General features: G+C 65.8%; 103 protein-coding genes (2 of these 103 cut by a window edge). 54 read left to right on the top strand and 49 right to left on the bottom strand.

Annotated elements, in window-relative coordinates:
• Nucleotides 1–347, bottom strand: partial view of an FAD-dependent oxidoreductase gene (locus tag RF641_RS05655; protein ID WP_113607063.1) — the 5' portion only. It extends 829 nt beyond the left edge of the window; 347 of the gene's 1,176 nt are visible here — the first part of the coding sequence; it begins with the start codon at nt 345–347; the stop codon falls past the left edge of the window.
• 237 nt (nt 348–584) lie between these two features.
• Between RF641_RS05655 and RF641_RS05660 the strand changes: the two genes are divergently transcribed.
• The 3 genes from RF641_RS05660 to RF641_RS05670 all read left to right on the top strand — a co-directional run bounded on the left by RF641_RS05660 (nt 585) and on the right by RF641_RS05670 (nt 2,940).
• The gene (locus RF641_RS05660; protein ID WP_082123997.1) at nt 585–1,328 is read left to right on the top strand and encodes a sulfite exporter TauE/SafE family protein; all 744 of its coding nucleotides are present in this window, start codon (nt 585–587) and stop codon (nt 1,326–1,328) included.
• A 46-nt stretch (nt 1,329–1,374) separates the two neighbouring features.
• Complete coding sequence (locus RF641_RS05665) at nt 1,375–2,559, top strand: hypothetical protein (RefSeq protein ID WP_146955960.1); 1,185 nt, start codon at nt 1,375–1,377, stop codon at nt 2,557–2,559.
• 192 nt (nt 2,560–2,751) lie between these two features.
• Nucleotides 2,752–2,940, top strand: a complete 189-nt coding sequence (locus tag RF641_RS05670) for a CsbD family protein (protein WP_047120197.1) — start codon at nt 2,752–2,754, stop codon at nt 2,938–2,940.
• A gap of 96 nt (nt 2,941–3,036) precedes the next feature.
• On the opposite strand, the gene RF641_RS05675 is transcribed toward RF641_RS05670, so the two are convergent.
• Complete coding sequence (locus tag RF641_RS05675; RefSeq protein WP_113607062.1) at nt 3,037–3,549, bottom strand: DUF3253 domain-containing protein; 513 nt, start codon at nt 3,547–3,549, stop codon at nt 3,037–3,039.
• A 249-nt stretch (nt 3,550–3,798) separates the two neighbouring features.
• On the opposite strand from RF641_RS05675, the gene RF641_RS05680 reads away from it, so the two are divergent.
• From RF641_RS05680 to RF641_RS05700, 5 genes are all read left to right on the top strand, one after another.
• Nucleotides 3,799–4,926: a type III polyketide synthase gene (locus RF641_RS05680; protein ID WP_424572744.1), complete on the top strand. Its 1,128-nt coding sequence runs from the start codon at nt 3,799–3,801 to the stop codon at nt 4,924–4,926.
• Nucleotides 4,926–5,627: a methyltransferase domain-containing protein gene (locus RF641_RS05685; protein ID WP_120991131.1), complete on the top strand. Its 702-nt coding sequence runs from the start codon at nt 4,926–4,928 to the stop codon at nt 5,625–5,627. Before RF641_RS05680 ends, RF641_RS05685 begins: the two co-directional genes overlap by 1 nt.
• Nucleotides 5,624–6,778, top strand: coding sequence for an FAD-dependent oxidoreductase (locus tag RF641_RS05690; RefSeq protein ID WP_424572745.1), 1,155 nt, complete (start codon nt 5,624–5,626; stop codon nt 6,776–6,778). Before RF641_RS05685 ends, RF641_RS05690 begins: the two co-directional genes overlap by 4 nt.
• 61 nt (nt 6,779–6,839) lie before the next feature.
• On the top strand, nt 6,840–8,138 hold the full coding sequence (rlmN, locus tag RF641_RS05695) for a 23S rRNA (adenine(2503)-C(2))-methyltransferase RlmN (RefSeq protein ID WP_231735894.1): 1,299 nt from the start codon (nt 6,840–6,842) through the stop codon (nt 8,136–8,138).
• Nucleotides 8,139–8,203: 65 nt separating this feature from the next.
• The gene (locus RF641_RS05700; RefSeq protein ID WP_047120192.1) at nt 8,204–8,479 is read left to right on the top strand and encodes a hypothetical protein; all 276 of its coding nucleotides are present in this window, start codon (nt 8,204–8,206) and stop codon (nt 8,477–8,479) included.
• Here RF641_RS05700 and RF641_RS05705 read toward each other — a convergent pair.
• Nucleotides 8,476–8,994: a hypothetical protein gene (locus tag RF641_RS05705; protein ID WP_424572746.1), complete on the bottom strand. Its 519-nt coding sequence runs from the start codon at nt 8,992–8,994 to the stop codon at nt 8,476–8,478. The two genes, RF641_RS05700 and RF641_RS05705, sit on opposite strands and share 4 nt — an antisense overlap.
• 318 nt (nt 8,995–9,312) lie before the next feature.
• Between RF641_RS05705 and RF641_RS05710 the strand changes: the two genes are divergently transcribed.
• The 4 genes from RF641_RS05710 (at nt 9,313) to RF641_RS05725 (ending at nt 12,651) form a co-directional block, all read left to right on the top strand.
• Nucleotides 9,313–9,753, top strand: coding sequence for a carboxymuconolactone decarboxylase family protein (locus tag RF641_RS05710; protein ID WP_286163579.1), 441 nt, complete (start codon nt 9,313–9,315; stop codon nt 9,751–9,753).
• Nucleotides 9,753–10,949 (top strand): pyridoxal phosphate-dependent aminotransferase, encoded by a 1,197-nt coding sequence (locus RF641_RS05715; RefSeq protein ID WP_047120189.1) that lies wholly within the window; start codon nt 9,753–9,755, stop codon nt 10,947–10,949. The genes RF641_RS05710 and RF641_RS05715 overlap by 1 nt, the downstream gene beginning before the upstream one ends.
• Before the next feature lie 440 nt (nt 10,950–11,389).
• On the top strand, nt 11,390–11,788 hold the full coding sequence (locus tag RF641_RS05720; protein ID WP_082344847.1) for a hypothetical protein: 399 nt from the start codon (nt 11,390–11,392) through the stop codon (nt 11,786–11,788).
• Nucleotides 11,785–12,651, top strand: a complete 867-nt coding sequence (locus RF641_RS05725) for an RES family NAD+ phosphorylase (RefSeq protein WP_424572747.1) — start codon at nt 11,785–11,787, stop codon at nt 12,649–12,651. The genes RF641_RS05720 and RF641_RS05725 overlap by 4 nt, the downstream gene beginning before the upstream one ends.
• 138 nt (nt 12,652–12,789) lie before the next feature.
• On the opposite strand, the gene RF641_RS05730 is transcribed toward RF641_RS05725, so the two are convergent.
• The 4 genes from RF641_RS05730 to RF641_RS05745 all read right to left on the bottom strand — a co-directional run bounded on the left by RF641_RS05730 (nt 12,790) and on the right by RF641_RS05745 (nt 17,700).
• Entirely contained in the window at nt 12,790–14,124 is a 1,335-nt protein-coding gene (locus tag RF641_RS05730; RefSeq protein WP_424572748.1) for an alpha/beta fold hydrolase, read from the bottom strand.
• Nucleotides 14,121–15,338: an amidohydrolase family protein gene (locus RF641_RS05735; RefSeq protein ID WP_424572749.1), complete on the bottom strand. Its 1,218-nt coding sequence runs from the start codon at nt 15,336–15,338 to the stop codon at nt 14,121–14,123. Before RF641_RS05735 ends, RF641_RS05730 begins: the two co-directional genes overlap by 4 nt.
• The gene (locus RF641_RS05740; protein ID WP_244910845.1) at nt 15,335–16,789 is read right to left on the bottom strand and encodes an aminopeptidase P family protein; all 1,455 of its coding nucleotides are present in this window, start codon (nt 16,787–16,789) and stop codon (nt 15,335–15,337) included. The genes RF641_RS05735 and RF641_RS05740 overlap by 4 nt, the downstream gene beginning before the upstream one ends.
• Before the next feature lie 143 nt (nt 16,790–16,932).
• Nucleotides 16,933–17,700, bottom strand: coding sequence for a helix-turn-helix transcriptional regulator (locus RF641_RS05745; protein WP_053798863.1), 768 nt, complete (start codon nt 17,698–17,700; stop codon nt 16,933–16,935).
• A 235-nt stretch (nt 17,701–17,935) separates the two neighbouring features.
• Here RF641_RS05745 and RF641_RS05750 point away from each other — a divergent pair, with 235 nt between their 5' ends.
• Complete coding sequence (locus RF641_RS05750; protein ID WP_082344844.1) at nt 17,936–18,292, top strand: DUF2695 domain-containing protein; 357 nt, start codon at nt 17,936–17,938, stop codon at nt 18,290–18,292.
• Nucleotides 18,293–18,297: 5 nt separating this feature from the next.
• Here the strand turns inward: RF641_RS05750 and RF641_RS05755 are convergent, their stop codons facing one another.
• Entirely contained in the window at nt 18,298–18,969 is a 672-nt protein-coding gene (locus tag RF641_RS05755; RefSeq protein ID WP_053798861.1) for a DedA family protein, read from the bottom strand.
• A 367-nt stretch (nt 18,970–19,336) separates the two neighbouring features.
• Between RF641_RS05755 and RF641_RS05760 the strand changes: the two genes are divergently transcribed.
• The 4 genes from RF641_RS05760 to RF641_RS05775 are packed head-to-tail and all read left to right on the top strand — an operon-like array spanning nt 19,337 to nt 22,759.
• Nucleotides 19,337–20,254, top strand: coding sequence for an ABC transporter ATP-binding protein (locus RF641_RS05760; RefSeq protein WP_053798860.1), 918 nt, complete (start codon nt 19,337–19,339; stop codon nt 20,252–20,254).
• Nucleotides 20,251–21,006, top strand: a complete 756-nt coding sequence (locus RF641_RS05765) for an ABC transporter permease (protein ID WP_113607049.1) — start codon at nt 20,251–20,253, stop codon at nt 21,004–21,006. Before RF641_RS05760 ends, RF641_RS05765 begins: the two co-directional genes overlap by 4 nt.
• 26 nt (nt 21,007–21,032) lie before the next feature.
• Nucleotides 21,033–22,157 carry a sensor histidine kinase gene (locus RF641_RS05770; protein ID WP_424572750.1) on the top strand — a complete coding sequence of 375 codons (1,125 nt, stop codon included), beginning with the start codon at nt 21,033–21,035 and terminating at the stop codon, nt 22,155–22,157.
• Nucleotides 22,154–22,759 (top strand): response regulator transcription factor, encoded by a 606-nt coding sequence (locus RF641_RS05775; RefSeq protein ID WP_424572751.1) that lies wholly within the window; start codon nt 22,154–22,156, stop codon nt 22,757–22,759. The genes RF641_RS05770 and RF641_RS05775 overlap by 4 nt, the downstream gene beginning before the upstream one ends.
• On the opposite strand, the gene RF641_RS05780 is transcribed toward RF641_RS05775, so the two are convergent.
• A complete protein-coding gene (locus tag RF641_RS05780; protein WP_113607046.1) occupies nt 22,756–23,256 on the bottom strand; it encodes a DUF456 domain-containing protein in 501 nt (166 codons plus the stop codon). The genes RF641_RS05775 and RF641_RS05780 overlap by 4 nt on opposite strands.
• Before the next feature lie 23 nt (nt 23,257–23,279).
• On the opposite strand from RF641_RS05780, the gene RF641_RS05785 reads away from it, so the two are divergent.
• Nucleotides 23,280–24,113, top strand: a complete 834-nt coding sequence (locus RF641_RS05785; protein ID WP_424572860.1) for an enoyl-CoA hydratase/isomerase family protein — start codon at nt 23,280–23,282, stop codon at nt 24,111–24,113.
• On the opposite strand, the gene RF641_RS05790 is transcribed toward RF641_RS05785, so the two are convergent.
• A complete protein-coding gene (locus RF641_RS05790) occupies nt 24,110–25,651 on the bottom strand; it encodes a long-chain-fatty-acid--CoA ligase (RefSeq protein ID WP_244910844.1) in 1,542 nt (513 codons plus the stop codon). The genes RF641_RS05785 and RF641_RS05790 overlap by 4 nt on opposite strands.
• Nucleotides 25,652–25,868: 217 nt before the next feature.
• Here RF641_RS05790 and RF641_RS05795 point away from each other — a divergent pair, with 217 nt between their 5' ends.
• A complete protein-coding gene (locus tag RF641_RS05795; protein ID WP_353611645.1) occupies nt 25,869–26,639 on the top strand; it encodes a VOC family protein in 771 nt (256 codons plus the stop codon).
• A gap of 1 nt (nt 26,640) precedes the next feature.
• On the opposite strand, the gene RF641_RS05800 is transcribed toward RF641_RS05795, so the two are convergent.
• On the bottom strand, nt 26,641–27,438 hold the full coding sequence (locus tag RF641_RS05800; RefSeq protein ID WP_113607043.1) for a GNAT family N-acetyltransferase: 798 nt from the start codon (nt 27,436–27,438) through the stop codon (nt 26,641–26,643).
• A gap of 104 nt (nt 27,439–27,542) precedes the next feature.
• Here RF641_RS05800 and fdhD point away from each other — a divergent pair, with 104 nt between their 5' ends.
• From fdhD to xdhC, 6 genes are all read left to right on the top strand, one after another.
• Nucleotides 27,543–28,373, top strand: coding sequence for a formate dehydrogenase accessory sulfurtransferase FdhD (gene fdhD / locus RF641_RS05805; protein WP_113607042.1), 831 nt, complete (start codon nt 27,543–27,545; stop codon nt 28,371–28,373).
• A 59-nt stretch (nt 28,374–28,432) separates the two neighbouring features.
• Nucleotides 28,433–30,754: an FdhF/YdeP family oxidoreductase gene (locus RF641_RS05810; protein WP_113607041.1), complete on the top strand. Its 2,322-nt coding sequence runs from the start codon at nt 28,433–28,435 to the stop codon at nt 30,752–30,754.
• Between the two features lie 220 nt (nt 30,755–30,974).
• Nucleotides 30,975–32,453, top strand: coding sequence for a nucleobase:cation symporter-2 family protein (locus RF641_RS05815; RefSeq protein WP_113607040.1), 1,479 nt, complete (start codon nt 30,975–30,977; stop codon nt 32,451–32,453).
• Between the two features lie 388 nt (nt 32,454–32,841).
• The gene (locus RF641_RS05820; RefSeq protein ID WP_113607039.1) at nt 32,842–34,317 is read left to right on the top strand and encodes a xanthine dehydrogenase small subunit; all 1,476 of its coding nucleotides are present in this window, start codon (nt 32,842–32,844) and stop codon (nt 34,315–34,317) included.
• Nucleotides 34,314–36,662 (top strand): xanthine dehydrogenase molybdopterin binding subunit, encoded by a 2,349-nt coding sequence (xdhB, locus tag RF641_RS05825; RefSeq protein WP_424572752.1) that lies wholly within the window; start codon nt 34,314–34,316, stop codon nt 36,660–36,662. The genes RF641_RS05820 and xdhB overlap by 4 nt, the downstream gene beginning before the upstream one ends.
• On the top strand, nt 36,652–37,479 hold the full coding sequence (gene xdhC, locus RF641_RS05830) for a xanthine dehydrogenase accessory protein XdhC (RefSeq protein WP_424572753.1): 828 nt from the start codon (nt 36,652–36,654) through the stop codon (nt 37,477–37,479). The genes xdhB and xdhC overlap by 11 nt, the downstream gene beginning before the upstream one ends.
• Here xdhC and RF641_RS05835 read toward each other — a convergent pair.
• The gene (locus tag RF641_RS05835; RefSeq protein ID WP_052772496.1) at nt 37,438–38,805 is read right to left on the bottom strand and encodes an FAD-binding oxidoreductase; all 1,368 of its coding nucleotides are present in this window, start codon (nt 38,803–38,805) and stop codon (nt 37,438–37,440) included. The genes xdhC and RF641_RS05835 overlap by 42 nt on opposite strands.
• Before the next feature lie 169 nt (nt 38,806–38,974).
• Between RF641_RS05835 and RF641_RS05840 the strand changes: the two genes are divergently transcribed.
• Entirely contained in the window at nt 38,975–39,655 is a 681-nt protein-coding gene (locus RF641_RS05840; RefSeq protein ID WP_424572754.1) for a GntR family transcriptional regulator, read from the top strand.
• A 62-nt stretch (nt 39,656–39,717) separates the two neighbouring features.
• On the top strand, nt 39,718–40,707 hold the full coding sequence (locus RF641_RS05845) for an aldo/keto reductase (protein WP_424572755.1): 990 nt from the start codon (nt 39,718–39,720) through the stop codon (nt 40,705–40,707).
• Between the two features lie 4 nt (nt 40,708–40,711).
• On the opposite strand, the gene RF641_RS05850 is transcribed toward RF641_RS05845, so the two are convergent.
• The 3 genes from RF641_RS05850 to nirB all read right to left on the bottom strand — a co-directional run bounded on the left by RF641_RS05850 (nt 40,712) and on the right by nirB (nt 45,622).
• Complete coding sequence (locus tag RF641_RS05850; RefSeq protein WP_424572756.1) at nt 40,712–41,812, bottom strand: uroporphyrinogen-III synthase; 1,101 nt, start codon at nt 41,810–41,812, stop codon at nt 40,712–40,714.
• Complete coding sequence (cobA, locus tag RF641_RS05855) at nt 41,809–42,825, bottom strand: uroporphyrinogen-III C-methyltransferase (protein ID WP_113607036.1); 1,017 nt, start codon at nt 42,823–42,825, stop codon at nt 41,809–41,811. Before cobA ends, RF641_RS05850 begins: the two co-directional genes overlap by 4 nt.
• A gap of 214 nt (nt 42,826–43,039) precedes the next feature.
• On the bottom strand, nt 43,040–45,622 hold the full coding sequence (nirB, locus tag RF641_RS05860) for a nitrite reductase large subunit NirB (protein ID WP_424572757.1): 2,583 nt from the start codon (nt 45,620–45,622) through the stop codon (nt 43,040–43,042).
• Nucleotides 45,623–45,896: 274 nt separating this feature from the next.
• Here nirB and nirD point away from each other — a divergent pair, with 274 nt between their 5' ends.
• On the top strand, nt 45,897–46,262 hold the full coding sequence (gene nirD / locus RF641_RS05865; RefSeq protein ID WP_424572758.1) for a nitrite reductase small subunit NirD: 366 nt from the start codon (nt 45,897–45,899) through the stop codon (nt 46,260–46,262).
• A 242-nt stretch (nt 46,263–46,504) separates the two neighbouring features.
• Here nirD and RF641_RS05870 read toward each other — a convergent pair whose 3' ends face one another.
• The 4 genes from RF641_RS05870 to purB form a co-directional block, all read right to left on the bottom strand.
• Nucleotides 46,505–47,995, bottom strand: a complete 1,491-nt coding sequence (locus RF641_RS05870) for an FAD-dependent oxidoreductase (protein ID WP_424572759.1) — start codon at nt 47,993–47,995, stop codon at nt 46,505–46,507.
• The gene (locus RF641_RS05875) at nt 47,988–50,111 is read right to left on the bottom strand and encodes a molybdopterin oxidoreductase family protein (protein WP_424572760.1); all 2,124 of its coding nucleotides are present in this window, start codon (nt 50,109–50,111) and stop codon (nt 47,988–47,990) included. The genes RF641_RS05870 and RF641_RS05875 overlap by 8 nt, the downstream gene beginning before the upstream one ends.
• Nucleotide 50,112: 1 nt before the next feature.
• A complete protein-coding gene (locus tag RF641_RS05880; protein WP_424572761.1) occupies nt 50,113–51,489 on the bottom strand; it encodes an MFS transporter in 1,377 nt (458 codons plus the stop codon).
• Nucleotides 51,490–51,782: 293 nt separating this feature from the next.
• Complete coding sequence (gene purB / locus RF641_RS05885; protein WP_053798839.1) at nt 51,783–53,192, bottom strand: adenylosuccinate lyase; 1,410 nt, start codon at nt 53,190–53,192, stop codon at nt 51,783–51,785.
• A gap of 160 nt (nt 53,193–53,352) precedes the next feature.
• Here purB and RF641_RS05890 point away from each other — a divergent pair, with 160 nt between their 5' ends.
• Entirely contained in the window at nt 53,353–53,625 is a 273-nt protein-coding gene (locus RF641_RS05890) for a hypothetical protein (RefSeq protein ID WP_047120159.1), read from the top strand.
• 92 nt (nt 53,626–53,717) lie between these two features.
• Nucleotides 53,718–54,995 (top strand): hypothetical protein, encoded by a 1,278-nt coding sequence (locus tag RF641_RS05895; protein ID WP_424572762.1) that lies wholly within the window; start codon nt 53,718–53,720, stop codon nt 54,993–54,995.
• A 22-nt stretch (nt 54,996–55,017) separates the two neighbouring features.
• Here the strand turns inward: RF641_RS05895 and RF641_RS05900 are convergent, their stop codons facing one another.
• Entirely contained in the window at nt 55,018–55,404 is a 387-nt protein-coding gene (locus RF641_RS05900; RefSeq protein ID WP_053798837.1) for a phage holin family protein, read from the bottom strand.
• Between the two features lie 81 nt (nt 55,405–55,485).
• On the opposite strand from RF641_RS05900, the gene RF641_RS05905 reads away from it, so the two are divergent.
• The 8 genes from RF641_RS05905 to RF641_RS05940 all read left to right on the top strand — a co-directional run bounded on the left by RF641_RS05905 (nt 55,486) and on the right by RF641_RS05940 (nt 66,905).
• Nucleotides 55,486–56,601, top strand: a complete 1,116-nt coding sequence (locus RF641_RS05905) for a histidinol-phosphate transaminase (protein ID WP_120991075.1) — start codon at nt 55,486–55,488, stop codon at nt 56,599–56,601.
• Nucleotides 56,602–56,723: 122 nt separating this feature from the next.
• The gene (locus RF641_RS05910; protein ID WP_053798836.1) at nt 56,724–57,863 is read left to right on the top strand and encodes a thiamine pyrophosphate-dependent dehydrogenase E1 component subunit alpha; all 1,140 of its coding nucleotides are present in this window, start codon (nt 56,724–56,726) and stop codon (nt 57,861–57,863) included.
• Nucleotides 57,860–58,834: an alpha-ketoacid dehydrogenase subunit beta gene (locus RF641_RS05915; protein WP_053798835.1), complete on the top strand. Its 975-nt coding sequence runs from the start codon at nt 57,860–57,862 to the stop codon at nt 58,832–58,834. The genes RF641_RS05910 and RF641_RS05915 overlap by 4 nt, the downstream gene beginning before the upstream one ends.
• Nucleotides 58,835–58,843: 9 nt before the next feature.
• Nucleotides 58,844–60,256 carry a dihydrolipoamide acetyltransferase family protein gene (locus RF641_RS05920; RefSeq protein WP_113607027.1) on the top strand — a complete coding sequence of 471 codons (1,413 nt, stop codon included), beginning with the start codon at nt 58,844–58,846 and terminating at the stop codon, nt 60,254–60,256.
• Nucleotides 60,257–60,349: 93 nt separating this feature from the next.
• Nucleotides 60,350–61,897, top strand: coding sequence for a hypothetical protein (locus RF641_RS05925; RefSeq protein ID WP_424572763.1), 1,548 nt, complete (start codon nt 60,350–60,352; stop codon nt 61,895–61,897).
• Nucleotides 61,894–64,449 (top strand): DUF5129 domain-containing protein, encoded by a 2,556-nt coding sequence (locus RF641_RS05930; protein ID WP_424572764.1) that lies wholly within the window; start codon nt 61,894–61,896, stop codon nt 64,447–64,449. The genes RF641_RS05925 and RF641_RS05930 overlap by 4 nt, the downstream gene beginning before the upstream one ends.
• 191 nt (nt 64,450–64,640) lie before the next feature.
• Nucleotides 64,641–66,041 (top strand): FAD-binding oxidoreductase, encoded by a 1,401-nt coding sequence (locus RF641_RS05935; protein WP_424572765.1) that lies wholly within the window; start codon nt 64,641–64,643, stop codon nt 66,039–66,041.
• A gap of 318 nt (nt 66,042–66,359) precedes the next feature.
• Nucleotides 66,360–66,905, top strand: coding sequence for a hypothetical protein (locus RF641_RS05940; protein ID WP_113607023.1), 546 nt, complete (start codon nt 66,360–66,362; stop codon nt 66,903–66,905).
• A gap of 202 nt (nt 66,906–67,107) precedes the next feature.
• On the opposite strand, the gene RF641_RS05945 is transcribed toward RF641_RS05940, so the two are convergent.
• The 5 genes from RF641_RS05945 to RF641_RS05965 all read right to left on the bottom strand — a co-directional run bounded on the left by RF641_RS05945 (nt 67,108) and on the right by RF641_RS05965 (nt 73,911).
• On the bottom strand, nt 67,108–69,165 hold the full coding sequence (locus RF641_RS05945) for a S9 family peptidase (protein WP_424572766.1): 2,058 nt from the start codon (nt 69,163–69,165) through the stop codon (nt 67,108–67,110).
• Between the two features lie 147 nt (nt 69,166–69,312).
• Nucleotides 69,313–70,767 (bottom strand): amino acid permease, encoded by a 1,455-nt coding sequence (locus tag RF641_RS05950; RefSeq protein WP_424572767.1) that lies wholly within the window; start codon nt 70,765–70,767, stop codon nt 69,313–69,315.
• Between the two features lie 11 nt (nt 70,768–70,778).
• Entirely contained in the window at nt 70,779–72,191 is a 1,413-nt protein-coding gene (locus RF641_RS05955; RefSeq protein ID WP_047120151.1) for an aspartate ammonia-lyase, read from the bottom strand.
• A 32-nt stretch (nt 72,192–72,223) separates the two neighbouring features.
• A complete protein-coding gene (locus RF641_RS05960; protein WP_424572768.1) occupies nt 72,224–73,210 on the bottom strand; it encodes an asparaginase in 987 nt (328 codons plus the stop codon).
• Nucleotides 73,207–73,911: a FadR/GntR family transcriptional regulator gene (locus RF641_RS05965; protein WP_047120150.1), complete on the bottom strand. Its 705-nt coding sequence runs from the start codon at nt 73,909–73,911 to the stop codon at nt 73,207–73,209. The genes RF641_RS05960 and RF641_RS05965 overlap by 4 nt, the downstream gene beginning before the upstream one ends.
• Before the next feature lie 527 nt (nt 73,912–74,438).
• Between RF641_RS05965 and RF641_RS05970 the strand changes: the two genes are divergently transcribed.
• Both RF641_RS05970 and RF641_RS05975 read left to right on the top strand, forming a co-directional pair.
• Nucleotides 74,439–74,993: a type 1 glutamine amidotransferase domain-containing protein gene (locus tag RF641_RS05970; RefSeq protein WP_047120149.1), complete on the top strand. Its 555-nt coding sequence runs from the start codon at nt 74,439–74,441 to the stop codon at nt 74,991–74,993.
• 55 nt (nt 74,994–75,048) lie between these two features.
• On the top strand, nt 75,049–75,252 hold the full coding sequence (locus tag RF641_RS05975) for a DUF6480 family protein (RefSeq protein WP_113607019.1): 204 nt from the start codon (nt 75,049–75,051) through the stop codon (nt 75,250–75,252).
• A gap of 250 nt (nt 75,253–75,502) precedes the next feature.
• On the opposite strand, the gene RF641_RS05980 is transcribed toward RF641_RS05975, so the two are convergent.
• Nucleotides 75,503–77,224: a thiamine pyrophosphate-dependent enzyme gene (locus RF641_RS05980; protein ID WP_424572769.1), complete on the bottom strand. Its 1,722-nt coding sequence runs from the start codon at nt 77,222–77,224 to the stop codon at nt 75,503–75,505.
• A gap of 269 nt (nt 77,225–77,493) precedes the next feature.
• The gene (locus RF641_RS05985; RefSeq protein WP_047120146.1) at nt 77,494–78,444 is read right to left on the bottom strand and encodes a beta-ketoacyl-ACP synthase III; all 951 of its coding nucleotides are present in this window, start codon (nt 78,442–78,444) and stop codon (nt 77,494–77,496) included.
• Between the two features lie 248 nt (nt 78,445–78,692).
• Here RF641_RS05985 and RF641_RS05990 point away from each other — a divergent pair, with 248 nt between their 5' ends.
• Both RF641_RS05990 and RF641_RS05995 read left to right on the top strand, forming a co-directional pair.
• Nucleotides 78,693–79,511 (top strand): metallophosphoesterase family protein, encoded by an 819-nt coding sequence (locus RF641_RS05990; RefSeq protein WP_424572770.1) that lies wholly within the window; start codon nt 78,693–78,695, stop codon nt 79,509–79,511.
• A 48-nt stretch (nt 79,512–79,559) separates the two neighbouring features.
• A complete protein-coding gene (locus RF641_RS05995) occupies nt 79,560–80,120 on the top strand; it encodes a histidine phosphatase family protein (protein WP_120991045.1) in 561 nt (186 codons plus the stop codon).
• Between the two features lie 82 nt (nt 80,121–80,202).
• Here RF641_RS05995 and RF641_RS06000 read toward each other — a convergent pair whose 3' ends face one another.
• The 5 genes from RF641_RS06000 to RF641_RS06020 form a co-directional block, all read right to left on the bottom strand.
• A complete protein-coding gene (locus tag RF641_RS06000; RefSeq protein WP_424572771.1) occupies nt 80,203–81,924 on the bottom strand; it encodes an alpha/beta-hydrolase family protein in 1,722 nt (573 codons plus the stop codon).
• Nucleotides 81,925–82,088: 164 nt separating this feature from the next.
• Nucleotides 82,089–83,258, bottom strand: a complete 1,170-nt coding sequence (locus tag RF641_RS06005) for an acetyl-CoA C-acyltransferase (protein WP_120991041.1) — start codon at nt 83,256–83,258, stop codon at nt 82,089–82,091.
• Between the two features lie 2 nt (nt 83,259–83,260).
• The gene (locus RF641_RS06010) at nt 83,261–83,905 is read right to left on the bottom strand and encodes a CoA transferase subunit B (protein ID WP_053798824.1); all 645 of its coding nucleotides are present in this window, start codon (nt 83,903–83,905) and stop codon (nt 83,261–83,263) included.
• Nucleotides 83,906–83,907: 2 nt separating this feature from the next.
• Nucleotides 83,908–84,612 carry a CoA transferase subunit A gene (locus RF641_RS06015; RefSeq protein ID WP_047120141.1) on the bottom strand — a complete coding sequence of 235 codons (705 nt, stop codon included), beginning with the start codon at nt 84,610–84,612 and terminating at the stop codon, nt 83,908–83,910.
• Between the two features lie 166 nt (nt 84,613–84,778).
• A complete protein-coding gene (locus RF641_RS06020; RefSeq protein ID WP_424572772.1) occupies nt 84,779–85,228 on the bottom strand; it encodes a VOC family protein in 450 nt (149 codons plus the stop codon).
• A gap of 132 nt (nt 85,229–85,360) precedes the next feature.
• Here RF641_RS06020 and RF641_RS06025 point away from each other — a divergent pair, with 132 nt between their 5' ends.
• Complete coding sequence (locus RF641_RS06025; RefSeq protein ID WP_424572773.1) at nt 85,361–86,149, top strand: IclR family transcriptional regulator; 789 nt, start codon at nt 85,361–85,363, stop codon at nt 86,147–86,149.
• A 74-nt stretch (nt 86,150–86,223) separates the two neighbouring features.
• Here RF641_RS06025 and RF641_RS06030 read toward each other — a convergent pair whose 3' ends face one another.
• Complete coding sequence (locus RF641_RS06030; protein ID WP_113607012.1) at nt 86,224–87,348, bottom strand: YkvI family membrane protein; 1,125 nt, start codon at nt 87,346–87,348, stop codon at nt 86,224–86,226.
• Nucleotides 87,349–87,711: 363 nt separating this feature from the next.
• On the opposite strand from RF641_RS06030, the gene RF641_RS06035 reads away from it, so the two are divergent.
• Nucleotides 87,712–88,812: an alanine racemase gene (locus RF641_RS06035; protein ID WP_047120138.1), complete on the top strand. Its 1,101-nt coding sequence runs from the start codon at nt 87,712–87,714 to the stop codon at nt 88,810–88,812.
• A 32-nt stretch (nt 88,813–88,844) separates the two neighbouring features.
• Here the strand turns inward: RF641_RS06035 and RF641_RS06040 are convergent, their stop codons facing one another.
• From RF641_RS06040 to RF641_RS06050, 3 genes are all read right to left on the bottom strand, one after another.
• Nucleotides 88,845–90,569, bottom strand: coding sequence for an NERD domain-containing protein (locus tag RF641_RS06040; RefSeq protein ID WP_424572774.1), 1,725 nt, complete (start codon nt 90,567–90,569; stop codon nt 88,845–88,847).
• Between the two features lie 76 nt (nt 90,570–90,645).
• Nucleotides 90,646–90,954: a hypothetical protein gene (locus RF641_RS06045; protein WP_424572775.1), complete on the bottom strand. Its 309-nt coding sequence runs from the start codon at nt 90,952–90,954 to the stop codon at nt 90,646–90,648.
• A gap of 676 nt (nt 90,955–91,630) precedes the next feature.
• Nucleotides 91,631–91,924: a hypothetical protein gene (locus tag RF641_RS06050; RefSeq protein WP_161447228.1), complete on the bottom strand. Its 294-nt coding sequence runs from the start codon at nt 91,922–91,924 to the stop codon at nt 91,631–91,633.
• Between the two features lie 73 nt (nt 91,925–91,997).
• Here RF641_RS06050 and RF641_RS06055 point away from each other — a divergent pair, with 73 nt between their 5' ends.
• The 4 genes from RF641_RS06055 to RF641_RS06070 all read left to right on the top strand — a co-directional run bounded on the left by RF641_RS06055 (nt 91,998) and on the right by RF641_RS06070 (nt 93,625).
• Nucleotides 91,998–92,270, top strand: a complete 273-nt coding sequence (locus RF641_RS06055) for a hypothetical protein (RefSeq protein ID WP_053798819.1) — start codon at nt 91,998–92,000, stop codon at nt 92,268–92,270.
• Nucleotides 92,267–92,647: a cupin domain-containing protein gene (locus RF641_RS06060; protein WP_047120132.1), complete on the top strand. Its 381-nt coding sequence runs from the start codon at nt 92,267–92,269 to the stop codon at nt 92,645–92,647. Before RF641_RS06055 ends, RF641_RS06060 begins: the two co-directional genes overlap by 4 nt.
• A gap of 135 nt (nt 92,648–92,782) precedes the next feature.
• On the top strand, nt 92,783–93,088 hold the full coding sequence (locus RF641_RS06065; RefSeq protein ID WP_424572776.1) for a nuclear transport factor 2 family protein: 306 nt from the start codon (nt 92,783–92,785) through the stop codon (nt 93,086–93,088).
• Nucleotides 93,089–93,412: 324 nt separating this feature from the next.
• On the top strand, nt 93,413–93,625 hold the full coding sequence (locus RF641_RS06070) for a hypothetical protein (RefSeq protein WP_424572777.1): 213 nt from the start codon (nt 93,413–93,415) through the stop codon (nt 93,623–93,625).
• Nucleotides 93,626–93,768: 143 nt separating this feature from the next.
• On the opposite strand, the gene RF641_RS06075 is transcribed toward RF641_RS06070, so the two are convergent.
• Nucleotides 93,769–94,971 (bottom strand): M20 family metallopeptidase, encoded by a 1,203-nt coding sequence (locus RF641_RS06075; RefSeq protein ID WP_424572778.1) that lies wholly within the window; start codon nt 94,969–94,971, stop codon nt 93,769–93,771.
• A 3-nt stretch (nt 94,972–94,974) separates the two neighbouring features.
• Nucleotides 94,975–96,444, bottom strand: coding sequence for an MFS transporter (locus tag RF641_RS06080; protein WP_424572779.1), 1,470 nt, complete (start codon nt 96,442–96,444; stop codon nt 94,975–94,977).
• 111 nt (nt 96,445–96,555) lie between these two features.
• On the opposite strand from RF641_RS06080, the gene RF641_RS06085 reads away from it, so the two are divergent.
• Nucleotides 96,556–97,551, top strand: coding sequence for an Lrp/AsnC family transcriptional regulator (locus tag RF641_RS06085; RefSeq protein WP_424572780.1), 996 nt, complete (start codon nt 96,556–96,558; stop codon nt 97,549–97,551).
• Nucleotides 97,552–97,579: 28 nt separating this feature from the next.
• Here RF641_RS06085 and RF641_RS06090 read toward each other — a convergent pair whose 3' ends face one another.
• Nucleotides 97,580–98,566, bottom strand: coding sequence for a DNA topoisomerase IB (locus RF641_RS06090; protein ID WP_424572781.1), 987 nt, complete (start codon nt 98,564–98,566; stop codon nt 97,580–97,582).
• A 152-nt stretch (nt 98,567–98,718) separates the two neighbouring features.
• On the opposite strand from RF641_RS06090, the gene RF641_RS06095 reads away from it, so the two are divergent.
• A complete protein-coding gene (locus tag RF641_RS06095) occupies nt 98,719–100,407 on the top strand; it encodes a long-chain-fatty-acid--CoA ligase (protein WP_424572782.1) in 1,689 nt (562 codons plus the stop codon).
• Between the two features lie 88 nt (nt 100,408–100,495).
• On the opposite strand, the gene RF641_RS06100 is transcribed toward RF641_RS06095, so the two are convergent.
• The 7 genes from RF641_RS06100 to RF641_RS06130 all read right to left on the bottom strand — a co-directional run bounded on the left by RF641_RS06100 (nt 100,496) and on the right by RF641_RS06130 (nt 107,090).
• Entirely contained in the window at nt 100,496–100,966 is a 471-nt protein-coding gene (locus tag RF641_RS06100) for a hypothetical protein (protein ID WP_424572783.1), read from the bottom strand.
• Complete coding sequence (locus tag RF641_RS06105) at nt 100,920–101,225, bottom strand: hypothetical protein (protein ID WP_047120125.1); 306 nt, start codon at nt 101,223–101,225, stop codon at nt 100,920–100,922. Before RF641_RS06105 ends, RF641_RS06100 begins: the two co-directional genes overlap by 47 nt.
• A 105-nt stretch (nt 101,226–101,330) precedes the next feature.
• Complete coding sequence (locus RF641_RS06110) at nt 101,331–102,941, bottom strand: dipeptide ABC transporter ATP-binding protein (protein WP_424572784.1); 1,611 nt, start codon at nt 102,939–102,941, stop codon at nt 101,331–101,333.
• Nucleotides 102,938–103,735: an ABC transporter permease gene (locus tag RF641_RS06115; protein WP_424572785.1), complete on the bottom strand. Its 798-nt coding sequence runs from the start codon at nt 103,733–103,735 to the stop codon at nt 102,938–102,940. The genes RF641_RS06110 and RF641_RS06115 overlap by 4 nt, the downstream gene beginning before the upstream one ends.
• Nucleotides 103,732–104,664, bottom strand: a complete 933-nt coding sequence (locus RF641_RS06120; RefSeq protein WP_424572786.1) for an ABC transporter permease — start codon at nt 104,662–104,664, stop codon at nt 103,732–103,734. The genes RF641_RS06115 and RF641_RS06120 overlap by 4 nt, the downstream gene beginning before the upstream one ends.
• A gap of 7 nt (nt 104,665–104,671) precedes the next feature.
• A complete protein-coding gene (locus tag RF641_RS06125; RefSeq protein ID WP_113606999.1) occupies nt 104,672–106,333 on the bottom strand; it encodes an ABC transporter substrate-binding protein in 1,662 nt (553 codons plus the stop codon).
• A 148-nt stretch (nt 106,334–106,481) separates the two neighbouring features.
• Entirely contained in the window at nt 106,482–107,090 is a 609-nt protein-coding gene (locus RF641_RS06130) for an NAD(P)-dependent oxidoreductase (protein ID WP_047120120.1), read from the bottom strand.
• A gap of 81 nt (nt 107,091–107,171) precedes the next feature.
• On the opposite strand from RF641_RS06130, the gene RF641_RS06135 reads away from it, so the two are divergent.
• The 3 genes from RF641_RS06135 to RF641_RS06145 all read left to right on the top strand — a co-directional run bounded on the left by RF641_RS06135 (nt 107,172) and on the right by RF641_RS06145 (nt 110,073).
• The gene (locus RF641_RS06135; RefSeq protein ID WP_047120119.1) at nt 107,172–107,555 is read left to right on the top strand and encodes a winged helix-turn-helix transcriptional regulator; all 384 of its coding nucleotides are present in this window, start codon (nt 107,172–107,174) and stop codon (nt 107,553–107,555) included.
• 143 nt (nt 107,556–107,698) lie between these two features.
• Nucleotides 107,699–108,739, top strand: coding sequence for an MBL fold metallo-hydrolase (locus RF641_RS06140; protein ID WP_424572787.1), 1,041 nt, complete (start codon nt 107,699–107,701; stop codon nt 108,737–108,739).
• Complete coding sequence (locus RF641_RS06145; protein WP_424572788.1) at nt 108,736–110,073, top strand: MFS transporter; 1,338 nt, start codon at nt 108,736–108,738, stop codon at nt 110,071–110,073. The genes RF641_RS06140 and RF641_RS06145 overlap by 4 nt, the downstream gene beginning before the upstream one ends.
• A 74-nt stretch (nt 110,074–110,147) precedes the next feature.
• Here the strand turns inward: RF641_RS06145 and RF641_RS06150 are convergent, their stop codons facing one another.
• Genes RF641_RS06150 through RF641_RS06160 form a run of 3 tightly spaced genes read right to left on the bottom strand, consistent with a single transcriptional unit; the run spans nt 110,148 to nt 111,790 of the window.
• On the bottom strand, nt 110,148–111,077 hold the full coding sequence (locus tag RF641_RS06150) for a LysR substrate-binding domain-containing protein (protein ID WP_424572789.1): 930 nt from the start codon (nt 111,075–111,077) through the stop codon (nt 110,148–110,150).
• A gap of 1 nt (nt 111,078) precedes the next feature.
• Nucleotides 111,079–111,408: a DUF202 domain-containing protein gene (locus RF641_RS06155; RefSeq protein WP_424572790.1), complete on the bottom strand. Its 330-nt coding sequence runs from the start codon at nt 111,406–111,408 to the stop codon at nt 111,079–111,081.
• A gap of 4 nt (nt 111,409–111,412) precedes the next feature.
• Entirely contained in the window at nt 111,413–111,790 is a 378-nt protein-coding gene (locus RF641_RS06160) for a YidH family protein (RefSeq protein ID WP_113606996.1), read from the bottom strand.
• Between the two features lie 316 nt (nt 111,791–112,106).
• Here RF641_RS06160 and RF641_RS06165 point away from each other — a divergent pair, with 316 nt between their 5' ends.
• A protein-coding gene (locus RF641_RS06165; protein WP_047120113.1) for an acyl-CoA dehydrogenase family protein crosses the window boundary here: on the top strand, nt 112,107–112,494 show its start. Its footprint extends 749 nt past the window's final position; 388 of the gene's 1,137 nt are visible here — the first part of the coding sequence; it begins with the start codon at nt 112,107–112,109; the stop codon falls past the right edge of the window.

The raw sequence follows: 112,494 nt of genomic DNA on the forward strand, positions 1-112,494 counted from the left end.
TCCAGCAGTTCGCTTTGGATGCCGGCGGCCGTAAGCGTCCTGTGGATCGCCTGCTGGCCGGGTTCGTCGCCGTGATTGACCAGCCCGGTCCGGTTCAGCAGCTTGACCTTGCCGGCCTGCGAAAGGTCTTCCCACAGTTGGTTCGCGCGGCGCAGGAGCCCGACATAGGCAGGATCCGCGTAGGCGGGGTTGAAGTTGCGTGTGCTGCCGTGGGACGCGCCCTCATGGTGTCCGCGGGCGAAACGCTCCAGCAACAGGACCTGGTGTCCCTGGCCGGCAAGGGAGAAAGCGGCGGCCGAGCCCATGGCTCCGCCCCCGATGACCAGGAAATCGACGTCGGTGCTCATCTCTTCAGCCTAGGCCCGGTGACTCGCCGGGCCGACGCCGGGGTCGTAATATTGCGGGTCGGACGGCGCCGTTACCGGATTGGTGCGGAGGCCGGGAATGGTTCAAGTCAGGCCTTGTTGACGTGTATCGTCGAATACAGAGGTCGAGTGTGCATTTTCGGGGACTGGTCTTCCCGCACCTTCCCAAGAACGCCGCGCCTCGGCAAACCATGACAAGCAACCAGGAGCGGAGTCCGCGTGGAGCAAACAGTGCAACTCGGTGCGTTGATCGGCTTGGCGGCAGCGGTGTTCGCAGGGGCATCCACGCAACGCATCTCCGGTATGGGTTTTGCGCTGGTAGCCTCTCCATTCCTGGTCTTGGTGCTCGGGCCGTTCGAAGGCATCATGCTGGTGAACTTCCTTGGAGCGTGCAGCAGCTTGCTGATCTTCGCCCAGGTCTTCCGGCAGGTCGAATACAAGAAGATCGCGCTGCTGCTGGTGCCCGCGGTGATCATGACCTTCCCCGGTGCGTGGGTGGCCACGCTGCTCGGCGGTCCTTGGCTGACCATCGGCATCTCGATCATGGTGATCCTCGCGCTGGGCGCCAGCTTCCTGGTCCGCAATCTGCCGGCCGCGCAAAGCAAGGGGCTGGCCATCGGCGCCGGCGCCATCTCCGGATTCATGTCGGTCACCGCCGGCGTCTCCGGCCCGGCCATCGCCGGCTACGCGGTGGCCAGCCGCTGGCCGCAGGCGAAATTCGCGATTTCCGTGCAGCTCTACTTCCTGGTCCTTGCGGTGTCCTCGCTGGTCGCCAAGGGCGGCATGCCGCAGCTTGACTGGATCCAGTGGACCGCCTGCCTGGTGGCCATGGTGCTGGGTATCGTGCTGGGCAATTTCCTGGCGCCGAAGATCCCGGCGAAAGTCAGCCGTGCCTTCGTGGTGCTAGTCGCGCTTGCCGGAGCGGTCGGCCTGCTGGTCAACGGCATCACGGAACTGGTCTAACGGCCTGCCCGGCACTGCCTGAATTGTTCATGGAACAATGGATGTCGTGCCTCTCCACTTCCCCGAACCGACGAATCCCAAGCGCGTGACCGAACTCGAAATCGAGCGGAACGCGCTGTGGTCGGGACTGTTCTGCGCGCTGTTCGGGATGGCCACGGCCTTGATCATCTTCGCCGGCGAGCGCCCCGCGCTGTTCGGCGGACTGTCGGTGGGTTCCGTGGCTTCGGTGACCGGCGGCGTCTCGGCGGGGCTGTCCAGCGCCTATGCGTTCCGGAGCCTGCTGCGCCAGCGTGAACCGTGGCTGCGCCGCATCCCGGCCTGGCGCCAGTATGTTGCCGCCCTCGGCCTGGTACTGGTCCACGTGGCCAGCACCGTGATGATGATCCTGGTGGCCACGCACCTGTTCCAGCAAGCGTTCATCGGCCTGCGCCTCGATGTGCTGGCCGGGTCGCTGGCCGTCAGCGGCATCACCGGGCTGAGCGCCTATTTGGCGCTGGTGGCTACGGCGCGCACCAGCGCCGAGAACCTGTCGGTGGTCCTGGGCATCTACATGGCCGCCGGAGTGCTGATCAGCATGCTGCTGGCCGAGGACCAAGGCTGGTGGCAGGGGATGTTCTCCCGGCTGGGGACCTCGCAATCCGGTATGGGCTCCTTCTGGACGTTCAACACGACCATGATCATCTCCGGACTGGTGCTGATCTCGTTCACCGAGTTCCTGACCAGGGACCTGGACGTGCTGTCGCGGACCTACCGCTGCCGTCCGAACCTTGAACGCTACCCGCTGATTCGCAAGCTGCGCCCGCGCCCCCGGGTGGTGGGCTGGTGCCTGGTCGCGGTGTCCGTGGGAATCATCGGCGTGGGCAGCGTCCCGATGAACCTGTCCCTTGGGGTGCATTCGGCGTTCGTCCAGCTGGCCTCCGCCGCCATGATCATCCTGCTGCTGGGAACGATGGTCCTGCTGCCGGGGTATCCGGCGGTCTTCCACATGATGTCCCTCTCTGCCGTGGGTGCGCTGTGGGTGGCGTTCCTGCTCTGGGATTCCTGGTCCTACTACAACCTGACCGGTTTCGAGCTGTCGGCCGTGGCGATCCTTTTCACGTGGATCTCCGTGTTCATCCGCACCACCGCGGCGATGATCCGCGATCGGCAGCAGCCGCGCAGCACGCATGGCCCGGGCACACGCAGCGTCCACCGCGATCCGGCGCCAAGGACTGAAAAGCCTGCCGTCTGAAATGTGCCGCGCTGCTCGGCCGGTAGCCGCGCATGGGCCCGGTTCGTAGTGCCCCGTTCCGGGCAGTGTTCCTGCACTTGCCTGACATGCATCCTTGACGTTTCCTTGGAATTATCCAGCGGCGAGACCGGCGGACAACATTTTCTGTAGCGTAATGGGTGTCGTTTCAACCGAATAACTGAGGAGGGCAAGATGGGTCTCGGAGACAAGATTCAGAACAAGTCAGAAGAAGTTGTTGGCAAGGCCAAGGAAGCCACGGGCAAGGCGACGAACGACAGGTCGTTGCAGGCCGAAGGCGTCAAGGATCAGGCTGCCGCGAATGCCAAGCAGGCTGGCGAAAAGGCCAAGGACGCGTTCAAGGACGCAACCGACAACAAGTAGAAGTCGATCACGCCAGTGGCCCCGTCGTTGCGACGGGGCCACTGGCGTGTCCAAGGGCCGCTCCTCCAGTTTCGTGCAAGCCATTGTCCGTACGGCCTAATCTTGCTCCCGCGGGTCCATTCGGGCCAGTTGCAGTCGCACGGGACCACAGACATTGTGCGCATCGACGTCATGCCCTTTCTGGGTCACCCGAATCGCGCCGTCTGCGGCCAGGGAAGCGGCCACCTGCCGGACGCGTTCCATCCGGGACCGCCAGCGTTCGCCACCCCCGCCGACGATGCGTGCGACATCGCTGGGACAGATCGAGGACCCCTGCCTCTTGCGCAGCAGGGTGAAGATCGCCGCCCGGATGCGTTCATCCAGCTTGTCCTCGCGGGCTTCTTCCCACCACGGCTGTCCGCGCTCGCCCAGAGCCAGCTTCGCCTCGTGGACCCTGGCGCGGGCTTCTTCGTCCCCGCGTCCTATCTCACGGCGGGCATTCATCAGTTCGTCGACGAGCTCCTGTCGGAGCTTCGGCGGGATCCCGGGATCGCTCGCACGCCACTTCCGGCCGGAAATGACCAGATATCTGCCGTCTTCCGTTCGCTCCACTGCGTCTTCATTGCTCATGGTTGCCTTTATTCCGCCTCACTCATAACTTGTTCCCATGCCGCCTGCGGCGCATGCATGACGGGGTTTCAGGGTAGGACATTTCACGCTGCCGTTGCGAGGGGTTCCAGACGGCTGCCAGCCGTCGTGGCACGCGACGACGAGTGGAGAGCTGGCACGTGCACCCGCGGCGCTGGCGGCCGATCCTGGTTTCCTGGCAGTTGCGTGCGATGGTTTACACCGGTCGCGCGCAGGTCCTAGGCTCGGGTCATGCCAGTGATCATCAGAACGATCCAGACCGCCGTACCTTCGACAGTCTTGAAGCAGGACGACGTCAGGGACGTCTTCGCCGCACAGCCCGACCTCAGCCGATTGGGACAGCGGCTGGTGGCGACCTCCTTCAACTCCGCGGACATCGACACCCGCTACAGCTGCGTTTCGGAATTCAACACCGAGCTGCCCGAACCGGCTGAACCGATGTTCTATGACCGTTCTTCCGGCCTGCTCAAGTCGCCGAGCACCGCCGAGCGGAACCGGGTCTACGTGGAGCACGCAGGCGAACTGTTCATCGAGGCCGCGCGGAAGGCGCTGGATGCCTGCCCGGGGCTCGAACCTGCGGATGTCACCCACGTGATCACGGTGTCCTGCACCGGCTTCTACAACCCCGGCCCGGACTACCAGATCGTGCGCAGTCTCGGGCTGAATCCCTCGACCGTCCGCCACCATCTGGGATTCATGGGCTGCTATGCAGCATTCCCGGCGCTGCGCGCGGCCCGGGATTTCTGCCTGGCCGACGAGAACGCCACCGTGCTGGTGGTCTGCGTGGAGCTGTGCACGTTGCACGTGCACAGCTCCAACGACCCGGACACCATCATGGGCTCGGCCATCTTCGCCGATGGCGCCGCCGCCGCGGTGGTGGCCCGGGGCGGCGAGGGGCTGCAGATCGACGACCTGAAGACCACGCTGACCCCGGTGGGCGAGGAATCGATGGCCTGGAACATCGGGGACCACGGGTTCGAAATGGTGCTGGGAACCTACGTCCCGCACATCATCGACGACCACATCACCGACGCGCTCACGCCGCTGCTGGACGCCGACGCGGAGGGACCGCTGGAGATCGGGCAGATCACCCACTGGGGCATCCACCCGGGAGGCCGCGCCATCCTGGACCGGATCCAGAACCGGCTGCAGCTCTCCGAAACGCAGCTGCACCCGGCCCGCCGGATCCTCAAGGACTACGGCAACATGTCCAGCCCCACCGTGCTGTTCGTGCTCAAGGAAATCCTCGAAGCCGGCAGCACCGGCGCCGGAGAACGCGTCTGCGCCATGGCCTTCGGCCCCGGGCTCACGGTGGAAACCGGCCTGTTCACGGTGGCGACGGTTTCCGGAACCAGCTGATGCGGCGGCGTCCCGACGAGCTGGAGGCCATGGACCATCCGGACTGCGACCCCGTGCTGCTGAACCGGACCTACGCCCAGTTCCCGCTGGTAAACAGGGCGGTCGGCGGATGGAAGGGGATCTACGCGCAGCAGATCGCCCCGCTGCTGGCCTCCGGCGAACCGGCCCGCCTGCTGGACATCGGCTGCGGCGGGGGAGACATCGCCCTGCAGCTGGCCCGCTGGGCACTGCGCGACGGCTACGAGCTGGGCGTGCTGGGCATCGACCCGGATGAGCGGGCCATCGCCTTCGCCCGGCAGGCCGCGGCGAAAAGCGTCCTGCCGGCCGGGAAGATCGAATTCTTGCGCTGCACCAGCGCGGACCTGGTGCGCGGCGGAGAGGTCTTCGACGTGGTCATCTCCAATCATCTGTTGCACCACCTGGACGATGCCCAGCTGCGCGGGATCCTGGCCGACACCGAAGCCCTGGCCACCGGGCTGGGGCTGCACGCGGACATCCGGCGCTCCCGAATCGCTTCGCTGCTGTTCGGCGCGGCGACGCTGCCACTGGCAAGGACCTCGCTGATCCGCCGCGACGGGCTGGCCTCCATCCGCCGCAGCTACACCCCGGTGGAACTTGTCCGCCGCGTGCCTGCCGGATGGCAGGTGCATACCGCCAAGCCGTTCAGGAACCTGCTGGCCTACCGGCCGGCCTGGGCATGACCGCAAAGGCAAAGGGGGCGAAAATCATGGATGGCGCGGCGATCATCGGCGGCGGGCCGGTGGGGCTGGGTCTGGCGGTGCTCCTGGCCCAGCAGGGGTGGACCGTGCGGGTCTTCGAGCGCCGCCGCGGAATCTCCGCGCACTCCCGGGCCATCGGCCTGCACCCTCCGGCCCAGCAGGTGCTGGCCCGCGCCGGGCTGGCGGCGCAGCTCGCAGAGCAGGGCACCGCAATCCGCCGGGGAGTGGGAATCAGCAACGGCCGGCAGATCGCCGAGCTGGACTTCTCCTCGCTGCCCGGCCCCTACCCGTACGTGCTGGCGCTGCCGGAACACCAGACCATGACGCTGCTGCGGGACCGGCTGCGCGAACTGGATCCGCAGGCCCTGGCCGAAGGCCATGAATTCCATGGCATCGAGGGACAGTCGCGCGAATCCATCCGCTTCACCGTGGCCGGGCCCGGGGGAGTGCAGACCCGGGAAGCCTCCTGGCTGATCGGCGCCGACGGGGTGCAGTCGGCGGTGCGCGCCGAGCTCGGAGCGGGGTTTCGCGGCAGGCAGCTGCCGGACCGCTACCTCATGGGCGACTTCCCCGAATCCACCGGCTGGTCGCAGACCGCCGCGCTGTTCATCGAGTCGCAGGGCATCGTCGAGTCCTTCCCGCTGCCGCAAGGCCTGCGCCGCTGGGTGGCCAGACTCGGACGCCGGCAGTCGGTGGACACGGACCTGCCGACGCTGATCCGCGCACGCACCGGCCACCGGCTGGACGCCCAAGCCTGCACCATGCGCAGCAGCTTCGCCACCGCCAACCGCAGGGCAACCCGCATGGTGCAAGGCCGGGCGGTGCTGCTGGGCGATGCCGCGCACCAGATCAGCCCCATCGGCGGGCAGGGCATGTGCCTGGGCCTGATCGGTGCGGCGCAGCTCGCGGAGCTGTTGGCCTCCGGCGCCGGCCCGGAGGACGGGCAGCTGCAGCAGTTCCAGGCGCGGCAGCTGAAAGCCGCCCGGCAGGCTGGCCTGAAAGCGCACCTGAACATGGCGCTGGGCCGGCCGGTGGCGCCGTGGCTGCTGCCGGCGCGCAACCTGCTGTTCAGCGCCGCGGCGGGGAACCGCACGGTGCGCGATACGGTGGCCCGCAGCTTCACCATGACCTGAATGCCGCGCGTGCCCAAACTCACCGCCTGCACCCAGCTGATACGTGAAACAATGGATGGTGATGACTTCGAGCAACCCCACCACACTTTCCGCTGACGAGCGCAAGGCCCTGCGCCAGGAGCAGGCCGCCGCCCAGCGTGCCCAGCAGCTGCGTATCTCCACCTCCCGCGCCCAGGCCGAAGGCCGTGCGCAGGTCATTCCGACCGCCGAGGGATGGAAGCAGGAGATGGGCGCCGACGGCCGCCCCGAACTGCAGTTCGCCACCAAGCGCCGCGTCTCCCAGCCGCCGACCCACCTGGCTGACCTCACCCTGGCCGAGCGCCAGGAGAAGCTGAAGGAACTGGGGCTGCCGGCATTCCGCGCCAAGCAGCTCTCGGTGCACTACTTCCAGCACTACACCACCGACCCTGCCAAGATGAGCGACCTGCCCAAGGACCGCCGCGAGGAACTGGTCGACGCGATGTTCCCGAAGCTGCTGACCGAGGTCAAGCGGCTGACCACCGACGACGGCAAGACCATCAAGTTCCTGTGGCGCCTGTTCGACGGCTCGCTGGTCGAGTCCGTGCTGATGCGCTACCCGAACCGCATCACCCTGTGCATCTCCTCGCAGTGCGGCTGCGGCATGAACTGCCCGTTCTGCGCCACCGGCCAGGCAGGCCTGACCCGCAACATGTCCACCGCAGAGATCCTGGACCAGATCGTCCAGGCCAACCGCGTCATCGCCGAAGGCGGACTGGGCGGCCAGAAGCACCCCGACGAGCGCGTGGGCAACATCGTGTTCATGGGCATGGGCGAACCGCTGGCCAACTACAAGCGCGTCATGAACGCCGTGCACCGCATGGTCGCCGAAGCCCCGGAGGGCCTGGGCATGAGCGCTCGCGGCATCACCGTCTCCACCGTCGGCCTGGTTCCTGCCATCCGCAAGCTGGCCAACGAGGACGTGCCGGTCACCTTCGCGCTATCGCTGCACGCACCGGATGACGAGCTGCGCGACGAGCTGATCCCGGTGAACTCGCGCTGGAAGGTCGACGAGGCGCTGGATGCCGCCTACGACTACTACGTGAAGACCGGACGCCGCGTCTCCATCGAGTACGCGCTGATCAAGGACATGAACGACCACGAGTGGCGCGCCGAAATGCTGGCGAAGAAGCTCAACGCCCGCGGCCGCGGCTGGGTGCACGTGAACCCGATCCCGCTGAACCCGGTGCCGGGCTCCATCTGGACCCGCAGCGAGCCGGACATCACCTCGAAGTTCGTGCGCCGCCTGGACGAGCTGGGTGTGCCGACCACCCTGCGCGATACCCGCGGCAAGGAAATCGACGGCGCCTGCGGCCAGCTGGCCGCCGACGGCGACAAGTAGCCACCGCTACGCCGGGCGGAGAAGCCTATACTTTGGCTAAGACCTAAGTAGAGGGAGGACTGCTCATGAGCACGATTCGGCTTCCGAGGATTGCCGTCTCCCGGGACCTGGCCAAGGACCTGGTCTGGGCCGACGAGGTGAAAGCCGACGAGCCGGTGGTGCTCGACGGGCGCTGGATGGTCGTGAACAACGAGGACTTCGCCAGCCAGCTCGCCACCGAGCTGCGCAACCGGAACATCGTGCACTTCGAGGTGCTCGGCGGCAGCCCCGAATGGCAGGACGCCATTCGGGCCGCCGGGGCCACCCATGACGTGCAGATCAACGTGCAGTCGCTGGACTAGGCGTCGATCCAGCGGATGTTCTTCCCCGAGCGCTCCAGCACGGTGTCCCAGAGCTTCTGCTCCTCATAACCCTGCTGCCTGCCCGAGTTGTTGAAGAACAACTCCGCGTACGTCTCCCAGCGGGCGTACTCTTCCCGCAGTTCGTTGTTGTCGATGCGGCTGGCCGCGGTGCGGAATTCTCCCTGCAACGCGGCCTGGGCCAGCGCCGGAAAGGGATCGGGACCTCCGGAGCCCGACTGCAGGTGGTCCAGATGCGCCGTCCATTTGCTGCGAAGCTCCAAGGCCACATCCTGGACCGCGATCAGCGCACGCAGCTGCGCGGTGTTCCGGCGTTCGGTGCGCTGCGCCCTGCGGTTGCCCAGCACCGTCACCCAGGTGATGGCCAGACCCGTGAGCAGGCCGAGAATCGCGGTGGTCCACGGGGTCAGGCTCAGCGAGGAAATGTTCTTGCGCATGAAATCGCATAGCTGGACCAGGTCCTTGGAATCCAGTTGCCCGCACGTTTGAATCTGCATCACGCCACCTCGCCGCCGCCTATCCAGATCATGCCGGTATTCTATGCGCGAATCCAGCAGGCCAGTAGGGCAACGGGCAAGCATCCTGATGGGTTGCTATCGAATGCGGCAGTCTCGCCGCCGCCGTCACGTAACCTGCAGCTTTTGTTGCTACATCGCAATATATTGTCCTGAAGGGCACGAACAGGGACTTGAGGGTCTTGTCCCATAGTCGGTGGCTGAGCGCCCGAAGCGAACTAGGAGGTTGCAAGCGCCGGGCGGTATGGTTCAGATATGGCTGTCTCAGATCCTCTTTTCCTTGATAAATCCAATCCGGAGTTGTGGAACTCTATTGGGAAGTTCGCCAATCAGCTGACCAAGTCCTACCAGGACGCAGGCATCAGCGACCGGCTGGCCGAACTGGTGAACCTGCGGGTCTCGCAGATCAACGGCTGCGCCTACTGCCTTGACCTCCATGCCCGCAAGGCCATCGACGCAGGGGAGACGATGCAGCGTATCAACTTGCTGTCCACGTGGAACGAATGCGGCGGGCTGTTCGACGAGGAAGAGTGCGCGGCGCTGGCCATCGCCGAAGCAACAACCAACCTGCCCACCCCCGAGGAACGCATTGCAGCTGTGGCCTCGGCCCGTCTGGTGTTCTCCGATGAGCAGGTGGCGGCCATCCAGTGGATCGCCGTGGCGATGAACGCGTTCAATCGCATCTCGGTGCTCTCCCGGCACCCGGTCAAGGAACGCAGCCTGGCTGAAGGCGCAAAGTAGTGAAGGTGTCGAAGCGCGGAGAAGTCCCGCCGTTCGAAGTCATGCAGATCGTCGAGGAAGTCGCGCACCTGCGTGCCGCCGGCCGCGACGTGATCTCATTGTGCGTCGGGGAACCCGGTGGGGGAGCGCCCGCCGCGGTCAATGAGCTCGCCGCGCAGCTGCATGCGCAGAACGCAGATTTCGGCTACACCCCGACCGCCGGGCTGGCCGAGACCCGCGAGGCCTTGGCCGCGCACTACCTGGCCCGCTACGGCGTCCAGATCCCGGCGCGGAACTTCGTCATGACCACCGGATCCTCCGGGGCGTTCCAGCTGGCCTTCCTCGCGGCCTTCGACGCCGGGGACGTGGTGGCTCTGGCCCGTCCAGGCTATCCTGCCTACGCCAACATCCTCGGAGCCTTGGGCCTGCAGGTGGTGGACCTCCCCACCGGGGAAGCCGAACGTTTCCAGCCGACCGTGCAGCTGCTGGAGCAGGCCCTGGCCGAGCACGGAAGGCTCGACGGCCTGGTCATCGCCTCGCCGAACAACCCGACCGGCACCATGTTCAGCGCCGAGGAACTCGAAGAGCTGTGCAGCTGGTGCGACGCCCATGGCGTGCGGCTGGTCAGCGACGAGATCTACCATGGCATCGAATTCGTCCCGGAGCGCAAGGGGCGCACCTCCTGGGAGTTCTCCCGCTCCTCGATCGTGGTTTCATCCTTCTCCAAGTACTGGGGCATGACAGGGTGGCGCCTGGGCTGGATGATCGTCCCCGACGACATGTTGGCCGCGGTGGACGCCCTGGCCTCGAACCTCGCCTTGTGCGCGCCGGCTCCGGCCCAGCGTGCGGTCATCGCCGCCTTCGAGCCGTCGAGCCTTGCCGAGGCGGAGCAGCGGGTCGCCGAGTTCGCGAAGACCCGCGACCTGGTGCTGGCCAACTACAGAAAGCTGGGCATCGAGCAGGCAGCGCCGGCCGACGGCGCGTTCTATCTCTACGGGCGGCTCAGCGAGCGTGTGCTCGACCGCTTCGGCACCGCCGGAGAGTACTGCCGGCAGGTGCTGGAACATGCACAGGTGGCGCTGACCCCGGGCGGCGACTTCGACCCGTTCGAGGGGCACCTGTTCATCAGGCTGTCGTTCGCCGCCGGTTACGAACGGGTGGCCGAGGCGCTGGAGCGGGTGGAAGCGTTTTTGCGCCAGACGCTGTCCGGGGTATAGGACTCGTGGATCGGTGGTGAGAAACTTGGGTGATCTGCACCGCCGGTTCCGCACGAACCTTGTGGTCAATTTCGATGTTGAGCTTCTTGAAACCAACCATCCTGCGACAGTCGTGACGCCAAGCGGCCGATGACATATTAGGCGCTTTCAGGACCGCCGCGTCCTGATCCGCCTGCCTTTGGGCATCCACTATGGCGATGCGTGTGCACGACGTCGGAGTTCGGGCCGGGGAACGCCTGCTGTTCCACATAATGCGGGCCGTATTCTCCCTTATCAGGATGGGTAGATCTTGTTGTGTCCGGTGTGGCAAAACCCCGGAAACGTGCACACTCCGATAGCTGAAATCTGCGCCTTTCGAGCTGCTTGATGAGGCTTGGTGGTGCGTTTTTGGGTGCATTTTTACTATGGGTTGAGCATGCATTCCAGAGTACAATCGAATCATGAAAGCAGCAGTGTCACCTGATCAGCGTCCGGGACTTCGCGCGTACGAGGATTCCGTCGGTCTTCCGTTTCATGAGCTCATTTCGCAGTTGCGGGAGATATTGGGTGTGCGCCTGGTTGCCTATATCGGTGGGGTGAAGTCCTCCAGATCGGTATCGACTTGGGCAGATGGCTCATCCGTTCCCGGCGAAGTCGACCAAGAACGACTTCGTCATGCTTTTCATGCCGCGGCACTTCTGCGGGATCGCTACGACGCTATAACTGTGCAGTCCTGGTTCAAGGGGATGAATCCCGGCTTGAATGATGACGCACCCGCCCAGGTCCTGCGCGAGTCTGACCCGATAGTTGGTTCTCGGGACGTGATCGTCGCCGCTAAATCATTCGCTTACGGCCGATGATGAATCCCGAACATGGAAACAGCGTGGACCTTGAAATAGAGTGCCCAGATGAACCCCTCCATGTTTGGCGCGTCGGATTCTCACCGGAACTTTGGGCTTGGACGCCTTGGCCGTTCGCCGGTGACGACGGACTTTTCAGTGGACGTTGGGATGACCAGCTTGGCGAGTTTCGTACCATCTACACTGCCGAAAGCCTTCTTGGATGCTTCCTCGAGCTGCTTGCCCACTTCCGTCCCAGTCCCGAGCTGGTCGCCGGGCTTGACCAGATTATCGACGACGACGGCAGCATTGGCAGCTACCCCGAAGCTCCCCAATGCGCCATTGGCTACTCATGGTTGGAAGACCGGCGGTACGGTTCTGCACGCCAAAGCGGCAAATACTGCTACGTCACCCACTCACGCAGTATTGCCGCGTTGAGCATCCACTACCCCTTCGACCGACATGATATTTCCCTCGCCGACGTCGATACTGCCCTGTTGAAGGACGCCCGAGACCGCGTGCTCACTAGATCCATCGCCAGATGGCTTTACGACCTGCACGAAGAGACAGCGGGCGAGCCTGTCGTCGATGGTGTGAGGTTTAATTCCCGCCACGGTGATGAGATCCGTGTCTGGGCAGTGTTCGAACGTGCCGATGACTTGGCTGTCAGTCCTCGGATCCAACCTGTGATGGAGCTTCTCCCGTGCCGCCCGACCTTCCCGAGCTGCAAGAGGCATTTGCCCGCTTTGGTCTGCAATGGCATGAAGGCTGATTGCCCAGAACGTGCGCACGGCACCACGCGTCCAGCAAAAGGAACGGTGTGCCGTGGCGGCTTCGGTGAATCGGAAAGGCCAATAAGCCGAATCCCTGATTCAAGCTTCTGAGTCATTGCGCATGATCCCAGATTCGTTCCTGCAGGTTCGAACTCCTTAGGACTGGAACTCGCGGTATGCGAAGAAGCGGGCACGGAATGATCCGTGCCCGCCTCTCTTCACGCATGGTCAATACGGTTTCGTGATGATTCAACTGGCCAGCGGACCGCCGACCTCGTCCACCATGGCGAAGAGCCTGCGCAGCACCGCTGGGTCGTTGATCCCGTCGTGCTCGTGCTCATTGGTGACCCAGGCCTGCAGGCCGCCGACCTTTTTCGCGGTGTCCAGCGACAGGCCGGCATCCACATACATGTCGTCGTAGTAGACGGCGGCGGCCATCGGAACCTGGTTCGCCGCGATCTTCTGAAGGTCGTAGATCTTCCGGTGGGTGCCGCGCGCTGCCAGCACCTCGACGGCCGGGATATACGGGCGCAGCAGCCGGGTCTCCTCGAAAGTCCAGCGGAACATCATTTCGCCGGTGAACAGCAAGGTGGGCGCATCCGTGGCGAAATCCGCGTGCTGCTCCAGCTCCGCCTGGGCGGCGAACGCGTTGGGGCCGTTGGCCCCGTTGCCGTAGATGTCCTCCTGCAGCACCGCGAACAACGGGTTCCCGGCAAAGCTGGTGCGCGCCTGGACCTCCTGCAGCAGGCAGTCGCTGAGCTGGGTGCCGTCGCCGGATTGCTCCAGCAGCCAGTGCAGGCGTTCGAAGCCCGGACCCATGCCGAAGTCGATGCCCAGCGACTGCAGCCGGCGGACCGTGAAGCGGTCGCCGTCGGGCAGCAGCAACTCGCGTTCGGCCAGCGTGCGGGCCAGATTGGCGGCACGGGCGCGGTCCTGCGGGTACATGCGGTAGAACTGCTCGTTCTTGGCACGCACCCGGTGGATGGTGCGGGCGTAGACCCCGGCGGCGCTCGGCTCAAGGCTCGGCAGCCCGCCGGTGATGAAGCAGGCGGTCAGCGCGTCGTCGAAGTAGCTCAGGTAGCTCAGGGTCAGGAACCCGCCGTAGCTCTGGCCCAGCGTGGCCCATTTGCGGCCTTGGTAGCCGCGGCGGCGGATCGCCTCAGCATCGGCCACGATGGAGTCCGCGCGGAAGTTCTCCAGGTACGCCGCGCCGCTGTCGCCGTCCGGGAATCCGGAGATCACCTGGGCGGTGACCGGGGTGGACCGGCCGGTGCCGCGCTGGTCCATGAGGATCACGCGGTAGCGTTCAAGCGCCGTATCCAACCGGTCGGAACCGCCCACCGGGCGCGGTCCCTGCCCGCCGGGCCCGCCCTGCAGGTAGACCATCAGCGGCAGCTGCTGCCCGTCCAGGTGCGCACGCACCATTTCGCGGTAGAACAACTCGATGGCGGGGCCGCCCGGATTGTTCCAGTCCAGCGGCACCTGAAGCACGTAGTCGCGGAAGCGGCGTCCGCCGGCCACGTAGGTTTCCAGCAGCCGCGGGGCCGCATCCAGGTTCTGCACGGCCTGTGCCAGCGCGGTCATTTGGCGCCCTCCAGCAGTCCCAGCGAATCGAAGACCGGGGCTCCGGCCTGGATGACGGTGCGGCCTTTGGCCTCGGACACCAGGAAGTCCACATCCTGGCGCGGATCGCCGTCAAGCACCAGCAGGTCCGCGGCCTTGCCGGCGGCCAGCGAACCGATGGACTCGTTGCCGATCAGCTGCGCGTTCACGCTGGTGGCCGAGCGCAGCAGGTCTTCCACGGTGGAAGCCGCCGCCTGCAGGGCCAGCCCGTTGAGCTGCTCGTCGCCCAGCTCGCCCATCAAATCGCTGCCGAAGCCGACCTTGACCCCTGCATCCAGCGCATGGCGCACCGCCTGCTGCCCGCGCTCTAGCACGATCCGGTTCTTCTCCTGGGACACCGCGGCCAGGCCCAGTTCCTCGCCGCGCGCATCCATGGCGGCATAGGCGGCCAGGGTGGGGACCAGGAAGGCGTCGTGCTGCGCCATGAGCTTGGCGGTGTCGGCATCCAGCAGGTTGCCGTGCTCGATGCTGCGCACCCCGTTTTCCACCGAGTGGCGGATCGCCGGCACCGAGTAGGCGTGCGCGCAGACATAGGAGCCGCGGCGGGCCGCCTCGGAGGTGATGATGCGGATTTCCTCGGGGGAGTATTGCGGGATTTCCAGCGGGTCGGTCAGCGAGATGACCCCGCCGCTGGTCATGATCTTGATGGCGTGTGCCCCGGTGCGGAAGGCATTGCGCACTGCCACGCGCAGGTTGTCGGGCCCGTCGACAATTTGGCACATGTGCCCGTGGCTGAAGCAGGTGTCCAGGTGCGCCTCGCGCGGGTCGCCGTGCCCGCCGGTCTGGCTGAAGGCGGGGCCGGTGAAGTAGTAGCGCGGCGAGTCGAACAGCTTCTCCTCGATGGCGCGGGCCAGGCCCAAGTCGCCGCCGGCTACGTCGCGCACGGTGGTGAAGCCGCGGCGCAGCGCGGCTGCCAGGCGGTGGGAGCCGGCCAGCGCGGAGTAGGAGAGCGGGCCCAGCTCGTTGTCCAGGCCCTGCAGGGCCACGGCGTAGGCGTGGAAGTGCGCGTCGATCAGCCCGGGCAGCACGGTGCGCCCGGCGGCGTCGACCAGGATTCCCTCGCGCTGGGCGCCCACAGCGGTGATGGTCCCGTCGACCAGGGTGATGTTCGCCGGCTCGTCCAGGAAGCGTTCGCCGTCGAAAACCGTGGCGTTGCACAGGGTCAGGGTGCTCATGCGCGCACCGCCAGGTTCATCGCCTGGGCCATCCACTGCTCCAGGCCGGTGGCGTCCAGCGGCAGTTCGCCGGAGAGGTTCTCGTAGCCGGTGGCGGTGATCAGCAGGTCGTCCTCGATGCGTACGCCCAGACCGCGCAGCTCCGGCGGGACCATGGCGTCGTGGGCGTGGAAGTAGAGGCCAGGTTCCACGGTCAGCACCATGTTTTCCTCCAACAGCGCGCCCTGGTAGTCCTCGTAGTGCGAGTGCGAGCAGTCATGCACGTCCAGGCCCAGGTGGTGGCCCACACCGCACACCAGCCAACGGCGGTGCTGCTGGCCGATGGGGGACAGCGCCTCGTCCACCGAGACCGGCAGCAGGTCCCAGTCGTGCAGGCCCTTGGCGATTTCCTCCATGCAGGCGAAGTGGAAGTCGCTGTACGGCTTGCCCGGAGCCAGCGCGGCCAGTCCGGCGCGGTGGGACTTCTCCACCAGGTCGTGGACCTGGCGCTGGGCGTCGGTGAAGGCTCCGGCCACCGGGAAGGTGCGGGTGACATCTGCGGTGTAGCAGGAGCGTTCCTCCACACCCATGTCCAGCAGCAGCAGCTGGTCTTCGCGAACCGGGCCGTCGCAGCGGGTCCAGTGCAGGGTGGGCGCGTGGATGCCGGCGCCGATGATGGTGGCGTAGCCCGGGCCGTTGCCGTAGGTGCGGGCGGCGCGGTCGAAGGTGCCCTGCAGCCAGCGCTCGCCGCCGGAGGTGATGGCCTGCGGGATCTCGGCCAGCACCTGGCGGAAACCGTCAATGGTGTGGTCCACCGAAGCGCGCAGCTCGGCGATTTCCCACGCGTCCTTGACCATGCGCAGCTGGGAGAGGACCCGCTTCAAGGCGGGGGAATCCTGGGCGTTCAGCTTGTCCAGCTCGCTGGAGTCCACGGCGCCGGCGGCCTGGAACCGGCCCGCACGCACGGCGGACTCGAGTTCCTGGATCGGGCGAACCGGGATGCCCAACGCGCGCTGCCAGTCAAGCGGCTTGTGGCTAGGGCCGACCCAGAGTTCGCCGTGGATGGCATTGGAAAAGAAGTCAGCGGTGCCCGGCGCGTAGGGGACTGGCAGGAACAGTTCGAAGTCATGTCCGTCGCTGGTCGGGTGGCCCAGCAGCACGGCGGTCTCGATCTGGGCATTGACCAGGTACATGAAATCGGAGTGGGCGCGGAACTCGTGGAAGTTGTCGTTGGCCCGCACCGGTGCGTGGCCGGCGAACACCATGATGCCCTGGCCGGCGAAGGCCGCCGAGAGGTTCTCGCGGTGGTTGGCTGCGGCCTGCGACGCCGCGGCATCGACAGGGGCAGGCAATTGGGGTGATTCCCAGCCCTTGGCCATGAAGTCCACGAAGGGCTGGCTGTTCGCCAGCCGGGGAATGACATTCTCCCCGCTGCTTGGTACCGGCATTGACTTGGGGAGTTTCTCACTCATCGACGTGGTGCTCCTGTGAAACGAGAACTGTTGGGATGGCAGGGCTTAGCGCCCCGGTCATTCAAGCTTTTCACGGATCCGCCGCGCCTACGACATAAAACGGTGTCGTAAAACCGACACGTCGTTAATCAGTCTCTGCTGATTCAGTCTGCGGATTCGCGGTCCACGATCAGGTGCCTGGCGCTGATGGCACCGAGCTGGAACCTGCTGGCTGCGCCGAATCCGCGCTGCAGGGTCTGGATTTTGCGCTGCACCGTACGCACGCTGACTCCCAGCGCACGGGCCACCGACTCGTCCTTCTGCCCGGCGGCCAGCAGTCGCAGGATCTGGATCTCGTCATCCTCCAGCAGCGTTCCGGACTCGAACTTCCGGTTGCTGACCTGCAGGGCGGTTTCCCAGACCTTGGTGAATGAATCATTGATGAAATCTGCCAGCACCGGGGAGGTGAGCTGCACGGCCAGATGCGATGCGGCGGAGGCTTCCGAAGTGTGGATGATGAACTCCTCGCGGTCGCGGATCAGCAGCCGCGTCGAGACATTCGTGGAGACCCGGGCTTCCTCGCCTTGGCGGACCGAGTTCAGCATGGCCCGGGTGAGGTCTCCGCGCTCGAATACCGAGGGGTCGTAGACCACCCGGAAGCGCACCCCGCGGGCCAGCGCGGCGGGCTGGGACTTCGATTGGGACTCTGCATGCGCGGGTCTGCCGCCTCGGTCCAGCGCATCGATCGAATGCACCGCCCGGTCCTGGAAGTCGTTGAAGGTGTCCACCAGATCCTGGCGCGAGTAGATCAGTCGCATGGACAGGCCGTCCCGATGCACGTGGGCTCCGTCCGTCGGTACCCCGGTGCGGCGCATGTCGTCGGCCAATGCGGCCAGCTGCTGCGAAATCGAGGTGAGCGTATCGGCATCCATGCGTGTACGACCTTAGTGATGTGTGACGGGGTGCAGTCCGTGCCCCGGACAAGGCAGCACGGGGACAGTTGAATCATGGCACATTTCATCGGACAGGATCCCGGATGCCGGTGGGCGTTAGCAGTTCTCCACAGTTCGCCAGGCAGTTGCGAAGCCTTGCGGATCGTGACTGACAGTGGGAGCAGGCAGCCGCAACGGGCCGCCGGAACCGCATCCCAGAGTTGAGGAGAAAACCATGCCGTCACTGCCGGATCCCGTCGACCGTGAATGCCTGCCGTGCTATCTATATCGAGTCGCAGGCGCCGAACCTTGTGCCGCGAACCTGCGCGCGCTGATGCACTACCGCGATTATTCGGCCCCGCGGGCTACCGCCCTGGAGCGGAAGATCAAGCTGCTGGGCGGCTTCTGCGACTGCGAGGTGCTGCTGAACGTTTTCCGGCCCATTACCGATGAGGCTGCGCGCGCGGTGGACGAGGGGCTGGACATGGTCTGCAAAGGAACACGCCGCGGCAGCATTCAACCCTGCGAACAGTGGATGATGCGCCGCGGCGTGCAGTGGGGCGGAGGCCAGTTCCGCTCCCGGAGTGCTTAGATTATCTAGTCTTCCAAGCTCCCGTTGGAAGTGGATTTGTTCTTCTTCCCGGACATGAAAGCCTTCAGCAGTTCCACGCCGATCGGAATCACGGAGATGAAAACAATCAGGATGAAGATCAGGTCGATATTCTGCTCGATCCAGCTGAACTGTCCGAGCCAGAAGCCCAGCAAGGTGACGCCGACACCCCACAACAGAGCGCCAATCAGATTGTAGAAGACGAAGGTCTTGTGGTTCATCTTGGCAACACCGGCGATCACCGGAACGAAGGTGCGGACCACGGGAACGAAGCGGGCCAGGATGACCGCGCGGCCGCCGAAACGCTCGAAGAAGCTGTGGGCGTGCTCGACATTCTTCTGCGAGAAGAAGCGTGAATCTGGCTTCTTGAAAATCGCGGGACCGGTCTTTTTCCCGATCATGTAACCGGTTTGGTCGCCTGCGAAGGCGCAGACGAAAATGCACAGGGCAAACAGCCACAGCGGGACATGGATGGTGCCGGTGGCGATGAGCATGCCCACGGTGAAGAGCATTGAGTCGCCGGGCAGGAAGAAACCGACCAACAGGCCGGTTTCCGCGAAAACGATGCCGCAAACGATCAGGACGACCCATGGCGCCAAAGCCGGGTCGTTAAGGAAGACCGCGGGATTCAGCCAGTCTGGCAGGAAAGCCGCACCCATGGTGGGCGATCCAAGTTCGGTCACTATCGAAAGAAATGAAGAATGATCTAGCACGAGAAAAGCCTACGGGATTTCGCTGTGAGTTTGCCCGTGCATAGATGCAGATCACTGCGGTAAATCGATGTGGGAATGGCATTTTGGCCGGGCTGACCGGTAAAGACTTCGATGCCGGCATCTTGCTGTACTGTGCGGGCGCGGTGACGAATGAACCCGCCGGAGTAGCCAAGCTCACATCCGCTGACGCGTCCCCGAAACGACAGTTGAAATGCGGCAACTAAATTCTCGCTGCCGACCCATGACAACGGTCATGTTCAAGTCATGACATTCTGCTCTTCGCCGGCGGACCTTTTCCGCGAAAAATTGAACCATGGAAACGCTGAACCGAACCGAAGCAGTATCGCTGACGGGTCTGCGCAAGACCTTCACGACACCACGCACCAAGGTCGAAGCCGTGCGCGGAGTCGACCTGAGCATCCAAGCCGGCCAAATCGTTGCCCTGCTCGGCCCTAACGGCGCAGGCAAGACCACCACCGTGGACATGATCCTGGGTCTGACCCAGCCGAGTTCCGGCTCGGTCGAGGTCCTGGGCCTAAGCCCGCACCGGGCAGTGACCTCCGGCAGGGTTTCGGCGGTGCTCCAGACCGGAGGGCTGTTGCGCGACATGACCGTTCGCGAAACCATCACGGTGATTGCCACCATGCACGGGCAGGCCGGCCGTGTTGCGCAAGTCATGGACCGTACCGGGCTGACCGCCATCGCCAAACGGAGGGTCGGAAAGTGCTCCGGCGGCGAGCAGCAGCGCATCAAATTCGCGTTGGCCCTGCTCCCGGACCCCGACGTGCTGATCCTCGACGAGCCCACCGCCGGCATGGATGTGATGGCCCGCCGCGACTTCTGGGAAAACATGCGCTCGGAGGCATCCAGCGGACGCACCATCATTTTTGCCACCCACTATCTGGAAGAAGCGCAGAACTTCGCTGAGCGCACCGTGCTGATGAGCCACGGGCGCATCGTGGCGGACGGGGCGACCGAGGAACTGCGCAAGCTAATTTCCGGACGCACCGTCAGCGCCACGCTGCCCACCGAGCAGGCGATCTCCCAGGCGGAAGCCTTCGACGCCTCGGTGAGCATTGCCGAACGCAATGGACAGCGCATCTCCTTCAAATGCGCCGATTCCGACCGCTTCGCCCAAACCCTGTTGACCGATCTGGGCGCCTGGGACCTTGAAATCTCTGCGCCAAGCCTGGAAGACGCATTCATCCAACTGACCGAGGACGCCCAATGATTGCCACCTATATCCGCGTTGAATTCGCCCGGCACTTCCGCGACGGCTACAACCTGGTCTTCGCGCTGCTGCTGCCGGCAGCCATGTACTTCCTGTTCGGCAACATCCCCAGCTACACGGATGCCGAGGTAGGCAGCGGCAACGTCAAGTTCTACCTGATGGTTTCCATGGCAGCCTACGGCGCGGCCGTCAGCACCGTGGCCATTGCCGGCACGGTGGCCACCGAAACCATGCAGGGCTGGGGCCGGCAGATCGCCTTGACCCGGATGACACCGGCTTCCTTCGTCACCAGCAAGATGATTGTCGCGGCCACGGTGGCGGCAGCCTCGGCGGCGCTGGTCTTCGCCCTGGGCGCAGGTACCGGAGCGCGGGTCACCGACGGCTGGATGTGGGTGGTCAGCTACTTGATCATCCTGGCCGGAGCGATGATCTTCGCCTGCTACGGCATCGGCGTGGGCATGCTGTTCAAGTCGGAATCCGCGCTGGGGCTGGCCTCGGGCCTGATGGTGTTCTTCGCCTTCTTCGGCAACGTGTTCATGCCTCTGGAAGGCGGCATGCTCGACGCAGCCCGTTTCACCCCGATGTTCGGCTATGTGGCCTTAGCCCGCTACCCGATGCTGCACTCAATTCCCGCAGGAGGCGACATGGCGCCGGATCCATTGTGGATTCCAGTGACTAGTGTGGTTGCATGGGCAATCATCTTCGCGCTCTTCGCGGTCTTCGCAACCCGGAAGGCCAAGGCGCGCCAGTGAATAATTCAGGGAGCAATCCCACGGCAATGAGCCAGGCCGGCTGCGAAGTCGACGAAGGCACTGCCTTTTGGGACAAGTGGGGCTGGCTGGTTGCCGGGGTCTGGATCATCTTCCTGATCTTCCCGATCCTGGACCTGCTGTTGGAAGACTATTCGCTGCCCACCAGGATCATCGGACTGATCCTGGTGGTCGTCTTCGCGGTGGTCTACCTCAGGGCCTACGCGGAATTCAGCAGGGTGGTCGGCGAGGGCGGAACCAGGCACCCGCGGGCCTATGCCTACTTCGCCATCCTGTGGGTCATCGTGCTGGCGGGGCTGCCGGTCATCGGGCTGACAGTCATGGGAATCTTCCCGTTCCTGACCTCCTACTCCGCCTTCCTGCTCACCAAGCGCTACACGATCGCCACCTATGTCGCCGTCGCCGTGCTGTGTTTCGTCCTGCCGATCATCTACGGGGAATTCATCGACCTGCTGTTCCTGATCGGCCTGAACCTGGTGCTGATGGTCGTGTACGCCATCACGGTCGCCGCGATCACCCGCTCGGTGGTCTCGGAACAGATCCGCGCCGACTACCTGGTGGTGGCGGAACAGGAACGCATGGCCCGCGACGTGCACGACGGCATTGGCCATTCGCTGACCGCGCTGAACCTCAAGGCCCAGCTGGCGTTGCGGCTCATGGACGCCGGCAGCTACAAGGAAGCCCGCCGGGAGCTTGAGCAGCTCAGCGACCTGGCAGTCACCGCGCTGGATTCGGTCCGCACCACGGTGCACGGGCTCAACCGGCAGAACCTTGAGGCCGAATTGCAAGAACTGCACCAGGCCTGCACGGATAACGGCCTGGAATTCACGGTGCTGGGCACGGTGGAGGACGTCCCCGTGGCCTGGCGGTCGCACATTGCGTGGATCCTGCGCGAGGCGGTCACCAACGTGCTGCGCCACGCCCACGCCGGATCCGTCGCGGTGCGGCTGGGCACCGCAGGGGTCAGCGTGGACGACGACGGCGACGGCATCCAGGGCGGTGAGAGCGGCCACGGCATCCGCGGCATGCAGGAACGCGCCCGGCTGTTCGGCGCCAGTTGTACAGTGGGAGCATCCAGGCTGGGAGGAACCAGCCTGCAGGTGGCATTCGGCGCGGGAAGCGGGGACACATGATCAAGGTGCTGATCGCGGATGACCAGCACCTGGTGCGCGGCGCACTGGCCGCCCTGCTCAATCTTGAGGACGACATCCAGGTGGTCGCCGAATGCGCCGACGGCGACGAAGTCGCGCAGGCGCTGGATGACAGCGGGGCGCAGGTCGCGCTGCTGGACGTGCAGATGCCCCGGTTGGACGGGCTGCGCACCGCGCAGCTGTTGCGCGACAGCCATCCCGAGGTCAAGATCCTGATCGTGACCACCTTCGACCGCCCCGGATACTTCCGCCAGGCCTTCGAAGCCGGGGCCAGCGGATTCCTGGTCAAGGATTCCCCGCCGGCGGAACTGGTCGCCGCCATCCGCCGGGTGCATTCGGGCGGGAAGGTCGTCGACCCGCAGCGCGCCATGCTCAGCGTGGAAACCCGCTCCAACCCGCTGACCGAGAGGGAACGGGAAATCCTCGCGCTGGCCGCCGGCGGGGGACCTGTGTCGCAGATCGCCGCCTCCCTGCACCTGTCGGCCGGAACGGTGCGCAACCACCTGTCCAACGCCATCGGCAAAACCAATACCTCGAACCGGATCGAGGCGGCCCGCAGCGCGCGGGAAATGGGCTGGATCTAGCGGGTGGCGAAGTGGGTGATGACCCCGATCATCCACACCGAGGACGCCAGCAGCACGCAGCCCAGCTCGATCACGATGCCCAGCCCCATGGCCTTCAGCGCCGCCCAGGATGAGGTTAGGGCACCGGAGGTTTCGCCGCGGCGGAGCGCCTCGCCGATGAACAAGCCCACCGCGAAGCCTACGAACAAGCCGACCACCGGGATCAGGAAGGCCCCTGCGATCGCGCCGATCAGGGCCGTGAGGATGGACCCCTTCGGGATTGCGTGTTGCTTGAGCTTGCGACCGGTGAGCACCGCTGATGCGGACCAGCCGAGGAACGCGATGGCGATGCCCAACCCCGCGGCCCACCAGGAGGCGCCGCTGCCCAGCAGCCAGCCCCAGGCCAGCAGCGTTCCGATGGCCAGCAGTGATCCCGGAAGAATCGGGAAGATGGTTCCCAGCGCTGAAACCACCAGCAGCAGGCCGGCAAGAATCGTGTAAAGAATTTGTAGATCCACATGCCTAGTGTGGCACGGTGAGCATGACGGCAGCGCAGACCGGAAAACAGGAGGTCCTCATGTCCGGGGAAAACAAGGCACGGGTCGGCGTGCAGATCCAGGGTTCCACCGCAGTGGTGCTGCTGGAAAACGAGCGCCAGTTCAACGCCCTGACCAAGGACATGTGCCTGCAGCTGCTGGGTGCCTTCGCCGTGCTGTCCGCGGATCCGGCGGTGTCCGCGATCGTGATCCGCGGTGCCGGCGGGAACTTCTGCGCCGGGATCGCCATCGACCAGATGGACCAGGTGCTCTTCGACAAGGACGCCGACGGGCAGCTGCTGAACCACTTCGATCTGGTGGACCGGGCGATCACCGGCTGCCCCAAGACCACGATCGCGGTGGTGGAGGGCAACTGCTTCGGCGGGGCCTGGCAATTGGCTTCGGCCTGCGAGATCCAGCTGGCGGCCGATGACGTGAAGCTGGCGATCACCCCGGCGAAGATCGGGCTGGTGTTCCCGCGTCCGGGCATCGAGCGGCTGGTGCGCACGGTGGGTGAAAGCCGGGCCAAGTACCTGCTCTATTCGGGATCCCGCATCCCGGCGGCCGAAGCGCTGGACTGGGGAATGTTCACCCGGATGCACCCGGCCGCACAGCTGGACGCTGAACTCGGCTCACTGTTGCAGGCGCTGCAGGGCAATTCCCCGTACTCCATCGCGCGGACCCGCGAGGCCATCGCCGCCCATGGGCAGGAGCCGGCGGCAGCTGACTACGAATCCTGGTGGGCGCGGCTCTGGGAAGAGAACGGGGAGAATCCCGAGCTCGCCGAGGGGCGGCGGGCGTTCCTCGAGCGCCGCGCGCCGCGCTACGGCGATGCCTAGGAGGGCTGCCCTGACTGTTCGGCGTACTGCGCCACCAGCTCGCGCTTGAGGATCTTCCCGCTGGGGCCCAGCGGGAATTCCTGCACGATCTCGATGTGGCGCGGGAACTTGTAGGCCGCCATCTGCTCGCTGGCCCAGGCTCCGATGGACTCGGCGTCCAAGGTGGAGCCTGCTTCCAGTGTGATGGCCGCGGCGATCTCCTGGCCGTGGGTTTCGTGCGGCACGCCGTACACCGCGGCGTTGGAGATCTCCGGATGGCTGATGAGCACCTCCTCGACCTCGCGCGGGTAGACGTTGTAGCCGTTGCGCAGGATCATGTCCTTGGTCCGGTCCAGGATGCGCAGGTAGTCGTCCTCGTCCTTGGTGCCCAAATCCCCGGTGCGGAACCAGCCGTCGACCATCGCCTCGGCCGTGGCCTCGGGACGGTTCAGGTAGCCGGCGAACAGGTTGTGCCCGCGGACCACCAGCTCGCCGATCTCCCCGCGCGGCAGCAGCCTGATTTCGTCCAGATGCGCCGGGTCGGCAATCTCCACCTCGACGCCCCACACCGGGGTGCCGATGGTTCCCGGCCGCGGTTTGCGTCCCACATGGTTGAAGCAGGCCACCGGCGAGGTCTCGGTCAGGCCGTAGCCCTCGTAGATGGGCGCGCTGAAACGCTCTTCGAAGGCGGTGAGCACCGACACCGGCAGCGAGGCTCCGCCCGAGACGCCGAAGCGCAGGCGGGATGGCTTGCCCTCGCGCTGCTTGCCCGCCTCCAGCATGGCGACGTACATCGTGGGTACTCCGAAGAACAGGTCGATGTCTTCATCCAGCACCAGGTCCAGCGCGCCGACGGCGGTGAACTTGGGCAGCAGCATGATTTCCGCGCCGATGCGCAGCCCGGTGTTCAGCACCGTGGTCTGCCCGAAGGTGTGGAACAGCGGCAAGCCGCCGAAGACCTTGTCGCCGCGGCGCATGTCGATGGTGTCCAGCAGCAGGGTGTTCGCCTGCTCCAGTAGCGCAACGTGGGTGCCCAGCGCGCCCTTGGGCTTGCCGGTGGTGCCGGAGGTGTAGAGGATCGTGGCGATGTCCTCGGGACGGCGCGGCAAGTAGGTGTCGATGGGGGTGGCCGCCGCGGCGAGGTCCTCCAGACGGATGCTTCCCAGCTCTTCAGGAGCCAGCACGCTGATCGTCTCGACGCCGCTGAGCTCTGCGCCAGCGGCGCCCTCGCCCAGCAGCGGAGCCGCGCACACCAGCAGGCGTGCTCCGGAATCCTCCAGCACATAGGCGATCTCGTGGCGTTTAAGCAGCGCGTGGATCGGCACGACAACCGCGCCGAGTGCCAGCACCGCGTAGTAGACGCGGGCGAAGTCCGTGACGTTCGGAATCAGCACCGCGACCCGGTCGCCTTCGCCGATGCCGCGCTCCCGCAAAGCCCCTGCGTAGGCGCGGGTTTCGTCCCAGAGCTGCCGGTAGCTGGTGCTCTGCCCGTTGACGGTGATCGCGTTCAACTCGCCATGGCGGGCGGCGCCCTCGGCGGGGATTGCTGCAACGGACATGGTGGCGTTTGGCGAGGAAGAAAGCATGGAAAGGCTCCCGGAGATCAGCGCGAAATGCGAGTGTGTGCTGTGTCACAACCTAACATAATGGAACTGGAAACCGGGAGCAGGTACCCGGTGCCAAGCTTCTGGAGCCTGAAAGTCATATCGTTGCCGCGAGGCGGCCCGAAGCCTAGACTCGCCCTAGCAACTGGATCATGTTTGAAATGGGGAAATGATGCAGGAACTTGGGCAGCCCGGCGCGGAACCGTGCCGGGTAGATTTACTGACCGGTGATATGAAACGAAGCGTCGACTTCTATGGGCGGCTTTTCGGATGGAAAACGAGCGGCGGGAATTCCGGCACGGAAGACTCGATCGACATGTACTTGGGGGACGAACTCGTAGCCGGATTCCTGAACAACGATTCAGGCTCCGAATGCAGCGATGCATGGGTCACCTACCTGAATGTGGCAGACGCCCACGCGGCCAGCTACTCGGCCGGGATGTACGGCGGCTGCGTTTTCCTGCAGCCGCTGGAAATCCAGGGGCAGGGCACCTTGGCCATGATTGGCGACCCCACCGGTATCGGTGTGGGGCTCTGGCAGTCCTCCACTGTCAGGGGGCTGACCAAGGCCTCCGGGCGACACGGGACCCGGATCTGGAATGAATTGCACACCACCAAATTCGAGAAGGTCACCCACTTCTACCGCGATGCGCTGGAATGGGATCTGCTCAGCTTGTCTGACACCGACGAGTTCCGGTACCAGAGCTACGGGCAGGGGCCGAACGCCAAAGCGGGCATCTTCGACATTTCCGGCCAACCGGATCCGAAGCCCGGGTGGCGGACCTACTTCGCGGTGACGGATACGGACAAGGCGCTCGCGCTAGCGAAGAATCTGGGGGCGAAAGTCCTCAAGCAGGCGCAGGATTCGCCCTTCGGGAGGATGGCGGTGCTCGCCGATCCCACCGGGGCGGAGTTCTCCATCATCCAAACCGTACCGGCCTGAGTTATCCGGAACGCTTCCAGGTGTACGGGGTTGTGGTCGTCACCTTGACCATGCCCTGGCGCTCCAGGATCGGGCGGGAGTACTCGGTGGAATCGCTGTGCGCAAAAATGTGCCCGGCGGCCCTCGCCGACCGGGCGCGGGCGTCGGTCAACGCCCGGTAGATTCCGCGGCCTCGGTAGGCGGGGAGCACGCCGCCGCCCCACAGGCCGACCACCTCCGTGCCGGCTACGGGCTCCAGCCTGCCGGCACCGACCATGCGGGCCCCGGCCCAGGCCACCCACAGCTCGAGGCCGTTGGCGAGGTCCATGCGCGCGGCCAGCTCCCGGGCCAGGCCCGGGGAAGGCGGCTGGCCGAATGCCTCGGCGGACATGGCGCACATCTGCTCAACCTCCAAGGGGGTGCTGATTCGGCGGACCTGCACACCCTGCGGAGCAGGAAGGCCGCTGATCAGGTGTTCAAGCCGGCCGAGCATCACTGATTCCGGCTGTCCGGCGCTGAATCCGCAGGACAGCAGGGCCTCGTGCAGTCCCGGGGCGTGGTCGTGGCCGCGGGTCTTGAACTCCACCTCGGTGATTCCGGAGCGCGCCGTGAAATACTCCAGCGCCGGGCCAACCAACGCGGACAGCGGTGCCGGTTCGCCGCCGGTGAACCGCGGCGAGGTGATGAAGCCCTGGCCGCCGGGGAAGACCGCCAGATACAGCGGACCCAGCCGGCCAACCCGGAGGGCGCCCTGCATCTCCGCGTCGGTGCGCAGCTGCGAATCGTAGATATCCAAGAGCCTGCCGGCGGGGTTGGTCATGTGAAAATTCTAGGGTCAACCGGCCCGGCGCGCGGCGCTTTGCCCTGAGCCGCGGGTCGGTGGCACACTCGGACGAGGCAGCCAAAGAACAAACAGGGAGCACCATGGGACGCAAGATCATCCGGCGCCGCGTCATCCGAGCCATGTCGGATGGGACCACCCGGGTGCGCGAGGAGAAGCTGGCCGGCGAAGAGCCGCTGGAAATCCGCTTCGGGCACACCTCCTTCACGACCTCGATGCGCACCCCCGGGGACGACTTCGACCTCGTGGCAGGGTTCCTGTTGGCAGAGGGAATCGTCACCAAGTCCGAGCACCTGGTGGCGATGCGCTACTGCCTGGGCACCGACGAGGACGGAAACCAGACATATAACGTCATAGAGGTGCAGCTGGGTTTCGGCGCCGTACCCCCTCAGCTGAGCGCCGCGCGCAACGTGGTGACCAGTTCGGCCTGCGGCATCTGCGGCACCAACTCGATCGACGAGGTGCGCAAGAAGTCCACCTTCGAGCTGCGCGAGGACTGCGGCCATGTGGACCTGGACGTGTTGTTGTCCATGCCGGACACGCTGCGCGAATCGCAGAAGCTGTTCTCCTCCACCGGCGGCGTGCACGCGGCAGGCCTGTTCTCCACCCGCGGGGATCTGCTGATTCTGCGTGAGGATGTGGGCCGCCACAACGCGGTGGACAAGGTAATCGGGGCGGCCCTGCGCGAAGGTCGCATGCCGCTGTCCGACACCGTGCTGCAGGTCTCCGGCCGCGCCTCCTTCGAGCTGGTGCAGAAGGCGGCCATGGCCGGCATCCCCGTGCTCAGCGCGGTGAGCGCGCCCTCCTCCCTGGCCGTGGACCTGGCCCAGGATGCGGGGCTGACGCTGGCCGCCTTCTCGCGCGGGCACAGCGTAAATCTTTATACGCATGCGCATCGCGTCCTGAACGCGTAGCGTGGTAGGTGTGTGGCTGGCGCCACAGCATTTCGGCAGGCATCAGACGGAGGATTGACATGCATCGCCCGGCTCCCAAGGAAGACATCAACGAGGACGACCTGAAGGTCACCGAGCCCGAACACGCGGCCGCGGGACTCAAGGCCGTCATGGTGTCCATGGAACGCGGCTTCTCCGAAGCCGGCCCTTCGCGGACCCTGCGTTCCATGCTGCGCATCAACCAGCGCGGCGGCTTCGACTGCCCGGGCTGCGCCTGGCCCGAATCGATTACCGGCGCCCGCAAGCCCGCGGAATTCTGCGAGAACGGCGCCAAGGCGATCGCCGAGGAGGCCAGCGCCCGCACGGTGACCCCCGAGTGGTTCGCCCAGCACCCGATCTCCGTGCTGCAGGACAAAACCGAGTACTGGCTCGGCTCCCAGGGCCGCATCACCAACCCGATGATCATCCACGCGGGGGAGACCCACTACCGCCCGATCAGCTGGCCCGAAGCGTTCTCCACGATCGCCGAGCACGTCAACGCCACCACCCCGGACCGCTGCGTGTTCTACACCTCCGGGCGCACGGCGAACGAAACCGCGTTCATGTACCAGCTGCTGGCCCGCTCGCTGGGCACCAACAACCTGCCTGATTGCTCCAACATGTGCCACGAATCCTCGGGCACCGCGCTGAACCCGACCATCGGCATCGGCAAGGGCACCGTCTCGCTGGAGGACTTCGAGCATGCCGAGGCGATCTTCGTGGTCGGCCAGAACCCCGGCACCAACCACCCGCGCATGCTCTCCGCGCTGGCCGACGCCCGCAAGCGCGGGGCGCGCATCGTGGCGGTCAACCCGCTGCCTGAAGCAGGATTCTTCGGATTCAAGGATCCGCAGACGGTCAAGGGCATGCTGGGCAAGGCGGAGCCGATCTGCACCGACTTCCTGCAGATCAAGGTCGGCGGCGACCTGGCCCTGTTCCAGGCCTTCGGCCACCTGCTGCTGCAGTTCGAGGGCGAGAACCCGGGCTCCGTGGTGGACCACGAGTTCATCGCCTCGGTGACCGACGGGTTCGAGGCCTACCAGCAGGCCCGCTCCGCCATCGACTGGGACGCCACCGAAAAGGCCACCGGGCTGACCCGCGCCGAAATCACGGATGTCGCCCGGCTGCTGGCCAAGTCCAAGGCGACCATCATCTGCTGGGCGCTGGGCCTGACCCAGCAGCCGCACTCGGTGCCGACGCTGAAGGAAATCATCAACCTGCTGCTGCTCCAGGGCAACTTCGGCAAACCCGGCGCCGGCGCCTGCCCGGTGCGCGGCCACTCCAACGTGCAGGGCGACCGCACCATGGGCATCTGGGAGAAGCCAACCGAGAAGCTGCTGGCCTCGCTGGATGAGGAATTCGGCATCGAGGCGCCACGCGAGCACGGCTACGACTCCACCGAGGCGCTGCACGCCTTCGAGAAGGACGAGATCGATGTGTTCGTCTCCATGGGCGGCAACTTCGCGCTGGCCAACTCGGAGACCGAAGCGCTGGAAGCCGGCATGCAGCGCGCCAAGCTGACCGTGCACATCTCCACCAAACCCAACCGCTCGCACGTGGTGCACGGGCAGACCTCGCTGATCCTGCCCACCCTGGGCCGCACCGACAAGGACGACAAGCACCCCGGCGGCGCCCAGTTCCTGTCGGTGGAGGACTCCATGTCGGTCATCCACTCCACCCAGGGCCGGCTGAACCCGGTGTCCGACCACCTGCTCTCCGAGCCGGTGATCGTCGCGCGCATGGCCCAGGCCATCCTGGGCGACGACCATGCGGTGGACTGGCGTGCGATGGCCGAGGACTACGACGTGGTCCGCGACCACATCTCCCGGGTGCTGCCCGGCTTCGAGGACTTCAACCGCCGGGTGCGCGAGAAAAACGGGTTCGTGCTGCCCAACCCGCCGCGCGATTCGCGCTCCTTCGCCACCGACATCGGCAAGGGCCGCTTCACGGTCTCCGAATTCGAGGCGCTCGAAGCCCCGGAAGGCCACCTGATCCTGCAGACCATGCGCTCGCACGACCAGTACAACACCACGTTCTACGGGCTGGATGACCGCTACCGCGGGATCAAGGACGGGCGCCGCGTCATCCTGATCCATCCCGAGGACCTCCAGGAAGCCGGTTTCAAGGACCGCGACCTGGTGGATGTCATTTCCACCTTCCGCGGGACCGAACGCCGGGCGAACCGCTTCCGGCTGGTGTCCTACCCGACGGCCAAGGGCTGCGTCGCCGCCTACTTCCCGGAGGCCAACGCGCTGGTGCACCGCGATCTGGTGGCCCGCGAGTCAAACACCCCGGGGTTCAAGGCCATGATGGTGCGCTTTGTGGAGCACACCGAGGATCCGGGCCCGACACTGGACAGCTGAGCGCTAAACAAGGGCCCACGGACGGGATTCGAACTGAATTCCGTCCGTGGGCTGTGCTCGTTCCCGCGGAAAACGGGCCGCGCGGGCAGGGGCTGGATGATGCAAAGTGCATCACGTCAAGCGCTTGCCCCCGGAAGAGGCTGTATTGTTGCGACACAATATAAGGTGTCCGGCTCCCGGGTCAGAGGAGCCGCTACAGTCCATCGATGAGGATCTTCCTATGAGCGCGGCCCACAGCAACGCAGCCACCAGCACCCGACCCGAAGACGAACGCCTGCCCCCGGGGCGCACCATCGCCTACGGTTTCCAGCACGTCTTGACCATGTACGGCGGAATTATCGCGCCGCCGCTGGTGATGGGCGGAGCCGCTGGCATGGACACCGCGCAAATCGGCGTGCTCGTGGCCAGCTGCCTGTTCATCGGAGGCCTGGCAACGATCCTGCAGACCCTGGGCATCCCGTTCTTCGGCGCCCAGCTGCCGCTGGTGCAGGGCACCTCCTTCTCCGGCGTGGCCACCATGATCGCCATCCTCAACGGCGGCGGAGGCATGCCTGCGGTATTCGGTGCGGTGCTGGCGGCCGGCGCCATCGGCATCGTCATCGCCCCGTTCTTCGCCAAGCTGCTCAGGTTCTTCCCGCCGGTGGTCACCGGCGTGGTCATCACCATCATCGGCATGTCGCTGTTCCCGGTCACCGCCGACTGGGCCATGGGCGGCGCCACCGCGGGCGAGGACTACGGGTCGCTGAAGAACATCGCGCTGGCCGCCATCACTCTGGTGATCCTGCTGGCCCTGTCGAAGTCCGGAGTCCCGGCGCTCTCGCGCCTGTCGATCCTGCTGTCCATCGTGCTGGGCACCGTCGTGGCCGCCTTCATGGGGCTGGCCGATTTCTCCACCGTGCTGGACGGGGACATCTTCGCGTTCCCGACGCCTTTCGCCTTCGGCCTGCCGGTTTTCGAACTCGGCGCGATCATCTCCATGATGATCGTGATCCTGGTGACCTACACCGAAACCACCGCCGACATGCTCGCGGTTGCCGAGGTCACCGGCTCCAAGGTCGATGCCAAGCGCATCGCCAACGGCCTGCGCGCCGACATGCTTTCCTCCACCGTCGCCCCGGTGTTCAACACCTTCACCCAGTCCGCCTTCGCGCAGAACGTGGGCCTGGTGGCGATCACCGGCGTCAAGAGCCGCTTCGTGGTGGCCGCCGGCGGCGGCATCCTGGTGATCCTGGGCCTGCTGCCGGTGCTCGGGCGCGTCGTGGCTTCCATCCCGACCCCGGTGCTCGGCGGCGCCGGCATCGTGCTGTTCGGGTCCGTGGCGGCAGCCGGCATCCGCACCCTGGCCAAGGCCAAGGACGACAACATGAACATGCTGATCATCGCGACTTCGCTGGCCTTCGGCTGCATCCCGATGGTCAAGCCCGACTTCTACGAGCACTTCCCGACCTGGGTCGGCACCATCTTCCAGTCAAGCATTTCCTCGGCCACCATCATGGCTGTGCTGCTGAACATCATCTTCAACGAACTGACCTGGCGCAAGAAGGAGGATTCGGGCCGCACCGTCTACAAGTACCAGCTGACCGGCTTGCAGGACGGCGACCGGCTGATCGGCGGCAAGCTCTATGACAGCAAGGGCCTGGAAATCAAGGTGATCTCCGAGGAGCAGGGCGAAGCGGGCGACAGGCCCATGCCGCTCTGATTCGGTGAGAATTCTGCAGAACGCGTGAACCGCATCCGGTTCGCGCGTTCTTTTTTCCGTGGCTATACGGCGGAATCCCGCGCAGTGCGAAGCACTCTATGCGCCCGGGTGTGAGCTGGAGCACACTAAGTGTGGTAGTTTCAATAATTGAATGAAGTTCGATGCAACAACCACGGGAGGCGCGTCATGGGCGGGTCCTTGGCTTGGGGGAAGGGCCAGATCGCCCACGGGTGTTAACCGCGGGCCGCGGCTGCATGGTGCTCAGTTCCGCTCCGGGCGGGAATTTCTCCCGCCCCGAGGCTGAGTCCGCCAGCTCCCGGCCGAGCATGCACAAATCGTTCAACTTCTTTCACTATGCGCCCGCGCAGGGCGCAGGAGGTGAGGCGCTGTGGCTTCGGAAGCTGCGGGAACGCCCGGGTGCACCGTCACCGTCAACCAGCAAGCCCGCGAATTCACCGGGCCGCCGCATACCAACGCCTTGGACTTCTTGCGCGGGCTCGGGCTGACCTCGTGCAAGGAAGGCTGCGCCGAAGGCGAATGCGGCGCCTGCGCCATCCTGGTGGCGCGTCCCGACGGAGAGCGCCCGCGCTGGATCGCGGTGAATGCGTGCCTGCTGCCGGCCGCCGCCTTGGACGGCCAGCACGTGCTGACCGCCGAGGGGCTGGGCACCGTTCGAGAGCCGCACCCGGTGCAACGCGAAATGGCCGAGCGCGGCGGATCCCAATGCGGCTACTGCACCCCCGGGTTCATCTGCGCCATGGCCGCTGAATACTACCGCCCGGAACGCGCCGAGGAGCAGGTCGCCGAGGCCCCGGGCCACCATGCCGGAGGGCCCAACGGCTTCGACCTGCATGCGCTGTCGGGAAACCTGTGCCGCTGCACCGGCTACCGGCCCATCAGGGATGCCGCCTTCGCGCTCGGGATGCCAGAACCCGAGGACCAGCTGGCCCAAGCGCCGGCGACGGCCCCCGCGGCCACCGACTACGGCAGGGCGGATACCCCGGCAGGAGATCCCGGACGCTACCGCCGGCCCGCCACGCTGGCCGAAGCGCTGCGGATCCTGGCCGAAGAACCGGGAACCCGGGTGGTGGCCGGGGCGACCGACTGGGGCGTCGAGGTGAACATGAAGTTCGCGCGGGCCCAGTCGGTGCTGGCCATCGACCGGCTTCAGGAGCTGCGCCGGGTGGTGCAGACCGATGACTGCCTGGAACTGGGGGCCGCCTGCACGCTGAGCGAACTTGAGCGCGTGCTGGCCGGGAGGGTTCCGCTGTTGTCGCTGCTCTGGGCGAACTTCGCCTCCCGGCTGATCCGCAACTCGGCGACGCTCGGAGGGAATCTCGGCACCGGTTCGCCCATCGGGGATTCGCCACCGGTTTTGCTGGCCCTGGACGCGCAGCTGGTGCTGGCCTGCAGTGCCGGGGAGCGCGTGGTGCCGCTGGATGAATACTTCACCGGCTACCGGCAGACCGTGCGCCGGCCCGAGGAACTGATCACCGCGGTCCGCATCCCGCTGCCGCTGGCTGGGCTGGTGTCCTTCCAGAAGGTCGCCAAGCGCCGCTTCGACGATATTTCAAGCACCGCCGTCGCGCTGGCCTTCGAGGTCGACGCCGGGCTGATCTCCCGCGCGCGGATCGGGCTGGGCGGGGTGGCGGCGATCCCGCTGCGGGCTACCGCCGCCGAACAGGCACTGGTCGGACAGGCCTGGAGCGAGGAAACCATGAGGGGTGCCGGCGGGATCCTGGCCGCCGAGGGGACGCCCCTGGACGACCACCGCGCCAGCGCCGCCTACCGGCAGGCGATGCTGGGCTCCGCGCTTGAGCGGTTCTTCGCGCAGCAGGACAGCGGAACGGGGGCAGGAGCATGAGCATCCAGCACAACCAGCGCCCGCAGGGTTCAGTGGTGGGGCGGGCCATCCCGCATGAATCGGCCTACGCCCATGTCACCGGCCAAGCGCACTATACCGAAGACCTGGCAGGGGCCCTGACCGGGGTGCTGCACGCCTATCCCGTGCAGTCGACGCACGCCCATGCCAAGCTGCTGAGGCTCGACACCTCCGCCGCGCTGCAGGTTCCGGGAGTGCGGCTGGTGCTGACCGCCCAGGACATCCCCGGGGTCAATGACCAGGGCGCGAAGCACGACGAGCCGATGCTCCCGGTGGACGAGGTCATGTTCCACGGCCAGCCGGTGGCCTGGGTGCTGGGCGAGGACCTGGAAGCTGCCAAGGCCGGGGCCGCCGCGGTGGAGGTGGACTATGAGCCGCTGGACGCGCTGGTGACCCTGGGCGAGGCCATCGCCGCCAACAGCTTCCACGGCATCCAGCCGGTGATCGACAAGGGCGAGGCAGCCGCGGGCCTGGCCGCCGCGCCCCACGTGTTCTCCGGGGAATTCGAATTCGCCGGCCAGGAGCACTTCTACCTGGAAACCCAGAGCTCGCTGGCGCAGGTCGAATCCGATGGGCAGATCATGGTGCATGCATCCACCCAGCACCCCAGCGAAACCCAGGACATCGTAGCCCACGTGCTGGGGGTCGACGCCCACCGGGTGACCGTGCAGGCGCTGCGCATGGGCGGGGCGTTCGGCGGCAAGGAAATGCAACCGCACGGTTATGCAGCGGTCGCCGCCCTCGGAGCGGTGCTCACCGGCAGGCCGGTGCGGGTGCGGCTTGAACGAGCCCGGGATCTGACCATGACGGGCAAGCGCCACGGCTTCCACGCCTCCTGGAAGATCGGTTTCGACGAGCATGGGAAGATTGTGGCCCTGGCCGCGCAGCTGACCAGCGACGGCGGGTGGAGCCTGGATCTCTCCGAGCCGGTGCTGACCCGCGCCATGTGCCACATCGACAACGCCTACTGGATCCCCAACATCCAGGTGCGCGGCCGGGTGGCCAAATGCCACAAGACCTCGCAGACCGCCTTCCGCGGCTTCGGCGGGCCGCAGGGCATGCTGGTGATCGAGAACATCCTGGGTGAGGTGGCCCCGAAGCTGGGGCTCAGCGCGCAGGAGCTGCGCCGCCGCAACCTCTACGTCCAGGGGCAGGACACCCCGTACTACCAGCCGGTGCGCCATGCCGAACGGCTGCACCGGGTCTGGGACCAGGTGCTTGACTCCGCGCAGTTCGAGGTTCGGCAGCGGGATATCGAGGCCTTCAATGCCGCGCACCCGCACGCAAAACGCGCCCTGGCCATCACCCCGGTGAAGTTCGGTATCTCCTTCAACTTCACCGCCTTCAATCAGGCCGGCGCCCTGGTGCTGGTCTACAAGGACGGGTCGGTACTGGTCACCCACGGCGGCACGGAAATGGGCCAAGGGGTGCACACCAAGGTGCTGCAGGTGGCCGCCACGGCTCTGGGCCTGCCGCTGTCCTTCCTGCGCCTGGCTCCGACCCGGACGGACAAGGTGCCCAACACTTCAGCCACTGCGGCGAGCACCGGCAGCGACCTGAACGGCGCCGCCGTGAAGGACGCCTGCGAGCAGATCCTGGCCAGGCTGTCCGTGCTGGCCGCCGGGGAACTGGAGGCCGAAGCTTCGGAGGTGGTCTTCGCCGACGGGGCGGCCCATGCCCGCGGGCGGTCCGTGGACTGGAAAACACTGGTGTCCAAGGCCTACTTCAGCAGGATCCAGCTCTCGGCCGCGGGATACTACAGCACGCCGGGACTGCACTGGGATCTGTCAGCCATGCGCGGGGAGCCGTTCAAGTACTTCGCCTACGGGGCGGCCGTCTCGGAGGTGCAGGTCAGCCGTTTCGACGGGTCCTACCAGCTGCGCCGCGTGGACATCGTGCACGACGTGGGTGATTCGCTTTCGCCGCTGGTGGACCGCGGGCAGATCGAGGGCGGCTTCATCCAGGGCGCCGGCTGGCTCACCCTGGAGGACCTGCGCTGGGAAACCAAGGGACCGCACCGGGGCCGGCTGGCCACCGCCAGCGCCAGCACCTACAAGCTGCCCAGCTTCTCCGAGATGCCGCCGGTGTTCAACGTCGAGTTCCTGGACGACGCGCACGAGGACGGCGTGGTCTACGGTTCCAAGGCGGTCGGCGAGCCGCCGCTGATGCTGGCGTTCAGCGTGCGCGAGGCGCTGCGCCAGGCGGTGGCCGCCTTCGGCCCGGCCGGGCACCGCGTGAAGCTGGCGTCCCCGGCTACCCCGGAAGCGGTGTTCTGGGCGGTGCAGGAAGCCCGGGACGCCTGGGAAGGCGCCGGCCGTGTGGATTGAGGACCTGGCCAGGCTGCGCGCCCAGCGCACACCTGCGGTGCTGGCCACCGTGGTGTCGGTGCGCGGGCACACCCCGCGGGAAGCCGGCGCGAAATTCGTGGTCACCGACCGCGAGCTGCTGGGCACCATCGGCGGCGGGAACATGGAGATGCTGGTGGCCGCCCGCGCCAGGCAGATGCTCGCCTCCTCGGCCAGGTCGCCGGAACAGCTGGTGCTGCGGCTGAACGACAAGGCCGAGGCGGACTTCGGCAGGCAGTGCTGCGGGGGAGAAGCGGTGGTGCTGCTCGAACCGGTGCCGGCGCGGCCGGTCATCGCCGTTTTCGGCATCGGCCATGTGGGCCTGGAACTGGCGCACATCCTGGCCCGCCACGACGTGGAACTGGTGCTCTGCGACGCGCGCGCCGAGCAGCTCGCGCAGCTGGATGCGCTGGCGGCCTCTGCCCCGCCGGCGATGATCCGCCGGCAGCACGCGGTGCTCGGCGAACAGGTCATGGCCGAGCTGCCCGACGGGTCGCTGGTGCTGATCATGACCCACGACCACGCGGAGGACTTCCACCTGTGCGACGCGGCGCTGCGCCGCCCGGGCCTTGGCTATGTGGGGCTGATCGGCTCGGCCGCCAAATATGCGCGCTTCACCATGAAGCTGGCCGATTCTGGCCACGAGCGGCAGGACATCGCGCGGATCACCTGCCCCATCGGGCTGCCGGGCATTCCCGGCAAGCAGCCCGCGGCCATCGCGGTGTCCGTGGCCGCGGACCTGCTGGCCCGGCTTGCCCTAGATGCCGCGCCCCGGAGTCAGGATGTTCTTCCGATCTAGCGCGTACTTGATCATCTGCTGGGTGTGCAAGGTGGCCTCGTCCAGCTGCCAGGGCAGCTCGGCCTGCTTGACCAGGCCGATGCCGTGCTCGCCGCTAATGGTTCCGCCCAGCTTGAGGGCCAGCCTGGTGATGTCGCCGATGACGACCTCCGCGGCGGCGTAGCCCTCCGGGGTGTCCTCGGCCTCGACCGTCGGGTGCAGGTTGCCATCGCCTGCATGGGCCACCACGGAGATGGTGCGCCCGTGGGCTTCGGCGATCCGCTCGATGCCGTGGAACACCTCCGCCAGTTCCCCGACGGGCACCGCGACGTCGCAGGAGACCCGCAGCCCTTGGGCGTTCAACGCGGGATTGGCCAGGCGGCGGGCTTCCAGCAGGCTGTCGCCCTGCGCAATCACCACCTGCGCGGCGCCGTAGCCGCGGCACAGTTCTGCGGTGTCGTTGGCGGCCTGCTCCGCCTGCAGCCCGGTGAACTGGCCGATCAGCAGGGCGCAGCCGTCCGAGGGCAGGCCGGAGGGCTTGTAGGCCTCGATGATCTGCACGCTGCGGGCATCGAGCAGCTCCAGCACCTCGGGGGTCTGCGCGCCGTTCACGATCGCCGTCACCGCGCGCCCGGCGTCCTCGATGGAGGTGAAGCTGGCGCGGAAGGTGCGCGGGGTGCCCGGGGCGATCGCCTTGAGCCTGACCGTGGCGGCGGTGATGACCCCCAGGGTCCCCTCCGATCCGACGAACAGGCTGGTCAGGTCCAGGCCCACGACGTTCTTCAGGGTGCGGGCGCCGGTGTGCAGGATGCTGCCGTCGGCCAGCACCACTTCCAGGGCCGCCACCGAGTCGCGGGTGACCCCGTGGCTGATGCAGCGCAGCCCGCCGGCGTTCGTGGCGATGTTCCCGCCGATGCTGGAGATCTCGGCGCTGGCCGGATCCGGGGCGAAGAACAGCCCGAGCTCCGCAGCCGCCCGGTTCAGCTCCGCGTTGATGACGCCGGCCTGGACCTCTGCCAGCCGGTTGACCGGGTCGATCCGCACGATCTTGTTCATCCGCTCCAGCGACACCACCAGCCCGCCGGCATAGGCCAGCGCCCCGCCGCTCAGGCCGGTTCCGGTGCCGCGCACCGAGACCTTCACCCCGTACCGGTTGGCCCAGCGCAGCGCGGCGGAGACCTCCTGCGTGGATTCGGGGAACACCGCAGCCAGCGCGGGGCCCTGGGGCTCGTAGCGCGACTCGTCCCGCGAAACGCGGTCCAGCTCGGAGCCTCCGGCTATGAACCGGTCGCCGAAGAGGTCCTGGAGTTCATTGGTCGCAGGGGCGGTCGGGGTGCTTGCGTGCATGGGGTCCTTCGATCTGGTGCGAGTGAGTGAGCTACGCAACTTACTTTATATTATAAAATCTGCGGGTCAAGGAAACGGGCCGATCCCCGCCGGTGCGATAGTCTTCAGGGGTGGGAGCAAACATCTTCCGCGATACTCGAGGCCAGCGGTGCGACGACGGAAGCGGGGGATGGTGCCTACTTCGGAGCCACGGCGGCGCGGTGCGCAAAGTAAGGCGGACACCGCATACGCCCACATCAAGGAGCAGATCGAGCGGGGAGCTTTCGAGCCCTACCAGCGGGTGCTGGCAGCTCCCATCGCAGCAGAGCTCGGAGTGAGCGGGGTGCCGGTGCGCGAAGCCATCCAGCGCCTGGCCGCCGAGGGGCTGCTGCAGATCGTGCACAACGTCGGGGCCCGCGTCGCGGTCATCGACGACCATGCCTACCGGGCAGGCATGGAAGCGCTCGCCGTCCTCGACGGCACTGCCACGTCGCTGGCCGCCGGCCAGCTGGGCGCGGCCGACATCGAGCGGGCCGAAGAGATCAACGGCAGCATCCTGTCAATGCTCGATGACTTCGATCCCGCACTCTTCGAGGAGCTCAACGCCGAATTCCACGAGCTGCTGTATTCGGCCTGCCCCAATGACAGGATCCTGGAACTCGCCCGGTCCGAATGGAAGAAGTTCTCCAGCATCCGCGGGCCCGGCGCCGCCGTGGACCGGGACCGCGCGCGCGAATCCGTTGAAGAGCACGGGGAACTGCTGGATCTCATCCGGGGCTCGGCGCCCAGCGCGCAGATCGAGCAGGCCGCCCGCCGGCATGTGCTGAAATCCCTCGAAGCCAGGACCGGGCACCGCAGCCGGCTGCTGTAGCCACTGCGCGGATCGCCAGCGTGAGCGCCGGCCGGCACCCTGTCGCGGACTAGACTCGGGACATGGAACATCGTGAACTTGGAAGAACACAGCGCCGCGTTTCTGCCATCGGCCTGGGCACCTGGCAGCTCGGCGCGGACTGGGGCTCGGTGGACGAGAACGACGCGCTGGCAGTGCTGGACGCCGCCCACGCAGGGGGCGTGGACTTCTTCGACACCGCCGACGTCTACGGGGACGGACGCAGCGAGCAGCTGATCGGCCGCTGGCTCAAGGCCAACCCGGATGCGGAGGTCACCGTCGCCACCAAGATGGGCCGCCGGGTCGAGCAGGTCCCCGAGGCCTACACCCTTGATGCCTTCCGCGCCTGGAACGACCGCTCGCGCGAGAACCTCGGAATGGACACCCTGGACCTGGTGCAGCTGCACTGCCCGCCCACCGCCGTCTACTCCAACGACGCCGTCTACGATGCGCTGGACACCCTGGTCGCCGAGGGGCGCATCGCCAATTACGGCGTGTCGGTGGAAACCGTGGACGAAGCGCTGACCGCCATCGCGCGGCCGAACGTGGCCACGGTGCAAATCATCGTCAACGCCTTCCGGCACAAGCCCATCGAGCAGGTGCTGCCCGCCGCGCGCGAGGCAGGCGTGGGCGTCATCGCCCGCGTCCCGTTGGCCAGCGGCCTGCTGGCCAACCGCTACACCGAGGACACCCGGTTCGCGGCCGACGACCACCGGAACTTCAACCGCGACGGGTCAGCCTTCGACGTGGGCGAGACCTTCTCCGGGGTCGACTACGCCACCGGGCTGCAGGCCGCACGGGAATTCGCGGAACTGGCCGCCGCCGAGGCCCCCGGCGCCTCCAGCGCCCAGGTCGCCCTGGCCTGGCTGGCCGCGCAGGACGGGATCAGCACCGTCATCCCCGGAGCCCGCTCCACGGCGCAGGCACTGGCCAACGCCGCCGCAGGGTCGTTGCGGATCTCCGGGGAATTCTCCGCTTCCGTGCGCGATCTCTACGACCGGAAGCTGCGCGCCCAGATCCACCCGCGCTGGTGAAGGCTCAGGCGATGCGGTAGCCGCGCTTGATGACCGTGGTGATCAGCTGCGGATCGGGCAGGTTCTTGCGCAGCCGGCTGAGCGTCATGTCCAGCGCATGGCGTGAAGGCAGGGTGCTCAGCGAGGTGGCCAGCTCATCGCGGGAGACCACATTGCCGCCGGCCTGGAGCAGGCAGCGCAGGATCTCGGCGTGCAGCGGGGTGAGCGTGCAGTCCTCGTCATTCAGCGACAGCGTACGCCCGCGCAGCTGGCACAGGCCGCGGGAGGTATCCACGCTCAGCGTGCCCTGGTCGGCCAGGGCGGTGGCCAGCTGCAGCACCATGGCGCCCATGCGGTGGCGCTGCGGAACCAGCGGGCTGCGCACCCCGGCCTGGATCAGGGGTTCGGCGGTCACCGGCCCCACCGTCGCGGCCAGCACGCGTTCGTTGAATGAGCGGATCAGCGTGGGCAGCATGCCGCGGGAGGCCGCGGCGGTCAGCAAGGAGTGCACGCTGGGGGCGCTGGTGAAGGTCACCGCGTCGAAGCGGCCGGCGCAGATGCCGTCCAGCAGGGTGAGGATGTGCGGGTCGCCGCTGCTCTCCAGCCAGCGGTAGGGTTCGATCTTCAGCACGTGCGCGGCGCCGAGCGCCCTGATGTAGCGGGCCATCGGGCGGTCGTTGTCCGCGTGCATCTGCACCGCCACGCTGGCCCCCTGCACCTCGCCGTGCAGCAGCTGCAACAGCGCTTCGCTGGTTCCTGCCGCGGCGCTTCCAGCCACCGGCAGGCCCAGAGCCCGCACCGCGCCGAGCGCCTTGGCCCCGCGGGTGAAGATCCGGCAGGTCTCCAGCGCCCGTCCCAGCTGGTCGCCCAGGCCGGCGGCCTCCGCCGTGTCGAACCAGCGGCGCAGCCCGTAGGCGGTGGTCACCACCAGCACTGAGGGGCGTTCGGCGATGACCCTGCGTGTTTGGCCGAGCAGGAACTGCTCGTCCTCCAGCGGAGCGAGCCGCAGCAGCGGGGTGTGGGCGGTTTCGGCCCCGCGGCGTTCCAGGGCCTCGATGAGTTCGTTGGAGCGCCGGTCACTGGTCACCGCGATGCGGAATCCTGCCAGCTGCTGCGCGCCGTTCATGCGGTGGCTCCCAAGCTCAGCGGCGGCATCGCGTCCAGGGCCAGCGGCAGCGCCGCGACCTGTCCGATGACGATCACCGCGGGGTTCGCGCAGCCGGCCGCCCGGGACGCCGCGGCCAGCGTGGACAAGGTGGCGTGGGTGGTGCGCTGGGTGCCGGTGGTTCCCGACTCGATGACGGCGCAGGGCGTGTCGGCCGCCAGCCCGCAGCGGCGCAGCCCCGCCGCGGTATGCTCCAGGGTTCCCATGCCCATCAGCACCACGATGGTTCCGCCCAGGCCTGCCAGCTGGCGCAGCTGGTGCTCCTCCAGGGGATCATGGCCCGAGATCACGGTGAAGGCGCGGGTGACCCCGCGAGCGGTGACCGGGATGCCGGCCGCGGCCGGCACCGTGATGCAGGAGGACAGCCCGGGAACCACCTCGACCGGGATCCCGGCGGCGCTGGCGGTGCGCAGTTCCTCGAATCCGCGGCCGAACACGTAGGGATCCCCGCCCTTGAGCCGCACCACGTGGCGGCCGCGCAGCGCCTCCTGCAGCATCAGGTCCTCAATGCGCTCCTGGGCGACCTTGTGGTGCCCGGGCCGCTTGCCCACGTCGACGACGCGGGCCTGCGGCGCGAGGCGGTCCAGGAATTCACCGGGCGCCAGCCGGTCGCAGAAAACCACGTCCGCGCTGGCCAGCGCGGCGGCCGCGCGCAGCGTCAGCAGGTCCAGGGCGCCGGGTCCTCCGCCGACCAGGGTGATGCGGCCGCCCATTGCGCCGGGGTCCAGCTCGACCACCGGAATGCCTTGGGCCACAGCCTGTTGGCGCAGCGCGGCGAATTTCAGGGACTGCCCGGAACACAGGGCCAGGATGTCTGCCTGTCCCAGCAGTGCCGCGGCCCCCAACGGCGTGCTGGCCTGCAGCAGGGTGTCGACGAACTGCGCCTGCAGGTACCGCGCGGCGCGGGCGGAGGTTCCCGGAGCCGCCGCCAGCAGGACCGTGCAGCCGCCCAGCTCGATGTGCGCCCCGATCATTTTTCACTCTCCCGGGCCAACAGGGCGGTGCGGCCCTCGGCGTGGAGGCACACGGTGCCCAGAGTTGCTGCAAGACTGCGTGGATGATTCTGTGACATGGGGATACGCTCCAGGGTGCTCGCTGTTTCGGCTTGATTCACATGCTATCCAGGTCTTTTTGCCTGGAAATTTCGCAATTGTTTCACCGGCAATAACTTGTCGATTCATTCGTTTCTCAGTTGGCTGCCGGGCGCACGGGGATGCTCGCGCCCAGGTCCACCGGGTGGCGCTGGCCGCGTTCGCTGGCGTATTCCAGCTCGGTGTCGGAGATCTGGGGTGCGTTCACGAAGGAACGGAAGCGCTTGAGCTTCTGGGGATCGGCCAGCGTGGCCGCCCATTCGTCCTGGTAGCTGGAGACATGGCGTTCCATAGCCTGCTCGAGCTCCGCTCCCAGCCCGAGCGAGTCCTCGACCACCACGCTGTGCACGGTGTCCATGCCGCCGGGCAGTTCCTGGATCCAGTGGGCGGTGCGCTGCAGGCGTTCGGCGCTGCGGATGTAGTACATCAGGAATCGGTCGATGTACCGCAGCAGCGTGCGGTCATCCACCCCGCCGGCCAGCAGCTGGGCGTGGGCCGGGTTGGCTCCGCCGTTGCCGCCCACGTACAGGTTCCACCCTTCCGCGGTGGCGATGACTCCGACGTCCTTGGCACGGGCCTCCGCGCATTCGCGGGCGCAGCCGGAGACACCCATCTTGAACTTGTGCGGGGCGCGCAGCCCGCGGTAGCGCAGCTCGATGTCGATGCCCATGCCCACCGAGTCCAGCATGCCGTAGCGGCACCAGGTGGAGCCGACGCAGGTTTTCACGTTGCGCAGGGACTTGCCGTAGGCCTGGCCGGATTCGAACCCGGCGTCGACCAGCTCGCGCCAGATCTGAGGCAGCTGCTCCAGCCGGGCGCCGAACATGTCGATGCGCAGCCCGCCGGTCAGCTTGGTGTACAGCCCGTATTTCTGCGCCACCCGGGCAATGACGCCCAGCTTTTCAGGGGTGATTTCGCCGCCGGGGATGCGCGGAACCACCGAGTAGGTGCCGTCCTTTTGCATGTTGGCCATGACGCGGTCGTTGGTGTCCTGCGCCCCGGCCAGCCCGGCGTCCATCGGGTGCACGTTGGTCTGGCTGGCCAGGATGGAGGCGATGGTCGGCTTGCAGATGTCGCAGCCGGTGCCGGTGCCGAAGCGTGCCATGATCTGCGGGTAGGTGCCCAGCCCGGCCACGCGCACGGCCTCGAAGAGCTGCGGGCGGGAGAGGCTGAAGTGCTCGCACAGGGCCGTGGAGACTTCCATGCCGTTCTTCGCCATTTCCGTTTCCAGCAGCTTCTTGAGCATCGGCACGCAGGAACCGCACTGGGTGCCAGCCATGGTGCAGGACTTCAGCCCGGACACCGTGGAGGCCGGGCCGCAGCCGGCGCAGGCCCCGCCCACCGCGCCGCGGATCGACCCGGCGTCCACGTTGTTGCAGGAGCACACCACCGCGTCATCGGGCAGCTCGGTATCCGGTGCCGGCCCGCCGGCGGCGCTGAGATAGGCGCCGGGCTCTGCCGGAAGCTCCCTGCCCAGCAGCGGCCGCAGCGACTGGTAGGGGCTCGCGTCGCCCACGAAGATGCCGCCGAGCAGGGTGGAGGCATCCTCGGAGACCACCAGTTTCTGGTAAAGCCCGCGGGCGGCATCCGCGTAGACCACCTCCAGCGAGCCCTCGGTGCGGGCGAAGGCGTCGCCGAAGGAGGCGACGTCCACCCCGGAGAGCTTGAGTTTGGTGGCGGTGTCGAACCCGGTGAATTCCCCCTGCCCGCCGGTCAGCCGGTCGGCGGCTACTTCCGCCATCGCATTGGCCGGGGCGACCAGACCCACGCACAGCCCGCCGAAGTTGGCGACCTCGCCGATGGCCCAGACGTGCTCTACCTCGGTGGCGCAGCCGCTGTCGATCACGATGCCGCCGCGCGGTCCCATGCCGAAGCGCGCGCCGTCCTCCGGTTGGGCCTCGTTGTGGGTGCGGGCCAGCTCGTCACGCGGGCGTACGCCGATGGAGACGATCACCATGTCCGCGGCGATGACCTTGCCGTCGGCCATGTGCACGCCGACGACCTGCCCGTTCTCCGAGAGAATCTTTTCCGGGAATACCCCGCCGTGCACCAGCAGGTCCTTCTGGGCGATCAACCGTCCCAGCGCCTGCCCGGCCCCCTGGTCCAGCTGGGTGCCCATGAGCCAGTTCCCGCCGTCGATGACCAGTGCACGGGCTCCGAGGGCCTGCACCCCGGCGGCCGCTTCCAGACCCAGCAGGCCGCCGCCGATGGTGGCCACCACCGGGGTGCGCCCCAGCGTTGCGGCCAGTTCCCTGACCTGCTGCGCGATGCCGCGCACGTCTTCCAGCGTGCGGTAGACATGGGTGAGCTCGGCACCGGGGATTGGCAGCGTGGCGGCGTTGGATCCGGTGGCCAGCACCAGTTCGTCGTAGCCGAACTCGCGCCCGTCCGCGGTGCGCACCACGCGGGCGGCGCTGTCCAGAGCCACCGCGCGGGCCCCGGTGTGAAGGGTGAGGTGCTCCTGCTCCCACAGTTCTGCCTCGCCCAGGGTCAGGTCCACGCCGGGATCGGTCAGCGCCTTGGACAGGGCCACCCTGTCGTAGGGCAGGTGGGCCTCTTCGGTGAGCACGGTCAGGCGGGTGCCGGCCGGACGGCGGCTGGCCATGGCTTCGGCAAAGCGGTGCGCGGCCGGGCCGCCGCCGATCACGAGGATGTGTCGCTGTTCGCTGGAGGTATTCATGATGCCCTTTCGCTGGCGGACCCACGGGGTGTGGAGCGTCTGGCACCAGCCTAGGAAACGGATTTTGCCCCGCAGTTACCCCGGTGTTTCACCGGGCGCAATTTTCTCCAGCAGCCGCGCCCTACGGCGGTGAGGGATTTGAAACATGTTCGTAGCACAGTTCCGCCGCGGGGCTGTGAATCGGGCTTTACCGACCGGCAACCGGGTGGGACGGCGGCTGAAACATTGCGCTTTTAGGCTCGAAGCATCGGAACACCAGCGAAAGGACCCACCGATGACCACGCAACTGATTGACGCACCGGCCGCACTGTCCGAACTCTGCTTCGCGGACGACCTGGAAACGGGCTGGGGCGAAGCCGCCTGGCTGGAAGGTAAGCAGATCGCGGTGTACCGCACGGAGCACTTCGGCTTCTACGCCAGCTCCCACCGCTGCCCTTCCACCGGGGCCAAGGTCATGGCCCGCGGCATCCTGGGGGATGCCACCGTGGACGGCCACCGCGTGGCCACCATCGCCTGCCCGCTGCACAAGGAGATCTACCGCTTGGACACCGGAGATTGCCTGAGCGCGCAGGGCACCGCGCTGCAGGTGTTCGGGGTGCAGGAACTCGACGGTCGGCTATGGATCGAGGCTTCGAAATGAGCAGGCACGCTGACATCAAGGGCGAGGACGTGGCTGACCTTGAACACAGCGCATGGTTCGGCTGGTACGAGGTCAGCACGAACCCGGCAGCCTGCAAGCCTTCATGAGCAGGCACGCTTCAACGATTCCAGTTTCACTAGAACACGTAAACCAGCACACGCCGCCAGGATTTCCTGGCGGCGTGTGCTGAGTTAAGCAGCCGGTCGGAACGAGGCGGGAGCCGGCAGCATCCCGCCTCCCCGCTAGGCCCGGGCCGGGAGCTCGAGCAGTTCCTCGATGCGTTCCTTGCAACCGCCGCAACCGGTGCCTGCACGGCAGTTCGCGCCAACCTCTTCGACGGTGGAGCATCCAGCCTGGACCGCCTGGGCCACCTGCCCGTAGGTCGCACCCGAGCAACGGCAGAACTGGTCATCAGCCCCGGCCGCGGGCGCATGCGCATCCTCGAAGGGCGCATCCAGCCGCAAGAGCAGGGACGGGTCAACCGGCAGTGCGGTGCCACGCTCGAATCCCAGGGCGAGCTCCGCCCCGGTGCGCGGCAGGCCCAAGGCCATAAAGCCGGTGGGGAGCCCATCGCGCGCCACGATCTTCAGGTAGCGTCCGGAGACGGGATCGGCGTACACCGTGACCTGCTGTGCGGGGTCGTCGAAGAGTCCTGCCTGCACCGTGCCGGCAGCGGTGAGTTCCAGCCCCTGCCCCTTGAGCATCAGGATCTCGCCGCCCTGGGCTTGGGGACCGGGCAGGCGGCCCAGATCAGGGGCGGGCGCGGAAGGATGCGGGGCCGGATGGCTCAGCAGGAAGCCGGCCAGCCACCCGGCCTGCGCCCAGCCCGGGGCGAGCAGCCCCGCAGGACGGCGCCCGGCCACCTCGGCGCAGTCTCCCACGGCGAAGAGGCGTCCGCTGGAATCCGCCATCAGCTGCTCGTTGACGGCGATCCCGTGCCCGGCGGCCAGCCCGCAGCCTTCAGCCAGTTCGGTGCGCGGGCGCACCCCGGTGGACACCAGCAGGGCGTCGGCGTGGATCAGCCCGTGGGTGTCGGTGGCCAGCGCATGGAAGCGGCCGTCCTTTTTCTGCACTCCGGTGGCGCGCACCCCGGAGAGCACCTGCACCCCGGCGGCTTCCAACTGGCGGATGAGCAGGGTGCCGCCGTCCGCGTCCACCACGCGTCCCAGCGGTGCCGGTCCGTGGTGCACCAGCACTGGCTCGAGGCCGGCGCTGGCCATGGCCAATGCGGCCTCCAGGCCCAGGATGCCGCCGCCGAGCACCAGCACCTTTCCGCCGCGGCGAAGCACCGAGTGCAGCTGCAGGGCATCGTCGAGGGTGCGCAGCGCCAGCACCCCGGCGGGCAGCGTGGAATCCGCGTGAGGATCGAAGTTCAGCCCTGCCAACGAGGGGATGACCGGTCGGGCGCCGGTGGCGAAAACCAGCCGGTCGTAGGGGACCGTCCCTGCGCTGGTGTGCACCACGCGCCGGGCTCGGTCCACCCCGGTCGCGGCGGTGCCCAGCCGCAGATCCACGCCCGCGGCGCGCAGCCGGGATTCGTCAGCCATGCCCAGGTGCTCGGGCTTGGCCGCGCCGATGGCGACCTCGGCCAGCAGCACCCGGTTGTAGGCGGAGCGCTCTTCCGCGCCCAACACCGTCAGGTGGAGGTCTTTTGAACGCACCGCGGGAAGCAGCCCCTCGACCAGGCTCGCGGCCACCGGCCCGAAGCCGATGACAACCAGTCGTTCACTCATGTCGCTCCAATCGGGACAGCAGCACCAGCGCATGCTTGAACTCGGGCATGGAACTGTCCGGGTCCACCGCATTGCCGGTGAGCAGGTTGGCGTTCTGGGTTTCAGGGAAATGGAAGGGCAGGAACACGGTGTCCACGCGGATGCCCGCGTCCAGGCAGGCCGTCGCTTCGACGCGTCCGTGCGCATTTTCCAGCACCATGTCCTGTCCGTCGCTGATGCCGCGGGCCAGCGCGGTGTCCGGATGGATCCGTGCCAGCGCCGCAGGCGCGGCCTGTTGCAGCTCGGCTACCCGGCGGGTCTGCGTCCCGGACTGGTAGTGTTCCAGCAACCGTCCGGTGACCAGCGAGATGCTCCCTGGCCGCCGCTCGGAACCACCGACCGCCGCCGGCTGCGGGTAGACCGGCTCCAGCCGCGCTTTGCCGTCGGGGTGGGCGAATCGTTCCAGGAACAGGCGCGGGGTGCCCGAGCGCTCGCCGGGAGCCGTACTGATCGGCGTGCCGCTGGGACAAGGCCAGTAGACCGCCGCCCCCGCATCGAGGCTGTTGTAGTCCACCCCAGAGTAGTCGGCGATGCCTCCGGCCGAGGCCCGGCCCAGTTCCGCGAAGACCTCCCGCGGGTCCGCGCTGAAGGAGGCCGGGGCCTGCAGCCGGTCGGCCAGTTCGGCCAGCAGCCACAGCTCGCTGCGCGCCCCGGCCGGGGCGGCCAAGGCGGCGCGGCGGCGCAGCACCCTGCCCTCCAGGTTCGTCATGGTGCCTTCTTCCTCGGCCCACTGCAGCACCGGCAGCACCAGGTCCGCCTGCGCGGCGGTCTCCGAGAGGAAGAAGTCGGACACGACCAGGTAGTCCAGCCGGCGCAGCGCCGCGGCGGTGCGGTTGGCATTGGGGGAGGAGATGACCGGGTTGGAGCCGTGCATCAGCAGCATCCGGGCCCCGCCAGGTTCTCCCAGGGTTGCCAGCAGCTGCGCCGCCGGGATGCCCGGCCCGGGGATGATGTCAGGATCCACGCCCCAGACGCCCGCCACATGCCTGCGTGCCGCCGGGTCGGTGATCTTGCGGTAGCCGGGCAGCTGGTCGGCCTTCTGCCCATGTTCGCGCCCGCCCTGCCCGTTGCCCTGTCCGGTGATGGTGCCAAAACCCCCGGCCAGGGTTCCTGGCAATCCCAGCAGCAGGGCCAGATTGATCGCAGCGGACACCGTGGCGGTGCCGTTGGCATGCTGTTCCACCCCGCGCCCGGTGAGGATGTACACGGGTTTGCCGCCGGCATGGGCTGCTTGGGCCGCGGAAGCCAGAGCGCGCGCGGTCTGCCGGATCACGCTGGCCGGGACTCCGGTGAGCGACTGCACCCGTTCGGGCCACCAGGCCGCTAGCGAAGTACGCAGCGGGTCCAGCCCGGAAACGCGGGCTGCCAGGTAGCCGGTATCGGCCAGGTCCTCGGCCAGCAGCACGTGGGCCAGGCCGAGCAGCAGCTGCAGGTCCGTGCCGGGCGCCGGCTGCACATGGATGTCCGCCAATTCCGCCGTGGCCGAGCAGCGCGGGTCGGAGACAATCAGCCCGCCGTTCTCCCGCGCGGATTCCAGATGCCTGACGAAGGGCGGCATGGTGTCAGCGACATTGGATCCGAGCAGCAGGATGGTGCCTGCCCGGTCCAGGTCCGCCAGCGGAAAGGGCAGCCCGCGGTCCAGTCCGAAAGCCTTGTTGCCGGCTGCCGCGGCCGAGGACATGCAGAATCGCCCGTTGTAGTCGATGCGCGAGGTGCCCAGTGCCAGCCGCGCGAACTTGCCCAGCTGGTAGGCCTTTTCATTGGTCAGCGAGCCGGAGCCGAATACCGCCACCGCGTCCTTCCCGTGGGCCTTCTGCACAGTGCGCACCTGGTGCACCACCAGTTCCAGCGCCCGCTCCCAGCTCACCGGGCGCAGCACGCCGTCGGCCCCGCGTTCCAGCGGGGAATGCAGTCGTTCGGGGTGGTCCAGCAGCTGCGCGGCGCTGTATCCCTTGCGGCACAGCGCCCCGCCGTTGGTTTCGAAGTTCCGTCCGCTCAAGCCCACCGGCGTGGTGCCTGCATCAAGGGTGATCCCGCACTGCAGCGCGCAGTAGGGGCAGTGCGTCGCGACCGCCATCTCAGGCCTTCCCCGCGAAACCCGAACCGCGGCGTACGTAGCAGAACCAGGTCGCCGCCAGCAGCAGCACGTAGAGTCCCACAAACACTCCGAAGGCTGGCACGTAGGAACCCAGCTTCGACAGGGACAAGCCCAGCACCTGCGGAATCAGGAATCCGCCGTAGGCGCCGATGGCCGAAACCAGGCCCAGGGCCGCGGCGGCGCTGCGCGCCTGCTCGGCTCGGGTACGGCCGCTGCGACGTCCCGAGAGGGCGAAGACTGCCGGGATCATGCGGTAGGTGGAGCCGTTGCCGAGGCCTGCCGCGGTGAACAGGGCGAGGAACAATCCCAGGAAGACCGGGAAGTCCACCTGTCCCAGGCTCAGCATCAGCGCGAGAGTCAGCGCGGCCATTACCGCGAAGGCTGCCAGGGTGATGCGGGCCCCGCCGAAGCGGTCGGCCAGCTGTCCTCCGTAGGGTCGTGCCAGCGACCCGACCAGCGGTCCGAGGAAGGCCAGGGAAACGACTGCGGTGCCCAATTGAAGCGAGGAGTACTCGGTGAAGGTATCGGCCAGCAGTTTGGGGAATACCGCGCAGAAACCGATGAACGAGCCGAAGGTGCCGATGTAGAGCCCGGCGATGATCCACAGGTGCTTCTCGCGCAGGCAAGCCAGCGCGCCACGCACGTCGCTGCGCGCGTTGGACAGGTTGTGCATGAACTTCGCGGCTCCTGCCGCGGCCGCCAGGATCAGCGGGATCCAGATCAGGCCGGCCATGGGAAGCTGCAGTGTTCCCGCAGCGAAGATCGTGATTGCGATCGGTACCAGCAGCTGGGCGATGGCCGCGCCCAGGTTGCCGCCGGCCGCGTTCAGTCCGAGGGCCCAGCCTTTCTGGGCCGCCGGATAGAAGTAGGTGATGTTGGCCATCGAGGAAGCGAAGTTGCCGCCGCCGAATCCGGAAAGCCCGGCCAGGACCAGCATGATCCAGAACGGGGTCTGCGGGTTCGCCGTGGCCAGGGCCAATCCGGTTACCGGGATCAGGAGCAGTAGCGCGGAGACGATGGTCCAGTTCCGTCCGCCGAATCTGGCGACCATGAAGGTATAGGGGATGCGCAGGGTGGCGCCGACCAGGCTGGGCATGGAGATCAGCCAGAACAGCTCGCTGGTGCTGTAGTCGAATCCGGCGGCCGGCAGGTACACCGCGAGGATCGCGCACAACTGCCAGACGGAGAACCCCAGGAATTCCGCGAAGATCGACCAGCGCAAGTTAGTCCAGGCGGTGCGCCGGCCCACTGCCTGCCAGAACTCAGGGTTCTCCGCGTCCCAGTTGCGGACCCACCGGCCGCGGGTGGTCTCCAGCTGGTCAACGGCGGGGGTCAGTTGGCGGGATTGCGTGCTCATGCGAATCGATGCCTTTCACTCGTGGATGCTGTTGAGCATTCCAGAGCGACATTTCATCGGCAGGCGTTTGTTGTTGCCTCGGTGGCAATTCTGGGTAACGGCTGCCGAGTCCCGCTGAGAGGAGCCGGTAATCTGCCGGAAATGAACAAATTTTTTGATCAGTTTTCGTGCAGCGAGTTCCGGATCGATGTCCGCCAGCCCTGCGCTTGGTGGCTCGACGTCTCAGAAGTGCGGACACAAAAAACTGGTCCCGTCGCTTTTCGGCGACGGGACCAGCTGTTGTTCGATGCAGGCTACTTCTTCAGGTGGTCAACCAGCTGCGAAGCAATACCGTTGTAGGTGCCCGGGGTCAGCGACTGCAGACGCTGCTCGGCCTCGGCCGACAGGCCCAGCTCGCCGACGAATTCCTTCAGGCGGGCCGCGTCCACGCGGTGGCCGCGGGTCAGGTCCTTCAGGCGCTCGTACGGGTTGTCCATGCCCTCGACACCGGCGATGGCCTCGGCACGCATGACCATCTGGATGGCCTCGGCGAGGACCTCCCAGTTGTGGTCCAAGTCGTCGGCCAGCACTGCCTCGGCAACGTCCAGGCGGTCAAGGCCCTTGGCGACGTTGGAGATGGCCAGCACCGAGTGGCCGATAGCCGAACCGATGTTGCGCTGCGAGGAGGAATCGGTCAGGTCGCGCTGCCAGCGGCTGGTGACCAGGGTTGCGCCCAGGGTGTCCAGCAGGCCGTTGGAGATTTCCAGGTTCGCTTCGGCGTTCTCGAAGCGGATCGGGTTGACCTTGTGCGGCATGGTCGAGGAGCCGGTGGCACCGGCCACCGGGATCTGCGCGAAGTAGCCGATGGAGATGTAGCTCCACACGTCGGTGCACAGGTTGTGCAGGATGCGGTTGAAGCGGGCGATGTCCGCGTACACCTCTGCTTGCCAGTCGTGCGACTCGATCTGGGTGGTCAGCGGGTTCCAGGTCAGTCCCAGGTGCTCGACGAAGCCCTGGGAGATCTGCTGCCAGTCGGCGTTTGGAACCGAAGCGTAGTGGGCGGCGTAGGTGCCGGTGGCGCCGTTGATCTTGCCCAGGTACTCGGTCTTCTCGACGCGGTCCAGCTGGCGGGTCAGGCGCCATGCAAGCACGGCCAGTTCCTTGCCCAGGGTGGTCGGGGTGGCTGGCTGGCCGTGGGTGCGCGAGAGCATCGGCACGTCGCGGGACTCCTCGGCCATCTTGGTCAGCTGCGCGACCAGGTCGCGGGCTGCCGGCAGCCAGACCTGCTGCACGCCACCCTGCACGCCCAGCGCGTAGGACAGGTTGTTGATGTCTTCAGAGGTGCAGCCGAAGTGGACCAGCGGCTTGAGCTGGGCAATGCCGATGCCTTCAAGGCGATTGGCGATGTAGTACTCGACGGCCTTCACGTCGTGGACGGTCACTGCCTCGATCTCGGCCAGTTCCTGCACGGAATCGGCGTTGAAGTCGGTGACGATCTTTCGCAGCGCAGCCTTCTGCTCAGCGGTGAGCGGCGAGGTGCCCGGAAGCACGGAGTTGTCGGTCAGGTGGATCAGCCATTCAACTTCAACGTGAATGCGATCGCGGTTCAAAGCCGCCTCGGACAGGTAGTCCACCAGCGGGGCGACGGCCGCGCGGTAGCGTCCGTCGAGGGCGGTCAACGCCAGGGGTTCATTAGCAAGGGAAGTGCGCGCAATCTCAACCATGCTCTTATTCTTTCATCCCTTGGCACCGCGGCATACTTTTTACGCTCGGGCCTAATCCACATTCCGCGGGCCAGCGCCTGCCCGGGACGGCGGATACGGGCATCCTGAAGGCTCACGGGCCTGCCGTGCAGAGGACGGCCCACGAGGCGGGAGTAGCGCGATGATGTTTCAGGCAACGCTGGATTCGGTGGCATTCCAGCTTTCCGATGCCAAGGACACCACCCGGTTCGCTATTGGCCAGTTGTCCCAGATCAGCGGGCTGACTTGGAGATCTGAAGCGGGCAGGGCTTTCGCTGCGCAGGTGGGGGAGCTGAGCGGACGGCTCCAGGTGCTGGCCGGGGTGCTGGTGGATGCCGAGGCCTATCTGGCAGTGGCCACGAACGAAATCCATGCGTTGGAAGCCCAGATCAACGAGCAGCGGATGGCGTCCTGAGCATGGGATATGACGTCAATTACAACGCCGTGGATTACGCGGATTCCCGAGCCATCTGCGTCGATGTCTATACCCGGCTGCAGCAGATGGAATTGAGCCTGCTGCGCGCCGCGCAGCAGGCTGCGCAGTGCCAGGACGACGTCAACCTCCAATGCAGCATCGCGGGAGTGGCGGCCCGTGGCTACAATCTTGCGCTGCTCGCGGAGCACCTGCGCAACGGCTACCTGCATGCGACCGAGGCAGTTATCGCCGGGCGGCGCCTGGATGAACGGGTGCGTGCGGCCATCGAGAATTACGAGTCAGCAGAGCAAGTGACGGAGAAAATGCTGCTCGCGGCGAATTGGCTGCATGTCGTGACGAGATTTCTCCAAGAGACATCGGGCAACGGCAACAGGCCACCGACGCAGCAGATGGAAACCATGCTGCAATTGTTGATGCTCGCCAACCCGTGGAATATCTTGCGGCCCGAAGCCGGCATGGATGCACTGGTCACCGAAACCACCAAGCAGCTGGGCGAAGCGATCGGCACCATGGACCCCGACGGCCGGCTGGAACTGACAGGGGAGCAGTCGCCCGAGCAACTGCAGGCCAATGGAAATCTGGACGACTACGCCACCTTGCACCGTTTGCTATACGACGGCGGGGCCGAGGAACAGGGCAAATTCGTCATCGCGCAGCTTGATTCGAAGACCTTTGTTCTGGTGCTGCCGGGAACCCAGGACGGTTTCGGGGGAGCCAATCCCTTCGACTCGATGGGCATCGTCGACGGATTCGGCCGCGATTCGGAAAACTTTGCCGAACCGATTGCCCGGGCTTTGGAATACTCGGGGGCGGGACCCGGTGACGAGGTGATTCTCACCGGCTACTCCCAGGGCGGCATCCATGTTGCCAACCTGTTGAAGAACAAGTTGATGCGCAAGAAATTCACCATGACCCGTGCGCTGACCTTGGGCTCGCCGATTGGCGGCATTCCGGTGCCATCAGAAGTGAGAACCTTGTCGGTGGAAGATTCCAAGGACATGGTTCCCGGAACCGATGGACGGCAGAACCGAACCTCGCCCAGACAAATGACGGTGACCTTTGACGGGCCGCGCAAGGACGTCGAGGACGCCCTGCCCCAAGGTGGCGTTTTCGGGCCTCCGCATTCCCTGCCGAACTACGAAGACCACCTGCGTGAACTTCAACGAAATGCAGCTCCAGACGTGCGCAAGCAATTGGAAGCATTCATGCTGCCTCCCGGTCCGTTGACGTTCCGCCGATTCAAGCTGGAACGGAAATCCCTTCCAAAACAAAAACCGCGCGGCCAGGAGCCGCGCGGCAGTGGGAAACAGCGCAAGCCGCTGGACCACGAGATCGCCCCGCCGCACTAAATGGCGGGACGACGGACGGGTGCTACCGGCGGTCGCTGCTGACGAACAATCCGAGCACCGCGGAGACGATGGAGATGATGATGGTGCCCGCGATCGCGTCCCACCAGAAGTGGTCGATGATCAGCTCCGCCGGGATGAACCGGGTGAGCCAGCCGGTCAGCGCAAGCATCAGCGCATTCACGACGATGGTGAACAACCCCAAGGTCAGGCAGGTGATGGGAAGCGACAGCAGGCTGACGATCGGGCGGACCAGCGCGTTGACCAAACCGAAGATCAGGCCGACCACCAGGTATGACACCACGAGGCCCAAGGTGTCATCGCCAACGGCGTCGATATGGATTCCGGGCACAATCCAGACGGCAACTGCTAGTGCCAGCGCATTTACGATGACTCGAATCAGGAAACTCATGATAAAACCTTCGCACATAAAGCTGGGTCGTAGATGAAAACTAAATCACCTTTCCGCACTTCCGGGGCTACGCTGGGATTTATGACTGAGAATTCTGTGCCCCAAGACCAGGTGCAGCCGCGATCGATCGTTGCCCGCCTGCCCAAGTACGCCGCCGGAAAACCGCCGGTACAGATTCAGGGGCTGAGCTCCTTCAAACTCTCCTCCAACGAGATTCCCTTCGGCCCGCTGCCGCAGGTGCGCCAGGCGGTCCTCGACCAGGATGCGCTGAACCGTTATCCGGACCCGCTGAGCACCAAGCTGCGCGAGGCATTGGCGGACTACCTCGACGTCCCGGCCGATGACATCGTCACCGGCGCGGGCTCGCTCGGTGCGCTGGTCCAGATCCTGAACACCTTCGCCGGGCAGAACGAGGACGGCATCCAGGACGAGGTCATTTTCGCCTGGCGTTCCTTCGAGGCCTATCCGATCCTCGTGCAGACTGCCGGCGCGCTTCCCGTGCCGGTTCCGGTGCTTGCCGACGGGCGGCATGACCTTGAAGCCATGATCGAGGCCATCAACGAGAACACCTCGGTGATCCTGCTGTGCACTCCTAACAACCCGACCGGCCCGATCCTCACGCAGGCCGAGGTTGACGACTTCATTTCCCGGGTGCCGCGCAATGTGCTGATTGTGCTGGACGAGGCCTACATCGAGTTCGTGCGTGATCCGCAGTCCGTGGATGGGGTGAAGACCTACAAGGCCAACCAGAACGTGGTCCTGCTGCGCACCTTCTCCAAGGCCCACGGCCTGGCGAACCTGCGTGTGGGCTACTCGGTGGCCCATCCGGAAATCACCAACAACCTGCGGGTCATCGCAACCCCGTTTGCGGTCTCCTCGGTGGCCCAGGACGCGGCGATCGCCTCGCTGAAGCATATCGATGCGGTGTACGAACGGGTGGATTCACTCGTCGCTGAGCGCGAACGCGTGGTGGCTGCGCTGGTGGAGCAGGGATGGAAGTTCCCGGCCACGCAGGCGAACTTCGTCTGGCTGCCACTGGGCGAGAAGACCACGCAGTTCGTTGAACGTGCTGAAGCCAGGGCATTGTCGGTGCGCGGCTTCGCTCACGAAGGCGTGCGCATCTCGATTGCGGAGCCGGAAGCCAACGACCGCTTCATCGAGCTTTGTGCAGAGTCTCTCGATTTGGCGCAGAGCTGAGCGGCGCTGTTTTCTCGCGTTTTTACAGGCAAACGCTATAGGCTTGGAAATTAGACAAGCCGCTATATGTCCCATGCGGAATGTATTCCGTGTGGGGCATATTTATGACCGGAGGAAGATTTATGACGCCTGCTGCGACCGAGGTCGGGCCGAAGGATCCGGTGCAGATCCTGACCCCCGACGGCCAGCGCCTGCCCCACGAGATCTATGACGCCTATTTGGGCGACGTGGACGAGGACATGCTGCGCGGCTTCTACCGCGACATGGCGTTGACCCGCCGGTTCGACCAGGAGGCGACCGCCCTTCAACGCCAGGGCCAGCTGTGCCTCTGGGTTCCGCTGCGCGGCCAGGAAGCGGCGCAGATCGGTTCGGGACGCGCTACCCGCCCCAGCGACTACATCTTCCCGACCTACCGCGAACACGGCGTCGCGCTGACCCGCAACGTCTCCTTCTCCGAGATGTTGCGTCTGTTCCGCGGCATCTCCGGCGGCGGATGGGACCCGCGGGAAAACAACTTCCACATGTACACCATGGTGCTCGCAGCCCAGCTGCCGCACGCGGCCGGCTACGGCATGGCGCTGAGCATGGAGCAGCGCGGCTGGGACGAGGAAAAGCTCGCCGCCGAGGGCAACGCGGTTCTCGCCTACTTCGGTGATGGCTCGTCCACCGAGGGCGAGACCCACGAGTCGATGGTCTTCGCCAACTCCTTCAACGCCCCGGTGGTCTACTTCTGCCAGAACAACCAGTGGGCCATCTCGGTGCCTTTCGAGGTCCAGTCCAAGGTGCCGCTGGTCGAGCGTGCCGCAGGCTACGGCATGCCTGGCATCCGCGTGGACGGCAACGACGTGCTGGCAGTGCTGGCAGTGACCCGCTGGGCGCTGGAGCACGCCCGCAGCGGCAAGGGCCCGGTGTTCATCGAAGCTGACACCTACCGGCTGGGTGCGCACACCACGGCGGACGACCCCACCAAGTACCGCATGACCGAGGAAGAAGCCGCCTGGGCGCCGCTCGATCCGCTGATCCGCCTGGAGACCTACCTGCGCGAGAACAACATCGTGGACGACGCCTTCTTCGAGCAGCTGGCCAAGGACGCGGACCAGATGGCCGCCACCGTCCGCGAGGACGCCATGGCTTTCCCGGTGCCGCCGCTGGCCAAGTCCTTCGAGCAGGTGTACGCCGAGGCGCACCCGCTGATCCAGGAAGAACTGGCCTGGCACCTGCAGTACGAAGCAGGATTCGCAGATTCGGGAGAGAACGCATGAGCACCATGACACTGGCCAAGGCCATCACCTCCGGCCTGGACAAGGTGCTGGAGTCCAACGACAAGGCGCTGCTGATGGGCGAGGACATCGGCAAGCTCGGCGGCGTGTACCGCGTGACCGACGGACTGCAAGACAAATACGGCGCGCACCGCGTGATCGACTCGCCGCTGGGCGAGGCCGGCATCGTGGGCAGCGCGGTGGGCATGGCCCTGCGCGGCTTCTGCCCGCTGGTGGAGATCCAGTTCGACGGCTTCGTGTTCCCGGCCTACAGCCAGATCACCACGCAGCTTGCCAAGATGCATGCCCGTTCCGAGGGCCGGCTGACCGTCCCGGTGGTCATCCGCATCCCGTACGGCGGCGGCATCGGCTCCATCGAGCACCACTCCGAATCACCCGAAGCCCTGTTCGCGCACACCGCGGGCCTGCGCATCATCACGCCGTCCAACGCGAACGACGCCTACTGGATGATCCAGCAGGCGGCGGCGTGCCAGGACCCGGTGATCTACTTCGAACCCAAGCGCCGCTACTGGCTCAAGGGCGAGGTGGACACCGAGACCCCGGCCCTTGACGCGTTCAAGGCGCAGGTGGTGCGCAGCGGCGACGACGCCACCATCGTGGCCTACGGCCCGCTGGTGCCGGTGGCGCTGGCCGCGGCGGAGGCCGCCCGCGAGGAGGGCCGCTCCATCGAGGTCATCGACCTGCGCTCGCTCTCGCCGATCGACTTCGACACCATCACCGAGTCCGTGCAGAAGACCGGCCGGCTGATTGTCACCCATGAAGCGCCGACCTTCGGCGGGCTGGGCGGGGAGATCGCCGCGCGCATCTCCGAACGCGCCTTCCTGTCCCTGGAGGCCCCGGTGCTGCGCGTGGGCGGATTCCACATGCCGTACCCGATCTCCAAGGTCGAATCGCAGTACCTGCCAGACATCGACAAGCTGCTCGAAGCGCTCGACCGTTCCTTCGCCTACTAGGAGCCGAACATGACCGTCTTTAACCTGCCCGATGTGGGCGAAGGCCTGACCGAAGCCGACATCGCCTCGTGGAAGGTCGCCGTGGGCGACACCGTCGAGGTCAACCAGGTCTTCGTGGAAATCGAAACCGCCAAGTCCCTGGTGGAGCTGCCCAGCCCGTTCGCCGGGGTGGTCACCGCCCTGCACGCCGCCGAGGGCGAGACCGTGCTGGTGGACAACCCGCTGATCACCATCGACCAGGAGGGCAACAAGCCGGCCCCGACCGGCACCCCGGAACCGGCCGAGGCGCTGGCCACCGCGGCGCCCGTGGCCAGCGAGGAGCCCGGCCCGCTGGTGGGCTCGGGCCCGACCGCAGACTCCTCGGTGCGCCGCGAGCGCACCAACCGCCCGGCGCCCTCCGCTCCGCCGGCGGCGGCCCGTCCGGCCGTGCGCGCCTCGGCTATTGCCGACACCATCTCCCGCCGCGCCGCCTCGCTGGGAAGCGCGGTGACCCGCGAGGTCGACCGCGCCAAGCCTGCCATGGCAAGCTTCGTCGACCGCGTGCTCGCCAAGCCGCCGGTCCGCCGCCTGGCCAAGGAGCTGGGCATCGACATCAACGATGTCGTGGGCACCGGAACCCAGGGCGAAATCACCCGCGAGGACGTCAACAGCTACCAAGCCCAGCGCGAGGCCGAGCACGCGGCGGCGCCGACCTACTGGGCCCATGGCCAGCTGGCCGACGCCCGCGTGGACCGCACCGCGGTGCGCGGCGTGCGCAAGGCCACCGCCAAGGCCATGGTGGACTCCGCCTTCACCGCCCCGCACGTGTCGATCTTCGTGGACGTGGATGCAAGCCGCACGATGGAGTACGTGGCCCGCCTGAAGAAGTCCCGCGACTTCGAGGGCATCAAGGTCTCCCCGCTGCTGGTGCTGGCCCGCGCCGTGATCTGGGCCGCGGCCCGCAACCCGAGCGTGAACGCCAGCTGGGTGGAAACCCCGCAGGGCGCCGAGATCCACCAGAAGCGCTTCATGAACCTGGGCATCGCGGCCGCCACCCCGCGCGGCCTGCTGGTACCGAACATCAAGGACGCCCAGAACCTGAACATGAAGGAACTGGCGGTCGCGTTGAACGACCTGGCCACCACCGCCCGTGCCGGCAAGACCTCCCCGGAGGACATGCGCGGCGGCACCCTGTCGATCACCAACATCGGTGCGCTGGGCATCGACACCGGCACCCCGATCATCAACCCGGGAGAGGTCGCGATCGTCGCCTTCGGCACGATCCGCCAGAAGCCGTGGGTTGTGGACGGGGAGGTCGTCCCGCGCTGGATCACCACGCTGGGCGGATCCTTCGACCACCGCGTGGTGGACGGGGACCTGTCGGCCCGCTTCATGGCCGACGTCGCCTCGATCCTGCAGGAACCTGCGATGCTGCTGGACTAGTTCCCGACCCGCAGCCAAGGCCCCTTTGAATCCTCTTGATTCAAAGGGGCCTTGGCAGTTAAGAAAAGCAGCTGTTGATACAATCGTTGGATTATGACTTATCTGCTTTCGACTGCCCGGCGAACCGCGACGGCCCTGCTGGTGCTTCTTCTGCTGGTGCTCGGGGGATTTCTTGCGGCGCCCGCGATGGCGGACGAACAGATTTACGAGCCGATCTACCCGGTGGGCCCCAGCGACGCACCGTCGAAAGGCCAAGACGAAGACAAGGGCAAAGGCACGATCCGCGTCCCGGACCTGGTCGCCGAAGAAGGGGACTTCCACCTGGCGGTCATCGACTCGGTACAGTCCCAGATCGACAACCAGAAAGTCCTGGACGCGGTCCGCGAGACCATGGGCCAGACCAACGCCAACATCGTGGTGGGTGTCGATGCCGCCGACAATGCGATGGAAGGCGGGGCAGCCCAGTTCATCCGTGCCTTGACCCTGTTCGGTCCCACCTCTTACCTGCTCCTGCACGACGACTGGCCAGACAGCACCGACACCAAGGGCTACATCCAAGACGGCTGGATTGTCATTGGCCTGATGCTTCCGGACAAGGATGGCCAAGGCGCTCAGATCGCGATCGACAAGGCTTGGAACGTGACCGGGGACCGTTCGGCGGCCCTGTCCAACAGCGTTGCCGCGTTGCGGCCGATGATGGACAAGGAAGACTACACCCAGGCAGTTATCGAATCGGTGCGCATCACCACCGAGGAATTGAAAGCGCCCAAGAACACCCTCGGCGCGTTGCTGCCGGCCAGTTCAGAGGGCAAGCGGACTGTGCTTTTCGTGGTCCTGGGTGTGCTGGGCGCATCGCTCACCACCTACGTTGTTTTCCGCGGCGTCCGCAAGCGCCAGCGTCAGTCAACCACGGAGCGCAGCGCACGCGCAGCACAGCTGGCCCAGCAGCTGCCGCAACAACTGCGCGACCTTGAATCCTGCAAGCTGCCAGCCCTCAGCGCGGATGCCGGGGGCGTCATCCAGCAGCGCGCCGACCTGCTGGAACGGGCCATCGCACCGCTCGCGAAGGCAGGGCAGGAAGCGGTGCACCGGGTCTCGGCGGCAACTGCAGTCAGCCGCGCGGAACTTGAACGGCTGGAAGTGATCAGCCGGTGCCAGAAAGAACTGGTGTCGGCATGCACCGCGCTCAACGGGCTGCTCGGCAACTCGAATCCAAGCCGCCAGCGCTGGGGCTCGATTATCTCCGCGCACCGGCAGCTGCTGGATGAATGCGCGCAGTTCCTCGACCGCGTGGACGTCGCGCCACTGAAGGCCGCCTCGAGCGTGCGTGCGCATTTGGTGACCGATACGGACGCCCTGGATGAAGCCCAGCAGTGGCTGGATAAGCCGATGTCCGGAAGAGCAGAGCCGGTTGACATGCTGGAACGGCTCTGGGAACTGCGGCTCGCGCTGGCTTCGGATCTGGATCAGCTGCTGGAACAGGCAACGAGAAAGCGGATCAAGGTCCCGCACGAGCTTGCCGTCCACCGCGCCGACCGTCCAGAGGGCGGCACACGGAGGCTTGATGACCTGGCCACCCTGGAACAGGCGTCGCGGCAGGTGCAGCGCTGGATGGATGACCACCCGGGGGACAAGGCATGAGCCGGTTCACGGCCTTCGACTCGAGCGGGCGCAAGCTGCGCCGTCCGCACTCGCTGGCGCTGATCCCGGCAGTGCTCATGGCCTTGGCCACCACAGTGATTGCCGGGATGGGTCTGTCCACCTACGTCGCGTACGGGCAGGAGAACACTCCCCAGCACGAGGTGAAGATCGTGGTGGAAGGCACACACGACTGGAACATCAGCCAGGAAACCGTGGATGCCGCCGCCGGAGGTCCGATCCTCGCGCACCGACCGCTCACCTTGACCGTTACGGATCGATTCCTGACCGGCGACGAGCTGCTGCGCGGCATGGTCCCGGATCATGACATCCTGCTCAGCACCCAGCTGGAGAACCTCGAAACCGACGACCACAAGATCCAGCAGCGTTTCGAAGGCACCGCGGTACGCGCGGACCTGCTGGAGGGACGGGACCGCAAGGCGTACGACGAAACAGATATCCGTTTCGAGATCGACAATGCGTTCCGTGACAATCTGGGTTTGGGCCACGGACCGAAATCCGTTGTGGCCGCCGCCCAGCGCGCGGCAGTGGTGCTCTACGACCCGCCCAACACCAACCCGGTTTTCTGGATCTCGCTGATCGCCCTGGCCGCCACGGCGACCACAGTTTTCCTGCTGATGGCCCTGCGCTACAACCTGCGATGGGAAGCAAAACACCGCCGTCTCGTCGCGGCGCAGCGCAAGCTGGCCCGCGTCGTGCTGGACCTCGAAGCGCTCGAAGCGACCTTCTACGCGGCGCCGGAGACCGAGCGCCCACAGGGCTTCCGGAAATCCTGGCTCCAGCTGCAGAAACTGTCTCTGGACTTGGCCAGGTCCGAAAGTTCGCTGACCGAGCTGGTCTATTCGCCCAAAACCGCCTTCAGGGCGCAAACCGCGCAGCAACTCGCCGAATTCGAGGCGTCCGCCCGCAAGCTGACCAGCTTGTCCGACGCGTTGATGGGCGCAGGCTCCGTGCACGCGCGCCTGGTCGGGACCGGGACGACCTTCGACCGGCTCAGCGCGCCGATCAACGATGCCATGACGACGCTGCTGATCCGCTTGGAGCAGGCACCCGGCCGAATGGTCGCCAACGGCGACATCGAACAGCTGCGTTCGGCCCTCGGACAGCTGCTGGACGCAGCCGCCGGGGATCCGAAGAACCTGCAGGCCGTCGAAAAGTGGCAGCGGGCCGAGCAGCATCTGGTCGAGCTTTTGACCAAGCAGAAAAAGAAGATCTCCCGGTACCCGCACGGCAAGGTCGCCGCACCAGCTGGCGCGCCCCAGGAATACCGGGAGCTGAAAACCTCGCTGGGACTGGACGCCTCGACCGGCAGGGACGGCTACGCGAACGCGGCCTACCTGGATGCGCTGGCGAAATCCATCACCGGTGAAACCCTTGAGTCAGACCGGAAGACGACGGCAAAGCAGCGCACTGAATCGGCCTACCGGCCCAGTGGGCCGCGGCTGGCCGTGATGCTCACCGCCCTGCTGCTGGTCGGCATGATTCCGGCCGGCATCACTGCCGCAAACGTGGTTGAGGACCCGTTACCCGACAGGGAAGGCACCGGCCGCGGTGCGCAGCTGGAGATCGACGACCCCAGCGGAGAGCTGTCCGATACCGAAATCATCCGCTACATGGACACCGATTTCCCGGTGCCGACCAGCATGGTGATCGCCGTCCGCGACGCCGAAGCCTACCTGGACCTGAGGACTGATCCTCCCGGATCTGAATACCGCTCGGCAGAGCCCCTGAGCCTGCTGACGTCCCTGTACCGCATCAAGCAGGAATTTCCAGAACTGCTCGACCCGATGACGAAGGAATTGAAGGACGGCAAAGCCATCATCCCGGTGTTCTCCACGGACGAAGGGACAACCATCGCCCCCGGCCTGATCAGCCCGGAAATCAGCACGGGTCAATACACCCTCGGCGGCACTTCGAACTGGGAGCACGGGAGCATCCACGAAAGCACGTATCCGGATATCACCATCGCCAACGTGGTGGACGACTACGCCGAAGGCATCCAACTTAACGGCTTCGAAGAAGATACCTCGATCAGCTTCGGGGGACTGTTCTGGCTGCTGACCATGTTGTTCTTCTTCACCGTGGTGAACATCGTCCTGGTCATCCGGTTCCTGCTCACCGCCACGTCAAGTCTGAGACGTTTCGGGCGCGGGACCGCCTCGTTGCGCTCGGCCAAGAAGAAATTGGCGCGCCTACTCCTGGGACTGGACGAATCCCAGATCAACGCCGTGGCGGTTCTTGGGTCAAGCGGCAGCAACGGCCGCGCCGACGATGCAGGCCAGAGGCTCTTTGAACGTGCTCTGGCCATGGCGCTGCGGGAAGAACGGGAACTGGACGCCACGCCGTTGAACGAACGACTGCGCCGTGAGTTCAGCGCCCGCGTTGAGCACCTGGACCACCTGGCCGATGTCTTGGCCGAGCGCGACGCAGATGTCGCTCGCCGTGCCCAGAGATTGATCGAGGCCACACGCGGAGCCGGTGGAGATACTCCTGGCGGGGTGAAGTTGCCGGGACTGCACCCGATGAAAGCCTAGCGAGGGATGACAAGTCCGACTGGGCGTGAAAGCTTTGCGGATGCCTCAGTCCTGTCCTCTGGTTTTGGGGCTTGAACCATGAAATTGAGCCGAAAATCGCACGATCCTGCCCATTGCTCCATGCAAAAACCGGGAGGAGAATTACCCACACCCAAGTTCCGATGCGATCTGTCCGAAGGAGCGCGCGCATCATGAACAATCCACTAATCTCATTAGCCGATCTCAGATCGCTGGGTGCTTCCCTCAGCGGAACCCTTGTCACGGCAGCAGACCAAGAGTACGACGATGCCCGCGCCCTGTGGAACGCCATGATCGACCGCCGGCCCGAGCTGATTATCAGGGCCGGAGAGCTCACAGACATTCCGCTCGCCCTTGACTTCGCCCGAAGCCATCACCTGCCGCTCGCCGTTCGCGGGGGCGGGCACAACGTGGCAGGGCACGGCACCGTTGACCGGGGCCTCGTCCTCGACTTGCGTGCTTGCAACAAAATAATGGTCAATCCGTCTCTGCGACAGGTGAGCACCGGCCCGGGAACCCTCCTTGGCGAACTCGACCAAGCCACGAGCGCCCACGGACTTGCCGTTCCCGTCGGGGTGATCTCGCGGACAGGAATCGCAGGACTTTGCCTGGGCGGAGGATTCGGCTGGCTAACCAGAGCCCATGGCCTGACCGTCGACAACCTCATTGCCGCGGAGATGTACACGCCGAGCGGCGAAAAAGTCCGTGCCGATGCCCGGGAAAATCCCGAGCTGCTGTGGGGCCTGCGCGGCGGGGGCGGCAACTTCGGGATCGTGGCCGACTTTACCTTCTCCGCGCATACGCTTCCGGAAACGGTGCTGGCCGGAAACCTGATCTACCGGGCAGCGCATTGGCGTGGAGCATTACATGCACTGCGGGACTGGGCCGCGAACCTGCCTGATGCAATGACGGTCATTGCGACAGCGCTGGTCCCGCCGGAGGAATGGGAACTGAGCACTGACACGATCCTCGCGGTCGGCTTCGTCTGGGCCGATCCGGATCATGCCGCCGGAAGCGCATGCGTGGAGCGGTTTACGGAACTTGCACCGCCGGATGTCCAGGATGTCGCGGCAATCTCCTGGCCTGAATGGCAATCATCCATGGATGACGTCTTTCCCAAGGGCGTACGCGCCTATTGGAAGAACACCGGTTTTGATTCCCTCGACGACGACACCATCGCACTGCTGGTAGACAAGGCCACTCAGCTCACATGGCCGGGCACGGCCTTTGATCTGCATGTCATGGGCGGGGCCATGGGACGGGTAGCGGAGGAAGCCACCGCGTTTCCCGACCGCTCCTCGGCCTTCTGGATCAACATCTATGGATTCTGGAAGGAGCAGGCTCAAGACGCACACCATCGGGAATTCATCCGCGGATTCCATCGGGACATGAGTGCAGTGGCCGAAGGCGGCGAATACCTCAACTTCTCCAGCACCGATGCCCCGACGACCGGCGGCTTCGACGCCTTGGCAGTGTATGGGGAGCAAAAGTATGCTCGGCTGGCGGCACTGAAGCGGCGCTATGATCCGCACAATGAGCTGCGCCTGAACCACAACATCAAGGTCACGGGTTGACCCCAGCCCGTGGCGCATCACGGGAAGCCGGCTCAAGATGCCCCACTATCCGGGCACGGCCCGGGGCGTTGACACGCGCCAGCCGTGCCGGGGGGGTACCAGCGCCTTGAAGGCCGTCGCGGGCAGCGTCTGCCCCGGGTATTTGTTGAAGATGGAAGTCACTAACGGATAAGCAGACTTTGCTCGATCAGAACACGTCCGTGAAAGATGCGAAGAGCACCCGCTGAGCTGGAAGCTATCATAGGTTCAAATACAAAATAACCTTTGACAAGGGTCGAGTCGTTAGGCTCTGCCCGCGCCTAGAGTCAGGATCCACGGATGGAAGATACGCCAAAAGCGGTGCACAGCGAAGCCTACATTCTGGTTCCACACACCGTGGAGGACCTCGATGATTTCGTGGAGAACCCCGACAAGTATCTGGTGGACATGTACGAGGCACCAGAACGCGCTGCCGACATTTGGCGCAATCGGCTCAAGCGAAACCCCTATGGCGGAGAAGGATTGCTCCAGGTGGCCTACTATGGAATCGACCTGATTTCAGCGTCCCTCTGGGATAACGTTGCAAGCCTGTGGATGGATCTGGTCGAAGTCATCGATTCGTTCCTTCAAACGGGCGAGGGCGAAGGACTATTCCCCGGTTCTCCAGTGCCGATTCACTTGCGTTCAAAAGGCCGTTCGACACTGTTCACCGTAGATGAGCAGACGAACGTGGTGGATCCGAAGGATTTCATCCCGGGGATGCTGGATGAAGCCCAGCGCTACTTCGAATGGATTCAGGAGAATATCGGCACTGACGAGTCCGGTGACCTTGGGGCAATCAACGAAGTTCGCGACTTGTTCGTTGAATGGTCTGCTCGTCACTAGACGCCTCGTGCATTAGAAAGCTGCAAGCGGCGCACTCGGCTGGTCCTTGGTTCCAACAACAGCAGTACCGGATCGGTGTGTCATGGCCGGCACCTGCGTCAGTGGTGGTGCTGTTTATCGTGCCCATCAACGGGGAAACCCACCAGCCCTTTGGCTCACGCCGGGCGCTGGTGGGTTTCAATACCGCCATCAAGAAGCTGGGCTATCCCAGCAGCTCAGGCAGTTCGCCCGGCTCCTGTCCCAGCACGTTCTCGGCCAGGAATCCGGTGACCACCTGGTACCAGATCTTCGCGTGCTGCGGGGCGAGCACCCAGTGGTTCTCGTCCGGGAAGTACAAGAAACGGTGGGCGGTGGTACCGTCCGCCTGCTGCGGCAGACCCGAGGAAGACAGCAGCTCGTACCACAGGCGCAGTCCTTCGCCGATCGGCACCCGGTAGTCCTTGTCGCCGTGGATGACCAGCATCGGGGTGACGATCTTGTCCACCGAATGATGCGGCGAATTCGCCTCGATCATCTCCGGGCTCATCTCGCGGGTCCAGTAGAACGAGGCGTCGGTGGTCTTCCCGAAGCCGTCCAGTGCCCAGAGGCTGGCGTGGGTGACGATCGCCTTGAAGCGGTCGGTATGACCTGCCACCCAGTTGGCCATGTAGCCGCCGAAGGATCCGCCCATGGCCGCAGTGCGGGTTTCGTCGATGTCGGCGCGCGCCTCGGCCGCGTCGGTGATCGCCATCAGGTCCGTGTACGGCGCCTGGCCCCAGTTGCCCCAGCCGCGCTGGATGAAGTCCTGGCCGTAGCCGGTGGACAGGGCAGGATCCGGCAGCAGCACCGCGTAGCCCTGCGCGACCAGCAGCCAAGGGTTCCAGCGCCAGCTCCACGCATTCCAGGAGTTCAGCGGTCCGCCGTGGATCCACAGCAGCAACGGAGCCTTGTTCTGGGCGCTGGCGCCTTCGGGCAGCGCCAGCCAGGCGCGGACCGTTGCCCCGTCGACCTCGGTGCTGACCTCTTCCAGGGTGCCCGGCAGCTGCGGACGCGGTGCGGGGGAGGGCAGCTCGGTGACCTGGACGTAATCGCCGGCTTCCAGGTCGCCGATGTGGGTCAGGTCCAGTGCGACCGGCTCGGCAGGGTGCTCATAGCTTGCGCGCAGCGCATAGGCGGCACGGGAATCCGGGCTCACCAGCACGTTGGTGAAGGCGCCGGAGTCGGTGAGCCGGGTGACGCGGTCGTTTTCCAGACGCAGATGGAAGACCGGGCCGTGCCCGTCCTCGTCGGCGACCAGCAGCAGCGACCTGCTGTTGGGGACCCACACGATCTCCGTGGCCCAGCGGTCCCAGCCCACGGCGATCTGGTAGGACTCGCCGCTGGCCAGGTGCATGACGAACAGCTCGCAGGCCGGAGCGGAATCAGGAGTCGAGCGGCGCCAGCGCGCGTAGGCGAGCTTGGCTGAATTCGGGCTGATCTTGCCCATGGCGTATTCGTAGGTCTCGTCCGGGGCCAGCAGCATTTCCCGGGCGCCGGTATGCATGTCGATGCGCATCAGGCCGACGGCCTGGTCGCCGCGACCTTCCGGGACGATCCATTCGGTGATCAGGAAGTCGCCATTGGGCGCGACATCAGAGGCTGCCTCCACGAGGCTGGCGCCGATCCCGGGTGTCAGGTCGGCCAGCTCGCTGTGCTCTTGCCCGGCAGGCAGGCTGCTCGCGTACAGGTGCGGAGTGGCCGGACCCAGATCGTGGTCCCAGAAACGCACCGGGTAGCCGGTGTGCAGGATGGCGGAGACCTTCTTCTCCTTGCGGGCCGCGCGCAGCTTGGCCTCGTGCTCCAAGCCGGTGGCCCGGCTGAGCGCCGAGGAACGCACCAGCACGGTCTTCGGAGACTTGGCGCAGGTGGACAGCGATTCGACCCCCGCCGGATGGGTGATGACCGCGCGGGCCTCGCCGCCAGCGGCGGGCAGCAGCCAGCCTTCGGCCACAGCGTCGTCCTTGGAAGAGCGCTTGGCGGTGAACAGCAGGTCGCCGTCGGCGGTGAAGACGGGGCTCGACTCCCCGTGCTCCGAGTAGGTCAGCCGGCGGGCCGGGTTCTTGCCGGCCGGGTCGATTTCCCACAGCGCGTTGGTGTATTTGGTGGCGTCCTCGCTCAAGGTGCTCAGCGTGGTGACCAGCCGGCGCCCGTCGGGGGAGAGCGCCAAGCCGCTGATCCGCGGCATGGCGACGTAGGAGTCCAATTCCTGAAATGAATGCTTAGAGTGTTTCACCTCACACATCATGCCACTATCTGTGCCCTTTGCACTACTGGAAACCCAGATCATGTCGGAGGCCAACTACCCTTGATCGGCGCGGCCGATGCGCGGGGACGACCGATGGCCCGGGAAGAATCCCGGGCCATCGGTGGTGGAACAGCTGCGAAGCGGCTAGACCTTTTCGGACTGCGCCTCGGCGTTCAGCCGGGCGGAAGCCAGCTGGTTGATGCGGCCGCGGCACAGGTACCAGCCGCCGATCAGCATCGGAATGATGACAACCAGCGAAGCGATGGTCCAGGTACCCACGGGGTTGTCGAAGGCCATCATGACCAGCACCGCGGCAAGGAACGCCAGCGTCACCCAGCCGGAGACCGGAGCGAATGGCATGCGGAAGCTCGGGCGCTGCATTTCGCCGGCACGGACCTTTTTCACCAGCGCCATTTGGCACAGCACGATCATGCCCCAGGAGGCGATGATGCCGACGGCGGCGAAGTTCAGCACGATCTCGAATGCCGCGGCCGGAACCACAGCGTTCAGCACCACGCCGAGCACTGCCACCGCAGCGGTGATCACGATGCCGCCGTACGGGACGCCGGAACGGTTCATGCGTCCGGCGAAGCGCGGAGCCGAGCCGTTCAGAGACATCGAGCGCATGATGCGGCCGGTGGAATACAGGCCGGCATTCAGCGAGGACAAAGCCGCGGTGAGCACCACCAGGTTCATCACCACGTCCATGCCCTTCACCCCGATGGAGCCGAAGAACGTCACGAACGGCGACTCCCCGGCCGAGTAGGCGGTGTACGGCAGCAGCAGGGAGAGCAGCACCAGCGAACCGACGTAGAACACTGCGATGCGGATGATCACGGTATTGATCGCCTTGGGCATGACCTTCTCCGGGTTGGCGGTTTCGCCGGCCGCGGTGCCGATCAGCTCAATGGACGCGTAGGAGAAAACCACACCCTGCATCAGCACCAGCACCGGCAGCAGCCCGTTGGGCAGCAGCCCGCCGTTCTCGGAGATGATCGAGAAGCCGACCTCGTGGCCGTCGACCGGGGTGCCGAAGAAGACGAAGTAGCAGCCGATGATCAGGAAGGAGACCAGCGCGACCACCTTGATCAGGGCAAACCAGAACTCCATCTCGCCGAAGACCTTGACCGAGATCAGGTTCATGGTCAGCACCAGGGCCAGGGCGGCCAGCGCCCACAGCCACTGCGGGACCGAACCGATCCATTCCACGTACTTGCCGAAGAACGCCATGTACAGCGCGACGGCGGTGATGTCCACGATGGCGGTCATGACCCAGTTCAGCCAGTACAGCCAGCCGGTGGCGAAGGCCGCCTTCTCGCCGTAGAACTCGCGGGCGTAGGACACAAACGATCCGGTGGACGGCCGGTGCATGACCAGCTCGCCCAGCGCACGCAGGATCAGGAAGGCGAAGAAGCCGCAGACCGCGTAGCTGATGACGATGCCGGGACCGGCCTGGGCCAGGCGCCCTCCGGCGCCCATGAACAGGCCGGTGCCGATGGCGCCGCCAATGGCGATCATCTGCATCTGCCGTGGGGACAAGCCCTTGTGGTAGTCGGAGTCGCCGGCAGTCAGCGCCGCCTCGGGGGTGGTTTTCTCCATAGGGTTCCTTTTTAGTCGGAGAGGTTGGCCAAACGCTCTGGGGAGAGCAGCTCGTTCAGGTCTTCGGCGGACAGCAGGCCGCGTTCAAGCACCAGCTCGGCCACGCCGCGGCCGGTGTGCAGCGCCTCCATGGCGATGGCGGTGGATGCGGAGTAGCCCAGGCGCGGGTTCAGCGCGGTGACCAGGCCGATGGAGTTCTCCACCTCGCGGCGCAGCGCGTCCTCGTCCACGGTGATGCCGTCGATGCAGCGGGTGGCCAAGGTCAGGCAGCCGTTGGTCAGGTGCTTGAGCGACAGGCCGATCGAATGCGCGATCACCGGTTCGAAGGCGTTCAGCTGCAGCTGGCCGCCCTCGGCCGCCATGGTCACGGTCAAATCGTGGCCCACCACCTGGTAGGCGATCTGGTTCACGACCTCCGGGATCACCGGGTTGACCTTGCCGGGCATGATCGAGGAGCCGGACTGCACAGCCGGCAGGTGCAGGTCGTTCAGGCCCGCGCGCGGACCGGAGGAGAGCAGGCGCAGGTCGTTGCAGATCTTGGAGATCTTCAGCGCCACGCGCTTGAGCACGCCTGACAGGTGCACGAAGGCTCCCACGTCGCTGGTGGCCTCGATCAAATCCGGGCTGGTGGTCAGCGGCAGGCCGGTCAGCTCGCGCAGGTGGCGGCACGCGGCCTCGGCATAGCCGGCCGGGGCGTTCAGCCCGGTGCCGATCGCGGTGGCGCCCAGATTGATCTCGGTAACCAGCGACAGCGATTCGGCCAGGCGGGCCCGGTCCTCGCCCAGGGTGACGGCCCAGCCGCCGAACTCCTGGCCCACGGTCATCGGCACCGCGTCCTGCAGCTGGGTGCGGCCCATCTTGACCACGGTGCGGAATTCCTCGGCCTTGGCCAGGCAGGAATCCTGCAGCACCTTCATGGCTTCCAGCAGCGGCTGGGTGGCGAAGTGGGTGGCGATATTGACAGCAGTCGGGTACGCGTCATTGGTCGACTGCGAGAGGTTCACGTGGTCGTTCGGGTGCAGGTACTGGTACTCGCCCTTGGCGTGGCCCATGATTTCCAGCGCCAGGTTGGCGATGACCTCGTTGGCGTTCATGTTGGTGCTGGTGCCGGCGCCGCCCTGGATCGGGTCGATGATGAACTGCTCGTGCAGCTCGCCGGCCACGATGCGCTCGCAGGCGGCGTCGATGGCCGCGGCGCGCTCGGCGTCCAGCAGCCCCAGCTCGTGGTTCGCGCGGGCCGCTGCCTGCTTCACACGCGCCAGTGCGCGGATCAGGTACGGGTTGCCGGAGAGCTGGGTCCCGGTGATGTCGAAGTTGTGCTTGGCGCGCAGGGTGTGCACGCCCCAATAGGCCTCGGCTGGGATGTCGAGGTCGCCGATCAGATCATGCTCTACGCGGGTGGCGGCGAGCTGAGACTGGATCATGGGGATATTTCTCCTGTAATGGATGGGTGTTTCTAGAGTGCGGCCAGGCGGCCGACGGGCTTTCCCCCGCCCAGAGCGGGGCTTGAAAGCAGATCTTCAGGCACGCGAACGTGCGCCGCGAGCAGGGCTGCGGTGATCGGCATGCGGGCGCGGTCGCCGCCGTCGGCGATCTTCACTGCCAGCGCGGTGCCGTCGGGCAGGGCGACGGCCTGGATGCCCTCGAACCCGTCCTTGGCGATGGCGCCGGGAACCTCGCGCATCAGCGCGGTGACGTCGCGGCCCTCGCCGGCCACCAGCTCCGGGTAGGCGCGCATGGCGGCGGCGACGCGGCCCTCCGGGGTACCCTGCGCGGCGGAGGCGAGCCGAGCGAAGCCGCGGGCCAGCGCCGGCAGTGAGAGCAGGTAGACCGGGGTGCCGCAGCCGTCGGTGCTCTGCCCGGCGATGTCCTCGCCGGTGAGCTCCTCGACGGTTTCGCGCAGCAGCTGCAACAGCGGGTGGCCTTCGCAAAGGTAGCTTTCCAGATCCCAGCCCTTGAGCTTGCACAGCGCCAGCAGCGCCGCGTGCTTGCCGGAGCAGTTCTGCGCCAGCTGGGTGGCGGAGCCGCCGGCGGCCAGCCAAGCGGCCTGCTCGGCGGTGCCGTAGGGCAAGTCGGTGGAGTTGCCCAGGGCCTGGAGGGACAGCCCGGCCGCTTCGAGGGTGGAGCGGGCGACGTCCTGGTGGCGCTGCGAGCCCGAGTGGCTGGCGGCGGCCAGGGCGATCTGCTCGTCGCTCAACTCCAGGCCGGCACGCAGCAGGCCCACGGCGAACAGCGGCTTGAGCGCCGAGCGCGGATAGTACAGCGCCTGGGTGTCGCCGCGGCTTTCAAGCACCGAGCCGTCGGGGCCCAGCACCACGGCCGAGCCGTAGTGGATGGATTCGATGGCGTCCCCGCGGGTGGCACCTACCAGGGGGACGTGCTGCGGCAGGCCGTGGGCGGCCAGCGCATGCAGGTCCGGCAGTTGGGTTTCGATGCGGGTCACTTGCTGCTCCTGACGATGGTGGTGATGGCGTGGTGCACGGCGCTGAGGTGTCCGTTCATGGCTTGCGCGGCGGCGTCCGGATCCTGGTCGGCGATGGCCTGGACGATGAGGCGGTGCTCCTCGTTGGACGGGCCGGTGCGGCCGGCAACCAGGTTGACGGTCTCGGACTGGCGCGACATGGCTTCGCGGATGTCGCTGACGATTTTGGTGAACACCGAGTTGTCGCTGGCCAAGGCGATGGCGGCGTGGAACGCCGCGTCCAGCTCGACCCAGGCTGCCGGATCGTCTTCGTGCTCCATCTGGTCCAGCAGCCCGCGCAGCCGTTCGAGGTCTTCGGCGGTGCGCCGGCTGGCGGCCAGGGACGCGGCGGGGATCTCGATGTGCGGGCGGGCCTCATGCAGGTCGTCCGAGGAGAAGGTGCCCAGCTTGAGCTCGCGGGTGGGGCGGTGGGAGATTACGAAGGTGCCGCGCCCGGTCTCCGTGCGGGTGAGTCCCAGGGTGGCGCAGGACCGCAGGGCTTCGCGGATGACCGATCGGCTCACGCCGTAGTCCGCGGCGAGGCTCGCCTCGGATCCCAGCTTGGTGCCGAGCGGGATTTCCTGGGCTTCGATGGCCGCGCGCAGGGAGAGGAAAACTGCTTCCGCAGCGGAGCGGCGTTCAATGGGTTGCTGTCCGGGTGTCCAGCTGTCTGACAGGTTCACGAGTACGAGTCTTGCAGTGTAGAGCTCGTGAGTCAAGGAGCCGCTCTTGGCGGGCTGCTGAATACCCGAGGGGCGATGTTGCGCTTGGGGGACTGCAGCATCGCCGACGTGGATCGGTGCTTGGGGGACACCGGTCCTCGTCCCTCACGTTCGAGGCGCTCGGGCATCTACAGCTTAGTATCTTCGAGCAACTTTTGGGATACCCGTACGGGTGTTCTATCCGGAGGAAACGGGTCCACAGCCCTGACTTGCGTTTTGTCCGATGAGCATTGATGGACATCACACCGCACGTCGAAGACCGGTGTTGCAATGCCGTGACCATAAGCTAAGTGCTCCGTACCGCGTTCCGGACAGACGCCGGTGAGGATCTTCGCGCCGCGGAGAGAGCTGGGCAAATCAAACGAAGGGCGAGACAAGTGAAGCACTCTCGCTGGGGACCGCGCCTGAGGACTTCCTGACCGCTTCTTGTGCCACCCGTGCTGGCAGAGCAGTGTTGGCTGTGAACACCTAGAGGAAAGGAAAAGCCGATGGCTGATTTGTCCAGTAAAAAGGTTCTCGTTCTGGTCTCCAATCGTGGCGCTGAGCAAGACGAATTGACCAGTCCGGTCGAATCGCTTCGGTCTGCCGGAGCAAACGTCAAGGTCGCTGCTCCCAGGAAGGAGAAGATCCAAACCTTGGTGGGAGATTGGGACCAGGGCAAGATTCTCGAAGCTGACATGGCTTTGGAGACCGTGGACGAGCAGGAATTCGACCTGCTGCTGATCCCTGGGGGAACGCTCAATGCGGATAATCTGCGTCTTGACGACGAGGCGCAGCGCATTGTCCAGTCCTTCGCCGCCACCGGACGGCCGGTGGCTTCGATCTGCCACGGTCCGTGGCTGCTTGTGGAAACCGGGCTTGTCCGGGACAAGACGTTGACTTCGTATAAGTCAATTAAGACAGACGTGGTCAACGCTGGCGGACAGTGGGTGGACGAGGAAGTTTTCCGGTGCTCGGCGCAAAATTTCGTTCTCATCACTTCGCGCAACCCTGGAGATCTGGAAGCGTTCAATGCCGCGATCATCGAGGAGCTCGGTGCTTAATCGGCCCTGGACAACTAACGCGAGCAAGGTATAGAAATCCCGAAGGAGCTTTTCAATGAAGAACAACAAGTTCGACAAACAAAGCGAAACAGAGAAGGACGCCGCGGGTGGGGCATCAAGTCAGGAAAAGGCGGCTTCCTCTAACCCCGACCCTCTGGAACAGACAATCACTGGCTTGGAACCGGGTGGCGGAGTGCCGCCCGGAGAAACACCGCCGGCAGAAGGATCGATGAGCGGGGACCAAGGGCACGAAGAGTAGACACTTCGGGGACTGCGGCCTTCCAGCAGCTTCGGACACCTCACGGTTCGGTTGCCGGGAGAAAACGCTTCCCCGAACGCAGGGGTGTTTCTCCTGCGGAAGTCCGTTGTGTCTCTGAGTGGCAGTGACGATGCAGACTTCGAGATTGCAGACTGCGCCTCTGGGCAAGTCAAGACTTGCCCCGAGGCGCAGTCTGCCAAGGGATGCGTTCGAGCTCTCCAGACCAGATGCGATTCTGGGCAGTGCCGGTTCAAGGGCTTTCGATTGCTTCCTTCGACTTGGCGATCGCAAACCCCCAGGCATCAGACGCAGTCGTCTTCGGCGGCAAGGATATCTCCTGAGGATTGGTACGGATGTCGAGCAGATACGGTCCATCGCTGGCAAGCGCTGCATCAATGGAAGCCGCGATGTCTTCGGGCTTCGTGACCAGCTGGGAATTAATGCCCATTGCATGTGCGACTTGGGAGAGATCGGGATTGTCCAGCTCCGTGCCGAATTCCTCGAGACCGCCCTGTTCCTGCTCAAGCTTGACCATTCCCAGACGGCCGTTGTTGTAGACGATGAACTTCACCGGGAGCTTGTAGGTCACGGCTGTCCGCAGATCTCCGAGCAGCATCATCAGTCCGCCGTCGCCGCAGTTGGCGATGACCTGCCGCGAACGATCCAACGCCTGCGCCCCTAGAGCTTGAGGCATGGCGTTGGCCATGGAGCCCAAATTGAAGGACCCAAGCAGGCGCCGTTCGCCCCGCATCTCTATGAACCGCGACAACCAAACCGTTGACATTCCCGTGTCGACGGTGAATATCGCGTCGCGGGCTGCTTTCTGGTCCAGCTGGGCAGCGACTGCTTCCGGACGAATGAACTCCTCCGGGTTCTCCACCAGGCTACGGACTTTTCCCACCAGACCGCGGTCGCGATCCGGGTCGGTGATCCTGCCCTGGCGTTCCAACCAGCGCTCGTATTGCTTGCGGATCGATGCCAGATGCTTGTCCGCGCGTCCGGCTGGTAGTTTCGGCAACAGTTGTTTCAAGGACGGCTCGACATGCCCGACCAGCGCGTGCGAAACCTGGGTGCGACGGCCAATGTGCTCGGCACGCATATCCAGCTGGATGACCGTCTTCCCGCTGGGGTACCAGTCCCTGTACGGAAAATCGGTTCCGATCATGAATACTACATCTGCTTCGTCCAATGCAGCGGCCGCTGCGGGGTTGCCGATCAGGCCGGTCTGCCCTACCTGATAGTTGTTCTCCGATTCCAAGCTTTCCTTGGCCTTGAGCGTCAGCACCATGGGAGCTTGCAAGCGTTCGGCAAGTTCGAGGATCTCGGCGCGTGCTTCGCGCGCACCCATCCCGACCAGCAAGGTGACTTTCTGGGCATCCTGCAATACCTGGGCGGCCTCATCAATCTGTCGCAGCGGCGCAGCGGCTTGCGCCGCCTGCGGGGTGAACTTGGCCGGGCGGACGTTCTTTTCGAGCTTCATGCCGCCCACGTTCCCCGGCACGGTCAGCACGGCCACACCGCGGTTCGAGATGGCGGCGTTGACAGCCTGTTCCAGAAGCTGCGGCATTTGGTCGGCCGAGGTGACTGTCTGCGCGAAGACCGCTACGTCGCTGAATAGAAGATCGTTGTTGACCTCTTGGAAGAAACTGCTGCCAATTTCCGAGGTAGGCACTTGGCCGCAAATGGCCAAGACCGGGGCATGGGACTTCTTGGCATCATAGAGACCGTTGAGCAGATGGATCGATCCCGGGCCCACCGTTCCCATGCACAGCCCAAGACGCCCTGTCAGCTGGGCTTGCGCACCGGCTGCAAACGCAGCGGCTTCCTCGTGTCGTACGCCAACCCACTCCATGGAAGGTTCTTCACGGATTGCGTCGGTCAGCGGGTTAAGAGCATCGCCGACAACACCCCAGGCGTGGGTGACGCCGTATTCCGCGAGGGACTCGACAATAGCTTTACTGACTGTCTTCATGTCTTTCCTTTCCGCAACAAGGACAACGTGGACAATGGATAGCCGCAGTCTTGGACAGATTCGGAAAACTCCGATTCTTGTCTGCTTCCCGACGGACCGAAGACCTCTCTTCCAGGGAAGCTGTGCTTTATCCACCAATTTCATCGTGGCACAACGATCCGCGGGTCGCAGGTGCGTTCAGCCTTTCCACATACTGGCCGGGCGAAAGCTGCGGAAGGTACAAAAAAGCCTGCCGCCGATGGCGACAGGCTATCTGATTTAAGCGTCGATTATGGAATGGTGATGACCTGGCCGGCGTAGGCCAGACCGCCGCCGAAGGCGAACAACAGGGCCTTGGACCCCGAAGGCAGCGGCTCGTCCGAAGCCATCAGCTTGGACAGCGCCAGCGGCACCGAAGCGGCCGAGGTGTTTCCGGAGTAGACGATGTCGGTGGCTACGCGGGCATTCGGCGCACCGATCTTCTCGGCCAGCGGCTCGATGATCCGCAAGTTGGCCTGGTGCAGGATGATGCCGTCGATTTCCTCGGGCTGCAGTCCGGCGCGCTCGATGATCTGCGAGGCGATCTTCGGCAGCTGGGTCACGGTCCAGCGGTAGACGCTCTGGCCGTTCTGCGCGAACTTCATGTCGTTCTCGGCTTCGATGCGCACGGCATCCGACAGCGAAGGCACCGAACCCCATACCGCAGGGGAAATCGCATTCTCCTCGGAAGCTGTCACGACAAACGCGCCGGCGCCGTCGGCGGTCAGCACGCAGGTGGTGCGGTCGGTGAAGTCGGTGTAATCGGTCAGCATTTCCGCGCCGATGACCAGGACGTTGGTCGCGGTGCCTGCGGCGATGGCACCCTGGGCCAGGCCCACAGCGTGCGTAAAGCCCGAGCAGGCAGCATTGATGTCCATCGTGGCTGGACCCTGGTTCATCTCAAGGGCGTTGGCGACGCGGGCGGCCATGTTCGGCGAACGGTCGGTCGCGGTGCACGTCGCCAGCACGATCATGTCGATGTCCTGGGCGGTGATGCCCTCGGCATTGTCCAGCGCCATTTTGGCGGCCTTGACGGCCATGGAATCGACGGTCTCGACTCCGGTGCCCCAACGGCGTTCCTCGATGCCTACGCGGCGCACAATCCATTCGTCGCTGGTCTCCACGAGCTTTTCCAGCTCGGTGTTTGGCACGATGCGCTCTGGCTGGAAGTGGCCAAAAGCGACGACTTTGCTGCCGGTCATGGATGTTGCTCCTTGGTGGATTAAATGCTGCCTCCATTAAGGTTAGTCGTTTTGCACGCTACTTGCCGTTCACATGCTCAAGATGGCATATATTTTGCGAAAATTCGCGGGAAATCGGCGCTTCTCGTTCGTTATACGAGAATCCAAGCATTCCGGGCCTCTTCATATGTCGTCGACGTGGAGTTCACCCGGATGTCAGCGGCGGCCGCTGCAATGGAGGGAAAGCAGTACGGAGGGAGGGGAGAAAAATGGATCAACTGACAATTGTGCACCTGAGCGACACCCATCTCACCGGGAATGCCCGGCTGCTGTACGGGACAATCGATCCGTGGCGCCGGCTGGCCCGGGCATTTGGCGCCGCGGAGCAGCTGAAACCCGACGCGCTGGTGCTGACCGGGGACGTGGCCGACCGCGGAGCCGCGATCCACTCGGATGCGGCCAGGATCCTGGCCGAGGCGCAGTACCTGCTGGGCTGCCCGATCATCACGATTCCCGGGAACCACGATCCCGCCGGATCGATCGGCCCGCTGTTCAACACCACGAGGTTGTCCACCGGACCGCATCCGGCCAATACCGTGCACGACATCGACGGGCTGCGCATCATCGGACTGGACAGCGGCGGATTCCAGCAGGCCCAAGGCCGGATCGATGCCTCCCAGCGGGCCTGGCTCGATCGGCTGCTGTCCGTCGCCGCACCCAAGGGAACGGTTGTGCTGCTCCACCATCCGCCACTGGAATCCTTCTCCGCCGCCCTAGCCGGGCGCGGGCTGGAGAATCCCGAAGCATTGGCAGCACTGGTCGCGGGAAGCGACGTGCGCGCGATCCTGTGCGGGCACTACCACCAGAGTGGAGCCAGCCAGCTGCTGAACACCCCGGTGTTCATGGCGCCGGCAACCTCCTACAACATGAACCCCTTCGCCCCGACGGAGGTCGTCCAGGAGGACTGCGCTTGGTTCTCGGTGCTGCGCATCAGCGCCCAATGCGTGGTGTCGGTGCCTGCGTCCACCGAGCAGATGCGCCCGTCGCAGGAACGAACCGAAACCTATCTCGCCCTGCGGGGCCGCTGAACCTACGACAAACCGCGTTGCCCCGAAAGCGCCCACGAAGGAAGAACAATGACTGCAACAACGATCGTCTTGATCCGCCATGGCCAAACCGAATGGAACCGCGCGCAGCGGCTGCACGGCCGCAGCGACCTGCCGTTGAATGCCACCGGCATCGCCCAGGCCCACTCGCTGGCGGCCGAATTGTCCTGCGATGGTCCGTGGGATGCCGTCTATTCGTCGCCGTTGTTCCGGGCCTGCCAAAGCGCGCAGATCCTGGCCGATGCGCTGGGGATCGCCAAGGTCCAGGAGAACCCGGAACTGATGGAACGCGACTTCGGCGAGTCCGAGGGCCGCCTGGTGAAGGGCCTGGATGATGAACAGCGCCGCCTGCTCATGGAGGTGGGCGAACCCGAGGACCATCTGGTGCAGCGCGGGGTGAACGCCCTGTTCAAGATTTCAGTGCAGCATCCGCAGCAGCGGGTGCTGGTGGTCAGCCACGGGGCCTGGATCGGCTCGGTGCTGACCGCGCTGAGCGGTGAAGCGCATCCGCCGCTGGCCAATGCGCAGATGATCGAGCTCGATCCTGCGCTGTTGGGCAACTTTGTCGCGCGAGAGCCGTTGTGGCACTAGCTGCCGGACTCAACGGGTTCGGGTTCTCGAACTCGGTTCGGATCGTTCCTTGCCGCTCTGCATGAATGCTCTGCAGGCTTTGCTATCGTGCTGGCTGGCTTTGTTTCAAGAGTTCCACCAAGCGTTCGGTGTCCCCGTCGGTCCACTGGCCAGAGGGAAGGATCTGCGCCCATGCTCGGACCGGCACCTGCCCGAATTCGTGTCCCTGGCCATCGGGTATCCCGGAGGCCACCTGGTCCAGCAATAGCTGGAGACCGGTCACCACGGGAATCCAAACCATTGCCGATGGAATATTCCCCGGCCGCTGGCCGGCACGCAGCCAATCCGGCTTGGAAATGAAGACTTCGACATCTCCCCAGCTGATGGGGTCGTTGGAATGCTGGAGATAGCCGATCCGGCTCTCGCCCCACGTGCCAGAACCCGGCCAGTGGACCCCGTCGGCGGAGAACCTGACAATGTCCCCGTTTTCGTAGACAGGGAGGACCGCGGGGCTGCCCGGATCGCGTTCATCGGTGAAGCGCTGCCAGAGCCGGTTGCCGGCGGCTGGGCCGACAAAGAGCGCACCATCGGTGCGCGTCGCGAAATCCTGAGCGCCGCTGAAGGCAGCCTCCGCACCGAAGGACCCCAGCGATTCCCCGCTGACCAGCAGTTTTGGGCGTTCCTTGGTCGGCAGCTGCACCCAGTGCCGATACACGGCGTCGAACAGCAGGCGTCCGGCGTCTTGTGCCCGTGAGGAGTCCATGAGGAATGACATCCAGCTGGGAAGGTAGGAATACTGCATGCTGACCGTCGCCGTATCGCCGCCCCACATGTACTCCAGCGCCTGGATCTGGTTCTCGTTCACCCAGCCGCGTCCCGTGCCGGTGGCCACGTTGAGCACCGCGCGGTTGAATGCGCCGGTGCGCCGCAGCTCCTCAACCGCCAGCGCGGCCCGGGCCGCGAGCTCCGTGTTGCCGTCCTTTCCGGCCCCGGCATAGACACGGATGGGCTGTTTGGCATCCTTGCCGGAGAACGCCGCCACCGACGAGCTGTTGGGGGTGTTGGAAATGAATAGGCGCCCTTGGCGTCCCAAATCGGCCCAGCTGACCGAAGACCCGGGTCCCGCAGACAGTTCGGGATTATGGGGCGGTTGCAGGTCGGTGAGGAATTCGTCATTGATCGACAGGAACAGGTTGTCCAACGATCCGGCGACGCGCTGCACCACTGCCCGGTTGCCGACCATCGCCAACCCCAGCACCATGGCCGCCACGACGATGACCGCCGCGACGCGCCGTGGCAATACCTTGTCCACGATTTCAATGAGTGCCAGGGAAATCTTGCGAATGAATCGGCAGATGACCAGCAGCAGCGCCAGGAGAACCACACCCACCAGCACGACGTACACCAGCGACCCCGCAGATTGGTGCGGCATCGCCAACTGCTCTCGCTGGTCGTTCTGCCAGAGTTGGTAGAACACCAGCCCGGCGGCCGACAGCACCACGCCGAGCACTGCGGCGGCCTTCCCTGCGGTACGCGGGGCAGGATTCGCTTGCGGCGCTTCAGAATGAATCTCCGGCGACGAGGCATCCTGCTGCCCAGCGGCCCGGGGTTCCTGCGACGCGCTCTTCGAAGAGACCAAGAGCCACCGGATCAGCGCTCCTGCCGCATATCCCAGCAGCGCGGCCAGGGCGCAGAGCACTCCCTGGAATACCGCGGTGCGCGGCAGCATGGACGGGGTCAGCGAAAGCAGCGCCAGTGCCAGCGCGCCCAACGCAGGGATCCAGTGCATGCGCCAGGGTTTGAGAACCGGCAGCCGCTCGGCCATGTGGTGCCTCCGTAGGTCCGGGCCGGCCTGCGGTGTTGCCGTCCAGCTCCTGGAATTGAAGTCTAGGGGGCTTCGGCGTATTTCGTGCGAGTATGACTTGTGATGCACGAAATCCGGCGGACGGGTCTCATCTCCCGCCGCCGGCATTCGTTGATTTTTAGGGGCTACAGCGAGCGCAGCAGCACCGCGGTGCCCTGGCCGCCGCCGCCGCAGATGCCCACGGCACCCAGCGAACCGGCCGGCAATTCCTGCAGCTGGCGTGCCAGGGTGCCCACGATGCGGGCGCCGGAGGCGCCGATCGGGTGGCCCAGTGCAATCGCGCCGCCGTGCGGGTTCACGATCTCGGGGTCGATGCCCAGCGCCGCGGTGGACTGCACCGCTACGGCCGCGAAGGCCTCGTTGATTTCCACGACCTTCAAGTCCTCGGCCTTTTCGCCGGCACGCTGCAGCGCGGCGCGGATGGCGTTCGACGGCTGCTCGTGCAGCGTGCGGTCAGGTCCGGCGACAAACGCGTGGGAAACGATCTCCGCCATCGGGGTCAGGCCCAGGCGCTCGACTGCGGCGTCGCTGGCCAGCACCACGGCCGCGGCGCCGTCGGTGATCTGCGAGGAGTTCCCGGCGGTGATGGTGCCATCCTTGGCGAAGGCCGGGCGCAGCCCGCCCAGGGACTCGATGGTGGTGGACTCGCGCACGCCGTCGTCCTCGGAATACACGGTGTCGCCCTTGCGCGTGGAGATGGTGAACGGAGCGATCTCCCCGGCCAGGAACTCGCGGGAGGCGGCGGCACGCTGATGCGATGCGGCGGCGACGGCGTCCTGGGACTCGCGGGTCATGGACAGCTTGGCATTGTGCTCCTCGGTGGAGGCGCCCATGGAGCGTTGCTCGGCGGCATCGGTCAAGCCGTCGTACTCCAGGGTGTCGATCAGCTCGATCGCGCCGTACTTGGTGCCGGCGCGGGCGCGCTGCACGTGCGGGGCCAGCGACATGGACTCCTGGCCGATGGCCAGCACCACGTCCACCTCGCCGCTGGCAATCAGGCGCTCGCCGGCCACCACGGCCTCGGCGCCGGAGAGGCACACCGCGTTGACCGCGATGGCCGGGACGTTCAGCGGGACGCCGGCTCCGACGGCGGACTGGCGGGCAGGATTCTGGCCTGCGCCGCCCTGCAGCACCTGGCCGGCGACGACGCGCTGGACCTCGGAAGGGTCAACGCCTGCACGCTCCAGCGCGGCCTTGGCGGCATGGGCGCCCAGCGCGGTTCCCGGCACGGAGGCCAGGGCCCCGTTGAACTTCATGAACGGGGTGCGGGCATAGCCTACGATCTTGACGGTCATTCTTACTGGTCCTCCTGGATGTCCACGGCGAAGTTCGCCGCGGTGATTTCTTGAATGCTTGCCGCGGTCTCACCCGGGGCGCAGGCCCGCAGGATGAGTGCCCCGTCTTCGATGTCGAAGACGGCGCGGTCGGTGATGATGCGGTTGACGACCCCGACGCCGGTCAGCGGCAGGTCGCACTTTTCAACGATTTTGCTGGTGCCGTCCTTGGCCACGTGGTCGGTGAGCACGATGACGCGCGGGGTGCCGGCCACCAGGTCCATGGCTCCGCCCATGCCCTTCACGAGCTTGCCGGGGATGGTCCAGTTGGCCAGGTCGCCGTTGGCGGCGACCTGCAGCGCGCCGAGGATGGCGGTGGCCACGTGCCCGCCGCGGATCATCCCGAAGCTGGTGGCCGAGTCGAAGAAGCTGCCGCCGGGCAGGATGGTCACGGTCTGCTTGCCGGCATTGATCAGGTCTGCGTCTTCTTCTCCCTCGTAGGGGAACGGCCCCATGCCCAGCAGCCCGTTCTCGCTTTGCAGCTTGACCGAGACGCCCTCGGGCAGGTGGTTGGCCACCATGGTCGGAATGCCGATGCCCAAGTTCACGTACTGGCCGTCGGTCAGCTCGCTGGCGGCGATGGCCGCCATTTCGTCGCGGGTCCACATGGCTAGCCCTCCTGCCTGCTGCGCACGGTGCGCTGTTCGATGTCCTTGGTGCTGTCGGCTTGGACGAGCGTCTGCACGAAGATGCCCGGGGTTTCCACCAGCGACGGGTCGAGGAAGTCTTCGCGGATATGCTCGGCTTCGGCGAAGGTGTGGCGGCCGGACATGGCCGCCAGCGGATTGAAGTTCTTGGAGGTCATGCGGTAGCGCAGGTTGCCTTCGGCATCCGCCTCGTAGGCCTTGACTAAGGCGATGTCAGCGAAGATGCCGCGTTCAAGGATGGCCGGCTTGCCGTTGAACTCCATGACTTCCTTGCCCTCGGCCACCGGGGTGCCGACGCCGGTGGGGGTGAAGAAGGCCGGGATGCCCACGCCGCCGGCGCGCAGTCGTTCGGCCAGTGTGCCCTGGGGGCAGAATTCGACCTCCAGATCCCCGTCGAGGAACTGCTGGGCGAAGAGCTTGTTCTCCCCGACGTAGGAGGCGAGGACCTTGGAGACCTGCTTGTTCTCCAGCAAAAGGCCAAGGCCCTTGCCGTCGACTCCCATGTTGTTGGAGACGATGGTCAGGTTCGTCGCGCCCGAGTCCCGCAGCGCCTTGATGAGCCGGGTGGGATTCCCGCTCAGGCCAAAGCCTCCCACGGCGATGGTCATGCCGTCCTTGACGACTTCGGCCAGTGCGGCCGCCGCGTCGTCGCGATACTTCGTTGTCATCGATTCCTCCATGCCGTCCACGATGTGGAGTGCAGTTCTGATTACCTCCAAACCTACGTAGTCGCAGGTAGGCATTCAATAGGCGGTGCCGCATTGGAGCGGTATTGCTCAGATGATGGGGAATCGTGGACACTGCGTCCATAATATGGACGAATGTTGCCACGGATTAAACCACGTCGAATTCGTTGCCCTCCGGATCCTGCATGGCGATCGCGTAATGGCCCATGGACGGCTCGTCGTGGATGCCGAGGACGACAGCTCCGCGGGCGGCCAGGCGATCGGCCATGGCGCCCACACGCTCGACGCGGGTCTCCAGCGGAACACCCCGTCCTCCGCCGACTTTCAGGTCGAAGTGCCAACGGTTCTTCATGGTTTTCGATTCGGGAACCTGCTGGAACCAGATGCGAGGCCCGCGGCCCGTGGGGTCGATGATGGATTCGGGGAGGTCGCCTGAGCCGGGAGGCAGTTCGTCGTCGGGCACTCCCATGTCCTGCCAGTATGCGCGCCAGCTGGCGTGGCCGGCGGGCGGAGGTTCCGGCACGTAGCCCAGCGCCTCGGCCCAGAACTCCACCATGTGCTGCGGGTGCGCGCAGTCGATGGTTAGCTGCATGGTCATCTCCGGTGTCGAATCAATGCCAGCAGTATGGCAGAGACGCGCTGCGAGGACGCCGGACTGGCGGCTGCCATCCAGATGCTGGTGCACCGTCACAAGTTCCGGCCGTGGACGCCAATCGTCCATAATGTGGGCATGAGTACAACACCTTCCGGGGCGCAGGTTGTCGGACGCCTGGCAGCCGTATTGCGCACCGTGAGCACCTCCATGCCCCAGGGCATCACGACCACGGAGGTCGCGCGGCAGGCGGGGCTGCCGAGACCCACCGTGCACCGGCTGCTGACCGCATTGGTGGCCGAAGGCTTCTGCGACCACGACAACGCCACCGGACATTGGCTGCTGGGCCCGGAGCTCTATCTGATGGGTGCGGTGGCCGCCGAACGCTACGACATCAGCGAACTGGCCCGGGTGCATGTCGCGGCGCTCGCGGAAGCGACCGGCGAGAGCGCGTTCCTCTCCGCCCGGCGCGGGGATGAGACGGTCTGCCTGCTGCGCCAGGACGGAGCTTTTCCCATCCGCTCCTTCGTCCTCTACGAGGGGCGGCGCTTCCCGCTGGGTGTTGCCTCGGCAGGGATCGCGATCCTCGCGTTCCTGGCCGAATCCACGGTGGAGAACTACCTGCAGTCCCACGACCTGGTGCCCGAATACGGGCAGGCCCATTCGGCCGAGGCGCTGCGAGCCAAGGTCGCCGAAACCAGGACGCTGGGATATTCGGTGAACCCGGGGCTGATCGTCGAGGGCAGCTGGGGCATGGGAGCGGCGGTCTTCGACGCCACGGGCCAGCCAGCCTGGGCGCTGAGCCTGACCGGCATCCAGAGCCGATTCGAGGAGGCCCGCCGCAAGGAGCTGGGGCAGCTGCTGCTGCACCACGCGCATGAACTGTCGACGCAGTTGCGCCGCAGCCCCGGAGCGATCACCCGGTAGCCGGACAGGCGGCATCGCCGGGGCCGGTTGGAAGCCAGCTGACCCCGGCGATGCTTCTTGGCTGTGATAACTGGTTAGAGCACTTCGCGGCGTGCGATGCGGGTGACCGTTTTCACCAGCATCAGGACCAGCAGGATCACACCCACATACCCGTTGATCACATAGACCACGTTGACCATCTGGGAGAACGGAATCAGCAGGCCAATGAAAGTGCCCAGTGCGGCCAGGCCGATGGTCAGGTACTTGAAGCCTGGGGTCTTATCGGGGAAAAAGCGCGAAGATACCGTCCACAGCAGCGGTACCGCTGTGGTGTAGATGCCGGCAAGGATGATTACCGAAATGCCGGAGGCAACCCACGGGGCGATGTCATTGGCCAAAACCAGCATGGGAATTTCGGCTCCCGTCAAGCGTTCGATGTTGGCCAGCAGACCCAGCGCAATGATGACGCACGCAATGGAGAATGCGGCAGCACCCAGTGCTCCGCCGGAAGCTGCCTCCTTCTTGCTGCGCGCGGTCTTGCCCAGCGCGGTGAGGAAGGCTGCGAGCCAGAGCATGCAGAATCCGACATAGGACAGTCCGGCCATAAACCAGTTGCTTGACGCTCGGGTCAGGTCAAGGGAATCGGCAATGGCGTTGCCGGAAGCGATGCCGCCGGGATTGTTGACGATTCCGACGATGCCCAGGGTGATGGCGATGACCACGATCAGCGGACCGATCTTGCCAATGACGTCGACCAAGCTCTTGAGCCCGAACCAGACGCTGATTCCTACTGCCAGTGCCAGAGCGAGTCCGCCGATGTACTTGGAGATCCCGAAATGTTCCTCGAACACTGCGCCGGCTCCAGCCACCATGACGGTAAAGCTGAGGAAAACGAAGAGGATGGAGAAGAAGTCGAAGAAAGTACCGAGGTAGCGCCCGCAGTAGTAGTGGAAGATGTGTGATGGTTTGTCGAATTTCTTCGCGTTGCCCACGACAAAGAACTCAACTGCAACGTATGTCATCAGCACCAGCACCAGCGCGCCGGTGCCGAAGACGCCCCAGAAGCCGTAGGAACTGAAATATTGGATGATTTCTTGACCCGTCGCGAAGCCCGATCCGATCAAAAATGCGAGGATGGCTCCCGCGTAGGTCAGTACCCGTAGGACACTGGTTTTCTCGCCGGTGGCCAAGTGTGCCCTGGTGGCAGTTTTGTCTGTCATCTTGCCGCGACTCCTTTGCATATCAGTTTTCTAGGACTGATTGATAGTTAATGCACTATTGATATATCAGTAATGCAAATCACGTTAGGCTCATCGATGTGATCTAGTCAACAAGTTGACGGTACATTTCTAGCCGCATAGGCGTACTGATCGCAGTCATGAGTTGCCGGACGGGATCTGACGGGCTGAATATTAGCGCGGGAGAGTGAGCTTCATGCCCCGCGTAGGTGGAACACTGGACTGTCTGGCTGCCTGTGTGATCTTCCGGCTGCATTTGTGGAACAGACTTGTGACTTCCTGCGGTAGTCTGTGCTCCGGACGTGTTCGCGGCGAAGACGTCGGCTCGAGCTCTGGAAGGTATTTGTGGGCAATATTCCGTCAGGCATCAACACGCCTGAGATCTTGGTGGACGTGGAAAAACTGGAGCGGAATATCGCCCGGGTGGCCCAGCGGGTATCCAGCCAGGGGCTGAAGCTGCGCCCCCACGCCAAGACCCACAAGATGCTGGAGGTCGCCGACCGCCAGCTCACCGCGGGGGCCGCGGGCCTGACCGTCGCCACCGTCGGCGAGGCGCTGAACTTCGCCTTGCACGGGGTGCCGAAGCTGTTCATCGCTTACCCCCTGTGGATCAACGAATCCCAGGCCGAGCGCATCCTTGAACTGATGAAGCGGGCCAAGCTGAGCATCGGCACCGACTCGGTCGCCGCCGTGCAGCAGATGGCGAAAATGCTGGGGGAGAAGGCGCCCAAGGTCAAGCTCATGATCGAGATCGACAGCGGCCACCACCGCAGCGGCGTCGCCCCGGCTCAGGCCGTGGAGATCGCCGACGCCGCCCGCGACGCCGGACTGCGCGTGCATGGCGTGTTCACCTTCCCCGGCCACAGCTACGCCCCGAACGCCATCGACGAGGCAGTCAACCAGGAGCACAAGGCGCTCGCCGAGGCAGCCTGCCTGCTGCGCAAGGCCGGGCACCAGGTCAAGCGGATCAGCGGAGGCTCCACTCCCACCGCAGAACTGAGCGACAACTCGGTGCTGACCGAGGTCCGCCCCGGGGTCTACGTCTTCGGCGACGCCCAGCAGTTCGAGCTGGGGCGCACCGGATGGAACGACATCGCGCTGAGCGTGGCCTCCACCGTCATCAGCCGCCACGAGGGCTCCGCAGACATCCCGCGGCGCATCGTGGTGGACGCCGGCAGCAAGGTTCTCGGCTCGGACCGCCCGGCCTGGGCCAGCGGCTACGGCCGGGTCATGGAATGCCCCGAAGCCTCGATCACCGCGCTGTCCGAACACCATGCAACCATCGACTGGCCCGAGGAACGGGAACTGCCCGGCTACGGCGAGCAGCTGCGCATCATCCCGAACCACGTCTGCGTGGCGGTGAACCTGGTGGACTCCGTGCTGGCGATCCACCCGGATGGCGCCGTCGAGCGCTGGGACGTCAACGCGCGCGGGCTGAACTACTAAGGGCCCAAGGCTGACTTCTTAAGGACAGCGGCTCAGGGCGCCGGCTCCAGCTGCTGGGTGGCGTGCGGGTCCCACAGCTGCGCCTTGGACAGCGCCTGCGGCAGCTCGTGGCCGCAGGCCTCGTCGAGCAGGTCGGGGTCGCCGACCACCACCAGCAGGCTGCGGGCGCGGGAGAAGCCGACGTAGAGCATCTCCGCGGCGCGGCCCATGTCCTTGAAGCCGTTCACGCACAGGATCACCACGCTGCGCTCCAGGCCCTTGAAGCCGAGCACGTGCCCGTAGAACTCGCCGTCGCGGCGGTGGAACTCGGGCCAGTACTCGCTGTCCACGGTGCCGTCCTCGAAATGCCCCTGGTGGACGGGGTGGCGTTTGTTCGTGGTCAGCAGCGCGATCTGGTTGTTCGCCCAGCCCTCGTCAAGCAGCGCGTCCACGCAGTCCGAGGCGGTGTCGATGCTGTCCTCGGTGCTGCTTGCCACGAAGCGCACCGGGATCCCGTCGCCGCCGCGCAGCTTGCTGGCCTGGTCGATGAATCCCTTGAAGGTCTGCGCGATGCTGCGCGTGTTGCGCAGGTTGTCGTCGACATGGATGGGAACCAGCGCGGCGGCCGGGCCGAAGCTTTCGCCCACTGCCTCGCCGTCCCAGCGGCGGTAGACATCCTGCCGGCTGTCCATGAAGGCGTAGACCCGGCCGCCGGTGGGATCCACAGTGCAGGAAAGCAACGCCTCCCACCAGTCCGGGGCGAAGTCCTGGGCTTCGTCCACGATCACCGCATCCAGCTTCAGCCCGGCGTCCAGCCCCGGGCCGATCTCGCGCAGCATCGCGGGCATGGCCACGTCGAAGTATTCCTGTCCGCTGCCGTCGGGCACCCCCAGGCTGCGCGCGTATTCATGGAATTCGCCGGTGTGCACCGGTTTGTTCTGCCGCCAAGTGCCGACCTCGGATTTCAGGTAGTGGCCCAAGCCCTTGTTGTAGCAGAACAGGCCAACCCGCAGCCCCTGCTTGGACAGCTCGCGCGCCTTGGCCAGGGCCATCCAGGTCTTGCCGCTGCCGGCGCCGCCGATGAAGCGCACCCGCGGCAGCGAGCGGGTGGCCGAGAGCAGGATCTGTTGGCGGGCGGTCAGGGTCTCCTGGACCTGCTCGTTGCCCAGCGCCTGGGCGTAGTCGACTTCGGCCTGGTCCCCGCCCAGCGGGCCGGTGGAGGAGGTCAGGTGCTTGACCATGCGTTCGGCGAAGTCCAGGGTCAGCCCGGCCAGGCCTCCGCCCTGGTTCTCGATGGCGCTGCGCACGTGCTGGGCGATCTGCGGCATCTGGCCGCGGTCGATGATCAGCTCGCGGGGGAATCCCACCGAGGTGTAGTCAGCAGGCCACGGGGTGTAGGGCAGGACTACGATGTGCGCCATGCGGCTGGTGACGCGGGTGCCCATCAGCGGGTAGAGCACCTCCTTCAAGGCGTGGGCGGAGCTTTGCACCTGCGCCATGGGGCTCTGCTTGAGCCGGTGTTTTCCCTTGGCATCCGACTGGTACCAGCAGCCCTCCGAGCTGGAGACCAGGCCGCCCTTGACCTCGATGGCGGCGATGCCCACCTCGGGCCAGAGCACCAGCAGGTCGATCTCGTGCTCGGCGCTGCCATCGCGCAGCTGCACCGAGTGGAAGAGCAGGGCATCCTCGGGCAGCGCGTCGCGCAGCGCCTCGAACACCGCCTTCTCCGCTCCGCCCTTGTCCGTGAACTCCGGATCCTGCGGATAACACCGTGCCATTGATTCCCCCGTGTGATGTTCTGCGGCGCGAAGACGGCCGTCCTACGGGAAGTTTAGGCAGATCAGTGGAGATTTGTCATTCAGATGTCGCCGCGGCGGGCTCCGGGTCCGCTTCGGGTTCCGGCAGCGGCAGCAGCGTGATGGCCACCCAGCCGATCCCGACCCCGATAAGCACCGCCAGGATCGGCGCGCCGGTGACGAAGAGGATGATGATCAGGAACGCCGCGACCGGCTTGCCCCAGCCTGCGACCACAGCGGCCGCCATGCCCGTCCCCGTGGCCCGCAGCAACGCTATGAAGCTAGGCGAGGTCGATGACGGTTGGGTGGTTCCGGCCAACGCAAGCGATGGGCTGCATTCCTCGGACAAGTCGCTGCTGATGGCCATTGATCGCGACGGTGTGGTGCTGGCGGCTGTCCGGGCTATGGCAAGCCAAACGATTCATTCACCATCGAGTCGGCGTGGGGCCGGACGGCGAGACCACCTGCAGAGACGCCTCCGCGAACCTGCCGGCCTACCCGTACGCCTTGGAAGCGATGACCAAACTTATCGAAGAGCAGAGCATGAAGCGCGAGGAAATCGCCGTCACCACCGCGCCGATGGGAACCGAATTCGCGGTGATCTCAGGCACCTGCAGCGGCGGCCGAATAAATAGGGCTGAAGACCAAGACCAACACCGCCACCCCCGGGGCGCTTTACCCGCGCTGATCTCCGACCCGGGTGCCCGCAAGGGAAGCAATCTGTTCTACACCAGCTGGTACGTGTCGAGTGGGAACCCGATGGGACGTTCTCGATCCTGCGCACCGATAACCTCTCGAACTACGGCAACCGGTCGGTCTCTGAATTAGATGGCATCGTCAACAAGCCGCTGGGCGCGATGGATTCTGGGAGCGTTTCATTAGGGCAGTAGAAGTGCAGAAAACCACCTACGCGCACATTCCCTGGCTGCCGTGGTAGTCGTCGCCAAGCAGCATCGGGCACCGATAGGAAATGGATTAGCAACAGCCTCCGGATCCGCACGAATCCGGCAGGCTGCTGCTTTCGATGCGAGTCGGATTGCGGGTCACTGCCAGTAGCGGACGGTGATAGAGGGCCCGACTTCGCGTTGAACGTCTTTGGCCAGTCGATGGCCGGTCTGTGTCCACCGCCGAACGTCGAATCCCATGCGCCAGCCGTGATCCCAATGCATGTGCTCCTGGAATTGGGTATTCCACTGCGAAAGCCGGGCGCAGAGGGTGTCGGACAGGCCGTAGTCCTCCGGGACCTGCATGCCGCATTCCCACAGCGGCCATTCGGCACCGTAATCGCAAAAGATCCGGAGGAGCCTTTGGTCCTCGCAGGGTATTTGGTTACTCATCTCCAAAGCGTACGCTGGCCGACAGTGACTAGGAGTGACAGAATGCTCCCGGTCAGGGGGATGCTGAGGCAAGATGCTTGGCGCTCTCGAGGATCACCCTTGCGCCGGCCACGCCCTGACCGAAAAGCAGCGCGAGGCCATCGGCTGGGATATGCTGCACAAGCTGCCCGAGTTGACCGTCCTGGAAATGGCCAAGAAGAAGCCGCTGCCGTTCCCTCCGGAACCGGCGGCTTGGCTAGGGGTTAAGATGATGACTTCGGCCATGGCGCGCGCTGATCGCCGCGAAGGCAAGCGGGGACTGCTCCTGCGAACCATGGATGCTATTGGAATGGGATTTGATTCATGAGCGAAAACACCACCGTCTTCGAGATCGGGGCGAACACCCGCAGCGTCGACGCACTGTCCGTTGAACTGGCCCACGAGCCGGTGCCTGCGGAGCAGTCGCTGGCCGGGGACCCGACCACCGCCGCCGAATCGCTGGGCGAGATCTTCGGCGCCGAGTTCGGCCTGTGGGAGATGAGCGCCGGCACGATGAGCGATGTTGAGGCCGAGGAATTGTTCATTGTGCTGTCGGGCACCGCGAGCGTCACGATCCATCCGGTCAATGGCTTCGAGGAGCAGACCGTGAACCTGGTTCCGGGCAGCATCTGCCACCTGCGCGAGGGCATGAACACCACCTGGGTGCTTGAGGCACCGCTGCGCAAGATGTACCTGGCGAAGTAACCTCCGCCAGACCCGCAGCAGGCGGTGAAATGAACAAAAATTTTGTTCATTTCACCGCCTGCTGCTTTTTCGGCATTCCCAAACGCGGCCGACGGATCTAGCCTGAAATCCCTGCCGGCGTTGAGGAGCGGGAAAATGTCAGTGAACAAGGAAACGGTCCAAAAATACATCGACGGATTCAACAAGAACGACCATACCCAGATCCTGGCCTGTCTGGCCGAGGACATCGTCTGGACCGTCTTCGGGCATTTCCGCCTCACCGGCAAACAAGCCGATGATGCCGCCATAGAGAACGAGGACTTCACCGGATATCCGCTGCTGCGCATCGTGCGCATGGCCGAGGAGGACGACACAGCCATGGCGGAGATCCACGGTGAAACCCACCGAGCCACTGGAGAGCAGTTGCGCATGGCCATGGGAGAGGTCTTCGTCATGCGCTAGGGGCTGATCTGCGAGCGCCGTGCGTTCGTGATCAACCTTGAGGAGAACGACTACAAATGGCTCTTGAAATGCTGTGCAGGAGTAGGACGCGCACTTCATTCGCTGCGGACTACTGCGGACAATGAGATGCCCGGGCCGTCGGAGGAGACAACAGCCCGGTCAGACTCATGAGGTGCTCTAGGCGTTAGCCGCCACCACCTGCGGCCACCATGAAGGTTGGGTCCACAAATCAAGCTCGGCTTCCAGTGCGAGGCCCAGGGCGAAGACCATGACTTATTCTAGGTGCGTCCCCCGATCTGCACGCGGGTGGACACTTCTTCGGGCATGACACCGGAATTGCGCAGGGCGTTTGCCGCCGCACGGGTATCCGCCCAGATTGATGGTCGGCTCGACCTCGACGGTGCGCTGCACCACGGCATCCAGCAGTTCAACAGGAGACAGTTCCTTGATGCGGAAGGGCTCGACGGCCATGGCTGCGGTCAGATGGTGCAGTCGAATTCGCTGGGAAAAGCGGAGAATCAAGTCCTTTCTGCCTGAGGCTAGGCTCCCATCGACTTCCAGGACAGCGATATTGTCAATCCTGTTGAGTTGTTGCTGAAACATGCCGAGGGTGGGGCGACCAAAAAGTGCCCCACCACGGCAGTTGGGGGTCTACGATGGTGGGGCACATGCGGGGAAGCTCAGGCGCGGGGCTTGCGCTCCCGACGTTCCTGGAGCAGCGCTTGGCGCAGCTCGGTATCGGCAGCGACGTTCGCTGCCGTGCCTGCTAGCGCGAAGGCCGCGTCAAGCACCGCCTGGTCGGCGCCCGCCGAGCAGGTCTCCGCGGCGAACGCGGCGGTGTGCGGCATGCCGACCGCGTCCAGCACGGCAATCACCGGGTGGATTGCCGGCAGGTACTGGGACACGTTGCCCATGTCGGTGGAGCCTCCGCCGGTGCTGCCTGCCGGAAGCTGCAGCAGGTTCCTGCCGGTGGCACGAAGGGAGTTGTTCCAGAGGGAAAGGATGCGCTCGTCCTGTAGCACCGGAAGGTAGGCGGGGCAGGACTGCTCCCAGTCCATCTCGCAGCCGCTGGCCAGCGCCGCGCCGCGGCAGGCGCGCAGCACCTTGTCCTTGACCTCCTGCTGCAGCGCGGCGTCGTGGGCGCGGACCTCGATCTCCAGGCTGGCCTGCGCCTGGATCACGTTGGTGACCGCCCGAGTGGGCAACACCACCGCGTTGATTCGGATGCCGTCGGGCAGCTGCTGGCGCAGCAGGCCGATGGCCACCTGGGCGATGGTCGCGGCATTGGAAGCGTTAACCCCGTGCGAGGGGGCGGCCGCTGCATGGGAGGCGGCGCCGGTGAAGTGCACCTTGAAGCGGTCGCAGCCCTGCGAGGAGGTGCCGGTGCAGTCGATGTCCATGCCCGGGGTCGGGTGCACCATGATGGCGAAGTCCACGTCGTCGAAGGCCCCGGCGCGCAGCATCAGTTCCTTGCCGCCGCCGTCTTCCTCGGCCGGGGTGCCCAGCAGCACCACACGCAGGTCCAGCTCCTCGGCCACGCGCGCCAGCGCCAGCGCGGCTCCGACGGCGCCGGAGGCGATGATGTTGTGCCCGCAGGCGTGCCCGATGCCAGGCAGCGCATCGTATTCCGCGCAGATGCCCACCGTCAGCGAACCGCTGCCGAATTCAGCGCGCAGGCTGGTCTCCAGATCGAAGCCGCCGAGCTGCACATTGAAGCCAGCCTGTTCCAGCGGGGCAGCGACGCGGGCCACGGAGCGGTGTTCGTTGAACGCGATTTCCGGGTCGGCATGCAGGGCCGCGGACAGGCCCAGCAGAGTTTGGCTGTGTGTTGCCACGGCCTGCTGCAGGCGCTGTGCGGTGGATGAAGCGGGGGCCAGTTCCATGGGTTATTCTCCTTCGGCCGCTGCGGCCGCTACGGGGGTCGACTCCGCCGGGGCGCCAGCGGGCGTGGGGGTGTCGCGGAAGCGCAGGGCCAGCAGGGCCACTCCCAGGGACAGCACGGCGCAGATGATCCAGACGGCCACGTAGGTGCTGTCGGCCGACACCGTGCTCGAGGCGCCGTCCACCGTGACGGTCACCAGTGCCGAGGACATCACCAGGGCGAACACGGCGCCGGAGACCGAGCCGGAGGCGGTGCGGGTCGTGTTGTACAGCGCGGAGGCGATAGCCACCGAATCAGCCGGGGACTTGCGCACCACGATGGCCGGCAGCAGGCCGAGGATCAGGCCGTTGCCGAAGGCGCCGATGGCCATGGACACCATGAAGGCCGTGGCGTTGTCCGCCATCAGGATCATGCCGCCGAAGGACAATGCGGAGAGCACCGAGCCGGCGATGATCGCGGCACGCGCACCGATCTTCGAGCCGATGCGGTCGGCTTGGGTGGTGCCGATGAACGTCATCAGCGCCAGCACCAGGAACAGCAGGCCGATGGCCGAGCTGCCCAGCCCCAGGCCGAAACCGTAGGTGTTCGGGTCGGTCATGATGAACAGCGACCCGGCGGTCTGCGAACCGAACATCTGGGCGCCGAAGAACGCCGCGGCGACAATCGGCAGGCCGATGCCGGTGCCGGTGAGCACCTTCAGGTCGATCAGCGGGTAGGCCACGCGGCCTTCCACGCGCACCCAGAGCACCAGCAAGACCAGGCCGCCGATAATGGTGCCCCACGTGGCGGCCGAATCCCAGCCCCAGGTCGCGGCGTTGGAAATGCCCAACAGGGCGGACAGCAGGCCCGCGGTCAGCAGCACGGCGCCGGCCCAGTCGATCGTTCCGGCCGTGCGGGTGCTGGACTCGGGAACCAGCCAGGCCACCACCGGGATGCACAACACCAGGAACAGCGCCGGCGCCAGCAGCACCAGGGTCAAGTCGTCAAAAGCGGACAGCAGTACGCCGGAGAACATGGCGCCCAGCGCGCCGCCCAGGGTCAAAGCGCCCACGAGCTTGCCGATGCTGCGCCCGGCCGACTCCTCGTCGCGGCTGCGCACAATCGCGAATTCCAGCGGGAGGAAGGCGCCCAGCGGGGCCTGCAGCGCGCGGCCAACCAACAGCCAGGTGAAGCTCGGAGCAAAAGCCACCAGCAATGAACCGGCCGCGACCAGGCAGACCGTGATCAGCAGCATCTTCTTGTGCCCGTACAGATCCCCGAGCTTGCCGATGATGGGCACGAACGCAACAGTCATCAGCAAGTAGATGACCATGACCCAGTTCAGGGCCGCGGCTTCCACACCGAAATCCGAGCCGATACGGGAGAGCAGGGGAGGGAACCAGCCTTGCAGCAGGCCGGAACCGAATTCCATGACGATCAGGAAGCCGACGGCTCCGCCGGCCACCTTCCTGGTGGTGCGAGTTGTTGATGACATCTGATGATCCGATACTTCAATGAAGGCAGCGAGTTGTTCGAGCCGAGATAAAGCTATAAATACCTGCCGAGTTTCTAAGCACTATGCTTGAAAGTAGACTATTTAGGAGTCATGTTGCAGGATTATTCGGTTGATGCCCTCGATCTGCGGATTATTAACGCCCTGCAAATCCGCCCGCGAGCCCCGTGGACCCAGCTTGCCCCGATCCTCGGCGCGGATGCCGCGACGCTGAACCGGCGCTGGCAGCAGCTGGCCGACCATGGCCTCGCCTGGATCACCACCTTCGACTGGAACGCCTGGGAAGCGGCGGCGCTGGTGGAGATCAACTGCCACTCCGGAGCCAACACCCGGGTCGCGCTCGCGCTGGCCGAATCCCCGGAAGCCATCGCGGTCGACCTGACCGCCGGCGGTCGCGACATCGTGGCAACCGTCGCGGCGCGTGATTCGCACGCGCTGGGAAAGTACCTGCTCGACGAGCTGCCCAAGGTACCCTCCGTGGCCTCGGTGCGCAGCCACCCCATCGCCCGCACCCTCATCGACGGAAGATCATGGCGGGTGCGCGCACTGGACGCCCACGAAAGCGCGCGCATTGCGGGCCTTCCGCTGCCTGCCACCAGCCGTTCCGCGACCCGCAACCCGGAGCTCGAACGGGCAATGCTGGCCCTGCTGAATCGGGACGGCCGAGCCAGCGCCACCAGGATCGCCTCCGAACTGGACCAGAACCCGCGGCATATCCGTGAGCTGCTGGCCTTGATGCAACGCAGCGGATCGCTTATCCAACGCACGGATTTGGCCAGGTCACGCTCGGGATGGCCGGTCAGCGCCTGGCATTTCATGCGCGTCCCGGCCACCAAGCTGGAGGGCATCGCCGGCAGGCTGGAAAACCTCCCCGAGGTCCGTCTGGTGTCCCACACCGTGGGGCCGCACGATGTGATCATGGACGTCTGGCTCAAGGACCTGGGCGAAGTGCAGCGGCTGGAGCAGGCCCTGGAAATCCGCCTGTCCGGTTTGGCCATCAGCGACCGGTCGGTGGTGCTGCGCACCGTCAAGCAGATGGGCCAGATTCTCGACGACCAGGGCCGCTCGATGGGGCGCAGTCGTCTTTAGCGCGGGACCTCGGGCAGCTGCAGATCGCTCAGGGCTCCGTGCGCAGCACCCGCAGCAGGCAGCGTTCGGCAGGATCCAGGTGATGTCGGGTCTTCAGCTGCCGGTACGAACGGCGCAGCCGGTCCAGCCGCTCGGGTTCCTCGCACAACAGCAGGACCCTTGGGTCGATATAGGATTCCCGGGCGATCGTCGGCGTATTGCCGAGCTTCGCGGCCGCTGTTTCCACCGCGTGCTTGGCCAGCTGCTCCGGTGCCTGGGCGTCGGCGCCCGGGACCTCGAGCAGCGCCTGCAGTGCGCAGGTCGTGCCGCCCCAGGTCCTGAAGTCCTTGGCCGTGAAAGGCCCGTCCATGGCCTGGCGCAGGTAGCTGTTCACCCGATCGGCATCCATGCGGTGCGCATGGTTGTTCTCATCGAGAAATCGGAAGAGCTCGTGGCCTGGCATGTTCTTCAACTCCTCGAGGATGCGCATCAACTTGGGAGCGCTCACGCGAATGGACTGGGGCTGCCCCGATTTTCCGGTGAACTCCAGCTTCAAGGATGCGCGGGCCGGCTTGACGTGCTTGCGGCGCAGGGTCGTAGCTCCGAAGGAGACGCCTGCACCGGAGCGGGCCGGCGTTCCGACCCGCAGCAGATGCTCGTCGATGAGCGCGATGACCGCCGCCGCAACCTTCTGCTCATTGGCCGAACGCCGACGGAGGTCCTTGCGCACTTGGGCGCGCAGTTGCGGCAGGGCGGTACCGAACTCCAGCATCCGGGCGAATTTCGCTTCGTCTTGACGAGCCCTGAACACCGGGTTGTAGATCGACTGGGTGCGTCCTGCCGCATCCACACCGACGGCCTGCACCTTGGCCCGCGTGCTGCGTGCAATCCGCACCTGCTTCCACGCCGGTGGAATGGCCAATCCCTTGATGCGGTCCAGCTCCTGCTGGTCCGTAATCCTCTGCGAGTCCAACTCGTAGTAGAATCCGCGGCCTGCACCCTTGCGGATGATCGGGAGCCGATCCTTGCGTGCCATGCGCCCCGTCCTCAATGTTGTTCCTGCACTTGGCACTACCCTAGGAAAATCACGGATGCCGGCGGTACCCGGCTCGGCGAATTCCAAGGCGGGACGGGACTGCGTCCGCTGCCGGAGTTTCCGGCGGATGCGGGACAAGGCATGATGGGAGCATGGAGAATTCATCCGCACCTGCCTGGACCGCCAACTACCAGCCCGGCGTTCCCGCCGAAATCAAGCTGCCCACCGAATCGCTGAGCCACATGTTCGAACGCTCGGTGCTCGAAGCCGGGTCCAGCCCGGCCACCGAGTTCTTCGGCCGGCGGATGAGCTACAAGGAACTCGGAGAGCAGGTCCAGCGGGCCGCCGAAGGGCTGCGGAATCTCGGCGTGCGCGCCGGAGACCGGGTGGCGCTGATCCTGCCCAACTGCCCGCAGCACGTCATCGCGTTCTATGCGGTGCTCCGCCTGGGCGCCGTGGTGGTCGAGCACAACCCGCTGTACACCTCGCGCGAACTGCGCCACCAGTTCGAGGACCACCAGGCGCGCGTGGTCATCGCCTGGGACAAGGTGGTCGAGCATGTCCAGGAATTCCCGAAGGACATCCAGATCGACGCGATCGTCGCGGTGAACCTGCTGGAGGCCTTCCCTGCCGTCAAGCGCCTGGCGCTGCACCTTCCGGTGAAGAAGTTGCGCGACACCAGGAACTCGCTGACCACCCGCACCCGCGGCACCCTCGCCTTCAAGGAGCTGCTCAAGGCCTCGCCGCTGGATTCGGCGCATCCGTACCCGCAGGTCCAGGACCTCGCGGTCATCCAGTACACCTCGGGCACCACCGGGCGTCCCAAGGGCGCCATGCTCACCCACTTCAACCTGTACTCCAACGCCCTGCAGGGCGAAGCCTGGATGCACGGGGCGCAGGAGCGCAAGGAAATCCTCTATGCGATCCTGCCGATGTTCCATGCCTTCGGGATGACCCTGTACCTGACCTTCGGCATCAAGAAGCAGGGCCTGCTGGTGCTCTTCCCGAAGTTCGACCCGGACATGATCCTGGACGCGTGGAAGAAGTCCCCGGCCAGCGTGTACTGCGCGGTGCCGCCGATCTACGAGCGCACCGCTCTGGCCGCCAAGGAGCGCGGCATGTCCTTGGCCAGCGCCAAGTACTGCATTTCCGGCGCGATGAACCTCCCGGACCACGTGGTGGAGCTGTGGGAATCGATGTCCGGGGGCCTGCTGGTCGAGGGCTACGGAATGACCGAGTCCTCGCCGGTGGCCATGGGCAACCCGTTCCATCCAAGCCGCCATGCCGGCACCATCGGGGTGCCGTTCCCTTCCACCTTGATGAAGGTTGTCGACGTGGACGACCCGAGCCGCGAAGTGGCGCAGGGCGAGCCTGGCGAGCTGCTGATCAAGGGGCCGCAGGTCTTCCGGGGCTACTGGAACAACCCGGAGGAAACCGCGAAAACCCTGACGGCGGACGGCTGGCTGCACACCGGCGACGTGGTCGCGGTGGACGAGGCGGGCTTCGCCACAATGGTGGACCGCGCCAAGGAACTGATCATCACCGGCGGTTTCAACGTGTCGCCGACCGAGGTTGAAATCGCGCTGCGCCAGCATGCGGACGTCGCCGACGCCGCCGCCTTCGGAAAGCCGCTGGCCCGCGGTGGCGAGATGGTGGTTGCCGCCGTCCAGCTGGAAGAGGGCGCGGCCCTGGACGAGGACGCGCTGCGCGAGCACTGCCGCGAGCTGCTGGCCGCCTACAAGGTTCCCAAGCGCATCCTCGCCATCGACGAGATGCCACGCTCGATGCTGGGCAAGATCCTGCGCAAGCAGGTCAAGGACGGTCTGGTCGATTCCATCTGAGGCAGGCCCATCGAGGGGATAGCCAAGAGCAGCAACCCTGCGGTCCTGCTGCGCTATCCCTCCAGCAGCCGCAGGCTGGTTTGGCAGCTCAGCGCTTACGGATCTTGACCTTGAAGTATTCTTCGGCCCACTGCTCGCTCTCCAGCTGGCTGTCATCGCCATCCAGCCAGCTGTGGATCAGCTGGACCAGCCGTTGTGCCGATATTACGGTGCACACGCGATGCAGGCCGGGTCGGGAGTAGTTCCACCACTCGAAGGTGAATTCCTGACCGGACTCCCAGTAGGTTTGCACGAATTCCGGGTGCTCCACTCCCGGCCGGGGCTTGGCAATGGTCAGGAACGGGGTTCGCAGGTGGGGCAATCGATTGATCCAATAGCCCAAGTGCTCGGCGGTGATGCTGTCCCAGCGGTACGAGGAAGAACTGATGTCCAACCCTCGATAGATCGTCGTTCCATCAGCGCTGGTGGAGGTGTGCATGGTTGTTTCGATCCGAGCTGTGGGGGAAGGGTATTCAGCAGATGAGGCTTTCCGGAGCAATGTGCGCAACGAATTCAGCATGTGGAATATGGCTCCTTGTCAGCTCGCTGAGCTGTTCTTCGATGTCGTCAATCCAGTCTCGGTGGATTTCGGGGGTGTATCCGGGCTCGGAATGGGCATGCACGCTAAGCTGTGGCGCGGTGCCCTGCATCCAGACTCCCACATGGTCATCCAGGTCGGAACGCTGCACCAAATCGATCAGGCGTCTTGCGACGTCCAGCTGTTCCTGATCTGTGCGCAGGGCCGTGACGCAGAATTTGATTGCGATTGAATCGTTCATCGTTCGATCTCCTTTCCTGATTGGCCGAAGCCAAGCAGCTAGAACTCACGTCTCTCCTATGGCTAGCTCCACATGCCGCCGCGCAAGTGGGCGGCCGGAAACCCGCTAGCGAAGCCGCGGCATTGCCGAGAGCAGTGACTTGGTGTACTCATGCTGAGGGTCCCCGAAGATCTGCGCGGTATCTGCCTGCTCCACGATCCGCCCCCGGGTCATCACCGCGACCCGGTCGCTCATGTGCTCGATGACCGACAGGTCGTGCGAAATGAACAGGTAGCTGGTTCCCGTTTCCTGCTGGATGCGGTCCAGCAGGTCAAGCACCGTCGCCTGGATCGACACGTCCAGGGCGGATACCGGCTCGTCGAGCACCAGCACCGCGGGTTTGGGAGCCAACGCCCGGGCGATGGCCAGGCGCTGGCGCTGGCCGCCGGACAACTCGCGCGGGTTGCGCGAGGCTAGCGCGGGATCAAGTTCCACCTGCTCCAGCAGCTGCTCCACCCCATCGCGGTATCCGCCGTCCGCGCGCTTGGACTTGCCCTCGCTCAGGGCATCGGTAAGCAGCTGGCCTGCCGTGTAGCGGGGGTCGAAGGAGCCCAGCGGGTTCTGGTAGATCGCGCCCATGGCACGGCGCAGCTCCCGGCGCTCGGATTCCTTGCCCGGGGCGAAGTCCCGGCCCAGCAGCTGGACCTGCCCGGAGTCGGGTTTTTGCAGTCCCAGCACGATGCGTGCGGTGGTGGTTTTCCCGGACCCGGATTCTCCCACGATGCCCAGCGTGGTGCCGCGGGGCAGCTCGAAGGACACCGAGTCCACGGCCTGGTGGCTGCCGAAGGACTTACCCAGATTGTGCGCGCGCAACGCCAGCGTCGGGTCCTCGGCATTGACGGCAGCGGCCGCGGGCGCGGCGTGAGCCGAGGAAGCGGAGAGCGGGACAAAGCGCGGGATTCCAGAGGGAACCGCCCGCAGCAGCGTGCGCGTGTACTCGTGCTGCGGATCTTCCAGCACCCGGGCGGCGGGCCCGTGCTCCACGATCTTCCCGCGGCGCATCACCGCGATCTCATCGGCAAGGTGAGCGACCTGGGCCAGGTCGTGGCTGATCATCAGCACCGCGCGGCCCTGTTCCTTCAGCTCGCGCAGCTGCTCCAGCACCAGGGCGGCCAGTTTCGAATCCAGCGCGGTGGTCGCCTCATCGGCAATGACCACCTGCGGGTTGCCGATCAGCGCCTGGGCGATCAGCGCGCGTTGGCGCATGCCGCCGGACAGTTCGGTGGAACGCTGCCGCGCGCGCAGTTCGGGATCCGGCATATGCACCCGCTCTAAGATCTCGATGACCCTGGCGGACCGCTCGGCGCGGGAGTTCGAGCCGTGGACCTTCAACGCGTCGCCGATTTCCCGGCCCACCGGGCGCAACGGGTCCAGCGCCGTCAGCGCGTCCTGCAGGATCATGGACACCGCGTTGCCGCGAATGCCCTGCCATTCCCGGTCGCGCAGCGCCAGGCCGTCGTGGCCGCAGATCCGCAGCGTCTTGGCGGTGACGGTTCCGCCGGACAGCCCCAGCAGGCTGCGCGCGGTCACTGACTTGCCCGACCCGGACTCGCCGACCAGCGCCAGGGCGCGTCCCGCGGACAGGGTGAAGGAGACGTCCTGCACCGCACCGTCGGCGCCGAAGCTGACCGAGAGGTTGGATACGGTGATCAGCGGTGCGGAATCACGGGTGCTCATATGGTTCTGGCCTTTCCGCCCAGGGCTCGGCCGATCAGGGTGGCGCCGGCGGCCACTACCACGATGGCCAGACCCGGGAACAAGCTCATCCACCACGCCAGGTGCAGGTAGGTGCGCCCCGCCGAGAGCATCGCGCCCCATTCGGGTGCCGGCGGGGGAGTTCCCAGCCCCAGGAAGGACAACGCCGCGGCCCAGATGACGGCCTGGCCGATACCCAGGGTGACCAGGGCGAGCAGCGGCTTGAGTGCGTTGGGCACCAGGTGGTTGCGGATCTTCAGCCAGGTGCCGCGGCCCAGCACGGTGGCAGCTTCGAGCATTTCGGAATTCTTCAGCGTACGGATCTGGCTGCGCACCAGCCGCGCGTAGCCCGGTGCGGTGGACAAGCCCACCGCAATGATGGCAGGTCCCACGCCGGGGCCGGTGAACGCGATGATCAGCAGCGCCAGCAGCAGCGAGGGGATGGAGTACAGTGCTTCGAGCACCCGCAGGATGATGCCGTCCAGCCAGCGCGGCGCCATGGCGGCCAGGGTGCCCAGCACGATGGCCAGACCCATACCCACGGCGGTGGCGGCCAGACCGATGAACAGCGAGTCTCCGGCGCCGTGGATGACGCGGGTGTAGATGTCCCGCCCGGATTCGTCGGTGCCGAACACGTGCTCGGAGCCCGGAGCCTGGAATGCCTGCGCCGGGTTGATGGCCAGCGGGTCGCCCGGAGCGATCAGCTGCGGGGCCAAGGCGGTCAGCGCCCAGAACGCGATGAACAGCCAGGCGAGGATCTTTGACGGCCGGCTCATGAGGCGGCTCCCGCCGGGTCGATGGCGCGCTCCACTGCTTCGGTGAGTGCCATGACCAGGATGTAGACCAGCGCGGAGAACAGCGCCAGGCCGGTGACCATGGGGATGTCGCGGGCCAGCACCGCGGAGAGCAGCGAGCGTCCCAGCCCGGGGCGGGCGAAGATCACCTCGACCACCACCGCGCCGGACAGCAGGGAGGAAAACGCCCATCCTGTCAGGTTCAGCGCCGGCAGCGAGGCATGGCGCAGACCGTGGCGCCAGAAGACCGCCAGCCGGCTTTCGCCGCGGGCCCGGGCCGCCAGCGCGAACTGGCTGGACATCGCAGTGGCCAGGGAGTCGCGCATCAGCTGGGTGAGGAATCCGGCTAGCGGCAGCGCCAGGGTCAGCACCGGCAGCACCAGTCCGGCGCTGGTGCCGTTGTCCACTGCAGGCAGCCAGCTCAGGGCGGAGGAGAAAACCATGATCAGCACCGCGCCGAGCCAGAAGTGCGGGACGGCGGCTGCTACGATCTCCACCATGCTGCCAAGCCAGGCGCCGAAGCGGTTGGCCCGCATGGCCAGCGCGGCGAAGAGCAGCGCCAGCAGCCAGGCGGCTGCCAGCGCCAGCAGGGCCAGGGTGATGGTCTTGGGCAGCACCTCGGCCATCACGTCGAGCACCGGGCGCTTGAGTGCGTAGGAGGTGCCGAAGTCCAGCTGGGCCAGCTTGCCCAGGAACATCAGGTACTGCACGGGCACCGGTTGGTCCAGGCCGAACTCGGCGCGGGCGGCGGCCAGCGCCTCGGCCGAGGCCTGGGAGCCGGGCCCGCCCATGATGGCTTCGGCCGGGTCGCCGGGGATCAGGCGGATGCCGATGAAGATGGCGGTGGCCACCAGCCACAGCACCACCAGCGCCCCGCCGATCTTCCGGACGGCCCAGCCGAGTGTTCCCATTCGCGTGCTACTCGGCCAGGAACACGTCGGTGTAGACCGGGGATGACACCGAAGTGGTGGCTCCCATGTTCTTGACCTGCGCACCGTACAGGAAGTGGTTCTGCTGGTCGTACAGCGGCAGCACGTAGTAGCCTTCCAGCACCATCTTCTGCGCCTGGGCGTAGAGGTCCGCGCGCTGCGCCTCGTCGTTGGTCTGCTCGGCGTCGGTCAGCAGCTTGTCCAGTGCAGGGTTCTTGACCTGGGCGTTGTTGGCGAAGTAGCCGGAGGGAGCCGGGACGGTGGAGTCGGAGTGGTAGAGGATGCGCAGCACGGACGGGCCGACCTTGGTGTACGGGGCGGAGACCAGGTCGTAGTTGTGCTCGGCCAGCGCGCCGTACCAGCTGGACAGGTCCAGCAGCTGAATCTTCACTTCGAAGCCCACGGCCTTCGCCGAAGCCTGGAACTGCTCGAAGAGCGACTGCTCGGCCGGGACCGACTGGTTGGTGGATACCGGGAAGACCACTGACAGGCGCTTGCCGTCCTTGGAGCGGTAGCCGGCCGAGTCGCGCTCGGTCCAGCCTGCCTCGTCGAGCAGGGAGTTGGCCTTGGCCGGATCCGTGGTGAATAGCGATTGATCGGAGATGCCCAGTGGTTCCACGCTGGAGAGCAGCGAGTAGCTGCGCTTGGCGGTGTCGAAGAACAGCGAGGTGATGCCGGCGTTGACGTCCACCGAGCGGATGAACGCCTCGCGCACCTTGGCATCGTTGAACGGGGCCTTGGAGCTGTTCAGCTCGATGCGGTTGGAGGCGCCCGGACGCGGGGCGTCCAGATGGCCCAGCGGGCCGCCCTGCGCGGCGGTGGCGATGGTGTCAGGCTGGGCGTTGTCGATCACGTCGACCTCGCCGGAGGCCAGCGCCGCGTAGCGGGTGGCGGCTTCGGGGATGAAGCGCCAGGTGATGCCGTCTAGGTAGGCGGTGGGCTGCGTGCGGGAAGCATCGGCCACCGGCGGCACGTAGTCCTCGTTGCGCACCAGGTTCACGGCCTGCTGGTGCTCCCAGGATTCGACCTTGAACGGTCCGGTGCCCACCGGGGAGGCGCAGTTGGTGGCCTGGTCGCGCTCCAGCGCGGTGGGGGATTGGATGGCGGTCCACGGCATGGACAGCGATTCGAGCAGCGCGTTGTCCGGGGCGGAGAGCTTCAGCTCGGCGGTGCGCTCGTCGACGACCTTGATCTGGTCCACCTTGCCCACGGCCAGGTAGCCGGTGGAGGAGGCGGTGTCCGGGTCCTGCAGGTGCTCGATATTGGCCTTGATGGCCTCGGCGGTCAGCTTGGTGCCGTCGGTGAAGCTGATGCCCTCGCGCAGGGTGATGGTGCGGGTCAGCCCGTCCTCGGAGACCTCGGTGGATTCGGCCAGCCATGGGATGATCTTGCCTTCGGAGTCCTTGGTGAACAGGGACTCCAAGTATTGGCTGGCCACCAGGGCCTGCGGGTAGTTTCCGCCGACGTGAGGGTCCAGGCAGCTTGGCTCCGCGTCGCCGGAGGCGTAGACCAGGGTGCCGCCGGCCACCGGGGTGGCGTCCTGGGTGGACTCGGTTCCCGCTGTGGAGGAGCATCCGGCCAGGACGATCGATGCGATGCCGAGGGCCGCGGCGCTGGAGAGCAGGCGGCGGGCGCGCTGGTTTCTTTGCATGGGCTGAAACTTACCTCATTAAGTGGATGGGAGATGACCATCTACCACCCTAGCCACCCGGGCCTATCGGCGACACTTCTGGTGACGGGTGAACCGGCCAATGCGATCCAGTTCACACCCCGGGGCGGCAGGCGGTCGCGGCCGCGAACTACTTTTCGCTGGCCACGGTCATGCGGCGGTTAGCATGCGCCGGGGTCTCGATCTCGTCCAAGATCGCCACGGCGAAGTCCTGAGTGGAGACGAAGTCGCCGGCCGGCGAATCGGTGCCCAGGGTGTAGCTGCCGGTGCGGGAGCCCGGGGCGATAACCGGTGCCGGGGCGGCCACGGTCCAGGTGATGCCGGAGACCGAGGTGAACATGTCGTAGACCTCCGCGCAGGTCAGGGCCTCGGCCTTGTACTCTTCCGGGAAGCCGTCGGTGTCGACCAGACGCACGCCGTCGACCTCGGTCGCGCCGGCGCCGCCGACCACGATCAGCCGGGCGTCGGTCAGGGTCTCGGTGATTTCCTCGAAGGCGTCCAGGTAGTCCTGGTGGTCCCCGCCGGTGCGCGATGGCGGCACGGCAATGACGATGACGTCGTTTTCCTTGCCCAGCTGGCGGTAGGTCGAGGTGTTGCCAAGGTCGGCGGCCACGGCGGTGGCTCCGTCAACTTCCTTGCCCGAGCGGGTGACCGCGGTGAGCTCGTGGCCGCGGGTGGCGGCCTCGGCGATGATCTGGCTGCCGACCATGCCGGTGGCTCCGTAGACTGCGATCTTCATGGAGAGTCCTTTCGTTGCTGGTGAATTCAGCTCAATGGTATCTTTTAGATACTGGCTACTACAACGAAACTAGGTTTCCCCATGGAAAGCGACCGGGATTTCAACGTGTTCGTGCAGGGCTGCCCCTCGCGTGAAATCATGCAGCGACTGGGCGACAAGTGGACTCCGCTGGTGCTGCTCGCGCTCGCCGGAGGGCCGCAACGTTTCTCCGCGTTACGCCAACGCATCGGTTCGGTGACCCCCAAGGTGCTGACCAGCACGCTGCGCACCCTCGAGCGCGACGGCCTGCTGCTGCGCACCGTCACCGCCCAGGTGCCGGTGCGCGTGGACTACGAACTCAGTGACCTGGGCCGCAGCCTGCTGGGTCCCATGGAGACCATCCGGCTCTGGTCGCAGGAACATGTGCCCAGCGTCCTGCGCGCCCGCGAGGAGTTCGACCGCACCCGGGACGATGCCACCCTGTAGCCCAGGATCGCCGCAATTTCGGACCCACAGCCCACTTCATAAGTAAAACTATGGTTCTTGGTAGATAAAAACAGTTTTACGAATGTAACCGTCCTCACGATGATTGAAAGAGTCATCAGTCAGAACGTGAAAGGGCAAATCCCGTGTCCGAACATCTCTCCCCCCGCGTTGTCACCCTGGGGACCGCCGGCGGACCGCGCTGGTGGACCGGTGAGAACGCCGGACGCCGCTCGGGCATCGCCACCGCGGTGGTCGTCGGCTCCGCGGTATACCTGGTCGACGCGGGAACCGGCGTGGGCAACCAACTGATGAAGGCGGGGTTCACCCCCGGGGACCTGCGCGGCATCTTCCTCACCCACCTGCACTCGGACCACACCATCGACCTGGCGTCGCTGGCGATCTTCGGCCTGTTCACCATGGCCCGCGACAAGCAGCCGGTGCGGATCATCGGCCCCGGCGACCGCGGCGAGCTTCCACCGGTCTCGCCGCGCGCCGTCGTGGCCCCGCAGCCGCTGTTCCCGGCAAACCCCACCCCCGGCACCGCGTCGATGTTCTCCGCGCTGATGCAGGCCTATGCCACGGACCTGAACGACCGCGTGATCGACGCCCTGCGTCCCTCGCCGCTGGACTACTTCCAGGCCAGTGACATCAAGATCCCTGCCGCCGGGGGATACCACCCGAACCAGAACCCGACCCCGCAGGACTTCGAGCCCTTCGAGATCTACCGGGACGAGCTGGTCACGGTGACCGCCACGCTGGTCGAGCACCCGCCGATCGCCCCGGCTTTCGCCTTCCGCTTCGACACGGCCGAAGGCTCGGTGACCATCTCCGGGGACACCGCGCCCTGCGAGAACCTGGTGCGGCTGGCCCGCGGCACCGACCTGCTGCTGCACGAAGCCATCGACTTCGACTGGGTCGAGCGCGCCTACGGCTCGCTGGGCACCGAGGAGGCCGAGGCCTCCATGGACCACCACCGCCGGTCCCACACCTCGGCGCTGCAGGCGATCGACATCGCCGAACGCGCCGGCGCGGCCACCCTCGCGCTGCACCACCTGGTTCCCGGAACCACCCCGGATTCGGTCTGGCATGCACACGCCGGCCAGTTCTCCGGCAGATTCCTCATCCCCAATGATCTGGACGTCATCTCCTTCGCCCGCAAGACCTCTGAAATGGCAGTAGCATGAGTAACACTGTGAAGCACGAGCAAGACCCGGGCCTGCGAGTTCCCAGCCTTTCGTCGCCTGAAATGCGGCGCATCCTGGCTTCGAGCTTTTTGGGCAGCGCCATCGAATTCTACGATTTCATCTTGTATGCCACCGCGGCGTCGCTGGTGTTCAACAAGATCTTCTTCACCAACCTCACCCCGGGCGTCGCGATCTTCGCCTCCTTCGCCACGCTGGCCGTGGGCTACCTGGCCCGCCCGCTGGGCGGCATCGTGTTCGGCCACTTCGGCGACAAGATCGGCCGCAAGGGCGTGCTGATCACCTCGATGGCCATGATGGGCGGCGCTTCGACCCTCATCGGCCTGCTTCCTCCCACCGCGCAGGTGGGCATGCTCGCCCCCATCGCGCTGATCATCCTTCGTGTGGTGCAAGGCCTGGCAGTCGGCGGCGAATGGGGCGGAGCGATGCTCATGGCCCTGGAGCACGCGCCGAAGGAGCGCCGCGGCTTCGCGGCGAGCTTCGCCAACATGGGCGGCCCGGCCGGCGCGGTCCTGGCCACCCTGGCTGTCTCCGCGGTCTCGCTGCTGCCCAACGAGCAGTTCCTGGCCTGGGGCTGGCGCATTCCGTTCATCCTGAGCATCGCGCTGGTCGGCATCGGCCTGGTCATCCGCTTGAAGGTCACTGAGTCCCCGCTGTTCCTGTCCCTGGAGCAGAAGGCCGAGGAGCGCAAGACCCCGATCCGCGAAGTGCTCACCCGCTACCCGAAGTCCGTCGTCCGCGGCACCTTGGTGGGCATGAGCTCCTACACCGTGCAGGGCCTGATGACCGTCTGGGCCATCTCCTTCGTGGTCGACGACCTGGGCATGGACCGCACCAGCGTGCTGAACATCAAGGCGATTGGCGCCGCGCTGACCGTGGTGGGCATCTGGTTCGCCGCCCGCTACTCGGACAAGTACGGCCGCCGCCCGGTCATGATGGTCGGCATCCTGGCCGGTGCGCTGCTGGCCCTGCCGATCATGTTCATGCTGGAACTGGGGCAGCTGTGGATCTTCGCCATTGCCCTGTTCATCGCCAACGGCATTATCCAGGCCAGCATCTTCGGACCCTTCGGCGCATTCACCGCCGAACTGTTCCCGACCCGCATCCGCTACACCGGAGCCTCGCTGGTCTACCAGCTCTCCTCCACCGTGGGCGCCGGCTTCACCCCGATGATCGTTGCGGGCCTGGTGCTGGTCGCCGGAGGCAACCTGTGGCTGGTCGGCGTGGTCTGGGCCGCGACATTCATCATCGCCGCGCTGGCCATGCGTGGCATCAAGGAAGGCAAGGACGCCGACCTGGAAGCGCAGGACATCTAGGGGCGCGGCGCCCCGTCAAGGGACATCGCCGCCAGCACCCCGAAGCCGCCAGCACCCCGAATCAGCCGGGTCGTTCAGGAATTCTCCTGGGCGGCCCGGCTGTCGCGTTCGGCGCCGACCTGTTCGCAGAAATCCAGGAATGCCCGAAGCCGCAGGCTCGGGCGCTTGGTCGCGGTGTAGGCCACGCAGATGTCGCTGTAGCCCACCGGTCCGTCGATCTCCAGCATCGCCAGCGGCAGCCCGTCGTAGCTCACGTTCACCGGCGGGCGCTGCACCAGCACGGTGTAGCCCAGCCCGCGGGCCACCATGCCGCGCACCGCCTCGAAGCTCTGCGAGCTCCAGCGGATCTTCGGATCCAAGCCAGATAAACGCAGGTTCACCAGCTGGTTGTCGCGCACCGTAGGCAGATCCAGGGAGACGAAGTCGTCCTCGGCCAGTTCGGCCAGCTTCACCGAACCGCGCTCGGCGAAGCGATGCGAGGCGGCGACCAGCACGTAGGGGCGCCCGGACATCACCACCCGGTGCTCCACGTCCTCCAGCAGGTGCCGGGTGTGGGTCAGCACGACATCCAGGTGTCCCTGCAGCATGCGTTGCTGCAGCTGCGCGGCATCGCCCTCGATGATCTTCACCTGCAACCCCGGGTTCGGTGCGGTGAACCGCTCGCAGATCACCGGGACCCAGAAGGCGGCCAGCGAGGAATAGCAGCCGATGACCAACGGGCCGGCGAGCGCCGACTGGCGCTCCATGATCTGGCCCTGGATCTCCTCGGCATGGCGCACCAGCGAGCGGGCATCGTGCAGGAACTCGGTGCCCACCGCGGTGAGCACCACGCCGCGGGCCCGGCTGCGCACCAGCAGCTGGCTGCCGACCACGCGTTCCAGATCAGCCATGGACTGGCTCATCGCGGCTTGGGAGATGTGGCAGGCCACGGCCGCCGCGGACAGCGAGCCGGCCTCGGCGACCGCGACGAAGTACTGCAGCTGGCGCAGCGTGTAGTTGACCATCTCAGAGCCCCGCCGCCACCAGCACGATGGCGCTGCCGCCCAGGGCGAGCATCGCGCCGGTCATCACCAGCACCGCCACCACGTCCGCGTGGATGCGTTCGTTCTTCACGCCGTGGGCCATCCTCGAATAGCGGCGGCGCTGCGAGAGGTAGATGCCGCCGGCGGCGCAGACCGCGATGCCCACCAGGACCAGCACCCCGGTGCCGTAGTGCGGAGCCCAGCGCAGGAACACGCCGCTGACCACGAGGAATGACACCAGCGTGCGCGCCCAGGCCATGACGGTGCGTTCGGGCTGCAGGCCCGGGTTGGTGACCGGGAAATCCTGTTTCATTCCGCTACTTTCCCACCAGGACCATGGCGAGCGCGGCAATGGCCCCGGCAATCGCGCCCAGGCTGAGCAGCGGCACGATGGCGGGCAGCGGCAGCGGCTTCCCGGTGCGCATGCTGCGTTCGACCCGGACCCAGCGCACGCCGGCGCCCAGGGCGATGAGCATGCCCACCCCGATGACGAAAAACGCCAGCACGGTGCGCACCGGCCCCGGGAACGCCCCGACGGTGAACGCCTCCAGGGCGATGCCTCCGGCCAGGAATGCCAGCGAGGTGCGGATCCAGGCCAGAAAGGTGCGTTCGTTGGCCAGCGTGAACCGCGGATCGGGCTCGCTGCCTTCGGGCAACAGCGTCCGGGCGAGTTTGCTGCGGTCATTCTGGGTCATGGGCATCCTTGCGCGCGGCGGCCTCCGACCGGAAAACGCCGGTGCTGGCCGCGGAAAATCTTCAGATCCGACCCCGTGCCGACACTGGCCGCCGCGGGGTTTACTGCTCTTCCAAGACTACGTCCAAAACCCCTTCGAAATCATGTTTGCGACGGCTTGCCGGGCCGTGGAATTCCGCGGAATTCCCGTGTGTTCGGCGGTGCGCGAAACCGTGGGCGCCAGCCCGCGCCGAGGACCCGAATCGGTGTAGTGTGAGTCACATATGTAGCGGTCGGGCGTCCACACCGATGACGCCTGCTTGAGTCAGGAGCCAAACATGCTCGAACTTACTGAAGACCAGAAGGCGCTCGCGGAAATGGTCCGCGATTTCGCCACCACCCGGATCGCCCCGAATGCACTGGACTGGGATGAGCGCCAGCATTTCCCCGTCGACGTGCTGGCCGAAGCAGGCCAGCTGGGCATGGGCGGAATCTACGCCGGCGAGGAGTTCGGCGGTTCGGCGCTGACCCGCAGCGACGCGATCCTGGTGTTCGAGGAACTGGCCAAGGCCTGCCCGACGATTTCAGCGTACATTTCCATCCACAACATGGTGGTGTGGATGATCGACAGTTTTGGAACCACCGAGCAGCGCGCCCACTGGTTGCCCGAGATGACCACCATGCAGAACCTTGGCTCCTATTGCCTGACCGAACCCGGGATCGGTT

This window comes from Arthrobacter sp. 'calajunan', assembly GCF_046940185.1.
GTDB lineage: Bacteria > Actinomycetota > Actinomycetes > Actinomycetales > Micrococcaceae > Glutamicibacter > Glutamicibacter soli.

What these genes read in the sequence shown, in the direction of transcription:
- RF641_RS05670 (WP_047120197.1), top strand. Translation starts at nt 2,752, where the DNA reads ATGGGTCTCGGAGACAAGATTCAGAACAAGTCAGAAGAAGTTGTTGGC.
- RF641_RS05675 (WP_113607062.1), bottom strand. Translation starts at nt 3,549, where the DNA reads ATGAGCAATGAAGACGCAGTGGAGCGAACGGAAGACGGCAGATATCTG.
- RF641_RS05680 (WP_424572744.1), top strand. Translation starts at nt 3,799, where the DNA reads ATGCCAGTGATCATCAGAACGATCCAGACCGCCGTACCTTCGACAGTC.
- RF641_RS05685 (WP_120991131.1), top strand. Translation starts at nt 4,926, where the DNA reads ATGCGGCGGCGTCCCGACGAGCTGGAGGCCATGGACCATCCGGACTGC.
- RF641_RS05690 (WP_424572745.1), top strand. Translation starts at nt 5,624, where the DNA reads ATGACCGCAAAGGCAAAGGGGGCGAAAATCATGGATGGCGCGGCGATC.
- rlmN (WP_231735894.1), top strand. Translation starts at nt 6,840, where the DNA reads ATGACTTCGAGCAACCCCACCACACTTTCCGCTGACGAGCGCAAGGCC.
- RF641_RS05700 (WP_047120192.1), top strand. Translation starts at nt 8,204, where the DNA reads ATGAGCACGATTCGGCTTCCGAGGATTGCCGTCTCCCGGGACCTGGCC.
- RF641_RS05705 (WP_424572746.1), bottom strand. Translation starts at nt 8,994, where the DNA reads ATGCAGATTCAAACGTGCGGGCAACTGGATTCCAAGGACCTGGTCCAG.
- RF641_RS05720 (WP_082344847.1), top strand. Translation starts at nt 11,390, where the DNA reads ATGAAAGCAGCAGTGTCACCTGATCAGCGTCCGGGACTTCGCGCGTAC.
- RF641_RS05725 (WP_424572747.1), top strand. Translation starts at nt 11,785, where the DNA reads ATGATGAATCCCGAACATGGAAACAGCGTGGACCTTGAAATAGAGTGC.
- RF641_RS05730 (WP_424572748.1), bottom strand. Translation starts at nt 14,124, where the DNA reads ATGACCGCGCTGGCACAGGCCGTGCAGAACCTGGATGCGGCCCCGCGG.
- RF641_RS05735 (WP_424572749.1), bottom strand. Translation starts at nt 15,338, where the DNA reads ATGAGCACCCTGACCCTGTGCAACGCCACGGTTTTCGACGGCGAACGC.
- RF641_RS05740 (WP_244910845.1), bottom strand. Translation starts at nt 16,789, where the DNA reads ATGAGTGAGAAACTCCCCAAGTCAATGCCGGTACCAAGCAGCGGGGAG.
- RF641_RS05745 (WP_053798863.1), bottom strand. Translation starts at nt 17,700, where the DNA reads ATGGATGCCGATACGCTCACCTCGATTTCGCAGCAGCTGGCCGCATTG.
- RF641_RS05750 (WP_082344844.1), top strand. Translation starts at nt 17,936, where the DNA reads ATGCCGTCACTGCCGGATCCCGTCGACCGTGAATGCCTGCCGTGCTAT.
- RF641_RS05755 (WP_053798861.1), bottom strand. Translation starts at nt 18,969, where the DNA reads ATGGGTGCGGCTTTCCTGCCAGACTGGCTGAATCCCGCGGTCTTCCTT.
- RF641_RS05760 (WP_053798860.1), top strand. Translation starts at nt 19,337, where the DNA reads ATGGAAACGCTGAACCGAACCGAAGCAGTATCGCTGACGGGTCTGCGC.
- RF641_RS05765 (WP_113607049.1), top strand. Translation starts at nt 20,251, where the DNA reads ATGATTGCCACCTATATCCGCGTTGAATTCGCCCGGCACTTCCGCGAC.
- RF641_RS05770 (WP_424572750.1), top strand. Translation starts at nt 21,033, where the DNA reads ATGAGCCAGGCCGGCTGCGAAGTCGACGAAGGCACTGCCTTTTGGGAC.
- RF641_RS05775 (WP_424572751.1), top strand. Translation starts at nt 22,154, where the DNA reads ATGATCAAGGTGCTGATCGCGGATGACCAGCACCTGGTGCGCGGCGCA.
- RF641_RS05785 (WP_424572860.1), top strand. Translation starts at nt 23,280, where the DNA reads ATGACGGCAGCGCAGACCGGAAAACAGGAGGTCCTCATGTCCGGGGAA.
- RF641_RS05790 (WP_244910844.1), bottom strand. Translation starts at nt 25,651, where the DNA reads ATGTCCGTTGCAGCAATCCCCGCCGAGGGCGCCGCCCGCCATGGCGAG.
- RF641_RS05795 (WP_353611645.1), top strand. Translation starts at nt 25,869, where the DNA reads ATGCAGGAACTTGGGCAGCCCGGCGCGGAACCGTGCCGGGTAGATTTA.
- RF641_RS05800 (WP_113607043.1), bottom strand. Translation starts at nt 27,438, where the DNA reads ATGACCAACCCCGCCGGCAGGCTCTTGGATATCTACGATTCGCAGCTG.
- fdhD (WP_113607042.1), top strand. Translation starts at nt 27,543, where the DNA reads ATGGGACGCAAGATCATCCGGCGCCGCGTCATCCGAGCCATGTCGGAT.
- RF641_RS05810 (WP_113607041.1), top strand. Translation starts at nt 28,433, where the DNA reads ATGCATCGCCCGGCTCCCAAGGAAGACATCAACGAGGACGACCTGAAG.
- RF641_RS05815 (WP_113607040.1), top strand. Translation starts at nt 30,975, where the DNA reads ATGAGCGCGGCCCACAGCAACGCAGCCACCAGCACCCGACCCGAAGAC.
- xdhB (WP_424572752.1), top strand. Translation starts at nt 34,314, where the DNA reads ATGAGCATCCAGCACAACCAGCGCCCGCAGGGTTCAGTGGTGGGGCGG.
- RF641_RS05835 (WP_052772496.1), bottom strand. Translation starts at nt 38,805, where the DNA reads ATGCACGCAAGCACCCCGACCGCCCCTGCGACCAATGAACTCCAGGAC.
- RF641_RS05840 (WP_424572754.1), top strand. Translation starts at nt 38,975, where the DNA reads ATGGTGCCTACTTCGGAGCCACGGCGGCGCGGTGCGCAAAGTAAGGCG.
- RF641_RS05845 (WP_424572755.1), top strand. Translation starts at nt 39,718, where the DNA reads ATGGAACATCGTGAACTTGGAAGAACACAGCGCCGCGTTTCTGCCATC.
- RF641_RS05850 (WP_424572756.1), bottom strand. Translation starts at nt 41,812, where the DNA reads ATGAACGGCGCGCAGCAGCTGGCAGGATTCCGCATCGCGGTGACCAGT.
- cobA (WP_113607036.1), bottom strand. Translation starts at nt 42,825, where the DNA reads ATGATCGGGGCGCACATCGAGCTGGGCGGCTGCACGGTCCTGCTGGCG.
- nirB (WP_424572757.1), bottom strand. Translation starts at nt 45,622, where the DNA reads ATGAATACCTCCAGCGAACAGCGACACATCCTCGTGATCGGCGGCGGC.
- nirD (WP_424572758.1), top strand. Translation starts at nt 45,897, where the DNA reads ATGACCACGCAACTGATTGACGCACCGGCCGCACTGTCCGAACTCTGC.
- RF641_RS05870 (WP_424572759.1), bottom strand. Translation starts at nt 47,995, where the DNA reads ATGAGTGAACGACTGGTTGTCATCGGCTTCGGGCCGGTGGCCGCGAGC.
- RF641_RS05875 (WP_424572760.1), bottom strand. Translation starts at nt 50,111, where the DNA reads ATGGCGGTCGCGACGCACTGCCCCTACTGCGCGCTGCAGTGCGGGATC.
- RF641_RS05880 (WP_424572761.1), bottom strand. Translation starts at nt 51,489, where the DNA reads ATGAGCACGCAATCCCGCCAACTGACCCCCGCCGTTGACCAGCTGGAG.
- purB (WP_053798839.1), bottom strand. Translation starts at nt 53,192, where the DNA reads ATGGTTGAGATTGCGCGCACTTCCCTTGCTAATGAACCCCTGGCGTTG.
- RF641_RS05890 (WP_047120159.1), top strand. Translation starts at nt 53,353, where the DNA reads ATGATGTTTCAGGCAACGCTGGATTCGGTGGCATTCCAGCTTTCCGAT.
- RF641_RS05900 (WP_053798837.1), bottom strand. Translation starts at nt 55,404, where the DNA reads ATGAGTTTCCTGATTCGAGTCATCGTAAATGCGCTGGCACTAGCAGTT.
- RF641_RS05905 (WP_120991075.1), top strand. Translation starts at nt 55,486, where the DNA reads ATGACTGAGAATTCTGTGCCCCAAGACCAGGTGCAGCCGCGATCGATC.
- RF641_RS05910 (WP_053798836.1), top strand. Translation starts at nt 56,724, where the DNA reads ATGACGCCTGCTGCGACCGAGGTCGGGCCGAAGGATCCGGTGCAGATC.
- RF641_RS05915 (WP_053798835.1), top strand. Translation starts at nt 57,860, where the DNA reads ATGAGCACCATGACACTGGCCAAGGCCATCACCTCCGGCCTGGACAAG.
- RF641_RS05920 (WP_113607027.1), top strand. Translation starts at nt 58,844, where the DNA reads ATGACCGTCTTTAACCTGCCCGATGTGGGCGAAGGCCTGACCGAAGCC.
- RF641_RS05925 (WP_424572763.1), top strand. Translation starts at nt 60,350, where the DNA reads ATGACTTATCTGCTTTCGACTGCCCGGCGAACCGCGACGGCCCTGCTG.
- RF641_RS05930 (WP_424572764.1), top strand. Translation starts at nt 61,894, where the DNA reads ATGAGCCGGTTCACGGCCTTCGACTCGAGCGGGCGCAAGCTGCGCCGT.
- RF641_RS05935 (WP_424572765.1), top strand. Translation starts at nt 64,641, where the DNA reads ATGAACAATCCACTAATCTCATTAGCCGATCTCAGATCGCTGGGTGCT.
- RF641_RS05940 (WP_113607023.1), top strand. Translation starts at nt 66,360, where the DNA reads ATGGAAGATACGCCAAAAGCGGTGCACAGCGAAGCCTACATTCTGGTT.
- RF641_RS05945 (WP_424572766.1), bottom strand. Translation starts at nt 69,165, where the DNA reads ATGTGTGAGGTGAAACACTCTAAGCATTCATTTCAGGAATTGGACTCC.
- RF641_RS05950 (WP_424572767.1), bottom strand. Translation starts at nt 70,767, where the DNA reads ATGGAGAAAACCACCCCCGAGGCGGCGCTGACTGCCGGCGACTCCGAC.
- RF641_RS05955 (WP_047120151.1), bottom strand. Translation starts at nt 72,191, where the DNA reads ATGATCCAGTCTCAGCTCGCCGCCACCCGCGTAGAGCATGATCTGATC.
- RF641_RS05970 (WP_047120149.1), top strand. Translation starts at nt 74,439, where the DNA reads ATGGCTGATTTGTCCAGTAAAAAGGTTCTCGTTCTGGTCTCCAATCGT.
- RF641_RS05975 (WP_113607019.1), top strand. Translation starts at nt 75,049, where the DNA reads ATGAAGAACAACAAGTTCGACAAACAAAGCGAAACAGAGAAGGACGCC.
- RF641_RS05980 (WP_424572769.1), bottom strand. Translation starts at nt 77,224, where the DNA reads ATGAAGACAGTCAGTAAAGCTATTGTCGAGTCCCTCGCGGAATACGGC.
- RF641_RS05985 (WP_047120146.1), bottom strand. Translation starts at nt 78,444, where the DNA reads ATGACCGGCAGCAAAGTCGTCGCTTTTGGCCACTTCCAGCCAGAGCGC.
- RF641_RS05990 (WP_424572770.1), top strand. Translation starts at nt 78,693, where the DNA reads ATGGATCAACTGACAATTGTGCACCTGAGCGACACCCATCTCACCGGG.
- RF641_RS05995 (WP_120991045.1), top strand. Translation starts at nt 79,560, where the DNA reads ATGACTGCAACAACGATCGTCTTGATCCGCCATGGCCAAACCGAATGG.
- RF641_RS06000 (WP_424572771.1), bottom strand. Translation starts at nt 81,924, where the DNA reads ATGGCCGAGCGGCTGCCGGTTCTCAAACCCTGGCGCATGCACTGGATC.
- RF641_RS06005 (WP_120991041.1), bottom strand. Translation starts at nt 83,258, where the DNA reads ATGACCGTCAAGATCGTAGGCTATGCCCGCACCCCGTTCATGAAGTTC.
- RF641_RS06010 (WP_053798824.1), bottom strand. Translation starts at nt 83,905, where the DNA reads ATGTGGACCCGCGACGAAATGGCGGCCATCGCCGCCAGCGAGCTGACC.
- RF641_RS06015 (WP_047120141.1), bottom strand. Translation starts at nt 84,612, where the DNA reads ATGACAACGAAGTATCGCGACGACGCGGCGGCCGCACTGGCCGAAGTC.
- RF641_RS06020 (WP_424572772.1), bottom strand. Translation starts at nt 85,228, where the DNA reads ATGACCATGCAGCTAACCATCGACTGCGCGCACCCGCAGCACATGGTG.
- RF641_RS06025 (WP_424572773.1), top strand. Translation starts at nt 85,361, where the DNA reads ATGAGTACAACACCTTCCGGGGCGCAGGTTGTCGGACGCCTGGCAGCC.
- RF641_RS06030 (WP_113607012.1), bottom strand. Translation starts at nt 87,348, where the DNA reads ATGACAGACAAAACTGCCACCAGGGCACACTTGGCCACCGGCGAGAAA.
- RF641_RS06040 (WP_424572774.1), bottom strand. Translation starts at nt 90,569, where the DNA reads ATGGCACGGTGTTATCCGCAGGATCCGGAGTTCACGGACAAGGGCGGA.
- RF641_RS06045 (WP_424572775.1), bottom strand. Translation starts at nt 90,954, where the DNA reads ATGGCCATCAGCAGCGACTTGTCCGAGGAATGCAGCCCATCGCTTGCG.
- RF641_RS06050 (WP_161447228.1), bottom strand. Translation starts at nt 91,924, where the DNA reads ATGAGTAACCAAATACCCTGCGAGGACCAAAGGCTCCTCCGGATCTTT.
- RF641_RS06055 (WP_053798819.1), top strand. Translation starts at nt 91,998, where the DNA reads ATGCTTGGCGCTCTCGAGGATCACCCTTGCGCCGGCCACGCCCTGACC.
- RF641_RS06060 (WP_047120132.1), top strand. Translation starts at nt 92,267, where the DNA reads ATGAGCGAAAACACCACCGTCTTCGAGATCGGGGCGAACACCCGCAGC.
- RF641_RS06065 (WP_424572776.1), top strand. Translation starts at nt 92,783, where the DNA reads ATGTCAGTGAACAAGGAAACGGTCCAAAAATACATCGACGGATTCAAC.
- RF641_RS06070 (WP_424572777.1), top strand. Translation starts at nt 93,413, where the DNA reads ATGACACCGGAATTGCGCAGGGCGTTTGCCGCCGCACGGGTATCCGCC.
- RF641_RS06075 (WP_424572778.1), bottom strand. Translation starts at nt 94,971, where the DNA reads ATGGAACTGGCCCCCGCTTCATCCACCGCACAGCGCCTGCAGCAGGCC.
- RF641_RS06080 (WP_424572779.1), bottom strand. Translation starts at nt 96,444, where the DNA reads ATGTCATCAACAACTCGCACCACCAGGAAGGTGGCCGGCGGAGCCGTC.
- RF641_RS06085 (WP_424572780.1), top strand. Translation starts at nt 96,556, where the DNA reads ATGTTGCAGGATTATTCGGTTGATGCCCTCGATCTGCGGATTATTAAC.
- RF641_RS06090 (WP_424572781.1), bottom strand. Translation starts at nt 98,566, where the DNA reads ATGGCACGCAAGGATCGGCTCCCGATCATCCGCAAGGGTGCAGGCCGC.
- RF641_RS06095 (WP_424572782.1), top strand. Translation starts at nt 98,719, where the DNA reads ATGGAGAATTCATCCGCACCTGCCTGGACCGCCAACTACCAGCCCGGC.
- RF641_RS06100 (WP_424572783.1), bottom strand. Translation starts at nt 100,966, where the DNA reads ATGCTGAATTCGTTGCGCACATTGCTCCGGAAAGCCTCATCTGCTGAA.
- RF641_RS06105 (WP_047120125.1), bottom strand. Translation starts at nt 101,225, where the DNA reads ATGAACGATTCAATCGCAATCAAATTCTGCGTCACGGCCCTGCGCACA.
- RF641_RS06110 (WP_424572784.1), bottom strand. Translation starts at nt 102,941, where the DNA reads ATGAGCACCCGTGATTCCGCACCGCTGATCACCGTATCCAACCTCTCG.
- RF641_RS06115 (WP_424572785.1), bottom strand. Translation starts at nt 103,735, where the DNA reads ATGAGCCGGCCGTCAAAGATCCTCGCCTGGCTGTTCATCGCGTTCTGG.
- RF641_RS06120 (WP_424572786.1), bottom strand. Translation starts at nt 104,664, where the DNA reads ATGGGAACACTCGGCTGGGCCGTCCGGAAGATCGGCGGGGCGCTGGTG.
- RF641_RS06125 (WP_113606999.1), bottom strand. Translation starts at nt 106,333, where the DNA reads ATGCAAAGAAACCAGCGCGCCCGCCGCCTGCTCTCCAGCGCCGCGGCC.
- RF641_RS06130 (WP_047120120.1), bottom strand. Translation starts at nt 107,090, where the DNA reads ATGAAGATCGCAGTCTACGGAGCCACCGGCATGGTCGGCAGCCAGATC.
- RF641_RS06135 (WP_047120119.1), top strand. Translation starts at nt 107,172, where the DNA reads ATGGAAAGCGACCGGGATTTCAACGTGTTCGTGCAGGGCTGCCCCTCG.
- RF641_RS06145 (WP_424572788.1), top strand. Translation starts at nt 108,736, where the DNA reads ATGAGTAACACTGTGAAGCACGAGCAAGACCCGGGCCTGCGAGTTCCC.
- RF641_RS06150 (WP_424572789.1), bottom strand. Translation starts at nt 111,077, where the DNA reads ATGGTCAACTACACGCTGCGCCAGCTGCAGTACTTCGTCGCGGTCGCC.
- RF641_RS06155 (WP_424572790.1), bottom strand. Translation starts at nt 111,408, where the DNA reads ATGAAACAGGATTTCCCGGTCACCAACCCGGGCCTGCAGCCCGAACGC.
- RF641_RS06160 (WP_113606996.1), bottom strand. Translation starts at nt 111,790, where the DNA reads ATGACCCAGAATGACCGCAGCAAACTCGCCCGGACGCTGTTGCCCGAA.